The sequence below is a fragment of the Klebsiella sp. GG_Kp175 genome, assembly GCF_040062325.1.
In the GTDB taxonomy this organism is placed as follows: domain Bacteria; phylum Pseudomonadota; class Gammaproteobacteria; order Enterobacterales; family Enterobacteriaceae; genus Klebsiella; species Klebsiella quasipneumoniae.
The window spans coordinates 1-113,261 of the sequence record NZ_JBEAFX010000008.1 but is presented as its reverse complement, the minus strand read 5'-3'; the positions used below and the strand labels follow the sequence as shown (position 1 = coordinate 113,261).

109 protein-coding genes, 1 rRNA gene, 1 pseudogene and 1 other annotated feature (1 of these 112 running past the window's edge) are annotated in these 113,261 nt (G+C 57.7%); of the genes and pseudogenes, 45 read left to right on the top strand and 66 right to left on the bottom strand.

Translation table 11 applies throughout. The features are described from left to right. The 7 genes from eefB to ABLU73_RS14420 form a co-directional block, all read left to right on the top strand. On the top strand, window positions 1-163 hold the 3' end of the coding sequence (eefB, locus tag ABLU73_RS14450; protein ID WP_348850248.1) for a multidrug efflux RND transporter permease subunit EefB. The gene continues 2,945 nt to the left of window position 1, outside the view; the window shows 163 of its 3,108 coding nt (coding positions 2,946-3,108); the start codon falls outside the window, past its left edge; its stop codon occupies window positions 161-163. A 3-nt stretch (window positions 164-166) separates the two neighbouring features. Next, a complete protein-coding gene (eefC, locus tag ABLU73_RS14445; protein ID WP_004205125.1) occupies window positions 167-1,531 on the top strand; it encodes a multidrug efflux RND transporter outer membrane subunit EefC in 1,365 nt (454 codons plus the stop codon). A 45-nt stretch (window positions 1,532-1,576) separates the two neighbouring features. Beyond that, window positions 1,577-2,740, top strand: coding sequence for a multidrug effflux MFS transporter (locus ABLU73_RS14440; RefSeq protein WP_017900179.1), 1,164 nt, complete (start codon window positions 1,577-1,579; stop codon window positions 2,738-2,740). A 162-nt stretch (window positions 2,741-2,902) separates the two neighbouring features. Next, on the top strand, window positions 2,903-3,805 hold the full coding sequence (gene murQ / locus ABLU73_RS14435; protein ID WP_348850247.1) for an N-acetylmuramic acid 6-phosphate etherase: 903 nt from the start codon (window positions 2,903-2,905) through the stop codon (window positions 3,803-3,805). 24 nt (window positions 3,806-3,829) lie between these two features. Next, window positions 3,830-5,260, top strand: coding sequence for a PTS N-acetylmuramic acid transporter subunit IIBC (gene murP, locus ABLU73_RS14430; RefSeq protein ID WP_049003859.1), 1,431 nt, complete (start codon window positions 3,830-3,832; stop codon window positions 5,258-5,260). Between the two features lie 151 nt (window positions 5,261-5,411). Then, window positions 5,412-6,314, top strand: a complete 903-nt coding sequence (locus ABLU73_RS14425) for a DMT family transporter (protein ID WP_004205129.1) — start codon at window positions 5,412-5,414, stop codon at window positions 6,312-6,314. A 106-nt stretch (window positions 6,315-6,420) separates the two neighbouring features. Continuing rightward, window positions 6,421-6,711: a YicS family protein gene (locus tag ABLU73_RS14420; protein ID WP_002923120.1), complete on the top strand. Its 291-nt coding sequence runs from the start codon at window positions 6,421-6,423 to the stop codon at window positions 6,709-6,711. 3 nt (window positions 6,712-6,714) lie between these two features. Here ABLU73_RS14420 and ABLU73_RS14415 read toward each other — a convergent pair whose 3' ends face one another. Genes ABLU73_RS14415 through galB form a run of 4 tightly spaced genes read right to left on the bottom strand, consistent with a single transcriptional unit; the run spans window position 6,715 to window position 10,121 of the window. Continuing rightward, the gene (locus ABLU73_RS14415; RefSeq protein ID WP_023319368.1) at window positions 6,715-7,581 is read right to left on the bottom strand and encodes an NAD(P)-dependent oxidoreductase; all 867 of its coding nucleotides are present in this window, start codon (window positions 7,579-7,581) and stop codon (window positions 6,715-6,717) included. A gap of 2 nt (window positions 7,582-7,583) precedes the next feature. Then, the gene (locus ABLU73_RS14410) at window positions 7,584-8,669 is read right to left on the bottom strand and encodes a 4-oxalomesaconate tautomerase (protein WP_004205131.1); all 1,086 of its coding nucleotides are present in this window, start codon (window positions 8,667-8,669) and stop codon (window positions 7,584-7,586) included. Between the two features lies 1 nt (window position 8,670). Beyond that, a complete protein-coding gene (locus ABLU73_RS14405) occupies window positions 8,671-9,384 on the bottom strand; it encodes a 4-carboxy-4-hydroxy-2-oxoadipate aldolase/oxaloacetate decarboxylase (protein ID WP_017900182.1) in 714 nt (237 codons plus the stop codon). Beyond that, window positions 9,381-10,121 carry a 4-oxalmesaconate hydratase gene (gene galB, locus ABLU73_RS14400; protein ID WP_004205133.1) on the bottom strand — a complete coding sequence of 247 codons (741 nt, stop codon included), beginning with the start codon at window positions 10,119-10,121 and terminating at the stop codon, window positions 9,381-9,383. The genes ABLU73_RS14405 and galB overlap by 4 nt, the downstream gene beginning before the upstream one ends. Window positions 10,122-10,248: 127 nt before the next feature. Here galB and ABLU73_RS14395 point away from each other — a divergent pair, with 127 nt between their 5' ends. After that, window positions 10,249-11,475, top strand: coding sequence for a LysR family transcriptional regulator (locus ABLU73_RS14395; protein ID WP_017900183.1), 1,227 nt, complete (start codon window positions 10,249-10,251; stop codon window positions 11,473-11,475). Here the strand turns inward: ABLU73_RS14395 and ABLU73_RS14390 are convergent. The 4 genes from ABLU73_RS14390 to ABLU73_RS14375 all read right to left on the bottom strand — a co-directional run bounded on the left by ABLU73_RS14390 (window position 11,472) and on the right by ABLU73_RS14375 (window position 15,574). Further along, window positions 11,472-12,734, bottom strand: a complete 1,263-nt coding sequence (locus ABLU73_RS14390) for a gallate dioxygenase (RefSeq protein WP_004205139.1) — start codon at window positions 12,732-12,734, stop codon at window positions 11,472-11,474. The genes ABLU73_RS14395 and ABLU73_RS14390 overlap by 4 nt on opposite strands. A 13-nt stretch (window positions 12,735-12,747) precedes the next feature. Further along, a complete protein-coding gene (locus ABLU73_RS14385; RefSeq protein WP_348850246.1) occupies window positions 12,748-14,118 on the bottom strand; it encodes an aromatic acid/H+ symport family MFS transporter in 1,371 nt (456 codons plus the stop codon). 213 nt (window positions 14,119-14,331) lie between these two features. Continuing rightward, window positions 14,332-15,273: a LacI family DNA-binding transcriptional regulator gene (locus ABLU73_RS14380; protein WP_004205142.1), complete on the bottom strand. Its 942-nt coding sequence runs from the start codon at window positions 15,271-15,273 to the stop codon at window positions 14,332-14,334. Next, a complete protein-coding gene (locus tag ABLU73_RS14375; protein WP_264923684.1) occupies window positions 15,257-15,574 on the bottom strand; it encodes a hypothetical protein in 318 nt (105 codons plus the stop codon). The genes ABLU73_RS14380 and ABLU73_RS14375 overlap by 17 nt, the downstream gene beginning before the upstream one ends. Between ABLU73_RS14375 and ABLU73_RS14370 the strand changes: the two genes are divergently transcribed. From ABLU73_RS14370 to ABLU73_RS14355, 4 genes are all read left to right on the top strand, one after another. Beyond that, on the top strand, window positions 15,567-15,881 hold the full coding sequence (locus ABLU73_RS14370; RefSeq protein ID WP_023291423.1) for a PTS sugar transporter subunit IIB: 315 nt from the start codon (window positions 15,567-15,569) through the stop codon (window positions 15,879-15,881). The genes ABLU73_RS14375 and ABLU73_RS14370 overlap by 8 nt on opposite strands. An 11-nt stretch (window positions 15,882-15,892) precedes the next feature. After that, window positions 15,893-17,215 (top strand): PTS sugar transporter subunit IIC, encoded by a 1,323-nt coding sequence (locus ABLU73_RS14365; protein ID WP_004205144.1) that lies wholly within the window; start codon window positions 15,893-15,895, stop codon window positions 17,213-17,215. Window positions 17,216-17,313: 98 nt separating this feature from the next. Further along, the gene (locus tag ABLU73_RS14360) at window positions 17,314-17,616 is read left to right on the top strand and encodes a PTS lactose/cellobiose transporter subunit IIA (protein WP_004205145.1); all 303 of its coding nucleotides are present in this window, start codon (window positions 17,314-17,316) and stop codon (window positions 17,614-17,616) included. Between the two features lie 143 nt (window positions 17,617-17,759). Beyond that, entirely contained in the window at window positions 17,760-19,139 is a 1,380-nt protein-coding gene (locus ABLU73_RS14355; RefSeq protein ID WP_080882063.1) for a carbohydrate porin, read from the top strand. A gap of 150 nt (window positions 19,140-19,289) precedes the next feature. Here ABLU73_RS14355 and phnV read toward each other — a convergent pair whose 3' ends face one another. The 5 genes from phnV to phnR all read right to left on the bottom strand — a co-directional run bounded on the left by phnV (window position 19,290) and on the right by phnR (window position 23,979). After that, window positions 19,290-20,087: a 2-aminoethylphosphonate ABC transport system, membrane component PhnV gene (gene phnV / locus ABLU73_RS14350; RefSeq protein WP_017900800.1), complete on the bottom strand. Its 798-nt coding sequence runs from the start codon at window positions 20,085-20,087 to the stop codon at window positions 19,290-19,292. A 2-nt stretch (window positions 20,088-20,089) separates the two neighbouring features. Then, entirely contained in the window at window positions 20,090-20,950 is an 861-nt protein-coding gene (gene phnU / locus ABLU73_RS14345; protein WP_004202231.1) for a 2-aminoethylphosphonate ABC transporter permease subunit, read from the bottom strand. Further along, complete coding sequence (gene phnT, locus ABLU73_RS14340) at window positions 20,950-22,062, bottom strand: 2-aminoethylphosphonate ABC transport system ATP-binding subunit PhnT (RefSeq protein ID WP_069602842.1); 1,113 nt, start codon at window positions 22,060-22,062, stop codon at window positions 20,950-20,952. The genes phnU and phnT overlap by 1 nt, the downstream gene beginning before the upstream one ends. 5 nt (window positions 22,063-22,067) lie before the next feature. Then, window positions 22,068-23,081: a 2-aminoethylphosphonate ABC transporter substrate-binding protein gene (phnS, locus tag ABLU73_RS14335; protein WP_023319377.1), complete on the bottom strand. Its 1,014-nt coding sequence runs from the start codon at window positions 23,079-23,081 to the stop codon at window positions 22,068-22,070. A gap of 178 nt (window positions 23,082-23,259) precedes the next feature. Then, complete coding sequence (gene phnR, locus ABLU73_RS14330; RefSeq protein ID WP_109882514.1) at window positions 23,260-23,979, bottom strand: phosphonate utilization transcriptional regulator PhnR; 720 nt, start codon at window positions 23,977-23,979, stop codon at window positions 23,260-23,262. Between the two features lie 141 nt (window positions 23,980-24,120). On the opposite strand from phnR, the gene phnW reads away from it, so the two are divergent. Both phnW and phnX read left to right on the top strand, forming a co-directional pair. Continuing rightward, window positions 24,121-25,224: a 2-aminoethylphosphonate--pyruvate transaminase gene (gene phnW, locus ABLU73_RS14325; protein ID WP_004202236.1), complete on the top strand. Its 1,104-nt coding sequence runs from the start codon at window positions 24,121-24,123 to the stop codon at window positions 25,222-25,224. Window positions 25,225-25,233: 9 nt separating this feature from the next. Beyond that, the gene (gene phnX, locus ABLU73_RS14320) at window positions 25,234-26,043 is read left to right on the top strand and encodes a phosphonoacetaldehyde hydrolase (protein ID WP_043522841.1); all 810 of its coding nucleotides are present in this window, start codon (window positions 25,234-25,236) and stop codon (window positions 26,041-26,043) included. Here phnX and nepI read toward each other — a convergent pair. Beyond that, entirely contained in the window at window positions 26,040-27,233 is a 1,194-nt protein-coding gene (gene nepI / locus ABLU73_RS14315; protein WP_043522844.1) for a purine ribonucleoside efflux pump NepI, read from the bottom strand. The two genes, phnX and nepI, sit on opposite strands and share 4 nt — an antisense overlap. Before the next feature lie 211 nt (window positions 27,234-27,444). On the opposite strand from nepI, the pseudogene ABLU73_RS14310 reads away from it, so the two are divergent. Next, a pseudogene (locus ABLU73_RS14310) lies at window positions 27,445-27,804 on the top strand (type II toxin-antitoxin system RelE/ParE family toxin). Beyond that, the gene (locus ABLU73_RS14305; RefSeq protein ID WP_004173862.1) at window positions 27,788-28,111 is read left to right on the top strand and encodes a DNA-binding transcriptional regulator; all 324 of its coding nucleotides are present in this window, start codon (window positions 27,788-27,790) and stop codon (window positions 28,109-28,111) included. Before ABLU73_RS14310 ends, ABLU73_RS14305 begins: the two are co-directional and overlap by 17 nt. Before the next feature lie 128 nt (window positions 28,112-28,239). Here ABLU73_RS14305 and ABLU73_RS14300 read toward each other — a convergent pair whose 3' ends face one another. From ABLU73_RS14300 to ivbL, 8 genes are all read right to left on the bottom strand, one after another. Continuing rightward, complete coding sequence (locus ABLU73_RS14300; RefSeq protein ID WP_004181583.1) at window positions 28,240-28,692, bottom strand: DUF1198 domain-containing protein; 453 nt, start codon at window positions 28,690-28,692, stop codon at window positions 28,240-28,242. Window positions 28,693-28,828: 136 nt separating this feature from the next. Continuing rightward, window positions 28,829-30,220, bottom strand: coding sequence for a hexose-6-phosphate:phosphate antiporter (gene uhpT, locus ABLU73_RS14295; RefSeq protein WP_004202242.1), 1,392 nt, complete (start codon window positions 30,218-30,220; stop codon window positions 28,829-28,831). A gap of 145 nt (window positions 30,221-30,365) precedes the next feature. Further along, a complete protein-coding gene (locus ABLU73_RS14290) occupies window positions 30,366-31,694 on the bottom strand; it encodes an MFS transporter (protein WP_017899678.1) in 1,329 nt (442 codons plus the stop codon). A gap of 11 nt (window positions 31,695-31,705) precedes the next feature. Continuing rightward, on the bottom strand, window positions 31,706-33,187 hold the full coding sequence (gene uhpB, locus ABLU73_RS14285; RefSeq protein WP_264924741.1) for a signal transduction histidine-protein kinase/phosphatase UhpB: 1,482 nt from the start codon (window positions 33,185-33,187) through the stop codon (window positions 31,706-31,708). Window positions 33,188-33,204: 17 nt separating this feature from the next. Then, entirely contained in the window at window positions 33,205-33,798 is a 594-nt protein-coding gene (uhpA, locus tag ABLU73_RS14280) for a transcriptional regulator UhpA (RefSeq protein ID WP_032456764.1), read from the bottom strand. 121 nt (window positions 33,799-33,919) lie between these two features. Continuing rightward, a complete protein-coding gene (ilvN, locus tag ABLU73_RS14275; RefSeq protein ID WP_002923283.1) occupies window positions 33,920-34,207 on the bottom strand; it encodes an acetolactate synthase small subunit in 288 nt (95 codons plus the stop codon). Between the two features lie 3 nt (window positions 34,208-34,210). Beyond that, a complete protein-coding gene (gene ilvB / locus ABLU73_RS14270; protein WP_017899674.1) occupies window positions 34,211-35,899 on the bottom strand; it encodes an acetolactate synthase large subunit in 1,689 nt (562 codons plus the stop codon). Window positions 35,900-36,003: 104 nt separating this feature from the next. Further along, window positions 36,004-36,099, bottom strand: coding sequence for an ilvB operon leader peptide IvbL (gene ivbL, locus ABLU73_RS14265; RefSeq protein ID WP_002923286.1), 96 nt, complete (start codon window positions 36,097-36,099; stop codon window positions 36,004-36,006). A gap of 12 nt (window positions 36,100-36,111) precedes the next feature. On the opposite strand from ivbL, the gene ABLU73_RS14260 reads away from it, so the two are divergent. From ABLU73_RS14260 to emrD, 5 genes are all read left to right on the top strand, one after another. Beyond that, window positions 36,112-36,279: a hypothetical protein gene (locus ABLU73_RS14260; protein WP_072096580.1), complete on the top strand. Its 168-nt coding sequence runs from the start codon at window positions 36,112-36,114 to the stop codon at window positions 36,277-36,279. 450 nt (window positions 36,280-36,729) lie between these two features. Further along, entirely contained in the window at window positions 36,730-36,849 is a 120-nt protein-coding gene (gene tisB / locus ABLU73_RS14255) for a type I toxin-antitoxin system toxin TisB (RefSeq protein WP_004145059.1), read from the top strand. A gap of 90 nt (window positions 36,850-36,939) precedes the next feature. Next, a complete protein-coding gene (locus ABLU73_RS14250; protein WP_004202251.1) occupies window positions 36,940-37,386 on the top strand; it encodes a GNAT family N-acetyltransferase in 447 nt (148 codons plus the stop codon). A gap of 67 nt (window positions 37,387-37,453) precedes the next feature. Beyond that, window positions 37,454-38,287 carry a DMT family transporter gene (locus ABLU73_RS14245; RefSeq protein ID WP_004202252.1) on the top strand — a complete coding sequence of 278 codons (834 nt, stop codon included), beginning with the start codon at window positions 37,454-37,456 and terminating at the stop codon, window positions 38,285-38,287. Window positions 38,288-38,462: 175 nt separating this feature from the next. Next, complete coding sequence (gene emrD, locus ABLU73_RS14240; RefSeq protein ID WP_004202254.1) at window positions 38,463-39,647, top strand: multidrug efflux MFS transporter EmrD; 1,185 nt, start codon at window positions 38,463-38,465, stop codon at window positions 39,645-39,647. A gap of 70 nt (window positions 39,648-39,717) precedes the next feature. Here emrD and dsdC read toward each other — a convergent pair whose 3' ends face one another. Then, window positions 39,718-40,641, bottom strand: a complete 924-nt coding sequence (gene dsdC / locus ABLU73_RS14235; protein ID WP_264924738.1) for a DNA-binding transcriptional regulator DsdC — start codon at window positions 40,639-40,641, stop codon at window positions 39,718-39,720. Window positions 40,642-40,867: 226 nt separating this feature from the next. On the opposite strand from dsdC, the gene dsdX reads away from it, so the two are divergent. Together dsdX and dsdA are read left to right on the top strand one after the other, a co-directional pair. Further along, complete coding sequence (dsdX, locus tag ABLU73_RS14230; RefSeq protein ID WP_264924737.1) at window positions 40,868-42,205, top strand: D-serine transporter DsdX; 1,338 nt, start codon at window positions 40,868-40,870, stop codon at window positions 42,203-42,205. Window positions 42,206-42,222: 17 nt separating this feature from the next. Continuing rightward, entirely contained in the window at window positions 42,223-43,551 is a 1,329-nt protein-coding gene (gene dsdA / locus ABLU73_RS14225; RefSeq protein ID WP_264924740.1) for a D-serine ammonia-lyase, read from the top strand. Window positions 43,552-43,554: 3 nt separating this feature from the next. On the opposite strand, the gene ABLU73_RS14220 is transcribed toward dsdA, so the two are convergent. The 5 genes from ABLU73_RS14220 to ABLU73_RS14200 all read right to left on the bottom strand — a co-directional run bounded on the left by ABLU73_RS14220 (window position 43,555) and on the right by ABLU73_RS14200 (window position 47,793). Next, window positions 43,555-43,977 carry a regulator gene (locus ABLU73_RS14220; RefSeq protein ID WP_094309715.1) on the bottom strand — a complete coding sequence of 141 codons (423 nt, stop codon included), beginning with the start codon at window positions 43,975-43,977 and terminating at the stop codon, window positions 43,555-43,557. 74 nt (window positions 43,978-44,051) lie between these two features. Beyond that, entirely contained in the window at window positions 44,052-44,414 is a 363-nt protein-coding gene (locus ABLU73_RS14215; RefSeq protein ID WP_053809841.1) for a DUF202 domain-containing protein, read from the bottom strand. After that, window positions 44,404-44,751 carry a DUF202 domain-containing protein gene (locus ABLU73_RS14210; RefSeq protein WP_004202264.1) on the bottom strand — a complete coding sequence of 116 codons (348 nt, stop codon included), beginning with the start codon at window positions 44,749-44,751 and terminating at the stop codon, window positions 44,404-44,406. The genes ABLU73_RS14215 and ABLU73_RS14210 overlap by 11 nt, the downstream gene beginning before the upstream one ends. 100 nt (window positions 44,752-44,851) lie before the next feature. After that, window positions 44,852-46,174 (bottom strand): 6-phospho-alpha-glucosidase, encoded by a 1,323-nt coding sequence (locus tag ABLU73_RS14205; RefSeq protein ID WP_017899668.1) that lies wholly within the window; start codon window positions 46,172-46,174, stop codon window positions 44,852-44,854. Next, on the bottom strand, window positions 46,171-47,793 hold the full coding sequence (locus tag ABLU73_RS14200; protein ID WP_049116811.1) for an alpha-glucoside-specific PTS transporter subunit IIBC: 1,623 nt from the start codon (window positions 47,791-47,793) through the stop codon (window positions 46,171-46,173). The genes ABLU73_RS14205 and ABLU73_RS14200 overlap by 4 nt, the downstream gene beginning before the upstream one ends. Before the next feature lie 298 nt (window positions 47,794-48,091). Between ABLU73_RS14200 and ABLU73_RS14195 the strand changes: the two genes are divergently transcribed. Beyond that, a complete protein-coding gene (locus tag ABLU73_RS14195) occupies window positions 48,092-48,838 on the top strand; it encodes a GntR family transcriptional regulator (protein WP_004202269.1) in 747 nt (248 codons plus the stop codon). Here ABLU73_RS14195 and ABLU73_RS14190 read toward each other — a convergent pair. The 3 genes from ABLU73_RS14190 to ibpA form a co-directional block, all read right to left on the bottom strand. After that, window positions 48,806-50,467 carry a putative transporter gene (locus ABLU73_RS14190; protein ID WP_004202271.1) on the bottom strand — a complete coding sequence of 554 codons (1,662 nt, stop codon included), beginning with the start codon at window positions 50,465-50,467 and terminating at the stop codon, window positions 48,806-48,808. The genes ABLU73_RS14195 and ABLU73_RS14190 overlap by 33 nt on opposite strands. A 145-nt stretch (window positions 50,468-50,612) precedes the next feature. Continuing rightward, complete coding sequence (gene ibpB / locus ABLU73_RS14185) at window positions 50,613-51,041, bottom strand: small heat shock chaperone IbpB (protein WP_004145074.1); 429 nt, start codon at window positions 51,039-51,041, stop codon at window positions 50,613-50,615. Window positions 51,042-51,157: 116 nt separating this feature from the next. Next, entirely contained in the window at window positions 51,158-51,571 is a 414-nt protein-coding gene (ibpA, locus tag ABLU73_RS14180; protein ID WP_004151523.1) for a small heat shock chaperone IbpA, read from the bottom strand. After that, window positions 51,565-51,640 (bottom strand) — a sequence feature (ROSE (Repression Of Heat Shock gene Expression) occurs in the 5'-region of heat shock genes and acts as an RNA thermometer to modulate expression.). It overlaps the preceding gene by 7 nt. Before the next feature lie 244 nt (window positions 51,641-51,884). Between ibpA and ABLU73_RS14175 the strand changes: the two genes are divergently transcribed. Further along, window positions 51,885-52,217, top strand: a complete 333-nt coding sequence (locus tag ABLU73_RS14175; protein WP_004202272.1) for a YceK/YidQ family lipoprotein — start codon at window positions 51,885-51,887, stop codon at window positions 52,215-52,217. A gap of 1 nt (window position 52,218) precedes the next feature. On the opposite strand, the gene ABLU73_RS14170 is transcribed toward ABLU73_RS14175, so the two are convergent. The 8 genes from ABLU73_RS14170 to dnaA form a co-directional block, all read right to left on the bottom strand. Next, entirely contained in the window at window positions 52,219-53,445 is a 1,227-nt protein-coding gene (locus ABLU73_RS14170) for a DUF3748 domain-containing protein (RefSeq protein WP_264924736.1), read from the bottom strand. Between the two features lie 77 nt (window positions 53,446-53,522). Further along, the gene (locus tag ABLU73_RS14165; protein ID WP_224052249.1) at window positions 53,523-54,638 is read right to left on the bottom strand and encodes a BamA/TamA family outer membrane protein; all 1,116 of its coding nucleotides are present in this window, start codon (window positions 54,636-54,638) and stop codon (window positions 53,523-53,525) included. 20 nt (window positions 54,639-54,658) lie between these two features. After that, window positions 54,659-55,741, bottom strand: coding sequence for a hypothetical protein (locus ABLU73_RS14160; RefSeq protein ID WP_264924735.1), 1,083 nt, complete (start codon window positions 55,739-55,741; stop codon window positions 54,659-54,661). A 150-nt stretch (window positions 55,742-55,891) separates the two neighbouring features. Further along, window positions 55,892-56,704 carry a sugar-phosphatase gene (yidA, locus tag ABLU73_RS14155; protein ID WP_004202280.1) on the bottom strand — a complete coding sequence of 271 codons (813 nt, stop codon included), beginning with the start codon at window positions 56,702-56,704 and terminating at the stop codon, window positions 55,892-55,894. 200 nt (window positions 56,705-56,904) lie between these two features. Continuing rightward, the gene (gyrB, locus tag ABLU73_RS14150) at window positions 56,905-59,319 is read right to left on the bottom strand and encodes a DNA topoisomerase (ATP-hydrolyzing) subunit B (RefSeq protein WP_060656538.1); all 2,415 of its coding nucleotides are present in this window, start codon (window positions 59,317-59,319) and stop codon (window positions 56,905-56,907) included. 28 nt (window positions 59,320-59,347) lie between these two features. Next, window positions 59,348-60,421: a DNA replication/repair protein RecF gene (gene recF, locus ABLU73_RS14145; RefSeq protein WP_004202283.1), complete on the bottom strand. Its 1,074-nt coding sequence runs from the start codon at window positions 60,419-60,421 to the stop codon at window positions 59,348-59,350. A 148-nt stretch (window positions 60,422-60,569) separates the two neighbouring features. Beyond that, window positions 60,570-61,670: a DNA polymerase III subunit beta gene (gene dnaN, locus ABLU73_RS14140; protein ID WP_004145090.1), complete on the bottom strand. Its 1,101-nt coding sequence runs from the start codon at window positions 61,668-61,670 to the stop codon at window positions 60,570-60,572. Between the two features lie 4 nt (window positions 61,671-61,674). After that, window positions 61,675-63,078, bottom strand: a complete 1,404-nt coding sequence (dnaA, locus tag ABLU73_RS14135) for a chromosomal replication initiator protein DnaA (RefSeq protein WP_017899658.1) — start codon at window positions 63,076-63,078, stop codon at window positions 61,675-61,677. 621 nt (window positions 63,079-63,699) lie between these two features. Between dnaA and rpmH the strand changes: the two genes are divergently transcribed. The 10 genes from rpmH to ABLU73_RS14085 all read left to right on the top strand — a co-directional run bounded on the left by rpmH (window position 63,700) and on the right by ABLU73_RS14085 (window position 71,811). Continuing rightward, window positions 63,700-63,840 carry a 50S ribosomal protein L34 gene (gene rpmH, locus ABLU73_RS14130; RefSeq protein ID WP_000831330.1) on the top strand — a complete coding sequence of 47 codons (141 nt, stop codon included), beginning with the start codon at window positions 63,700-63,702 and terminating at the stop codon, window positions 63,838-63,840. A gap of 15 nt (window positions 63,841-63,855) precedes the next feature. Further along, entirely contained in the window at window positions 63,856-64,215 is a 360-nt protein-coding gene (gene rnpA / locus ABLU73_RS14125) for a ribonuclease P protein component (protein ID WP_004151535.1), read from the top strand. Then, window positions 64,179-64,436, top strand: a complete 258-nt coding sequence (gene yidD, locus ABLU73_RS14120; protein ID WP_004151536.1) for a membrane protein insertion efficiency factor YidD — start codon at window positions 64,179-64,181, stop codon at window positions 64,434-64,436. The genes rnpA and yidD overlap by 37 nt, the downstream gene beginning before the upstream one ends. Before the next feature lie 2 nt (window positions 64,437-64,438). Then, on the top strand, window positions 64,439-66,085 hold the full coding sequence (yidC, locus tag ABLU73_RS14115; protein ID WP_017899657.1) for a membrane protein insertase YidC: 1,647 nt from the start codon (window positions 64,439-64,441) through the stop codon (window positions 66,083-66,085). A 122-nt stretch (window positions 66,086-66,207) separates the two neighbouring features. Continuing rightward, entirely contained in the window at window positions 66,208-67,572 is a 1,365-nt protein-coding gene (gene mnmE, locus ABLU73_RS14110) for a tRNA uridine-5-carboxymethylaminomethyl(34) synthesis GTPase MnmE (RefSeq protein ID WP_004202288.1), read from the top strand. A 118-nt stretch (window positions 67,573-67,690) separates the two neighbouring features. Further along, window positions 67,691-68,110 carry a GNAT family N-acetyltransferase gene (locus ABLU73_RS14105; RefSeq protein ID WP_064794348.1) on the top strand — a complete coding sequence of 140 codons (420 nt, stop codon included), beginning with the start codon at window positions 67,691-67,693 and terminating at the stop codon, window positions 68,108-68,110. A gap of 99 nt (window positions 68,111-68,209) precedes the next feature. Further along, the gene (locus tag ABLU73_RS14100) at window positions 68,210-69,394 is read left to right on the top strand and encodes an MFS transporter (protein WP_264924734.1); all 1,185 of its coding nucleotides are present in this window, start codon (window positions 68,210-68,212) and stop codon (window positions 69,392-69,394) included. Beyond that, window positions 69,363-70,322 carry an HTH-type transcriptional regulator YidZ gene (yidZ, locus tag ABLU73_RS14095; RefSeq protein ID WP_004202291.1) on the top strand — a complete coding sequence of 320 codons (960 nt, stop codon included), beginning with the start codon at window positions 69,363-69,365 and terminating at the stop codon, window positions 70,320-70,322. The genes ABLU73_RS14100 and yidZ overlap by 32 nt, the downstream gene beginning before the upstream one ends. A 310-nt stretch (window positions 70,323-70,632) precedes the next feature. Next, complete coding sequence (locus tag ABLU73_RS14090; RefSeq protein ID WP_162574806.1) at window positions 70,633-71,208, top strand: phosphopantetheinyl transferase; 576 nt, start codon at window positions 70,633-70,635, stop codon at window positions 71,206-71,208. 36 nt (window positions 71,209-71,244) lie between these two features. Then, a complete protein-coding gene (locus tag ABLU73_RS14085) occupies window positions 71,245-71,811 on the top strand; it encodes an NADPH-dependent FMN reductase (RefSeq protein WP_080841302.1) in 567 nt (188 codons plus the stop codon). 45 nt (window positions 71,812-71,856) lie between these two features. On the opposite strand, the gene ABLU73_RS14080 is transcribed toward ABLU73_RS14085, so the two are convergent. Beyond that, window positions 71,857-73,194: an NCS2 family permease gene (locus ABLU73_RS14080; RefSeq protein ID WP_004202294.1), complete on the bottom strand. Its 1,338-nt coding sequence runs from the start codon at window positions 73,192-73,194 to the stop codon at window positions 71,857-71,859. A gap of 169 nt (window positions 73,195-73,363) precedes the next feature. On the opposite strand from ABLU73_RS14080, the gene yieH reads away from it, so the two are divergent. Continuing rightward, window positions 73,364-74,029, top strand: a complete 666-nt coding sequence (gene yieH / locus ABLU73_RS14075) for a 6-phosphogluconate phosphatase (RefSeq protein WP_004202295.1) — start codon at window positions 73,364-73,366, stop codon at window positions 74,027-74,029. A gap of 174 nt (window positions 74,030-74,203) precedes the next feature. Here yieH and ABLU73_RS14070 read toward each other — a convergent pair whose 3' ends face one another. The 22 genes from ABLU73_RS14070 to asnC all read right to left on the bottom strand — a co-directional run bounded on the left by ABLU73_RS14070 (window position 74,204) and on the right by asnC (window position 98,054). Continuing rightward, window positions 74,204-75,370 carry an alpha/beta hydrolase-fold protein gene (locus ABLU73_RS14070; protein ID WP_049116822.1) on the bottom strand — a complete coding sequence of 389 codons (1,167 nt, stop codon included), beginning with the start codon at window positions 75,368-75,370 and terminating at the stop codon, window positions 74,204-74,206. Between the two features lie 38 nt (window positions 75,371-75,408). Continuing rightward, entirely contained in the window at window positions 75,409-77,040 is a 1,632-nt protein-coding gene (locus ABLU73_RS14065) for a carbohydrate porin (protein ID WP_109938678.1), read from the bottom strand. Window positions 77,041-77,513: 473 nt separating this feature from the next. Further along, window positions 77,514-78,239 (bottom strand): phosphate signaling complex protein PhoU, encoded by a 726-nt coding sequence (phoU, locus tag ABLU73_RS14060; protein WP_004107251.1) that lies wholly within the window; start codon window positions 78,237-78,239, stop codon window positions 77,514-77,516. A 50-nt stretch (window positions 78,240-78,289) separates the two neighbouring features. Then, window positions 78,290-79,063 carry a phosphate ABC transporter ATP-binding protein PstB gene (gene pstB, locus ABLU73_RS14055; RefSeq protein ID WP_004145006.1) on the bottom strand — a complete coding sequence of 258 codons (774 nt, stop codon included), beginning with the start codon at window positions 79,061-79,063 and terminating at the stop codon, window positions 78,290-78,292. Window positions 79,064-79,110: 47 nt separating this feature from the next. Then, entirely contained in the window at window positions 79,111-80,001 is an 891-nt protein-coding gene (gene pstA, locus ABLU73_RS14050) for a phosphate ABC transporter permease PstA (RefSeq protein WP_004202301.1), read from the bottom strand. After that, entirely contained in the window at window positions 80,001-80,960 is a 960-nt protein-coding gene (gene pstC, locus ABLU73_RS14045; protein ID WP_004202302.1) for a phosphate ABC transporter permease PstC, read from the bottom strand. The genes pstA and pstC overlap by 1 nt, the downstream gene beginning before the upstream one ends. 128 nt (window positions 80,961-81,088) lie before the next feature. Beyond that, window positions 81,089-82,129, bottom strand: a complete 1,041-nt coding sequence (gene pstS / locus ABLU73_RS14040; RefSeq protein ID WP_004150308.1) for a phosphate ABC transporter substrate-binding protein PstS — start codon at window positions 82,127-82,129, stop codon at window positions 81,089-81,091. A gap of 339 nt (window positions 82,130-82,468) precedes the next feature. Next, window positions 82,469-84,298, bottom strand: a complete 1,830-nt coding sequence (gene glmS, locus ABLU73_RS14035; RefSeq protein WP_004202303.1) for a glutamine--fructose-6-phosphate transaminase (isomerizing) — start codon at window positions 84,296-84,298, stop codon at window positions 82,469-82,471. Window positions 84,299-84,484: 186 nt separating this feature from the next. Further along, complete coding sequence (gene glmU, locus ABLU73_RS14030; protein WP_017899654.1) at window positions 84,485-85,855, bottom strand: bifunctional UDP-N-acetylglucosamine diphosphorylase/glucosamine-1-phosphate N-acetyltransferase GlmU; 1,371 nt, start codon at window positions 85,853-85,855, stop codon at window positions 84,485-84,487. Between the two features lie 695 nt (window positions 85,856-86,550). After that, a complete protein-coding gene (locus ABLU73_RS14025) occupies window positions 86,551-86,970 on the bottom strand; it encodes a F0F1 ATP synthase subunit epsilon (RefSeq protein ID WP_001251971.1) in 420 nt (139 codons plus the stop codon). 20 nt (window positions 86,971-86,990) lie between these two features. Further along, window positions 86,991-88,373, bottom strand: a complete 1,383-nt coding sequence (gene atpD, locus ABLU73_RS14020; RefSeq protein WP_004144997.1) for a F0F1 ATP synthase subunit beta — start codon at window positions 88,371-88,373, stop codon at window positions 86,991-86,993. 26 nt (window positions 88,374-88,399) lie between these two features. Next, a complete protein-coding gene (gene atpG / locus ABLU73_RS14015; protein ID WP_004144996.1) occupies window positions 88,400-89,263 on the bottom strand; it encodes a F0F1 ATP synthase subunit gamma in 864 nt (287 codons plus the stop codon). 50 nt (window positions 89,264-89,313) lie between these two features. Then, window positions 89,314-90,855, bottom strand: a complete 1,542-nt coding sequence (gene atpA, locus ABLU73_RS14010) for a F0F1 ATP synthase subunit alpha (RefSeq protein WP_004144995.1) — start codon at window positions 90,853-90,855, stop codon at window positions 89,314-89,316. A gap of 12 nt (window positions 90,856-90,867) precedes the next feature. Beyond that, window positions 90,868-91,401 carry a F0F1 ATP synthase subunit delta gene (gene atpH, locus ABLU73_RS14005; RefSeq protein ID WP_004202307.1) on the bottom strand — a complete coding sequence of 178 codons (534 nt, stop codon included), beginning with the start codon at window positions 91,399-91,401 and terminating at the stop codon, window positions 90,868-90,870. 14 nt (window positions 91,402-91,415) lie between these two features. Then, a complete protein-coding gene (atpF, locus tag ABLU73_RS14000) occupies window positions 91,416-91,886 on the bottom strand; it encodes a F0F1 ATP synthase subunit B (protein ID WP_004107293.1) in 471 nt (156 codons plus the stop codon). A 50-nt stretch (window positions 91,887-91,936) separates the two neighbouring features. Further along, window positions 91,937-92,176: a F0F1 ATP synthase subunit C gene (gene atpE, locus ABLU73_RS13995; protein WP_000429386.1), complete on the bottom strand. Its 240-nt coding sequence runs from the start codon at window positions 92,174-92,176 to the stop codon at window positions 91,937-91,939. 48 nt (window positions 92,177-92,224) lie between these two features. Beyond that, a complete protein-coding gene (gene atpB / locus ABLU73_RS13990) occupies window positions 92,225-93,040 on the bottom strand; it encodes a F0F1 ATP synthase subunit A (RefSeq protein WP_004202309.1) in 816 nt (271 codons plus the stop codon). Between the two features lie 8 nt (window positions 93,041-93,048). Next, window positions 93,049-93,429 carry a F0F1 ATP synthase subunit I gene (gene atpI, locus ABLU73_RS13985; protein WP_004202310.1) on the bottom strand — a complete coding sequence of 127 codons (381 nt, stop codon included), beginning with the start codon at window positions 93,427-93,429 and terminating at the stop codon, window positions 93,049-93,051. Between the two features lie 616 nt (window positions 93,430-94,045). Then, window positions 94,046-94,669 carry a 16S rRNA (guanine(527)-N(7))-methyltransferase RsmG gene (gene rsmG, locus ABLU73_RS13980; protein WP_043522899.1) on the bottom strand — a complete coding sequence of 208 codons (624 nt, stop codon included), beginning with the start codon at window positions 94,667-94,669 and terminating at the stop codon, window positions 94,046-94,048. Window positions 94,670-94,784: 115 nt separating this feature from the next. Further along, window positions 94,785-96,674: a tRNA uridine-5-carboxymethylaminomethyl(34) synthesis enzyme MnmG gene (mnmG, locus tag ABLU73_RS13975; protein WP_264924733.1), complete on the bottom strand. Its 1,890-nt coding sequence runs from the start codon at window positions 96,672-96,674 to the stop codon at window positions 94,785-94,787. 381 nt (window positions 96,675-97,055) lie between these two features. Further along, on the bottom strand, window positions 97,056-97,496 hold the full coding sequence (gene mioC, locus ABLU73_RS13970) for an FMN-binding protein MioC (RefSeq protein ID WP_017899651.1): 441 nt from the start codon (window positions 97,494-97,496) through the stop codon (window positions 97,056-97,058). A gap of 99 nt (window positions 97,497-97,595) precedes the next feature. Next, on the bottom strand, window positions 97,596-98,054 hold the full coding sequence (gene asnC / locus ABLU73_RS13965; RefSeq protein ID WP_002882510.1) for a transcriptional regulator AsnC: 459 nt from the start codon (window positions 98,052-98,054) through the stop codon (window positions 97,596-97,598). 151 nt (window positions 98,055-98,205) lie between these two features. On the opposite strand from asnC, the gene asnA reads away from it, so the two are divergent. Further along, window positions 98,206-99,198 (top strand): aspartate--ammonia ligase, encoded by a 993-nt coding sequence (gene asnA, locus ABLU73_RS13960; RefSeq protein ID WP_048326140.1) that lies wholly within the window; start codon window positions 98,206-98,208, stop codon window positions 99,196-99,198. Between the two features lie 3 nt (window positions 99,199-99,201). Here asnA and viaA read toward each other — a convergent pair whose 3' ends face one another. Together viaA and ravA are read right to left on the bottom strand one after the other, a co-directional pair. Further along, on the bottom strand, window positions 99,202-100,650 hold the full coding sequence (gene viaA / locus ABLU73_RS13955) for an ATPase RavA stimulator ViaA (protein WP_135716144.1): 1,449 nt from the start codon (window positions 100,648-100,650) through the stop codon (window positions 99,202-99,204). Next, window positions 100,647-102,146: an ATPase RavA gene (gene ravA, locus ABLU73_RS13950; protein WP_004202318.1), complete on the bottom strand. Its 1,500-nt coding sequence runs from the start codon at window positions 102,144-102,146 to the stop codon at window positions 100,647-100,649. The genes viaA and ravA overlap by 4 nt, the downstream gene beginning before the upstream one ends. A 217-nt stretch (window positions 102,147-102,363) precedes the next feature. Here ravA and kup point away from each other — a divergent pair, with 217 nt between their 5' ends. From kup to rbsR, 7 genes are all read left to right on the top strand, one after another. After that, window positions 102,364-104,232, top strand: coding sequence for a low affinity potassium transporter Kup (gene kup, locus ABLU73_RS13945; RefSeq protein WP_004202319.1), 1,869 nt, complete (start codon window positions 102,364-102,366; stop codon window positions 104,230-104,232). Window positions 104,233-104,417: 185 nt separating this feature from the next. Next, window positions 104,418-104,837: a D-ribose pyranase gene (gene rbsD / locus ABLU73_RS13940; RefSeq protein WP_004202320.1), complete on the top strand. Its 420-nt coding sequence runs from the start codon at window positions 104,418-104,420 to the stop codon at window positions 104,835-104,837. 10 nt (window positions 104,838-104,847) lie between these two features. Beyond that, window positions 104,848-106,353 (top strand): ribose ABC transporter ATP-binding protein RbsA, encoded by a 1,506-nt coding sequence (gene rbsA, locus ABLU73_RS13935; protein ID WP_004202321.1) that lies wholly within the window; start codon window positions 104,848-104,850, stop codon window positions 106,351-106,353. Between the two features lie 5 nt (window positions 106,354-106,358). Further along, the gene (gene rbsC, locus ABLU73_RS13930; RefSeq protein ID WP_004202322.1) at window positions 106,359-107,324 is read left to right on the top strand and encodes a ribose ABC transporter permease; all 966 of its coding nucleotides are present in this window, start codon (window positions 106,359-106,361) and stop codon (window positions 107,322-107,324) included. A 27-nt stretch (window positions 107,325-107,351) separates the two neighbouring features. Continuing rightward, a complete protein-coding gene (gene rbsB, locus ABLU73_RS13925; RefSeq protein ID WP_004202323.1) occupies window positions 107,352-108,242 on the top strand; it encodes a ribose ABC transporter substrate-binding protein RbsB in 891 nt (296 codons plus the stop codon). A 102-nt stretch (window positions 108,243-108,344) separates the two neighbouring features. Further along, on the top strand, window positions 108,345-109,274 hold the full coding sequence (rbsK, locus tag ABLU73_RS13920; RefSeq protein ID WP_004202324.1) for a ribokinase: 930 nt from the start codon (window positions 108,345-108,347) through the stop codon (window positions 109,272-109,274). Between the two features lie 3 nt (window positions 109,275-109,277). After that, window positions 109,278-110,270, top strand: coding sequence for a ribose operon transcriptional repressor RbsR (gene rbsR / locus ABLU73_RS13915; protein WP_004202326.1), 993 nt, complete (start codon window positions 109,278-109,280; stop codon window positions 110,268-110,270). Here rbsR and mdtD read toward each other — a convergent pair. Beyond that, entirely contained in the window at window positions 110,267-111,664 is a 1,398-nt protein-coding gene (gene mdtD / locus ABLU73_RS13910; RefSeq protein WP_065878514.1) for a multidrug transporter subunit MdtD, read from the bottom strand. The genes rbsR and mdtD overlap by 4 nt on opposite strands. Window positions 111,665-111,676: 12 nt before the next feature. Next, window positions 111,677-112,378, bottom strand: a complete 702-nt coding sequence (locus tag ABLU73_RS13905) for a FadR/GntR family transcriptional regulator (RefSeq protein WP_004202329.1) — start codon at window positions 112,376-112,378, stop codon at window positions 111,677-111,679. 478 nt (window positions 112,379-112,856) lie between these two features. On the opposite strand from ABLU73_RS13905, the gene ABLU73_RS13900 reads away from it, so the two are divergent. Then, window positions 112,857-113,261, top strand: a 16S ribosomal RNA gene (locus ABLU73_RS13900); the annotation flags it as partial.

Below are 113,261 nucleotides of genomic sequence, written 5' to 3'. Positions count from 1 at the left end.
GCTGGCCGTCGCCACTGGCGCCGGGGCCAACAGCCGCGTGGCGATCGGCACCGGCATCATCGGCGGCACCCTGACGGCCACCCTGCTGGCGGTGTTCTTTGTGCCGCTGTTCTTCGTGCTGGTGAAACGCTTCTTCACTCGCCAACGTCCTTCTCAGGAGTAAAGTATGTTTCGTTTGAGTTTTATGTTTATCGCGCTCCTGACCGCGGGCTGCGTCTCGCTTGACCCGCATTATGATCGCCCGGCCGCGCCGGTGCCGGCCACCCTGCCCGGGGCGCACGGCGAATCGACGGCGGTGGTCGGCGACTGGCAGAAAGTGGTCAATGACGCGCGGCTGAAAAAAGTGGTCAGTATCGCGCTGAACAGCAACCGCGATGTGCAAAAGGCGCTGGCCGATATCGAGGCCGCGCGCGCCCAGTACGGCGAGACGCGGGCGTCGCTGTTTCCCACTGTCGATGCCGAGCTGAGCCATACCCGCAGCAAAACGGTGGCCAGCGGCCTGAGCTCAACTTCGCAGGCCGACGGCGCGGTCTCCAGCTTCGAGCTGGATCTGTTTGGCAAGAACCAGAGCCTGTCGCGCGCGGCGCGCGAAACCTGGCTTGCCAGCGAATTCACCGCGCAGAATACCCGACTGACGATGATTGCCGATTTGACCACCGCCTGGGTGACGCTGGCGACGGATAACAGCAATCTGGCGCTGGCGCAGCAGACCATGGACAGCGCAGCAAACTCGCGCAACATCGTCGCCCGCCAGATGGCGGTGGGCACCGCCTCCGCCGGCGATTTAAGCTCGGCGGAAAGCGTCTATCAGCAGGCGCGCGCCAGCGTCGCCAGCTACCGCACGCTGGTGGCGCAGGATAAAAACGCCATTAACCTGCTGGCGGGGGAAACCGTGCCGGAGAGCCTGCTGCCCGGCACCCTCGAAAGTCTGGGGGATAACAGCATCGCCCTGGTGCCGGCGGGGGTGTCGTCGTCGGTGCTGCTGCGCCGGCCGGATATACAGGAAGCGGAGCACAACCTGAAGAGCGCCAATGCCGATATCGGCGCGGCGCGGGCGAATTTCTTCCCGTCGATTTCCCTGACCGCCAGCGCCGGGGTCGGCAGCGACTCGCTGTCGTCACTGTTCAGCCACGGGATGCAGGTGTGGTCGTTCGCCCCCTCCATCAGCCTGCCGCTGTTCACCGGCGGCAGCAACCTGGCGCAGTTGCGCTATGCGGAAGCGGAGAAAAAGGGGCTGATCGCCACCTACGAGAAATCGATTCAGAGCGCCTTTAAGGACGTTGCCGATGCGCTGGCCCGCCGGGAAACGCTGAGCGAAGAGCTCGATGCCCAGCGGCAGTACGTCGCCGCCGAGCAGACCTCGCTGGATATCGCCATGAAGAGCTATCAGGCCGGGGTCGGCGATTATCTGTCGGTGCTTACGGCCCAGCGCACGCTGTGGTCGGCGAAGACGACGCTGCTGTCCCTGCAGCAGACCGACCTCAATAACCGGATCACCCTCTGGCAGTCGCTGGGCGGCGGCGCCAGTTAATTTCACCCGCCGGGCGGCCGCGCCCGGCTTCTGTAAGGAATCGTTATGCCACGTGTTTCCCTCTCCTGGGCGCTGATCCTCGGCCTGCTGTCGGGCATCGGCCCGCTGTGCACGGATTTTTATCTGCCGGCGCTGCCGGAGATAACTCAGCAACTGCAGGCCACCAGCACCCAGACCCAGCTGTCGCTGACCGCCGCGCTGATTGGCCTCGGCCTGGGTCAGCTGTTTTTCGGCCCGCTGAGCGACCGCATTGGCCGCCTGAAACCCCTGGCGCTGTCCCTGCTGCTGTTTATCTTCTCTTCGGCGATGTGCGCCCTGACAAGGGATATCAACATGCTGATTGTCTGGCGTTTTTTACAGGGCTTCGCCGGCGCCGGCGGTTCGGTGCTGTCGCGCTCCATCGCCCGCGATAAATACCAGGGCACCCTGCTGACCCAGTTTTTCGCCCTGCTGATGACGGTGAACGGCATTGCGCCGGTTCTGTCACCGGTGCTGGGCGGCTACGTGATCACCGCCTTCGACTGGCGAATTCTCTTCTGGACGATGGCCGCCATTGGCGGCGCGCTGCTGGTGATGAGCCTGACTATCCTGCGGGAAACGCGCCCGGCCGCGGCAACCAATGCGACCCGCCAGCGGCCCGGCCAGCCGGTGCTGAAGAATCGTCGTTTTCTACGCTTCTGCCTGATTCAGGCCTTTATGATGGCCGGACTGTTCTCCTACATCGGCTCCTCTTCCTTCGTGATGCAGAGCGAATACGGCATGAGCGCCATGCAGTTCAGCCTGCTGTTCGGTCTGAACGGTATCGGGCTGATTATCGCGGCGATGATCTTTTCCCGTCTGGCGCGCCGCTTCAGCGCCGAAAGCCTGCTGCGCGGCGGCCTGACGCTGGCGGTGAGCTGCGCGGCGATCATGCTGCTGTTTGCCTGGCTGCAGCTGCCGGTGCTGGCGCTGGTCGGCCTGTTCTTTACCGTGTCGCTGATGAGCGGCATCAGCACCGTCGCCGGCGCGGAGGCGATGAGCGCCGTTGACGCCGCCCAGTCCGGGACCGCGTCCGCGCTGATGGGCACCCTGATGTTTGTCTTCGGCGGCATCGCCGCGCCGCTGGCGGGCCTCGGTGGCGAAACGATGCTGAAAATGAGCCTCGCGATGGCGATCTGCTACCTGCTGGCGCTGCTAATGGGCCTCAGCCAGCCGCGCAGCGCGCGCTAAACGCCAGGTGCGGTAATAAAATATTCCATCTTTATTACCGCACCATTTCCCGCCATCTCTACCATTCTCGTATTATTCTCCGCGTACTAATCGTGATACTCTTCACATGCAAGGAATAAATAATTCCTTATACTGCGCACGACTGAGAATAACGAGGTTTCTATGAGTATCGACCTGAGCAAACTGCTGACCGAGCGACGCAACGCCAACAGCGCCAACATTGACACCCTTTCCACCCTTGAGATGCTGACGGTGATAAACCAGGAAGACCAGCAGGTGGCCCAGGCGATTACGCCCTATCTGCCGCAGATTGCCGAGGTGGTGGATAAGGTCGCGACGGCGCTGCAGGCCGGTGGCCGCTTGATTTATATCGGCGCGGGCACCTCAGGGCGTCTGGGGATCCTCGATGCCAGCGAATGCCCACCGACCTTCGGCACCCGCCCGGAGCAGGTGGTGGGGATCATCGCCGGCGGACATAAAGCGATTCTCAGCGCCGTGGAAAACGTGGAAGACAACAAAGCGCAGGGGGCGATGGATCTGCAGAACCTGAACTTCAGCCACCGCGATGTGCTGGTGGGGCTGGCGGCCAGCGGACGCACGCCGTACGTCATTGGCGCCATGGAGTATGCCCATCGCCAGAATGCCTTTGTCGCCATCGTCAGCTGTAACCCGCATGGCGAAATGGCCCAGCTGGCGGACGTCGCCATCACCCCGGTCGTCGGCCCGGAGGTGGTGACCGGCTCGACCCGCCTGAAAGCCGGCACCGCGCAGAAGCTGGTGCTGAACATGATCTCCACCGGGGCGATGATCCGCATCGGCAAGGTCTACAGCAACCTGATGGTCGACGTCGAAGCGACAAACGCCAAGCTGATTGAGCGCCAGGTTTCCATCGTGATGGAGGCGACCGACTGCGATCGCCCCGCCGCCCAGAAGGCGCTGGAGGCCTGCGGCCGCCACTGTAAAACCGCGATCGTGATGGTGCTGGCGGGCTTAAGCGCCGAAGAGGCGCAGTCGCTGCTGGCAAAAAACAACGGCTATATCCGCAAGGCGCTCAGCAACACCTGAGCGCCGACAGACAGGTAACGGGCAATGGCAAAAATAACGAAAGAGATGATAGCGCGGATCCTCGCCCACGTGGGCGGCGCCGCAAACGTCGCGCAGGCGGGCAACTGCATGACGCGCCTGCGCTTGACCCTGCGCGATGAAGGGCTGGCCGACACCACCGCCATCCGCCAGATTGACGGCGTGATGGGGGTGATCGTCAGCGACGAGCAGTTCCAGGTAGTGCTCGGCCCCGGCAAAGCGCAAACCGCCGCCGAGATGATGAACGGCCTGCTGGAGGAGGCCCCCGCCGCGCCGTCGCTGGCCGATGTCGCGGCGGAGAGAAAACAGGCGCTGAAGGGCAAGCAGACCAGCGCGGTGCAGAAGTTTCTCGCCAAATTCGCCACCATCTTTACGCCGCTAATCCCCGGCTTTATCGCCGTCGGGCTGCTGCTGGGCTTCGCCACCCTGGCGGAACAGGTTTTCGTGCTGGAGAACGCCCATCCGAACGCCAGCCTGGTGGCGCTGATTGGCTATATGAAGGTCTTCAGCAAAGGGATGTTCACCTTCCTGAGCATCCTGATTGGCTATAACGCTCAGAAGGCGTTCGGCGGCTCCGGGGTAAACGGCGCGATTATCGCCTCGCTGTTCGTGCTGGGCTACAACCCGGAGGCGACCAGCGGCGTCTACGCCGGGATCTCCACCTTCTTCGGCCACAGCATCGATCCGCGCGGCAATATCATCGGCGTACTGATCGCCGCCATCCTTGGCGCGTGGGTTGAACGCCAGGTGCGGCGGGTAATGCCGGCCAACCTCGATATGATCCTCACCTCGGCGGTGACGCTGCTGATCATGGGCGCGGTGACCTTTACGGTGATCATGCCGATTGGCGGCTGGTTGTTTACCGGCATGTCGTGGTTGTTCCTGCATCTTAATGGCAATCCGTTTGGCTCGGCGGTGCTGGCCGGTCTGTTCCTGCTGGCGGTGATGTTCGGCGTCCATCAGGGGTTTGTCCCGGTCTATTTTGCGCTGGTGGATGCCCAGGGCTTTAACTCGCTGTTCCCGATCCTGGCGATGGCCGGGGCCGGGCAGGTGGGGGCGGCGCTGGCGCTGTTCTGGCGGGCGAAGCGCGATTCGCTGCTGCGAACCCAGATTAAGGGGGCGATTATTCCGGGCTTCCTCGGGATTGGCGAGCCGCTGATCTACGGCGTCACCTTGCCGCGGATGAAGCCGTTTGTTACCGCCTGCCTCGGCGGCGCCTGCGGCGGCTTCTTCGTCGGGCTGATCGCCTGGCTGGGGCTGCCGGTCGGCCTGAACACCGTGTTCGGTCCGTCCGGGCTGGTGGCGCTGCCGCTGATGACCTCCGGCAGCGGGATTTACGCCGGGATGGCGGTTTACGCCGGCGGACTGGCGGTCTCCTACCTGTGCGGCTTTGTGCTCACCTGGCTGTTCGGCAGTAAAAATGTCGATTTAAGCTAGAACGCGATTGTCGGGTCATGCCCGGCGGCGACTTCGCCTTCCCGGGCCTGCAAAATCGTTCTGCCGCCGCGGCCAACTACCATTTCCTGCCCCGCCGCCGGGGCGGGCGCATGCTATGATTCCCCTTTGTCACATTTCACCAGAGGAAAAGATGGGCTCCAGCAAAAAAGGGATGCTGAACGTACTGATTGCCGCCGTGCTGTGGGGCAGTTCCGGGGTATGCGCGCAGTTTATTATGCAGGAAAGCCAGATGTCGTCGCCGTTTCTGACCATGACGCGTCTGCTGTTCGCCGGGCTGATCCTGCTGATGCTCGGCTTTGTTCACGGCGACCGCATTTTCCGCGTGCTGCAAAACCGCCGCGACGCCGTCAGCCTGCTGTTTTTCTCGCTGTTTGGCGCGTTAACCGTGCAATTCACCTTTTTGATGACCATTGAAAAATCGAATGCCGCCACGGCCACGGTGCTGCAGTTCCTGTCCCCGACGATCATCGTCGCCTGGTTCGCCCTCGCCCGCAAAGCGCGCCCCACTCCGTTGGTGCTGGGGGCTATCTGCACCTCGCTGGCGGGCACCTTTCTGCTGGTAACCCACGGCAACCCGACGACGCTGTCGATTTCGCCGGCGGCGCTGTTCTGGGGGATCGCCTCGGCGTTTGCCGCCGCGTTTTATACCACCTATCCCTCGACGCTAATTGCCCGCTACGGGACGCTACCGATCGTCGGCTGGAGTATGTTGTTCGGCGGTGCGATGCTGCTGCCGTTTTACGGCGGCCAGGGCACCGATTTTGTGGTGAACGGCAGCCTGCTGTTAGCTTTTTTCTACCTGGTGGTGATCGGTACTTCGCTGACATTCAGCCTTTATCTTAACGGCGCGCAGAAGATTGGCGGCGCCAAAGCCGGGATCCTCAGCTGCGCCGAACCGCTGAGCAGCGCCCTGCTGTCGCTCCTGCTGCTGGGGATCACCTTCACGCTGCCGGACTGGCTGGGCACTCTGCTGATCCTGGCGTCGGTGGTGCTGATCGCTATCGACTCGCGGCGGCGGGTGAGAGCCGCCTGAGGCGATGATAACAAACGCCTTTTCAATAAGTTAAATTAACCGCTATTTGCGTGTTTTCCCACCTGCGCATATAGTTGACGGAAGCGATTACGGAAGGAGAAGCCTGATGAAAGCATGTTGGATGGTATGCCTGGTCACCGCCCTGAGCGCCACGTCGGCGTGGGCCGAATCACCGCTGCAAAGCCTGCAGTTCGAGCAGCAAAAGCAGCAAGTGCTCAAAGCGGTGAAGGAAAAATGCGCGCCAGCAAGCCACCTCAGCGACAACGATTTTGCCAATAAAGTGCTGGCGACCGACGGCAACAAGAACGCGGTCCGCGAAGCGACGCTGGCGAAAGAGCGCAATAACCAAAAAAGCTACCAGGCCGCAATCGACAAAATCGTCTGTCCGGCCAAATAGCGGTTATTTCAGCCTGGCGACCAGCGTTTTCCAGTCAAACGGCGTCAGCTGCCTGTAGCTCAGGCTACGGGCGGCCATCTGCTCCGGAAGCTGGCGCTGGCTTTTCGCGATCGCCTCGCTCATTATCCCGGCGCTCCCCACATCACGCAGGGTTTTTACCACCTCTTCCATCTCTTCGCTGCGCCGAACGCCATGTTCCGCCACCCGGCTGATCAGATAGTCGGGAAACGCGCCTGTCCAGCCCAGAGACGGGAAACTATGATGCAAGGAGCTAAGCACCTCCTCCTCGACGCCATATTCACGGGCCGCGAACAGGCATTCTGTGGTGAGCGCTTCAAGACCTTTGATCATCACGCTACGGCACATTTTTATCGCCGACACCTGGCCCACCGTACTGGCGCCATAGCGGGCATTCAGCCCCAGCCCCTGCAGACGCGGCGCGATCGCCTCCGCCTGCGGCCCGCCGATCAATAACGGTGTCTGCAATCGGGCCGGCGGCACCGGCGCCATCACCGCGACATCAATGTAGGCGCCGGGCAGAAAATGTTCAGCTGCCTGCCGTTTCGTTTCCGGCGCCACGGAGTTGAGATCGAGGAAATATTGCCCCGGCTGCAGCAGCGCGGCGGCCTGCTGCGCGACCTTTAGCGCCTCACCGGCGGTCACAGTAGAAAAAATCAGCGCGGCGCTCTCCAGCGCCTGCGCCAGCGAACTCCCCGCCTGAACGCGCGAATCACCGGCTTTCCTGACCATTGCCTCTCGCTCCGGGCCATTGAGCTTGCAATCCCATATGGTCACCGCATGCTCACGGGCCAGATCTGCCGCCAGAATGCCACCCGCCTCGCCAAAACCAATAAACGCGATTGTCGTCATCATTACTCCTCACGCGGCCAGACGCGGGCCGGAATAAAAACTTCGCCAGCAAACAGCAGTCGCGCCGTGCGTAACAGGCCGCAGCCTGTCAGGGCGCCGTCTGCGTCAAGCTGAAGCGTCACGCTAAATTCGCCTGTCGGATGCTCAACGCTGAGCAGCGGCGTAGCGCCTGGCGCGACCTGCGCCATGCCCTGCGCGACGGATCCAGGAAGCAGACAGGCGCTGGCCACGCTCACCGCGCCAAATACGCCGATCGACGCGTGGCAGCGGTGCGGGATAAAGGTGCGGCTGCTGATAGCGCCGCCGTGTCGCGGCTCGGCGATCAGGGTCATCTTGGGCACCGTGCGCTGGCTGACGTCGCCAAGCTGCATCAGCGGCCCGGCCTGCAGGCGAATCGACTCCAGGCGACGTTTAAGCGCGTCGTCATTATCCAGCTGTTCGCGCGTCTCATAGCCGGTGCAACCGAGGTCGCACGCGCGCAGCAGGATCACCGGCATTCCGTTATCGATGCAGGTCACCTCGACGCCGTCAAAACGGTCACGGACCCGGCCGGTCGGCAGCAGTGCCCCGCAGCTGGAGCCTGCCACATCAAGAAAATGGAGCAGGATCGGGCTGGCGCTGCCCGGCACGCCATCGATACGACTCTCGCCGACGTAGTCGACCCCGTCGGCATCGCAGGGGATCTCTGCCACCGCCAGTTGCCCCGTGTTCTCCATATAAATACGCACCCGAGTGAGCGGCGCATCGTGGCGAATCAGCCCACGCTCGATGGCGAAAGGGCCAACGGCGGCAAGAATATTGCCGCAGTTTTGGCCGTAGTCCACAGAGGCCCCCGTCACGTTCACCTGGGCAAACAGATAGTCCACATCGGCGTCAGGCCGTGCGGAGCGGCGGATAATCGCCACTTTACTGGTCAGCGGATCGGCGCCGCCGATCCCGTCAATTTGCCGGGGATCAGGCGAGCCCATCACCGCCAGCAGCACCGCATCACGTTGCACCGGATCGGCAGGCAGATCGTCAGCCAGAAAACAGGCCGCCTTCGAGGTGCCGCCGCGCATCCATAGACAGGGAATTCCGCGTTGCGCCATCTTACTCCTCCACCTCATCTGCGCTGTCGTAATACCGCAGCCCCTTTTCCGCCAGACGCTGGCGCATCGCGTAAATATCCAGCCCCAGCTCGCCATGGCGCATCCGCTCACGCTTCGCAAGCTCATTGCTCATGCGTGCTTCCGCTTTATCGAGCACATCACGCACCTGGGCGTGAGGCAGCACCACGACGCCATCGTCGTCGGCCACCACGACATCGCCCGGCTGCACAAGCTGGCCTGCGCAAATCACCGGGACGTTAACCGAGCCGAGGCTCTCTTTCACCGTTCCCTGGGCATAAACCTGACGGGACCAGACAGCGAATCCCATCTCCCGCAACGTTTGCGAATCGCGAATGCCGATATCGCCCACCAGACCGACCACACCGCGCGATTGGAGAGACGTCGCCAGCAGATCGCCGAAGAAGCCATCGCCGCACGGCGACGTCGGGGCCACCACCAGAATATCGCCGGCGCGGCACTGCTCGACCGCGACATGAAACATCCAGTTGTCGCCTGGCGTCACCAGTACCGTGACCGCGTTGCCCGCCCGGCTGACGCCCTGCTGAATCGGACGGATTGCCGGCCCCATCAGCCCCTGGCGTGCCCAGGCTTCATGGAGCGTCGCTACCCCGGCCGCCTCACAGCGGCGCAAAACCGCCTCGTCATGGCGCGGCAGATGGCGGATCACAAGGCCTTTTTTATTTAACAGCTTCATGCCAGGTTCTCCGTTACGCGGGGGAAGATGCTCTGGAAGGCTTCACCGTGAACGATATCACGCGCGGCCGTGATGCCGATGTTGCGTTTGGCCTGCACTCCGCGCTGCAGCGCCACGCGGGTGTAGTACTCCCACAAATGCTCCTGGCCCTGCATACACTGAATGGCCTGATACTTTTTCTCCCAGACAGTGGTGATGTCCAGCAGCACATCAGGCTTCCAGTTGCACTGCTCCGGCTGGTGCGGTTCGAAACAGTAAACCGGGGGAGCAGCGACAATTTTCTCGCCGGGGCGATAGCCTTCTGCCTGAGCGATAATCCGAGCCTCCTGAGCCAGGTGGGAGGCCAGCGGGTGATCGTAGTTATAGGGATCCTGCAGCGAGTGCGTCAGAACAAAGTGGGGCTGGATACGGCGATACACATCCGCCAGACGAAACAGCGTCTCTTTATCGGCGCGCAACGGATAGTCGCCGATATCAAAGAATTCGACGCTGGCGCCCAGGATCTCGGCGGCGGCCTGCGCCTCTTCGCGACGGACTTGCTTCACCGCCTCCTCGGTCATGTTGCCTTTACGCCACAGTTTGGCGGACTCGCCGCGCTCGCCAAAGGACAAACAGACCACATGGACCTGATAGCCCTGCAGGGCATGCAGGGCTATCGCACCGCCCGCGCGCCAGACGAAATCGGCCGAGTGGGCGCTGACGACAAGGGCACTTTTTTCGCTAACCGGATGAGACATGATGGCTTCCTCTGTTGTTTTTTTCAGCTTGTCATGTCCCGCCGTTGGAAGGTAATTCGTTAACTTGCGAAGGCTATGATTTTTATTTATGTTGTCGACTCACTCACTATTTCAGGCCTGACGAATAATGCTGAAGAGAAAGCACGATAAAATCATAAATATCATGCAGCTGCGCTTTTTTTGTCAGGTCGCGCTGCGCGGAAGCGTCTCGCGTGCTGCCGATGACTTATTCCGCACGCAGTCAGCGATAACCCGGGCTATCCGCGACCTTGAAGCCGCGTTGAACGTCACGCTGTTCGAACGCCATTACAGCGGCATGGTGCCCACCGAGTATGGCAAGTGCATCCTGCCGCGCGCCCGGCGGGCGATTGACGACCTGCAGGCCATCCCGGCGCTGTTGCAGAAGCACCATACCCGCACCAGCGGCCCGCTGGCGGACGCCGGTTGGCTGTTCAATACCCGCCGGTTAGCCATTTTTATTCAGCTCTATCACGTCAACCATACCCAAACCGTCGCGCAACAGTTGGGGATCACCCAGCCGGCGGTCAGCGCCGCGCTGAAGGTCCTGGAGAAAGGGGCGGATTCGGCGCTGTTTCGCCGAACGCCAGAAGGGGTGCGTCCCACGCCTGCCGCTGAACTGCTCTATCCCCCGGTGAGCAGAGCGCTCAACGAGCTGGAAAACATCTGGAGCGATCTCGCCGCCCGTCGCGGGGTGCTGGAGGGCACCGTGCGCATTGGCGCCCTGCCGCTGAGTCGCACCCGGCTACTGCCCTCCGCCATTGCCGCCTTTCTGGCCCAGCACCCGGGTATTACCCTCATGACCAATGAAAGCCCGTATGAGTCGCTGGTCGCCGATATGCGCGCAGGTAATATCGATTTTATTATCGGCGCCCTGCGTCAGGATGAAGATCTCCCGGACCTCTGTAGCGAGGCGTTATTCGAAGAGGATATGCTGATTTTACTGCGTAATAACCACCCGCTGCTGCGCCATCCGGATCCGCGCAGCCAGCTGGCGACAGCGCAATGGGTGCTGCCGCGCGCCAACGCGCCGGCGCGCCATTTGCTGGATAAGGCGTTTGTCACCCTGGGGCTGCCGCTGCCCCAGCCGACGGTGGAGACCGGGGATGCGGCGATGGTGCGAGGATTGCTGCAGGACTCCGACATGCTGGCGGCGGTTTCCGCCAGCCAGATGCGTTTTGAAACTGACAATGGGTTGCTCAGCGTGTTGCCGGTCCCCCTGCCCGATACCACCCGGCGTATCGGGCTGACGTTTCGCGCCGGCAGCCTACCCTCCCCGGCGACGCAGGCGCTGTTGCGTTTTATTTATCAGCAGGTTCAGGACGGGACTGTTTAACGTTTACCCGCCACCGAATAGGTTACCTGTTGGTTGCGCGTTTGCTGAAACGCCTCCAGCGTCTGCCCGCGCATCGCGGCGTAAATATGCAGGTTGGATACGCCGACCACCGCGCCCATTTTCTCCAGCAGGAAGAAACTGGCGCCATACTGAATCAATCCCCGCCAGTCGCGTGCGTTGAGCAACTGCTGTTCCTCCTCACTCAGTCCGGCTTCGGCATAAAGCGACTGAGGCGACTGCAGAAAACGTTCGCGCCAGGCAGGCTCAATCAGCCGATGCAGGAAACGGTTAAGCCGCAAGCCATTCAGGCTGCGCTCGTGGGTAAAAGGATAGGTTCCCGGCAGTTTCTCCACCCCGGCCAGCTGCTGCGCCATATGCTGGCGATGGCGCGTCAGGGTATCGACGGGGGGCAGGCGCGCATTGTTCTCAAGGATCAGCGTAGCGATACCGGTCATCGACGGCAGGTAATAGTCGCGCCAGGTTTCGGTGACATTGGCTGATAGCGCGCCGCGCATCACCAGCCACATGATCACCTCAGACCCTTCCATTCCCCCCAGCTCGGCATATTCGCCAAGGGTCATTTCGGTAAGCTTTTCCGGGTCATTAACCAGCATGTCAACAAACTGGGCATCCCAGTCGGGATTATTAAATCCGCAGCGCTCGCCATGAACCTGATGCGAGAGCCCGCCGGTCGCGACAATCGCCACATTGATATCTTCCGGGAAGCTTTCAATTGCCCGGCGCAGCGCCTGGCCGAGTCGGTAACAACGGCGCGCGCTCGGTACCGGAAATTGCAGCACGCCGATCTGTAACGGGATTACCGCCGTCGGCCACCCCTGCGCTTCATCCCAGGGCAACAGCGCCGAAAGCGGCGAGAAAAGGCCGTGGTCGAGCTTTTTATCCATAAAGAACGACATATCAAACTCATCGGCCATCAGGCTGGCGCCAATGTGCCTTGAGAGCGCCGCATTGCCCTGGACCGGCGGCAGACAGCGTGGTCCGCCGCCTTCATCGGCAACGTCATATTGACTATCGATTCCCAGCGTAAATGTCGAATAGTGATCGAAGAAAAAGGCGGTCACATGGTCATTAAAGATGTACACCAGCGCATCCGGTTTTTTCTCCTCCAGCCAGCGCTGCAGCGGTTCGAAGCTCTGGAAGATCGGCGACCATGCCGGGTCCTGCTGTTTATGATGATCGACCGCGAAGCCGATAGTCGGGGTATGAGAGACGGCGATACCGCCGAGAATGTTAGCCATCAGATAACTCCACTTATCGGTGTTCCAGGGGGGATGACAAAGCGTCCAGTTCTGCCTCTGTGAGTCGAGGCTTAGCGTGATTCATACGGTGCAACAAAATACAGGTCCCCGCCAGGCAGGCCGGCAGCGCAAGCACCAAAAAGATCGACGAGTGTCCCGGCACGGCCAGCATCAGCATCCCGCCCAGCGTGGAGCTGAGAATAGCCCCGGTACGGCCGATACCATGCATCCAGCTGACGCCGGTAGCACGGATCTCGGTTTGATAATAGGCTGGCGAATAGGCCTGCAGACCGTTCTGCGCGCCGTTAATGCACATCCCGCTGATAAAAATCAGCACCGACAGCGCCGCCGATCCGAAATCCATCAACCCCTGGGACAACAGGCACAGGCAGCCAAGGAAATAGGTTGCCGCAATCACCGCTTTCGCCGAAGCACGATCCATCAGCATACCGACAAGGATCCCGCCCAGCGGGCCGCCGAGCTGGAACAAGCCGGTCATCATCGCCGCCTGCTGCAGCGACAGCCCGCCGGAGCGGAGAATGGTTGGCAGCCAGCCGTTCAGCAGATATATCACGAACAGCCCCATAAAATAGGTCAGCCACAGCGCTATCGTGCCGCGGGCATAGCCATGCCGAAACAGCTGCGCCACTTTACTGCTCCGCGTGATGGGCGGCGCATTCAGCTGGAAGACGGTGTCAGCCGTAAACTGGCCTCCAAGCCGGTTAAGCGCCCTGGCGATCTGCTCGCCCGGTAGTCGGCGCGCCACCATGCTCATCGCCGACTCCGGCAACATCACGATCATAAAGGGAAGCACCACGAGCGGCAGCACGCCGCCAAAAATCAGCGCCGAGTGCCAGCTGTAATGCGATAACAACCCGGCAGCGATAAAGCCGCCGAGGCCGGAACCCACGTTGAATCCGCTGTACATCAGGGTGATCATCACCCCTTTACGCCGCTCCGGCATATATTCCGCCACCAGCGTGACGCAATTGGGCATCACGGCGCCAAGTCCGAGGCCGGTGAGAAAGCGCAGCAGCGCCAGCTGCGACGGGCTTTGCGCCACGGCGCCGGCCAGGCTGAACAGCGCAAACAGCGCCACCGACCAGAGTAAAATGCGTTTTCGGCCGTAGCGGTCAGAAAGCGGGCCCGCCACCAGCGCGCCAATGGCGACGCCGAACATAGCCGCCCCAAGAATCGGCCCCATTTTAGCCCGGCTGATGCCCCAGTCCTCGATGAGCGCCGGGGCGACAAAGCCCATCACCGCAGCGTCATACCCATCCAGCATAATGATGATGAAACAGAGCAGCAGCACGTTCCATTGAAAGCGCGAGACCGGGCGGGCATCTATCCACGCTTTCACATCGACAACGTTCATGTGATTCATAGGGTGACTTCCTCAAGCAGGCGGTACGAATGTTCTGGTTAGTGTTTTTTTTGAGTGGAACTTTCGTACTCAACTTAAGGCAGGTCACGCAGGCTGTCCGGTTCGAAAACCCGGCGACAGATATGAGTTTTATTTATAATGTGAGGGATACGACAAAAAACAGCCAATAAAAAACCCGCAGCCAACGGCGGCGGGTCAGGGCAAGAGCGACGATCAGTGCTTTGGAATAATTAAATCGCCGCGCAGCGGGCTGCCGCCCGGGTTGTCCGTTTTCTCGGTCAGCCAGTTGACGATCCGCGACGCCATCGCGTCCATGGAATATTCAATCGCCGGGATAGTCGGGATTCCGGGCAGCTGTAACGATCCGGCGAGGCTAAACACCATCACATTTTGCGGAACGGCGCGGTTAAACGCCTGCAGCTGCGGCACCACGCGCTGCGCCTGCAGCTCATCGCTCACCAGCAGCGCGTTAAAGTTCAGCGTCGTGGCGTTATTGACCAGCTCCTGCACCGCCACCGACGGCGAGGTGTTATCCAGAAACACCAGATTGCGATTAAACGGCAAAAAGTTTTTTTCCAGCGCGTGCTTGTAGCCCAGCAGCACCTGATCGGCAAAGCCGCTGCTCTGCGGATGGATCAGCGCAATCTGCCTTCTGCCCTGGCTTATCAGATAGTGGCAGGCGGTTTCGGCGGCGAAGGCGTGATCGAACTGAATGCTGTTTTCGCCCTCGCTGTCGAGGCAGTCCACCAACACCACGTCCGGGCGGTTAATATTCAGAGGAAAACGCGCGCCGATGATCAGCACGTTATCGCACAGCCCGCAGGTTAACTCCTCCAGCGAGTTCATCACGCCGCTGCTGGTGTTGGCGAAGCGCAGCAGCAGGTGCTTCTGGTGCTGGCTGAGCTGTTTTTCCAGGGCGTAGAGATAGCTGGTGGTTTGATTGATATTGTCCTGGGCGCAGATGACGCCGATGCAGCCGGTGGACTGGCTAAGCAACGACTGGGCTATCATGTTTGGCCGGTAATTGAGCGCTTCCGCCGCCTGCAGCACCGCCTGACGACTGGCTTCCTTCACGCCACGTGAGCCGCTCAACACTCGCGACACCGTGGCTTTAGAAACCCCGGCAAGTCGTGAAACATCATTGATTGTCGACATCATTTTCCCCTGCGCGGGCGCCACGTCCCGCCAAAATCCTGTAAACCTGAATCGCTTCAATTATGACCAGCGCAGTATATCCATTTCGCCATTTGTTTGGAAACCGATTTTCCATTTCAGCGCAAAACATCGCCAAATCGACAGAATAATGTGAGCCAAATCCAATAAATCCGCCCCATAAGCAGGAGATCTTGACCACTATCACAGTTCTGTTTTTTATAAATGGAAACCGGTTTCCGTCTGATATCAAATCATCCACGCAATAACTTTTTACATTTTGAGGATGGTCGTCGATGTACAAGATTATGCTGTGCTGCTCTGCCGGAATGTCCACCAGTCTGCTGGTCAGAAAGATGGTGGAGGCGGCGAATGAACGTGATCTGCCGGTGCAGATTGACGCCTATGGCGTTTCCGAATTTGACATCCAGTTTCCGCAGTATCAGGTGGTGTTGCTAGGCCCCCAGGTGAAATACATGTTGAAAACCCTGTCTGACAAAGCGGCTTCCCTGAACATTCCCGTTCAGCCCATCGATACGATGGACTACGGTATGCAGCGGGGAGACAACGTCCTGAATTATGCTCTGTCGCTGATCCCAGCGGCGCACTGAGAGGTGTTGAAATGAGTTCTCTGTATCAGTCCATGATTGCCGTGATCGAGCAATCTATTACTCCGCTGGCAGGACGCCTTGGGCAGCAGAAATATGTTATCGCTATCCGCGATGGCTTCACTGCCGCATTGCCGTTTATGATCATCGGCTCTTTCATGCTGGTATTTATCTTTCCGCCGTTTTCACCCGAGACCACCAACGGCTTTGCCCGCGGCTGGCTCGATTTCTCCCAGCACTACCGCGAACAGCTGATGCTGCCGTTTAACCTCAGCATGGGCGTAATGACCTTCTTTATCTCGGTCGGCATTGGCGCCAGCCTCGGTCGTCAGTTTCAGCTGGATCCGGTGATGTCCGGTCTGCTGGCGTTTATGGCCTTCCTGCTGGTCGCCGCGCCCTATGCCGATGGAAAAATTTCCACTCAGTATCTGTCCGGACAGGGCATTTTTACCGCCCTCATCACCGCCATCTACTCCACCCGCGTCTACGCGTGGCTGAAGCAAAACAACATCACCATTCGACTGCCGAAAGAGGTACCGACCGGCGTCGCTCGTTCGTTTGAAATCCTTATCCCGGTGCTGGTGGTGATTGGTACTTTGCATCCGCTGAACCTGTTTATCGAAGCGCAGACCGGGATGATCCTGCCGCAGGCGATCATGCATCTGCTGGAGCCGCTGGTTTCCGCATCCGACTCGCTGCCGGCGATTTTGCTCTCCGTCCTGATGTGCCAGATTTTCTGGTTCGCTGGGATCCACGGCTCGCTGATTGTCACCGGTATTATGAACCCGTTCTGGATGGCTAACCTCTCGGCAAACCAGGCGGCGCTGGCGGCCGGCACGGTGTTACCGCACGTCTATCTGCAGGGCTTCTGGGATCACTATCTGCTGATTGGCGGCGTCGGTTCAACCCTACCGCTGGCCTTCCTGCTGCTGCGTAGTCGGGCCACGCATCTGCGCACCATCGGCAAGATGGGCATCGTGCCGAGCTTCTTTAATATCAACGAGCCGATCCTGTTCGGGGCGCCGATCATCATGAACCCGATGATGTTTATCCCCTTCGTCTGCGTACCGATGGTCAACGCGGTGCTGGCTTACGGCGCGACGCGTCTTGGCTGGCTGAGCCAGGTGGTGTCCCTCACTCCGTGGACCACGCCGGCACCGATTGGCGCCTCGTGGGCGGCCAACTGGACGCTGAGCCCGGTAGTGATGTGCCTTATCTGCATGGTGATGTCGGCGGTCATTTACCTGCCGTTCCTGCGCGCCTATGAACGTTCCTTAATGAAAACCGAAGTTGAGAAAACCAAAAATAGCGTTCCGGTGGCAGAAACCGTTAGCTAATTCCTCTCCGCCCCGGAGAGATAATATGATGGCAGCGTAATAATGCAGAAAAAGGACTTTCACTGCATTATTAAATAATAAAGACCTCAGGAATACACATGATTGAATTAGAAGATGCGGTAATGGAAATTATCGTTAATGCGGGACAGTCACGCTCATTATGTTTTGAAGCGCTACATGCGGCCCGAACCGGAAATATCGACGAAGCGCGTTTACTGTTAAATGAAGCCGACGGTTACGCCCGTCGGGCGCATCAGATGCAGACCCAGCTCATCGAGCAGGATGCCGGTGAAGCACGTCAGCCTATGACGCTGATTATGGTACATGCCCAGGATCATCTGATGAATTCGCTGCTGGCCCGCGAGTTCTCAGAAGAATTAATCCATCTGTACCAGCGTTAATTAATATGGAATAACGCCTGCGAGAATATTATTCTCCGGCGTCGCTGTACCCTAAAAACAAATCAGCTTATTTTGGCTATATATTTTAGCCAGAATGGGATGGTTATTATCTGAAATATATTAATTATTAAAGCGAGATAACCATGAATACTGTGAAAAAACTGCCTTTAGCCATGGCGGTTGTCGCCGCGCTGTGCCCAATTTCCGTAATGGCGCAAGAATTTACTCAGGAACAGATCGACGCCATCGTCGCCAAAGCCGTTGATAAAGCGCTGGCCGAACGCCAGGCGAAAATCGACGCCGCGGCCGACAAAAAGGTCGACGTGATCACCAACCCGCAGACCACCGCCGCCTCGCCGGATATGGCCATTCCGTTCGGCCTCAAGTTCAGCGGCTACGCCCGCTATGGCGCCCACTTCCAGACCGGCGACCAGAAATATGTCGGCGTCGACGGCTCCTATAACGGCGCCTCGGCGATCGGCCGCCTGGGCAACGAAAGCAACGGCGGCGAATTCCAGATCAGCAAGGCCTTCAAAAGCGCGCAGGGGGCTATCTGGGATCTTAACGTGATGTTCGACCACTGGAGCGACGAGGTTAACCTGAAGAAGGCCTACGTCGGCGTCACCAACGTCCTCGACTCCAACCCCAACGCCTATCTCTGGGCCGGCCGCGACTTCCACCAGCGTCCGCAACAGGGGATCAACGACTACTTCTGGATGAACCACGACGGCCAGGGCGCCGGGGTGAAGAACTTTGATATCGGCGGCGTGCAGTTCGACGTGGCGGCGGTGTCGCAGGTGAAATCCTGTAGCCCGGAAGTGATGGCCGACGAGACCAACCCGTCGCGCATCACCTGTACCGGCAGCTCCGACACCGGCGACAACGGCCACTACGCGCTGACCACCAAAACCCACAACATCAAGGCCGGGCCGATCGACGTCGAGGTGTACGCCAACTACGGCTTTGACTCAAAGGCGGTGGACAGCGACGCGCGCCTCGAAGCCTGGCAGGGCGGCCTGGTGCTGAGCCACACCAACGACAGCGGGGTGAACAAGGTGATCCTGCGCTACTCCGACAACTCGGATAACAGCGTCTACAACAAAACCGACGACCTGACCACGGTCTACGCCAGCTTCGAGGGCAGCCATAAGTTCACCCAGCAGGCGCAGGTGGAATATCTGCTGGCCTTCCACGACTACGACAACGGCAGGGACAACACCGACAACCGCAAGAACTACGGCGCCATCGTGCGGCCGATGTATTTCTGGAACGACGTGCACTCCACCTGGCTGGAAGCGGGCTACCAGCGCGTGGACTACGACCAGGGCGGGGATAACCACGGCTGGAAGCTGACGCTGTCGCAGAACATCGCCATCGGCATGGGGCCGGAGTTCCGTCCGATGCTGCGCTTCTACGTGACCGGCGGCCAGGTGGACAATGAGCATACCGCGAAGGTGAACGGCACCCAGGACCAGCAGCTGGATTCGCTGAACGTCGGCGGGATGTTTGAGGCGTGGTTCTGATGCGATAGCGTTGCCGAAGGAGCGTTCCCGGCTGGCGCTACGCTTAGCCGGGCTACGACTGAGGAGGCCTGCGGGATTCCACCCCCAGGCCCGCGCAAGCGCAGCGCCGCCGGGCGGTCAGCCCCGTGCCCTGGTGGCGTCATCAATTCTTTATCTCTGGCTTAATCGACGGGCGATGCGCTCCAGCTTCATCATCAACAGCAGCGTGACGCCCACCAGCACGATGGTCAGCGCCGAGCCATCGGCGATATTACCGCGATCGGTCAGGCTGAAAATGGTCACCGGCAGCGTCGTCCAGCCCGGCGGATAGATCATCACCGTCGCCCCCAACTCCCCCATCGACAGCGATAAACTCAGCGCCAGCGCCGAGATCATCCATGGCGTCATCAGCGGCAGCGTCACATGGCGCAGGCGGTACCACGGTGAAGCGCCCAGGCTGGAGGCGACGTTTTCAATATCAGCGGAAATCCGCGCCAGGCCGGTCGTGACGTTGCTGAAGGTAAAGGCCGAGATCAGCACGAAATGCGCCGCCAGGACGATAAAGAAGGTGCCGTTCATCTGCAGCGGCCCCTGGCTGAAGGCCACCAGAATGCCCAGTCCCACTGAAACCGAGGGGATGGCGCTGGGCAGATAAAACATCAGCCCAAGATATTTCTGCAGCTTCGCGCCAGTCTGGCGCAGCGCCAGCGCCGCCCACATCCCGCACAGCAGCGCCAGCAGGCTGGCGCAGAAGCCCACCACCAGGCTGGAAAACAGCGAATCCCACGCCGCCCCGCGAAACGCGTTAACAAAGTGGGCAAAGGTAAAGCCGGTGGGCAGCAGGCCGTTCCATTGTTTACTCAGGCTGGAGAGTAAAATCACCGCCAGCGGCAGCAGGAAAACGCCGGCAAAAAGCGTCACCGCCAGCGCGCCCGCCGCCGCGCGGCCTTTACGCGACCAAATCAACATCGTTAACTCCTTACGCCAGTGCGCACCGCCGCCAGCCGATAGAGCATAAACAGCCCCAGCGACAGCAAAATATTGATCAGCGCAATCATGCAGGCCACGCTGTAATCCGACTCCAGAATCGCCTTGCTGTAGACCATCATCGGCAGGGTATTGACCCCTTTGGCGCCAATAAACAGCACGATACCGAACTCGTTAGTGGTCAATAACAGGCACAGGCTGCCCCCCGCCATCAGCGCCGGCAGCGCCGCCGGGAAGATAACCTGGGTAATCACCCGTAACGGATGAGCGCCGAGAATACTCGCCGCTTCCAGCTGGCTCTTATCTATCTGCCGCAGTCCCGCCATCAGCGGGCGCATCACCAGCGGCGTAAACACGGTAATCTCCGCCAGAATCACGCCGTTAATCGAATAGAGGAAGTCTACCGGCGGCAGTTCAAAAGCAAACAGCGCCATCAGGGTGCCGTTGAGCAGCCCCGCCGAGCCGTAAATAAAGGTGAACGCGAGAGTGATAAGAAAGGTCGGCAGCGCAATAAAAGTATCAATGACCCGGCCCACCAGTTGGCTGCCGGGGAACGGAATAAACACCAGAATCAGCGCCAGGACGCTGCCGAGCACCAGGCAGCCAAGGGTGGCGAACACCGCAATCTGTAAGGTATTGAGCAGCGCGCCAATAAAGCGCTTAGAGTCGATCACCTGCCAGAAGGTCTCGAGGCTCAGGTTGCCGCTGGCGTCGCGTAACGCCTGTTCGGCGATCAGCAGCAGCGGATAGAAAAACAGCGTCGCCAGCACCAGCAGCGGCAACGCCAGCCACAGGTAAGGGCGCAGGTTTCGCGCCGGACGCGCAAGCGTGAGGGTTTGCGCCATCATTGCACCTCGATCAGAACCGCATCGCCAGGTTCGAAGTAGAGCGCCAGCTTGTCCCCCGCGCGCGGCAGTGGGTTGACCTGAGTCATGACGATCCGCACCGCTTCGCCCGCGACGTCGCACAGCAGATGCGTCAGATCGCCCTGCCAGTGCACCGACGTCAGGGTGGCGTTGAGGCGATTACTGGTTGCCGATCGCGGCGCCAGGCTCATGTGCTGCGGGCGAATGCATAACAGCTTATTGTTGCCATGCAGGCCGCCCCGGCTGAAGGCGTTAATCAGGCCGCCGCCGCAGCTTACGCTAACCAGCCCCGGCTCGGGGCTGTCTTTCAGCGCCGTCGCCTGCAGGATATTGGCGCGGCCGAGGAATTCGGCGCTAAAGCGGTTCGGCGGATAGTGGTACAACTCGTGCGTTTCACCGTGGGCGATCAGCGACCCGTCTTTCATAATGCCGATTTTGTCCGCCAGGGTCAGCGCTTCGGTCTGATCGTGGGTAACGTAGAGGATGGTCAGCTCCGGCAGTTCGCGGTGCAGACGGGCAATCTCTTCCACCATGTTATGGCGAATTTGCGCGTCCAGCGCCGACAGTGGTTCATCAAGCAGTAACACCCGAGGACGCACGGCAATCGCGCGGGCTATCGCCACGCGCTGCTGCTGGCCGCCGGAAAGCTGATGCGGATAGCGGGTGGCGTAGTCCGCCATACCAACAATGTTTAAGGCTTCAGTCACCCGCCCGGCGATAAGCCCCCTGGGCTGCTTTTGCGCCCGCAGGCCGAAGGCGACGTTGTCTTCCACCTTCATATGGGGAAACAGCGCGTAGTTCTGCACCACCATCGCCAGCCCGCGCTGGTAAGGCGGTAGGTGGGTGACGTCCGTGTCACCGATCAGGATCCGCCCGCCAGCCGGTTGCACAAAACCGGCAATCGCCCGCAGCACGGTGGTTTTCCCGGAACCGGAAGGGCCAATCAGCGCCAGCACTTCACCGGGCTCAATGGTCAATGACAGCGGTTTTAAGACCACGTTGCCGTGGTAGGAAACGCGCAGCGAGTCCAGGGTGATCCCGGAGGTCCCCGCCAGCGACGGGGAAGAGATGACGGTCGTTTTCATTAACATCAGGCTTATTCGCTATCGGTCACTTTATGCCAGCGGGCGATATCCGCCGAGAGAGAAACCGCGACGTCGTCCCAGTTGGGTTCCCAGCGCTTCACCCCGTCGAGTGCCGCCTGCGCTGCCTTAAAGTTAGCGTCATCCGGCGCCACGTCGCTGCGCACCGGTAAGCCCCAGGAGCGCGCGCTGACGCTGGATTGCGCCGGTTTATCCAGCAGGAAATTAATCAGCTTCTTGCCGTTTTCGCTGTTCGGTCCGTTCTGCACCAGCCCGATGGTGTAGGGCAGCGCCAGCGCGCTGCGCTCGCCTTTGTCGTCCGCCGGCCAGAAGATTTTGACGTTCGGATTACGCGCCATCTGCGACAGGTTCATCTGCAGATCGCCGTTGGCGACGTACAGCTCGCCTTTGTTGACCAGCGCCGTCAGCTTGCCGGTGGAGGCCGATGGGCCGACGTTATTGGCCTGCAGCTTGCCCAGATACTCGAAGCCGGCATCTTTGCCGCCAAGGCTGTGGAAGGCCTGCAGCATCACCGCGGTGCCGTCCCCCGCCTGGCCCGGCGTGGAGTACTGCAGCTTATTCTTAAAGCGGCTATCCAGCAGATCCTGCCAGCTGGCCGGCGCGGTTTTCAGCAACTGGCCGTTATAGATGAAGGTCAGATAGTTGTTCACCAGCGGCGAATAGCGGTCATTGGCGCCGGGGATCTGCGCGCTGCCCTGTGGGGTAAAGGTGGCCAGCAGCTGCTCTTTCGCGGCGCGCTGGATAAACGGCGGCACCGTGACCAGTACATCGGCCTGCGGATTGGTGCGCTCCTTCGCCAGACGCTCGACGATCGCGCCAGAGCCGCCTTCCACATACTGCACTTTGATGCCCGTCGCTTTGGTGAAGGCGTCAAACTGGCTCTGATACCAGCTGTTATCGCCGTCATGCAGGCCGTCGGCGGAGTAAACCGTGACGACGCCGTCCGCCCAAACCGGGGAGCTGGTCAGCGCGAACAGGGACAGCAGAGCAAGTCGGGAGAGTTTCATCGTGTTAACCTCATCGCAGTTAGTTGTTCTGGTGTAGACCAGATTTGCGTTCACGCTACCGAGGGTTTATGACAAAACGATGAAAGAAGTGTGTCGAAAGAGTTAAAGCGAAGGGGATACGTCGCCCCCGGTTAACGCTGACGCCACCGGGGATACGGGAAGGGTTAATACAATAAAATCAATGGGTATCGACTTCGATCCGCAGGCTGTCATGCCGCCAGTATTCGATATCGTAATCAAGAATACGCCCGTGCTGATCGTAATTCAGCCTGCGCAGCAGCAGCGCCGGGCGCCCCTCCATCACCCCCAACGCCTCTGCGGCCTGCGGCGGCATGGAGGTGGGATAAAACGACAGATGCATACTGGTATAGATCAGGCCGTAGTGACTCTGATAAATCTCGGTCAGACTGCCATTGAGATCGTGGCGCAGCAGCTCCGGCACCCGGGCCGGCAGGCAGTGGTTTTCGCAATAGCACACCGGACGCCCGTCGGCATAGCGCAGGCGGGTCAGCAGGTAGACCTGATCGAAGGGCTGCAGCGCCAGCGGCGCCATCACATCCAGCGGCACGGCGGTTAAGCGGCCATCAAGCAGCACCGTTTTCGGCTCACGTCCCTGTTCGAGACACAGCTTGTGGAAGTTGGTGTTCTGCGTCGGATCCAGCCACAGACGCTCCGGCGTCACAAACCAGCCGCGGCGGTCGGCGCGGTAGATCACGCCGCTGGCCTCCAGCTGCGCCAGGCTCTCGCGCACGGTGATACGGGTCGTGTTGAACAGCGCGCACAGCTCGCGCTCGGAAGGCAATTTATCGCCGCTTTTGAGGGCGCCGTTTTGAATACGCGCCTGCAGCTGCGCCTTAATCATCAGGTATTGCGGCATCTCGCCAGAGGGTGATTTCATGTTTACTCGCTGCCACGTTTGGTGCGCTCATTATACATAGCCAGATGAATTTTTTGTTGCAGCGCCACATTTCCTTTGACCCTGCCCCGGCTTTGTCTCCATGATAAACACCAATCTGGTATAGACCAAATGGTGAGACAAATGACTTCACGGAACTACCTGCTGCTGACTCCCGGCCCGCTAACCACCTCCCGCACGGTGAAAGAGGCGATGTTGTTCGATAGCTGCACCTGGGATGATGATTACAATCTTGGCGTGGTACAGACCATTCGCCAGCAGCTGGTGCAGCTGGCCACCCCGGCCGACGGTTATACGGCGGTGCTGCTGCAGGGCAGCGGCAGCTACGCGGTCGAAGCGGTGCTCGGCAGCGTCATCGGCGAACAGGGCAAAGTGCTGATCGTCAGCAATGGCGCCTATGGCGCGCGTATGATTGAGATGGCGCAGCTGATGGGCATCGCCTTTCATCCTTACGATTGCGGCGAAGTCGCCCGTCCGGACGCGGCGGCGATCGCGCGTATCCTGCAGGATGACCCGATGATCACCCATATCGCGATGGTGCATAGCGAAACCACCACCGGCATGCTCAACCCGATCGAAGAGGTAGCCGCGCTGGCGAAGGAGTATGGCAAACGCTATATCGTCGATGCGATGAGCAGCTTCGGCGGCATTCCGCTGGATATCGCCGCGCTGAATATTGACTATCTGATAAGCTCCGCCAACAAATGCATTCAGGGCGTGCCGGGCTTCGCTTTCGTCATCGCCCGCGAATCGGAGCTGGCCACCTGCAAAGGCCGCTCGCGCTCGCTGTCGCTGGATCTTTACGCCCAGTGGCGCTGTATGGAGGATAACCACGGCAAGTGGCGCTTCACCTCACCGACCCATACCGTGCTGGCCTTCGCTCAGGCGCTGAAAGAACTGGCCCAGGAGGGCGGCGTCAGCGCCCGCCATCAGCGCTACAGCCACAATCAGCGCCGACTGGTCGCCGGAATGCGCGCGCTCGGCTTCCGGACGCTGCTTGATGACAGCCTGCACTCGCCGATCATTACCGCCTTTTATTCACCGGACGCGCCGCAGTATCGCTTTCACACCTTCTACCAGAAGCTGAAAGATCAGGGCTTCGTTATCTATCCGGGCAAAGTGTCGCAAAGCGATTGCTTCCGCATCGGCAACATCGGCGAAGTCTACGACGCCGACATCACCGCCCTGCTGGCGGCCATCGACAACGCCATGTACTGGAAACAATAAGGAACCGCCATGAACCGTATCACCGCACTCATCCTCGACTGGGCCGGCACCACCGTGGACTTCGGCTCCTTCGCGCCGACGCAAATTTTCGTCGAGGCCTTCCGCCAGGCCTTCGATATTGAGCTCTCCCTTGAAGAGGCCCGCGTGCCGATGGGGCTTGGCAAATGGCAGCACATTGAGGCGCTGGGCAAACTGCCGTCGGTCGATAGCCGCTGGCAGGCGAAATTTGGTCGGCCAATGACGGCTGCTGATATTGATGCGATCTACGCCGCGTTTATGCCGCTGCAAATCGCTAAGGTTGTCGATTTTTCCGCTCCGATCGCCGGCGTGGTCGACACCCTCGCCGCGCTGCGCGCCGACGGACTGAAGATCGGCTCCTGCTCGGGCTATCCGCGTCCGGTGATGGAAAAGCTGGTTCCAGCCGCCGCCGCCCAGGGCTATGCCCCGGACCACTGGGTCGCCACCGATGACCTTGCCGCCGGCGGGCGTCCCGGGCCGTGGATGGCGCTGCAGAACGTAATTGCCCTTGGCATAGACGATGTGGCCCACTGCGTGAAGGTCGATGACGCCGCACCGGGCATCAGCGAAGGGTTACATGCCGGGATGTGGAGCGTCGGCCTGGCGGTGTCCGGTAACGAATTCGGCGCTACCTGGGAGGCGTACCAGACGATGTCGAAAGAGGAAATCGCCACCCGTCGCGAGCGGGCGGCAGGCAAGCTGTATGCCGCCGGGGCGCATTATGTGGTTGATACCCTGGCGGACCTGCCGGAAGTGATTGCCGACATCAACGCCCGGCTGGCAAAAGGCGAACGGCCTTAAGCGGGTGAATTCACCTTCACTTTGGCCGCCACCAACAGGCCGGTAAACAGCATTAATACCCCTGACAACACCAGCGGCGACAGCAGCCCGAAGTGGTCAAGCGCAATGCCGCCGACCGCGGCGCCGCAGGTGTTGGCCAGCTGGATCACCGCCACCTGAATCGACCCGGCTTTTTCCGCCTGATCGGAGAGTGAACGGGTGATCCACGTTGACCACCCCACCGGGATCAAGGCGAACGCGAAGCCCCAGATAATTGCCACCGTCGAGGCGACGATTTTGCTTTCTCCCCACAGCACCAGCGCCGCCGCGCAGGCGGTCAACACCAGCGGCGCAATCGCCAGCGCCGCTTTCACCGAGCGTTTGAGCAGCACCGAGGAGAGCGACGTGCCGATGAAGCTGGCGATACCAAAGCTCAGCAGCACCAGCGTCAGGCCATCGACATCAAAGCCGGCGAGGGTCATGTAGACCGGGCGAATATAGGTAAAAAAGGCGAACTGTCCGGCAAAGGCCATGAAAATGGCGCACATGCCGGCCATCACCCCCGGCCGCTTCAGCAGGCCAAACATATTTTGCTGCTGAGCCGCCGATTCACCAGGCAGCGACGGCAGCGCTTTCAGCACCCAGAGCGTACACAGTACACCCATCACCGCCGCGCCGTTAAACACGTTGCGCCAGCCGATAAGCCCGCCAAGGAAACTGCCCAACGGGGCGGCGATCACCAGCGCGATGGATACCGCGCCGAAGATAATCGACAACGCTTTCGGCACCACGCGCATCGGCACCAGCCGCATGGTCAGCGAGGCTGACATCGCCCAGAAACCGCCGAGCGCCAGCCCCAGACAGGCGCGTCCCAGCAGCAGCAGGGTGAAGCTATCGGCAAAGGACACCAACAGGCAGGAAAGGGTCAGCAGCAGCGAAAAGAGGATCACCACGTAGCGGCGATCGGTTTTGCCAATGACGGAAGTGATAAACAGGCTGGAAAACATCGCGACGAATGCCGTCGTCGTCACCGACTGCCCGGCCATCCCTTCGGAGATACCTAAATCCAGCGCCATCGGCGTCAGCAGACTGACCGGTAGAAATTCGACGGTAATCAGGCAGGCGACGCAGAAAGCAACCGCGAAGACCGCCGACCAGTTTGGTCGCGCGAGTTCGCGTGCATGGGGTTTGGCTTCATTTGAATAACTCATGAGTGACCTGCGAAGAAAGTGGCGGAAAGCTGCGCAGTGTAACATTTTGTTTGTGACGCATTTAACGTTTTCGCAACTATTCTCGCTTTTCATAAGAGGATGCGTAGCTGCTCGCATGTTTAAAAAAACGATGCTTGCTATCGCTTTAACAAATCTCAGGAGAATTTAATATAGCACTATGTGCTATACTTTTAACGACAGGATGCCAGCAATGCGTATCTTCAAAACCAAATGGTTCGCCAGCGAGGCTAGCTCTCATGGCATTTCCGACGACGAGCTCTATCAGGCAATTCAATCTGTGCTTCAGGGCAAGGTGGTTGATTTAGGAGGAGGGGTTTATAAAAAGCGACTCAACAAGAATCGCGATCGCGCAATCATCCTTACCAAAAGCGCAGGGTATTGGTTTTATACCTTTCTATATGCCAAACAGGATATGGCCAATATCAACCATCGCGAGTTAATGGGTTTTCGTGAGTTAGCAAAACACTATGCCAATCTCTCTTAAGAGAAAACGACGGTCTTAGTTAAAAGTAAAGAACTGGTGGAGATTTGCGATGACAGCAAAAAATAAATACAAAAGCCCGGCTTTCGAAGCGATCCATAGCGCTGCGTCGGGGCTATTCAGCGTTGGCGCAATCCCACAGGAAACAATGCGCCATTTTGATGAATCATGTCTCGGTAGCGTAGCCGCACTTCAACCCATTGAAATTAAAGCGCTACGTGAACAACTCAATGTTAGCCAACCCGTGTTCGCTCGTTATCTGAATACCAGCGTGTCTACCGTGCAAAAATGGGAGACTGGCGCTAAGCGACCAAGCGGAATGTCATTAAAATTGCTTAGCGTCGTACAAAAACACGGCCTGAAAATCCTACTGTAGTTATCCTGCCGGATGGCGCTTACGCTTATCCGGCCTACAAGTGACGAGTGCGGAAACCGTAGGCCGGATAAGGCGCAGCCGCCATCCGGCACAAAAAGCGATGAACCCCAGGCCGAATAACTATGAGATCAGTGCAGCCAGTGCACGCCGTCTTCCGGGAGAAACAGGTCGTTATAGCGCTGCTGAAGGTTATGCAAATCGCTCATATCCGGATCCAGCTCGCGCAGAAACCCTTGCGCCAGGCGGATCTGCGCCTCGGTGATCGGCGCCGCTAAACGCGCTTTTTGCATCAGGCGATACCAGTAATGCAGGTTTTTTTCGCTAGCGTCGACAATTGCAACCTGCCAGATCAGCAGCACCTGGGCGGCGTTCTGCAGATGCGCTTCATTCGGCCGTTCAAGGTAACGCAAATACTCATTGCCGGCGGTTTTACCAAGCTGATCGATCATCGATTCCAGCGGGACGGGCGTGATGCCCAGGCGTTCGCTCAGGCGGCGGATCGCGCGGCGTGAATCAGAGGTAAGCACCCGAAATCCCACAACAAATACCACTACCAGGGTGGCCAGTCCTATCCAGATCATGCATCCTCTCATCCAATCGCAGCCTGACTATCATAATGGGAATTTGCCTGCTGTCGACTGTCGGACCTGGCATATTACGCAAGAAATAAAAAAGCCCGGCGCAATGGCCGGGCAAGGTTACCAAATACCTGGTGAATCAGGCAGTCTGCAAAATACGGTTCTTTTTCTCGCGGCGAATTTTACGCTCTTCGAAGATAGCCACGATGGCCATCAGGCAGATACAGCCGATGGCGGCGGCGTCCAGCGCCGCAAAGGTGCCGGCCCAGCCGGTGAGGCCAAAGACCGGGGTGCCGTCCGCGATCATCCCGAGGCCCAGCTTGGCGAAGCTATCGCCGATCAGATAGGCGAAAGTGCCCTTGATCCCATCGGCGGCGCCGATCGCTTTTTTCGGTACGAAGCCAACGGCGGCAACGCCAATCAGCAGCTGCGGGCCAAACACCAGGAAGCCCAGCGCAAACAGCGAAGCCAGATAGACGTACTGATTGCTGGCATGTTGATAAACGCCGAGAGTGGCGATAATCAGCGCCAGCGCGATGCAGGCCACCAGCGCGCGGCGGCCGTTGGCCAGGTCCGACAGCCAGCCCCACAGCAGCGTGCCAACCAGGGCGCCGACCTCAAACAGGGTAAAGCCCTGAATCGCCACCTCTTTCGACAGTTTCAGCTCCTGGAAGGCATACACGGTGGACCATTGATCGATACCGATACGCACCACGTAGAGGAAGATGTTGGAGAAGCACAGCAGCCAGATCACTTTGTTTTTCAGCACGTATTCAACAAAGATCTGCCACTTGGTCATCGCGTTTTCTTCGGTCTCTTTATCCTCTTCGCTGATCGCTTCGCCAAACAGCTCCTCCGCCGTGCCGAGGCCGTAGGATTCCGGCGAGTCGCTACCGTAGCGCAGGCCAATAAAGCCGACGATCAGCGCAATAATCGACGGGAAGATAAACATGCCGATCACGTGGCCGTCGAACAGATAGTTGGCGCCAAACAGCGCCACGCCCGCCGCGCCGGCGCCGCCAAGGTTGTGAGAGATATTCCAGAAGCCGAGGAAGGTGCCGCGTTTGCGTCGTGGCGTCCATTTGGTGATGGTGGAATAGCTGCACGAGCCGCCGGTGCTCTGGAAGAAGCCGCTTAGCGCATAGAAGGCGATCATCAGGAACAGGCTGGTGGAACCCGCACCCATACTGGCGCTAAAGCCCAGCATGCAGATGGCGGAGAGGATCAGCATAAACGGCAGGAACTGCTTGGTGTTTTTGCCATCGGCATAGTAGGAAACCAGGGTTTTCCCTACGCCGTAGGTAATGGAGAAGCCCAGGCCAATCATCCCCAGCTGGGTCATGCTCAACCCGTAGGTGGAGATCATGTCGTTCTGCGCAATATTAAAGTTCTTGCGGATCAGGTACATGGTCAGGTAGCCAATGAAGACCACCAGATAGGACTGCATGAAAGGTTTGAACCACATTTTGCGCCGCACGTCGAGCGGCAGATCCAGGGTCGGCTTACGAACCTGATTCAGAAAGGCCAGCATGGGTATCTCCTGAGCTGATTTTTTATGCCTGCGTCATAGCCAGGCATTGTAAAAATCAGCGCGCCGTCTGGCCTGAGACGGCGTCCAGGTGAAACCGGGAAAATTTCTTAGTTTTGCCCCATTCGCGGCGAAAGAGTGAGATGCATCACGCTTCACTGGCGGCGCGCGGCGCCTGCGCGTTTAAGAACGGCAGCAGCAGCAGCGCGGAAATGCCGGCGGCAATCGCGATCGCCACGAAGAATCCGGTCCAGTGCCAGATATCCATTACCTGCGCCAGCGGCCAGCCGGAAAGCGACGCGCCAAGATATGCGAACAGGCCGACAAACCCGGTAGCCGCCCCGGCGGCCTCTTTATGCGAACACTCCGCCGCCGCCATGCCGATCAGCATCTGCGGGCCGAAGACAAAGAAACCGGTGGTGAAGAAGCAGGCCGCCTGCATCACGTAGCTGGCGAACGGCATCAGCCACAGGCCGCCAACCGACAGCAAAATGCCGGCGGCGAAGATCAGATTCATCGGTCCGCGATTGCCGTTAAACAGCTTATCCGAGCCCCACCCCGCCACCAGCGCGCCGATAAATCCGCCCAGCTCGAACATGGTCACCGCCGAGTTAGCGGTCACCAGATCGACGCCAAGCGTCTCCGACATATACAGATTGCCCCAGTCGTTAATCGCCGCCCGCACCACGTACACCAGCACATAGCACAGCGACAGCAGCCAGATATAGGGGTTTGCCAGCACGTATCGGGTGAGGATCTCTTTGCGCGTCAGCCCGGCGCCCTCCTGCTGCTGGGCAATCTCCAGCGCATCGTGACGCCAGTCGCCCACGGCGGGTAGCCCCACCGCCTGCGGACGATCGCGCAGCCGCCAGCACAGATATAATCCGGCGAGGATCGCCAGGCCGCCGGCGATGGTCATCCCCGCGCGCCAGCCGTAATGTAGCGCCGCCGCTCCCACCACCATCGGGATCAGCGCGCCGCCCACGTTATGCGCCGTATTCCACAGCGCCCACCAGCCGCCGCGTTCGGTGCGTGAATACCAGGCCGTCAGCAGCCGGGCGCAGACCGGCGAGCCCCACCCCTGAAAGAAGGCGTTCAGTGCCCACAGCAGGGCGAAGGCCCACAGTGAGGAAGAAAAACCGAACAGAATATTCACCACCCCGGTGGCGATAAGCCCCAACCCCATAAAATAGCGGGCATCGGAGCGGTCGCTGACGATACCGGAGAAAAATTTCGACAGTCCGTAGGTGATGTAAAACAGCGTGGCCAGCAGACCGATATCGCTGCGGGTCAGCACGTTGCTGGCGAGAATGTCAGGCACCGCGGCGTTAAAGCTTTTGCGGGTGAAATAGAACAGCGCGTAGCCCAGCCAGATGGTCAACAGGATATGGCGGCGCCAGTAGCGATAACGCGCATCAAGCTCGCGTTTATCGCTAATCGGCGCAGCGTCAGGCGGGGCTTTTAAAAAGGCGAACATCAGCGATCCTCTCAGGCGTAACGCAGCGGTAGATTGACGCACACCCGGGTACCGTGGGTGCAGGAGATCGTCAGCGTGCCCCCCAGGGCGGTCACGCGCTCGCGCATGCCGGTCAGACCGAATCCCTGCGCGCTGGAGCCCGGCGGCAGGCCGCAGCCGTCATCCTCCAGCACCAGCATCAGTCGCTCCTCCTGCTGCCAGCCCTGCAGGGTCACGGCGCTGGCGCTGGCGTGCTTGACGATATTGTTCAGTCCCTCCTGGCAGACGCGGAACAGGGTCACGCGCTGGTTTTCGCTCAGTCCCGCCTCGTTAATCCGCCAGTCGAGATGGCTGACAATGCCGCGGTCCTCCAGCTCCATCTCGCGCATCAGAGAATGTACCGCCTGCTCCAGCGGCAGGTCGTCAAGCTGGCGCGGACGCAGGCGGCCCAGCAGGCGACGCACCGAGTCGTAAACCCCCAGCGAGAGGTGTTCAATCAGCTGGCCGCTCTGGCGAACGCTGGCGTTGTCCGGCGCCAGCCGCTGGACGATCCCCGCCTGGGTGCGTATTGCGGTGATGGTCTGGCCGATATCATCATGGAGCTCGCGCGCGACGTCGCGGCGCACGCTCTCTTCGGTCTCCAGCAGGCGATCCGCCAGACGACGATTACGCGCCAGCTCGTTCTGTAGCGACTGGTTAAGCTCGCGCAATCGCTGGATCCCCGCCCCCAGCAGCAGTCCGGTGAGGCTCTGCGCCAGCAGCGAAAGCAGGAGATCGACGGGGTGATCGTGCCAGGTCTGGCTGGCAATCAGGGCGATAGCGTTCATCAATGTGGCGATCAGCGCGCCCTGCCAGCCGTAGTGCCAGGCGAGGGCGATAATCGGCAGCGCAAGGCAAAACGGGGTAAAGCGGGAGAGCTCAGCGGGCAGCCCAAGCTGCAGCCACAGGCTAATGGTGAATAACAACAGATACCAGATCAGATGCCGCCCGCGCCAGTTTACCGGCTGCGCCACCAGCGACGGCCCCAGGGGCCGCCAGACGGTGCTGGTGAGGTAGTGCCAGAACACCAGACAGGTCGGCGCCAGAGTCAGGCCGCCGGTGAGCGTCAACAGCAGGGCGTTAAGACCCTCCTCCCCCTCCGCCAGCCAGGGCAGCGATTGCAGCAGCGCGGCGGCCATTAACGCCCCGCCCTGACGCAGAAGCGTCAGCCAGTCGCGCTGCTGGCGATATCGCGAGATCAGCGCCACCGGCAGGAGGGTCAGCAGGCTTCCGGTCATCAATATTATCGGGTGCGCCAGCGCCACTTCCTGCGCCAGCCAGAAGATCAGCAGCCACTCGGTTCCCAGCAGCACCGGCCAGTAGCCGCGCGGGCACTGCAGCATCAGCCCCAAACGCAGGCCGAAGGGGAACAGCAGCACCGCCAGATCGGCGCGCTCCACCAGATGCAGGCTGATGCTCCACAGACAAAACCAGGCGGCGGCGAAGATAAAGGCGCAGCCGATCACCGACAGCAGGCGCGGGAGTATGGTCTTCATTGCCAGCTGTCAAACATACGGCGCGCCAGCTCGACGTCATTGTTGACGCCCAGCTTTTCCAGCAGGTTAGCGCGGTGAACGTGGACGGTTTTCGGCGACAGTCCGAGCTCAGCGGCGATCTCTTTCACCGCCATGCCCTCCGCCAGCTTTTCCGCCACCTGACGTTCGCGTTTGGTGAGCGGATCCTGGCGCCCGGCGGCCAGCTTCATGGCGATATCCGGTGTGAGATAGCAGCCGCCCGCCGCCACCGTGCGCACCGCGGCGATAAGTTCGTCCGGGCTGCAGCGTTTCGACAGAAAGCCCCGCGCGCCGGCGTTAAGCGCCTGCTCGACCAGCGCCGGGCTGTCGTGCACCGACAGCATGATGGTCGCCATCCCCTTCGGCAGCTGGCTGAGCAGCGCCAGCCCGGAAATATCCGGCATTGAGATATCGCAGATACAGACCTGAACGCCGCGCCCCGGCAACCCCGCCAGCGCCTCGCGGCCGCTGCCAAATTCGGCGACAACCTGAAAATCAGTTTCCAGCCCCAGCAGCTGAGCAAAGCCGGAGCGGACAATCAAATGATCGTCAATAAGGGCGATGGTGGTCATGATAGGGTCCTGGTGCCTGAGGCGACAAAGCGCTGTGTCCGTAGGCCGGATAAGCGCAGCGCCATCCGGCAAAGGCGCTTACCTTAACCATAAGCACCTTACCGTTCAAGCCTTGCGCGATTTACTCGAAGAACACCGCAATTTTGTTAAACATGGTGGGATCGGACTGGTTACGCGCCACTTTGGTGACATCTTCCAGCTTTTCAATCTGGCTAATCATCTGCCCGAGACGCTGATCGTCGTTCACCAGCAGCCAGATGCGGCTGTGTTCGCTGCCCTGAATCGGTAGACAAAGAATCCCTTCGACGTTAAAAGCGCGGCGGGCAAAAAGCCCGCAGACGTGGGTCATGACGCCGGGGTGGTTGCGGACGGTGAGTTCCAGAATGACGTTATCACATTGTTTTTGCATGGCTTATTCCCCCACCATTTCAGTATTGGCCGCACCCGGCGGTACCATCGGATACACTTTCTGCTGCGCGTCGATGCGCACGTGGATCAGCGCCGGTCCCGGACGAGCGATGATCGCCTGCAGCGCCGCCTGCGGATCGGCTTCGTTATTTAAATCACAGGTTTGCAGGCCAAAACCGGCGGCAATCTGCATAAAGTTAATCATCCCCGGATAAGTGGCGGCAAAAACGCCCTGCTGATAAAACAGGCTCTGCTGCTGATGCACCAGCCCCAGCGCTTCGTTGTTCAGCAGAATAATTTTTACATCCAGCTGATTTTCAGCGGCGGTAGCCATCTCCTGAATATTCATCATCAGGCTGCCGTCGCCGGAGAAGCAGATAACCTTGCGCTGCGGATTCGCCAGCGCCGCGCCGATCGCCGCCGGCAGGCCGAAGCCCATGGTGCCGAGGCCGCCGGAGGTCAGCCACTGGCGCGGACGGTTGAGCGGGTAGGCCTGCGCCGTCCACATCTGGTGCTGGCCAACGTCGGTAGTGATGATCGCTTCATCATCCACGCAGGCGGCCACGGCGTTAATCAGGCCGTAATGGGAGAGCGGGTCGCTTTCCTGCGGGATGGCGCAAGGGAATTCGCGCTGCAAGTCGGCCACCAGCTGGCGCCATTCCTCGCGCGGCTGCGCCTCAATCTGCGGGTTCAGCTGGGCTAAGACTTCCGCCACATCGCCCTGAATCGCCACGTGCGGTTGCTTGATTTTGCCCAGCTCGGCGCGGTCGATATCGACGTGGATAATCTTCGCGTTCGGGCAGAACTGCTCGGTCTTGCCAATCGCCCGGTCATCAAAACGCGCGCCTAAAACAATCAGTAAATCCGCTTCCTGCAGAATGAAGTTGGTGCTGCGCGCGCCGTGCATCCCCAGCATCCCCAGCGACAGCGGGTGCGCCTTCGGCAGCATGCCCAGCGCCATCAGGGTCATGGTGGTCGGCAGATTGGCTTTTTCCGCCAGCTCACGGATCTCCTGCGGCGCGTTAATCACCCCGCCGCCCAGATAGAGCACCGGACGCTTCGCCGCATTGATCATCGCCGCCGCTTCGCGCACGCTTTCGGGGGCGAATGCCGGCGGAGCGGCGCGCTCGCCCGGTTCCGGCAACGTTTCCAGCTCAATGGTCGCCGACTGTACGTCCTTAGGAATGTCTATCCACACCGGCCCGGGACGCCCGGACTGAGCAATACGGAAGGCGTCGCTGATCACCTGCGGCAGCTCAGCGATGTCGCGCACCAGATAGTTATGTTTGGTGATGGGGATAGAGATGCCGTAGGTGTCCACTTCCTGGAAGGCGTCGGTGCCAATCATCGATGCCGGCACCTGGCCGGTGATGCAGACCAATGGAATCGAATCCAGGCGGGCATCGGCGATCGCCGTCACCAGGTTCGTCGCCCCCGGGCCGCTGCAGGCCATACAGACCGCTGGTTTGCCTTCGGTACGCGCCATCCCCTGGGCGATAAAGCCCGCGCCCTGCTCGTGGCGCGCCAGGATGTGGCGGATCTGCGTGCTCTGGCTTAAGGCATCGTAAATAGGCAGGATGGAGCCGCCCGGAATGCCGCTAACCATAGTGATACCCTGGCGTTCCAGTAAATGAACAACCAGCTGCGCGCCGGTAAAGCGCATTGTGTTTGATGTGGTGCCCGAACTTGCCATGCTCCAGTCCTTTTCTTCTGGGCCGACTTTACCGGGGGGCTCGCCAACAAAAAACCCCGCTCGGTTTGCGCCGGCGGGGTTTGGAATTCGTGTTGTTCCGGACCCTACGGCGCATTGCCGACGACGACCACCACAGACACGACGACCACCGCGGCTGGCGCGGTTTTTAGTAGGGTCGAAGCGATCAGGGTTGCGTTCATTAGGGACCTGTTGTGTCGAAAAATAAGCTGAATTTATACAAACACAGGTTTTACGTTTTCACAATGGATTTATTTTCATCCACGAAAATTTGCGCGAAAGATCACAGTTCGGCGCAAAAGGGCAGAAAACAAAAAACCCCGCCGGAGCGAGGTTTTTATCAGTATGGTTACAGGTGGTAGCCGCAAGCACACTGTATTACGTCAACGCCAAAAGTATACGCGATCGCTGCAGTTCGCGCAATTTAAGGTCGCTTTTTCTCTGTCATAGAGTATGGGCGAGAGCGGCGGATTTGTCCAAAAAATACTGTTCATCCATACAGTATTTATCTATACTGGGTGTGTTCATGGTGTGCCATTCGGGGGCCGCAAGTTTGACCGGCGCAACGAAGTCCTGGCTGAAACGGGTGGTGCCGTCAGTGCCTTAACCCCGAGAGAGCACACTGTGTTACGTCAACAACGTGCAGTCACTGGTCCGCGCGGCAACGCGTGGTTCAGCGCTGCGCACCCCTGTCGTTGCTGGCGGCGGGCCGGGAAGCCGTCCACGGAAGGAGCAACCATTGGCCAGGGCGACGCCGCCGGCGACAGGCAGGGATAAGCTGGCAACAGGCAGCGGAAAGGTACGTCAGCTTATTGTGCTCCTTAACCACAGGAGACGCGCGTATGGGCGGAATGGATATTATTATTTTAATCCTGAAACTCATGGTTGCTGTGTTGCAACTACTTGATGCAGTCCTGAAACAGTTCCGCTGATTCAGGTTCAAGTCGCACCTGAGGGGGGCGGGAAACCGCCCCCCTGCAGGCGCCCGCCGGGCGTCCCGGGATGACTTGATGGAGGAAGCTATGCCACCCCTGTTAATTGCCGCCACGACGCCGGATGCCCCGGGGTTCGCGGCGCTGCGCACCGAAAGCCTTGAACAGCATTTCAATATGCTGCGCCGCCTGGCGGAAAACTGGCAGAGCGGCAAAAACCGCTTTACCGCGCCGGGCGAAACGCTGCTGGGTGCCTTTGTGAACCACCAGCTGGTTGGGGTATGCGGCATCAATAGCGATCCCTTCAGCCCGCAGCCGCGGGCCGGGCGTATTCGCCATCTCTACATCAGCGAGCGCTACCGCCGCCGGGGGATCGGCCAGCAGTTGCTGGTCTCGGTTATCACCCACTCCAGCGCCTGGTTTGATTTTCTCAACACCCACGCCCCGGCGCAGGCCTGGCCCTTTTATGAAAGGCTTGGCTTTCGCCCGGTGTACGATGAACCGCGGGTGACGCATCGCCTGTTTTGTTCGCTGTAGCCCCCGCTGGCTGGCAGCGCGGGCGCGTGTTACAGTCCGGTGACCTTCACTGTTGAACCTGTCTGCGATGACCATCACCGTATTCTGCATTTTGCTGTTCGCCGCCCTGCTGCACGCCAGCTGGAACGCTATTGTCAAAGCCAGCGGCGATAAAATGTACGCGGCGATCGGCGTCAGCGGCTCGGCCGCGCTGATCGCGCTGGTGATGCTGCCCTTTTCCCCGCAGCCAACGCTTGCCAGCGCCCCCTATCTGCTGGCGTCGTGCGCGTTACAGGTGGTGTATACGGTGCTGGTGGCGAAGACCTATCAGGTGTCGGATATGAGCCAGACCTATCCGCTGATGCGGGGAACTGCCCCATTGCTGGTGGCGGCGATAAGCGTGCTGTTTCTCGGCGATCGTTTGTCGCCGCTGGCCTGGCTGGGCATCGGCGTCATCTGCCTGGCTATTCTGGCGATGGCCTTTAACGGCCGCGCCAGCTCGCGCAAAGGCATCGTGCTGGCGCTGATCAACGCCTGCTTCATCGCCGGCTATACGCTGGTGGACGGCACCGGCGTCCGGCTGGCGGGCTCGGCGCTGGGCTATACCCTGTGGACCTTTTTTATGAACGGCTTCTGCCTGCTAAGCTGGGCAATGATGACCCGCCGCGCTGAAGCCAGCCGCTATCTGCGCCTGCACTGGCGAAAAGGTATCCTCGGCGGTATCGGCACCATGGGCTCCTACGGCCTGGCGCTGTGGGCGATGACCCAGGCGCCGCTGGCGGTGGTCGCCGCGCTGCGTGAAACCTCCATTTTGTTCGGCGCGCTGATCGCTTTTATCGTCCTGAAAGAGCAACTGATGCCGCTGCGCATCTTCGCCGCCTGCGGGATTGCCGCCGGGGCGATCCTCCTGCGCCTTGCGTAGCCTGCAATGGCAACATTAGTTGCCGTTCCTGTTTACATAATCTGCCTGGAATCCCCTCAACAATCGGCACTTTGCAGTTGTTCTGTCATTTTTATATGGTAGATTCCTCCATCGATTACGGGATGTGCCAGTCACATATTCTTCATTTCTCTTTACTCACAAAGTATTCATCGACATGAAACGGCATAAAAACTTCAATTTGTTGTTGATGCTGGTACTGCTGGTGGCCGTTGGCCAGATGGCGCAGACCATATATATTCCGGCCATCGCCGACATGGCGGTCGCGCTGAACGTTCGCGAAGGGGCGGTTCAAAGCGTGATGGCGGCCTACCTGCTGACCTACGGTATTTCACAGCTGTTTTACGGCCCGCTCTCCGACCGCATCGGTCGCCGCCCGGTGATCCTCGTCGGGATGTCGATTTTTATGCTGGCGACGCTGGTCGCCATGACCACCCATAGCCTGCCGGTGCTGATCGCCGCCAGCGCCATGCAAGGGATGGGCACCGGCGTCGGCGGCGTGATGGCGCGCACCCTGCCCCGCGATCTGTACGAAGGCGCCCAGCTGCGTCATGCCAATAGTCTGTTAAATATGGGTATTCTGGTCAGCCCGCTGATTGCCCCGTTGCTCGGCGGCATCCTCGACACCCTGTGGAGCTGGCGCGCCTGTTACGCTTTCCTGCTGGTTCTGTGCGCCGGGGTGACCTTCAGCATGGCGAAATGGATGCCGGAAACGCGCCCGGAGGGCGCGCCGCGCACCAAACTTCTGGCCAGCTACAAAACGCTGTTCGGCACTGGCGCGTTTAACTGCTATCTGCTGATGCTGATCGGCGGCCTGGCGGGGATTGCGGTATTCGAAGCCTGTTCCGGCGTACTGATGGGCGCGGTGCTCGGCCTGAGCAGCATGGCGGTGAGTATTCTGTTTATTCTGCCGATCCCGGCGGCCTTCTTCGGCGCCTGGTTTGCCGGCCGCCCCAACAAGCGTTTCCCGACCCTGATGTGGCAATCGGTTATCTGCTGCCTGCTGGCGGGTCTGATGATGTGGATCCCGGGGCTGCTGGGCGTCATGACCGTCTGGACCCTGCTGGTGCCGGCGGCGCTGTTCTTCTTCGGCGCCGGCATGCTGTTCCCGCTGGCCACCAGCGGCGCGATGGAGCCATTCCCGTTCCTCGCCGGTACCGCCGGGGCGCTGGTTGGCGGCTTGCAGAATATCGGCTCCGGCGTACTGGCCTGGCTGTCGGCGATGATGCCGCAAAACGGTCAGGGCAGCCTCGGTCTGCTGATGATGCTGATGGGTCTGTTGATTCTGCTGTGCTGGCTGCCGCTGGCCTCGCGCTTTACCCACCATCAGCAGCCGGTCTAAGCACCGCTTGGCGCTCCCCGGATAGCGGCTGACGCCTTATCCGGGCTACCTCCCGGTGGCTGCTTTTGTCTTATGTCAGGCTATGCAGCCACTCGATAAAGGCGTCGATTTTCGGCCACTGGCGACCCGGCAGGGTGGTTACATAGTAGTGCTGGTGGCATTTCAGCGTCATATCGCCAAACGGGGCGATCAACTCCCCACTCTCCAGCCGCTTCTGCACCAGCCGCTTACGCCCCATCGCCACCCCGACATGATTCATCGCCGCAATCGTCGCTAAATCGGAACGATCGAAGCCAATCCCCGACGATGGCGGCAGTTCCACCGCAAACTGCTGCGCCCAGCTATACCACTCGTCGGTGCCGGAATCGTTGCTCCATGCCTGGCGGTCGTGGAGCAACGTACAGTGGCGCAGATTGCCCGGATTCGACATTAACTGCCGCTGTTGCGCGTAATTTGGCGTACATACCGGCACGATCGCCTCATCCATCAGAAAATGGTGGCTCAGCTGCGACGACGGCGCATCATCAAAATAGATCGCCAGATCGATGCCCGTCCGCTGCAGGTTAACGTTCTCGTTGCCGGTCAGCACGGTGAGGGAGATGGCCGGGTAACGGCGGGTAAAGTCACCCAAGGCCGGCACCAGCCAGCACTGGGCGATAGAGGGCCGCGAGTAGACCGTCAGACTGCCGGAGAGCTCCTGGTTTTTGATGTCGAGGATCTCCTGATTGAGGCCATCCAGCGACGACTTCAGCGCCCAGTAGACCCGCTTACCTTCACGCGTCAGCTCAACTTTGCGATGCGAGCGGACAAAGAGCAGGATCCCCAGCTCCGCTTCAAGCTGATTAATCCGGTGGCTGACGGCGCCAGGCGTGAGCGCCAGCTCGTCGGCGGCCAGGGCAAACGACTCGTGCCGCGCCGCCACTTCAAAGGTCGACAGCCTGGAGAGCTGCCAGCCGTTCAGCAACCGGGTACCTAAGGTTTTTAGCACATCCATCACGCGTTCCTGGCAAATACAGTGGTTGTTGATGATAAAAAAATCACGGCGATTTTGCCGCTAAAGGGTGAATTAATTTGACCCATAGCATATTTAATGGTCCGTTTTTGAACTAAATCACCCATTTGATTCAATTCTCCTCACCTTAAAGCCCATTTATATCGTTTGTCAGCCCATGACGATTCTCGCTTCAATAAGGCCAGATTATTCACAGGCGAGGTGGAATATGGGTTCGCAAGTCTGGGTTGTGAGCACGCTGCTGATCAGCATCGTGTTAATCGTCTTAACGATCGTCAAACTGAAGTTTCATCCTTTTCTGGCGCTGCTGCTGGCGAGCTTTTTCGTCGGCGCGATGATGGGAATGGGCCCGCTGGAGATGGTCAACGCCATCGAGAGCGGGATCGGCGGCACGCTGGGCTTCCTGGCGGCGGTGATTGGTCTCGGCACCATTCTCGGCAAGATGATGGAGGTCTCCGGCGCGGCGGAGCGCATCGGCCTGGCGCTGCAGCGCTGCCGCTGGCTGTCGGCGGACGTGATTATGGTGCTGGTCGGCCTGATCTGCGGCATCACGCTGTTTGTCGAAGTCGGCGTGGTCCTGCTGATCCCCCTGGCCTTCTCCATCGCCAAAAAAACCCATACCTCGCTGCTGAAGCTAGCTATTCCGCTGTGTACCGCGCTGATGGCGGTGCACTGCGTGGTCCCCCCGCATCCGGCGGCCCTGTTTGTCGCTAACAAACTGGGCGCCGATATCGGCACAGTGATTGTTTATGGCCTGCTGGTCGGTCTGATCGCCTCGCTGGTTGGCGGTCCGCTGTTTCTCAGAGCGTTAGGCAACCGCCTGCCGTACAAACCGGTTCCGGCCGAATTTGCCAACCTTGAGGTCCGCGAGGCGTCGACGCTGCCGTCGCTCGGCGCCACGCTGTTTACCGTACTGCTGCCGATTGGCCTGATGCTGGTGAAAACCGTCGCCGAACTGAACATGGCGAAAGGCGGCAAGCTGTATACGGTGCTGGAATTTATCGGCAACCCGATCACCGCGATGTTTATCGCCGTCTTTGTCGCCTATTACATGCTCGGCATTCGTCGGCAGATGGGGATGGGCATCCTGCTGACCCATACGGAAAACGGCTTTGGGTCTATCGCCAACATCCTGCTGATTATCGGCGCAGGCGGCGCATTCAACGCGATTTTAAAATCCAGCGGCCTGGCCGATAGCCTGGCGGTGATCCTGTCGAACCTCGATATGCACCCGATTTTGCTGGCCTGGCTGGTGGCGCTTATCCTGCACGCCGCCGTTGGCTCCGCCACCGTGGCGATGATGGGCGCTACCGCCATCGTTGCCCCGATGCTGCCGCTTTATCCCGGCGTCAGCCCGGAGATCATCGCCATTGCCATCGGTTCCGGCGCCATTGGCTGCACGATCGTCACCGACTCCCTGTTCTGGCTGGTAAAACAGTACTGCGGCGCCAGCCTCAGTGAAACGTTCAAGTACTACACGACGGCGACTTTTATCGCGTCGCTACTTGCACTGGCCGCCACCTTCCTGCTTTCTTTCATTATCTGAGCGCAAAGAGACGTATGATGAAACACGCTGACCTGACCACCTTAACCGCGACCTTCCCGCTTGTGCAGGATCTGATCGCCCTGAAAGAAACCACCTGGTTTAACCCCGCCACCACCACCCTGGCGAAGGGATTGCCTTACGTCGGCCTGACCGCCGACGACGTGCAGGACGCCCATGCCCGCCTGCAGCGCTTCGCGCCCTATCTGGCGGAAGCCTTCCCGGAAACAGCCGCCAGCGGCGGGATTATCGAATCGGAAGTGGTCGCCATTCCAGCAATGAAGCACCGCCTTGAGCAAAAATTCGGCCAGCCGATTGGCGGCGAACTGCTGCTGAAAAAAGACAGCCATCTGCCGATCTCCGGCTCGATCAAAGCGCGCGGCGGCATTTATGAAGTGCTGACCCATGCGGAAAAGCTGGCATTGGAAGCCGGACTGCTGACTACCGCAGACGATTATCGCAAATTGCTGACGCCGGAGTTTAAACAGTTCTTCAGCCAGTACAGCATCGCCGTCGGCTCCACCGGCAACCTCGGGATGTCGATCGGCATCATGAGCGCCCGCATCGGCTTTAAGGTTACCGTGCATATGTCCGCAGACGCCCGGGCGTGGAAAAAGGCCAAACTGCGCAGCCACGGCGTGACGGTGGTGGAGTATGAAGAGGACTACGGCGTGGCGGTCGAACAGGGGCGCAAGGCGGCGGAATCCGACCCAAACTGCTTTTTCATCGACGATGAAAATTCGCGCACGCTGTTCCTCGGCTATGCCGTGGCCGGCGAGCGCCTGAAGGCGCAGTTCGCCAAAGCCGGACGGGTGGTCGATACCGACCATCCGCTGTTCGTCTACCTGCCGTGCGGCGTCGGCGGCGGCCCTGGCGGCGTGGCGTTTGGCCTCAAGCTGGCCTTTGGCGACCACGTTCACTGCCTGTTCGCCGAACCGACCCACTCCCCCTGCATGCTGCTCGGCGTCTATACCGGGCTTCATGACCAGATAGCGGTGCAGGATTTAGGCATTGATAATCTGACCGCCGCCGACGGTCTGGCGGTCGGCCGGGCGTCCGGCTTCGTTGGCCGGGCAATGGAGCGCCTGCTCGACGGGTTCTATACCCTTGATGACCAGACGATGTATGACATGCTGGGCTGGCTGGCGACAGCGGAAAATATCCGCCTTGAACCCTCCGCGCTGGCCGGAATGGCCGGGCCGCAGCGCGTCTGTGCCAGCAAAGCGTACCATCAGCTGCAGGGGCTGAGTGAGCAACAGCTGCAGCAGGCGACCCACCTGGTGTGGGCCACCGGCGGCGGAATGGTGCCGGAAGAGGAGATGGCGCAGTATCTGGCGAAGGGGCGCTAATCTTCAGCGCAGCAGCGGCATCAACGCCTCTGGCGGCCGCTGCTGTCGGCGCAGGTCCCGCATCACCCGCATATAGGGCCCGCTGAGATCGTAAAACTGCCGGTAACCCGCGCACAGCGGGTCTTCCTGTTCGCCGCAGCGGCACAGGCGTAGCCACGGACAGCCGTAGCAGGCGCTGTTGGCCGCCAGCGCCCCCGCCTGCGTTATCAACTCGCCGCACCAGGCGCTCAGCGTCTCGCTAAACAGCAAAATATTGATACGGCCAATATCTTCCCGCACCCAGCGGTGAAAGACTGCGCAGAGAAACTCACCCCAAAGCGCGGCGTCGCCGGCCGCCAGCTGCGGAATAAAATGGATAGCCGTGAGTCCCTGTTGACGCAGCTGCGCATAGAACGCCTGCGGTTGATGGCAATGATGCGCCTCCACAACGACAGCCTGAAAGGGAGTGTCATGGTGCTGGCCGGGGGCATGAGTAAGAGGCAAATTCGCCGGACATCCTGTCATGACATATCCCTAATGAATAAAACGATCTGTTGAAGGTGAGTAACAGCAAACAGGAATGCCAGAGAAAGTACTGCGAGTGCGATCAAAAATTTGTCACGAACCGCCCGCGGCTGTAAAAAATCGCTATCGTCGACGTCCATCAGATGACGACGGCGGGTATAGCCCCAGAGTATCACCGCCACTATCGTCAGCACGCCGATCGACAGCCAGAAAGGCAGTCCGGCGCGGTGCCAGCTGTGCTTAATCGCCAGCGCCATCAGCGCGCCATAGCCCAACAGGGTGCGAAACCAGGCCAGCGAGGTACGCTCTGGCTGTAGCCCCGGGTCGCTTTCCCGCCGCGCCCGGCGTTTATCCGCCATACAGCACCAGCAGCATCACCGCGACCACCACCGCCAGCAGCAGGATGCTAATCACCAGCAGCGTCCGGGTATAGGGGAGATCCTGCTTCAGGCGCATCGCCTTCTCGTTATTCAGCCAGCGCAGATAGCCATAGATGGCCATGCCGCCGGCAAACAGGCACAGCAGCAGGGCGAGAATTTCACGGATCAGCGGCGTGGCAAAGTCTGGCGCCAGCTGGTCAAGACCGACGCCAGCGGCGAGAAAACCGAGCGCCGTGCGGATCCATGCCAGAAAGGTACGTTCGTTAGCCAGCGAAAAGCGGTAATCCGGCGCTTCGCCGAGGCGGGAGATTTTCATGACGGTTCCTTGTTCATCGCGCAGCAGGCTTCAGCATAGCGTAAATCAGGAACCGGGGAGAAGAACCGGCGCCCCGCAGGGCGCCGGTCAACGGCGGGGATTAATGCAGCTCCGGCCAGTAATCTTTGTTGGCGGCAATCAGGTCGTCGAGGATCGCTTTTGCCACCGAGGCACTCGGCACGGTTTTCGACAGGGTAATCGCCTGCCACAGCTTGTGGTAAGAGCGCTGTTCCCAGGCATCGACCACCAGTTTTTCCACCGCCACCTGCTGGCTCATCATCCCTTTCTGGAAGTGCGGGATGTCGCCGACCGTCAGCGGCTCCGGCCCGTTGTGACCCACCAGGCAAGGAATTTCCACCATCGCGTCAGCGTCAAAGTTATGGATCGCGCCGTTGTTCGGCACAATCAGCAGCATCCTTTCCTGGGTGTTAAAGGCGATGGCCGTCGCCAGATCGACGATATACGACGCGTGCTCGTCAATTTCCAAATCGCCAGCGGAGGATTTCCCGGCGGCAATAATCGCCCGGCAGGCGCTGAAGACGTTTTTCTCGCGATGATCCATCACCTCATTGGCGCGGGTGCGTTCCGGGTTGGAGTGGGCCACCACGTAGTCCGGGAACAGGTAATATTTCAGATAGGTATTCGGCATGGTCTGCGGATCCAGCGCCTGCACATCTTTCGCTTTGGCAAAAGTGTCGTTCCAGCTGGCCTCGGTGTGCGGGTCGTTAGAAGGCGGCACATAGCCGTATTTCGCCACATATTCGCGCAGTTTTGGCATCAAATCGTTGCCGTCGAGATCCTCAATCGAAGTCCACCAGCCGAAGTGGTTAAGGCCGTAGTAGCGCACGCGCATCTGTTTACGGTCTTTGAGGCCAACAATCTGCGCCATCCGCCCTTCGATACCGATTGGCATATCGCAGATGTTGAGGATTTTGGCGTTTGGCCGCAGACGGCGGGTGGCTTCCGCCACAATCGCCGCCGGGTTGGAGTAGTTGAGCATCCAGGCGTTCGGCGAATATTTTTCCATATAATCCACCAGCTCCAGCACGCCGCCGATAGAGCGCATACCGTAGGCGATCCCGCCCGGTCCGCAGGTCTCCTGGCCCAGCACGCCGTGGCGCAGCGGGATTTTCTCATCCTGTTCACGCATCGGATATTTCCCGACGCGGATATGCGCCATGACGAAATCAACATCGGTAAACGCCGCCTGCGGATCGGTGGTATAGCTGAATTCAATCTCCGGCGCCTGCTCTTTGAGGATCACTTTGCACGCCTCGGCGATGGTCTCCTGGCGCGCGCCGTCGTTGTCATAAAATTTCAGCGACCGCAGCGGAAAACGATCCTGGTTTGCCAGCAGCATCAGGACAATGCCCGGAGTGAAGGTGCTGCCGCCGCCTGCGATAACAACTGAGAATTTTTTCATGATACTGCCTCCGTCATAGTGGTATGTTCGGTCGAAAGAGAATCTTTCATCAGGTTTTCCAGCTGGTCGCGCACCTGGGGAACGTGCAGGCCGACGATGACCTGAATCCCGTTGCCGCGGCGAACTACCCCGTGGGCGCCCAGCGCTTTAAAGACGTCGTCACTTTGCGTTTTCGCCATATCGACCAGCGCGATGCGCAGTCGGGTGGCGCAGTTATTGATACTTTCAATGTTGCGTGCGCCGCCGAGGGCCTGCAGGAAGCCAGCGGCCTGACCCAGCCGGGTCTCTGGCGCGGCGGCGGCCGTGGTTTTACCTCGTGCCGCCTGGTAATCGGCCTTGCTGTAGAGCTTGATTTCACTCTCTTCCCGGCCCGGCGTCTTCAGGTTCAGACGCAGGATCAGGGTGCGGAAGACCACGAAGTAGAGGGCGGTGAAACAGAGACCAATACCTATCTGAATGAACATCATCGAGGCGTGGTGATGAAACATTGGGATCCAGTTTTGCGGCAAGAACTGGTCGAGCAGGCCGCCGCCGAAATTGCCCACCACCCCGCAGATGTACATTACCGTCGCCATGGACGCCGCCAGCACCGCGTGGACGGCGAACAGCAGCGGCGAGATGAACAGGAAGGTGAACTCCAGCGGCTCGGTGATCCCGACCAGCATCGCGGTCAACGTGGCGGGGATCAGCAGGCCGGCAACCTTGACGCGATTTTCCGGCGCGGCGGTGAAGTAGAGCGCCAGCGCAATGCCCACCGAACCAAACACTTTCGAGTTACCGTGCAGGGCAAAGCCGCCCTCCGGGAACAGCGTCTTCAGCGGTTCCGTACTCTGACTGAACGCCTGCAGATGCTCTGCCCAGTAGACCTGTAGTCCCCCCTCCACCACCGCCGGGCCAAAGATGAACGGGCCATAGACGAAGTGGTGCAGGCCGGTGGGGATCAGAATGCGCTCAAGGAAGATGTAAACCCACACCCCAAGCGCGCCGGCAGAGCGCAGGAAGGCCTGTAGCGATTCAATACCCAGCTGGACTTTTGGCCAGCCGAGCAGCGTCAGCCAGGCGCAGGGGATCATCGCGAGGAAGGCGACAATGACCACAAACGATGAGCCCTGGAAGATGCCGAGGAACACCGGCAGGGGTTTATCGAAATAGCGATTATGCAGGGCCGTCACCAGGCCGGAGATGACGATCGCCCCGATAATGCTGGTGTCGAGGGTTTTAATCCCGGCAATCATCGTCAGGCCGCTGCCGGCCGTGGGTTCAACGGAAAAGTCGACGCCGAAGAAGTGGCCCCAGGTCATCCCCATGGCATTGATAAAGTAGTTCCAGGTGAGAAAGCTCACCAGTACCGCCAGACAGGCCCGGCCCTGGGCCTGCTTCGCCAGGCCAATCGGCAGGCCGACGGCGAAAATCAGCGGCATATTACGAAAGACGGTCCAGCCGCCCTCTTCGATGATGTGAACGATCTGTGCAAACAGGCTGTCGGGTGCGGTCAGCGCTTCGCCGACGAACATCGGGTTGCGCAACATAATGGCGATACCGACCACGATCCCGGCGAAAGGAAACAATAAAACCGGGGTAAACATGGCGCCGCCAAAGCGTTGTATTTGACTGAGCATTGGGAAATCCTCATATAACAACTCGTAGGGTGAATGGCCTTCTTTTTCTTGGTTACCGGCCTCACTCGAGAATAGGAATTTGCCCGTCCGACAACATGCCGCGCCGTTGCGATTCGTGATCGCTTTCATGGTTTTAATTTGGCCAAAGTTGTCTACTTCGCTAACAAAAGTTAGACATCGATAAGCTAAAGGATGTAATCGATCTAATGAATGGATAATAACTATCTGTCTTAAAACCTATTTTTTGCTAAAAGGTGAAGAAAATAACCTCGCCCTTTCCTGTACAAGAGGACTACTGGTGATCTACAAATCCATTGCTGACCGCCTGCGGCTACGGCTGAATTCTGCCGACTTCGCCATCGGCAGCCCGCTGCCGGGAGAGAAAAAACTGGCCGAGGAGTTCGGGGTGGCGCGCATGACCATCCGCAAAGCCATCGACCTGCTGGTGGACTGGGGGCTGGTGGTCCGTCGTCACGGCTCGGGGACCTACGTGGCGCGCAAAGACGTCCATCATGAAACCAGCAATCTCACCGGCCTGGCGGAAGTGCTGCGCAAACAGGGTAAAGAGGTGGTGAGCCAGGTGCTGGCCTTCGAAGTGATGCCTGCCCCGCCGGCCATCGCCAGCCTGCTGCGGATTAAAATTGATGAACGGATCTACTTCTCACGGCGGGTGCGCTTCGTCGACGGCAAGCCGCTGATGCTGGAGGATAGCTATATGCCGGTGAAGCTGTTCCGCAACCTGTCGCTGAGTCATCTGGAAGGGTCGAAATTTGATTATATTGAGAAGGAGTGCGGGATCATCATCAGCGGGAACTATGAAACGCTGACGCCGGTGCTGGCGGACAAGCAGCTGGCGCGCTCAATGAACGTCCCGGAGCAGACGCCGCTGCTGCGTATTACCTCCCTTTCCTACAGCGACAGCGGCGAGTTTCTTAACTATTCGGTCATGTTCCGCAACGCCAGCGAGTATCAGGTGGACTACCATCTGCGCCGCGTCCAGACGCACAGCCCGCTAGCTCAGCCCCCAGAACAGCACGGCGAGTAGCTGCGGGGTGATAATCCGCAGAAACATCACCAGCGGATAGACGGTAGCGTAAGAGAGCGCCGCCGCGCCGCTGGTGGCGTGCAGATTGTTGGCGAAGGCCAGCGCCGGCGGGTCGGTCATCGAGCCGGCCAGCATGCCGCACAGCGTCAGATAGTTCATGTTCGCCAGCATGCGCGCGAGAATGCCTACCGTCAGCAGCGGGATGGCGGTGATGAAAATGCCGTAAGCGATCCAGCTCAGGCCATCGCCCTGGGTCAGGGTCGCCACAAAGTCGCCCCCCGATTTTAGCCCGACCACCGCCAGAAACAGCACGATCCCCAGCTCGCGCAGCGCCAGGTTGGCGCTCGGCGGCATAAACCAGTACAGCTTGCCGATGCTACCGATACGCCCGAGGATCAGCGCCATAATCAGCGGCCCCCCGGCTAGCCCCAGCTTCAGGGCGGCGGGGAAGCCGGGAATAAACAACGGGATAGAACCCAGCAGTACCCCGAGGCCGATGCCGATAAATACCGGCAGCATCTGAACCTGCTGCAGCTTCTGCTGGGCGTTACCCAGCTCGGCGGCCACGGCGTCAATCGCCTCCGGACGGCCGACCAGGTTGAGGATATCGCCAAACTGCAGGCTGGCGCTGCTGCTGGCCACCAGTTCGACGCCTGCGCGATTAAGCCGGGAGATCACCACGTCATAGCGCTGTTTGACGTGCAGATCGCGTATTTTCTTCCCCAGCACTTTCTCGTTAGTCACCACCACCCGCTCCACCTTCAGGTCGGTGCCGCGCGTTGACAGCGAGGTGGCCACCTCCTGGCCGATCACCAGTTGCGCATTGTGCAGATCCTCCGGCCGCCCCACCAGGTGCAGCAGATCGCCGGCCTGGATAAGGGTTCCCGGCGCAGGCACCATCAGCAGCTCACCGCGCTTCAGCCGCGAACAGACGATATTGTCGCTGTTGAGCATCGGCACATCCTGAATAGCCATCTGGTGGAGGTTGGGGTTCTCCACCCGCACGTTGATGGTGTGCAAATGGGCATGGCCGTTGCCGCTGCTCTCCTCAAACTGCTGGGCCTCTTTCTCGACATTGATGCGAAAGAACAGGCGTACCAGCCACATGGTCAGCAGAATGCCGCAGATGCCGAACGGATACGCCATCGCGTAGCTCATCCCCATCTGATCGACCACCTCGAACGGCACCCCGAGATCGCGCAGGATTTGCTGCCCGGCCCCCAGCGCCGGCGTGTTGGTCACCGCGCCGGAGAAGATGCCAAGCACCACCGGGAGAGGAATATTGAACAGCTTATGCAGCACCGCGGTGACCAGGCCGCCGAGAATCACGATCAGGATAGCGAACAGATTGAGCCGCAGGCCTGAGACCCGCAGCGAGGCGAAAAAGCCCGGTCCCACCTGGATACCGATGGTGTAGACAAACAGGATCAAGCCGAATTCCTGAATAAAATGCAGCATCGGGCTGCTGAGGGCGACGCCCGCCTGATCGACAAAGTGACCGACGATAATGCCGCCAAATAACACGCCGCCAATACCAAAGCCAACGCCGCGGATTTTGACATTGCCGATCCACAACCCAACCACCGCCACCAGCGCCAGTACGCTGACCGTCAATGCTATCTCACTCATGGTACCGTCCCTGTGAATAACATTATTATTAACAGGGATTATGACCGCGGCCAGGCGGGTTGTATGCTGCCTGGCGCACAATACCAGCAAACAGACAGGCACAAAAAAGCCCCGAAAATCGGGGCTTTATAAGTTTTTCGCTTAATTAACTATTTAACGCCGGTCGTTCGCTGATGGCGATACGCTGCGGGGCGATCTGCTCAGGCTCATTGCGGGTCAGATCGATATGCAGCAGACCGTTGGTGAAGGTCGCGCCAGAGACCTCCATGTTGTCAGCGAGGGTGAAGCTCAGGCTGAAGGCCTGGCTCACCAGCCCCTGGTGTAGCCAGGTGGTCTCTTTTTCCGGCTGCTGCGGTGTGCCTTTTACCACCAGGCGGGTGCCTTCCAGTTGAATATCCAGATCTTCCTGACGGAAACCGGCCAGCGCAAGGGTGATGCGGTAGTGGTTATCGTCGCTTTTTTCGATGTTATAGGGCGGGAAGCTCTGGCTTTCACCGGCGGTTTGCAGGGCGCTGGCCAGTTTGTCAAAACCGATCCATTGACGCAGCAGGGGGGATAAATCGTAGTTACGCATACTGTTTTCTCCTTCTAAGAAGCGAGTGAATGTCTGCGAATTGCGTGAATTCGCATCTGCTCCCTGACGGCGAGCAGGTTGTTACATCAGGCCGCCTTGCGGCCTGAGAGAGACAATTAGTTGATTTCGATACGGCGCGGCTTGTTCGCTTCCGGGATCACCCGTTCCAGATCGATATACAGCAGACCGTTTACCAGGTTGGCGCCGCGGACATGAATGTTTTCCGCTAGCTGGAATTTGCGCTCGAAGTTGCGCTCGGCGATCCCCTGATACAGGTAGGTCCGCTCTTTCTGCTCGGCAGCGTGGGCGCCTTTGACGATCAGCAGATTGTCCTGGGCGGTGATCTCCAGTTCGCTTTCAGCAAAGCCGGCCACCGCGATGGCGATGCGATAGTGGTTTTCGTCTACCAGCTCGACGTTATACGGAGGGTAGCCGCCATTGCTCTGGCTTTGATTGTTTTCCAGCAGGTTAAACAGGCGGTCGAAACCAATGGCTGAACGATAAAGCGGGGAGAGATCGAAGTTACGCATAATAAATAGCTCCTGAAAATCAGCGAGAATCAAATGACCTTCCATCGTGGACAGGCCGCGGTAATCCGGAATACCCCTCAGGCGTATTCTCAGCGGGTTACACCTATAAAATGGGTTTCTCCCCGTCCTTTTCAAGGGATTCGGGGCGTTTTTTTTTGCAGTTTGCCGATGATTGCTTAGACTGGGGGGAGGAGCACAAAAAGCAAAGTGCGATGCCCGCCACAGTGCGGCGCAATAACGCTATGCATTCACGGGATGGCCCGATATAACCCAACAAGGTTATCTCAACGCCCGAAACGACGATGGAAGAACAATGAAAAGCAGACGACTGTTAAAGCTGGTCCTGTTCAGCGGGATAATAAGCCTGAGCGGTTGCTCCAGCGTAATGTCACATACCGGTGGCAAAGAGGGAACCTATCCGGGCACGCGATCCAGTGCGCAAACGCTGGGGGACAGCAATACCAACTGGGGTGTGAAATCGCTGGTGGCGCTGGACATGCCGTTCACCGCCGTCATGGATACCCTGCTGCTGCCGTGGGATATGTTCCGCACCGACAGCTCAATCAAATCTCGGGTCGAAAAGAGCGAGAAGGCCACGCTGGCGACCAACTCGGTGATCCCGCCAGCGCCGATGCCTGCCCAGTAAGTTATCGCCCGGTCTGCGTAACCCACAGCTGACGATAACCGTCCACCTCCTCCATCCAGGCAATCTGTTTACCGTCTGGCGAAAAGACGATCGCGTCCGCCGAGGGCGCATGAGCATGCGCCTCGGTTAAAAAGGTGATATCGCCTGTGCCGGCATGACAGCAGGCAATCCGCCCCTCCAGTACAAAGCCCAGCCACTCTCCCGACGGATGCCAGTTAAACGCCGACTGGATACCCGACGCGTGATGCGTCAACTGCCGCGGCTCGCCCCCCCGCGGGGAAATAAGCCATAGCTGCACTACGCCGGCGTCGTCGCGCATCAGAAAGGCTATCGCCGTCGCCTGCGGATTGGCGCGCACCCAGTGGCGCGGAACGTTCACCAGCCCCGGGTAGCGGCGATGGTGGGTGAAGGTCAAACGACGCTGACTGATGCCCGCTGGCGGCGCCGGCATCGTGCTTGCGGTGCCCGCCAGCGGCGCCCCGCCGGGCTGCTTCCAGCCGGCTTCATCCTGCGGCAGCTCGACAATAAACAGCTCCGGGACTTTGTCGCCGTTTTCCGCCAGCGTATCGCCAATAAACGCCAGCGCATGGTTCCCGACCCAGCCCTCTTCATAGGCGCGATTAATCTCATCGCTGCCCGGCGCGGGAGTCGGCGTCGTGCGGCTCACCAGCACGCACCAGTGGCTGCCGCCGTATTCGCGCGGATGGTGGCCCGGCGGCGTCACGGGTCCATACGGCGCCGCCACGCCGACGTTACGCAGATCCAACGCCGGGTCGCGCTCATGCAGCACATGATCGTTGTAGGTAAAACTGACCAGTCGGCCGTTGGGGCTATAGACATGGACGTGGCTGCCGCCGCGCAGCGCCCCGGGGGTGTAAGGGGCGGTAATGTCCATGGCGTCCAGATTCTCGACGGTATCCTGAAAAGCCACCACCCCGCGACGGTGATGAAAATCATACTGCCACTGTGCATCCGGCCGCTCGGGGCCGTGAATAAACACATAGCGATCCTGGGTTGGATGCACGGTCACCACGCCGACGTGCGCGCCTTGCGTGGCACGATAAATGGTCTCCACCGCGCCGCTGTTTACGTTCACTCGCTCTATGGTCTCGCCGGTGAACGACGCGCCGGACGGGCGGACGTCGTACACCAGCCACTGGCTGTCGGGGGTCCAGGTGCGGGTGTTGGTGAGCTGGTGGTTGCGAGGAGCAAAGGTAACTTGTTTCATGGTGTGCTGACCGGGCCGATATGAGAGTAGCCTTAGCATACCGCAATCCGCACCGGGTTGAATGCCCGGCGACGAGCTTAAAACGCTTCGCCGACCTGGAAGTAAAAGCCGCTGCTGCCTTTGCCGATACCGTAGTCGAGGCGAACGTTAACGCGAGGTTTGAATTCAAAGCGGTAGCCAACGCCCGCCGAAGGTAGCCAGCGGCCATTATTCAGCGACGACAGTGAAGGCCCCATGGTTCCTGCCCCGGCCCAGGCGACAATCCCGTGCCGCCAGGTGAGTTGCCGGCGATATTCCAGCTGACCGCTGACGACGTTTTTATCCCGGTAGCGCCCCTGGTAGTAGCCGCGCATCCGTTCATCGCTGCCCAGCAGCGGCATCATGCTCCACGGTACCTCGCCCTGGGTGAAGGCGCCATCGGCCTCCCAGGCGAGGACGCTTTTCTCGCTGAGGGCATGATAATGGCTGTAGTGCAGCTGAAATTCTTCAAAGCGGGTATCGCTGCCTAAGCCGGGCGCATAGTGGGTGTAACGAAAGTTGGCATACTGACCCCGGCGCGGATTGGGGACGAAGTCGCGATCGTCCCAGTTGAGCGCGACGCTGGCACCCGAGCTGAATACCGACGGTCCCTGCGGGGTATTTTCAATTTTCGGCAGATCGTTATGGTCCATCTTATCGGCATTCTGCGCCGCCAGCGACCATCCAGCGCCGAGATAAACATTGTCGATAAGCTGTCGGTAGACCGTCGGGCGCAGGGTCAGCACCTGGGCGGTATATTTCTCTTTTTCGTTGTCTTTATCGCCGGCATGAAAGCCTTGTCCCCAGAAGTACGTCGGGGTGTTGGCCATTGAACCATCAACAAAAATTCGCCATCGGTCGTGGTCAAAAAAAGCGTAGTTTTTCACGCTAAGGCCAAAGGCGCCGGTGGAGCTGGCGTAGCCGCTGAGCGTCAGCGTGGAATTCTGGCTGGTGGTATCCTGCGGATCGGGACGGTAGAGACCGACGACGGCAGTGCCGATGCCCAGCCCCAGCTCCGGCGTATAAAACGGACCGGGCATCATGCCCCAGTCAATGCCTTTGCTGGCGTCGAACTTATCGCTGGCGCCGAGATGCTGCAGCCAGCCGTCGATTTGCTCGCGGCTGGTGACCTTGGCCTGGACCGGCGCGCATAGCGCGCATGTCAGAAGCAACAGAACAGGGTTAAGCGGTCGGCTCAAAAGCGATACTCACCGGAGATAAAGAAGCTGTTACGTTCGGCAAAACCAAACTCCGTGGTGATGTTAAAATTCTGCGTCAGCTCATACTGTGCGCCCACCAGCACGTTCCACGGCGACTGCAGATGCTGCTTCACATCGAAGCGACCGTTATTGTCCTGGTTGGCCAGGTTGACCATATTCTGCAGCAGCGGCGACGGCATCGAGAGATCGTTAAGGCTGCCCTTAAACTCCTGCTGCACGTCCTGATACATGCTGCCGACCCACAGGTTCAGCTTACCGGCGGGGAGATGTAGCGCATCGACCGAAGGCGTAATGAAACGATAGCCTACGCGCGGCGAAAAGGTAAACGCATCAATGCTGCCGTCGAGGATATCAAAGCGGGTCTGGGTGTAGTTAGCGTCCAGCACCGTAAACCAGTTGCCGACGCCGCCCACCAGCGTGGAGCCCATCCCATAGGTGGTACCTTTAAAATCGAGGCGAAAGTCGAGGTCCTGCATCCCGGGTATGGGCACCACTTTGCCGTTCGGTCCCTTCAGGCCGACGGCAATCTGCGAAATGGAGTGCCCCTCGGTGTGTCCGACGAGACCATAAACATTCATAAACGGCAGCAGCCAGGCATCCAGCTTGAGCGTCTCGGTTTTGCTGCTTTCCCGCGTATGACCGACGCCAATCTGGAAGGCGTTGTCCAGCGAGACCGGCCCCTTAGCGAAAATGTTCTTCACGGCGTGTTTGCAAACAGGATCCTTACCGCAATCGATATTGCGGCCGTCCAGCGACAGGCCGGTGAAGCTAATGCTGTCGACATTAATATTCTGCCGCATATCCATATAATTAATGCTGACGCCAAACGGCAGCGGCAGGACGTAGCCACGTTTTCTGGCCTCGTCGCCTAGAAATGGCAATATCGGCGCCGATTCCGCTGTCTCAGCCTCGGTGTCGGCCGGCGCCGGCAGATCCGCAGGCTCGACGCCGTGATAGGCGTACGCCGGCTCAAGCGGCGTCGTTGGTTCCGCGGCCGCGCAAATCTGAACAGAGGCGAATGGCAGCGTAACCAACATCAAATAATGACGTTTATTCATGAAAAATATGATGTTAGTTCTGAATTGCAAAAAAAGAGGGCGGGTAGCTTATAGAATCCCCTGTGCGGAGTAAGGGATTTAAATGCGGATTAACATCTGTTCATGAAAAAAGAGAAGACAGGCCCGAAGAACGCCGGGCCTGAAGGAAGCTTACGCTAAAACGTATTTTTCAATAGCGAAGGCGACGCCATCATCGAGGTTCGATTTGGTAATGAAGTTCGCCGCCTCTTTGACCGCCGGAATGGCGTTATCCATCGCCACGCCGACGCCGGCGAATTCTATCATCGCGATATCATTTTCCTGATCGCCAATCGCCATAATCTCTTCCGGTTTGATACCCAGCGCATCGGCCAGCGACTTCACGCCGGTGCCTTTATTGACGCGTTTATCCAGTATTTCGAGGAAGTAAGGCGCGCTTTTCAGCACGGTGTACTTCTCTTTCACTTCCGCCGGGATACGGGCGATGGCCTGGTCGAGGATCGCCGGCTCATCGATCATCATGACTTTCAGCAGCTGGATCTCAGGGTCCATCTTTTCCGCTTCGCAGAACACCAGCGGGATGGTCGCCACATAGGATTCATGCACGGTGTAGTAGCTGATATCGCGGTTTGCGGTATACAGCGTATTGCGATCAAGCGCGTGGAAGTGGGAGCCGACCTCGCGGGAAAGCTGTTCGAGGAAGCGATAGTCGTCATAGCTCAACGCGGTTTGCGCCACGGTGCTGCCGTCCCCGGCTTTTTGCACCAGCGCGCCATTGTAGGTAATGCAGTAATCACCCGGCTGCTCCATATGCAGCTCTTTCAGATAGCTGTGAACGCCGGCGTAAGGGCGGCCGGTGGTCAGCACCACGTTGACGCCGCGCTCACGCGCCGCGGCAATGGCGGCTTTCACCGCAGGAGAGATGGTATGGTCTGGCAGCAGCAGAGTGCCGTCCATATCGATTGCAATCAGTTTAATAGCCATAGGATCCCCGGGTAAGATGAGTCTTCCCTCATGCTAACGCGATTCCGCTCAAAAAACAGTAAAAGTGTCGGCCAGAAAGGGGGATGGAACCGCAGCAGAGGATTCCCCTTTTACTGGCAAAAAAAAGCCCGGTCGCGCCATGCGACCGGGCTCAGACATTCCGTTACCCCGGGCAAACTCGCTCCGGGGGAACACACGGCTTAGATATCGATATTCGCCGCTTTCAGGGCGTTTTCTTCGATAAAGGCGCGACGTGGTTCAACCGCATCACCCATCAGGGTGGTGAACAGCTGATCGGCAGCAATGGCATCCTTGACGGTGACGCGCAGCATGCGGCGACTGTCCGGATCCATGGTGGTCTCCCACAGCTGATCCGGGTTCATCTCGCCCAGACCTTTATAGCGCTGGATGGAAAGACCGCGACGGGACTCTTTCACCAGCCAGTCCAGGGCCTGCTCGAAGCTGGCCACCGGCTGACGACGTTCGCCGCGCTCGATGTAAGCATCTTCTTCCATCAGGCCGCGCAGTTTCTCGCCCAGGGTACAGATACGGCGATATTCCGGCCCCATAATGAACTCATTATCCAGCGGATAGTCGGTGTCCACGCCGTGGGTACGAACGCGAATAACTGGTTCAAAATGCTGCAGCTCTTTGTTCTCGTGGAGATCAAATTTCCACTGGCTGCCGTGCTGCTCTTTCTCATTCAGCTCGGATACCAGCGTGTTCACCCAGCGGGTCACCTTCTGTTCGTCAGCCAGATCGGTCTCGGTCAGGGTCGGCTGATAGATAAGCTCTTTCAGCAGCGCTTTCGGGAAGCGGCGCTCCATGCGGCCAATCATTTTCTGGGTGGCGTTAAACTCGGCAACCAGTTTTTCCAGCGGTTCGCCCGCCAGCGCCGGCGCATTGGCGTTAGTATGCAGGGTCGCACCGTCAAGAGCGATAGCGATCTGATACTGATCCATCGCTTCGTCGTCTTTAATGTACTGTTCCTGTTTGCCTTTCTTCACTTTGTACAGCGGCGGCTGGGCAATATAGACGTGGCCGCGCTCGACGATCTCCGGCATCTGACGATAGAAGAAGGTCAACAGCAGGGTACGAATGTGCGAGCCGTCGACGTCCGCATCGGTCATGATGATGATGCTGTGATAGCGCAGTTTGTCCGGGTTGTACTCATCGCGGCCGATGCCGCAGCCAAGGGCGGTGATCAGCGTGGCCACTTCCTGGGAAGAGAGCATTTTATCGAAGCGGGCTTTCTCAACGTTGAGGATTTTACCCTTCAGCGGCAGGATCGCCTGATTCTTGCGGTTACGCCCCTGCTTCGCAGAGCCGCCCGCGGAGTCCCCTTCCACGAGGTACAGTTCGGAGAGCGCCGGGTCGCGTTCCTGGCAGTCCGCCAGTTTGCCCGGCAGGCCAGCCAGATCCAGCGCGCCTTTACGGCGGGTCATCTCACGGGCACGACGCGCGGCTTCGCGCGCGCGCGCGGCGTCAATAATTTTGCCGACCACGATTTTCGCATCGGACGGGTTTTCCAGCAGGTATTCGCTCAGCAGTTCGTTCATCTGCTGCTCAACCGCCGATTTCACCTCGGAGGAGACCAGCTTGTCTTTGGTCTGTGAGGAGAATTTCGGATCCGGCACTTTCACCGATACCACGGCAATCAGGCCTTCACGGGCGTCGTCGCCGGTGGCGCTGACTTTCGCTTTTTTACTGTAGCCCTCTTTGTCCATGTAGGCGTTGAGGGTACGGGTCATCGCCGCACGGAAGCCGGCAAGGTGAGTACCACCGTCACGCTGCGGAATGTTATTGGTAAAGCAGTAAATGTTTTCCTGGAAGCCATCGTTCCACTGCAGGGCCACTTCCACACCGATACCGTCTTTTTCCGTAGAAAAATAGAAGATATTCGGATGGATCGGCGTTTTGTTCTTATTGAGATACTCAACGAACGCCTTGATGCCGCCTTCGTAGTGGAAATGATCTTCTTTGCCGTCGCGCTTATCGCGCAGGCGGATAGAGACCCCGGAGTTCAGGAACGACAGCTCGCGCAGGCGTTTCGCCAGGATATCGTATTCAAACTCGGTGACGTTGGTGAAGGTTTCCAGGCTTGGCCAGAAACGCACCATGGTGCCGGTTTTGTCGGTTTCGCCAGTCACGGCCAGCGGCGCCTGCGGCACACCGTGTTCGTACATCTGCTTGTGAACTTTGTTATCGCGCTGGATAACCAGCTCCAGCTTCTGCGATAGGGCGTTTACCACCGAGACGCCTACGCCGTGCAGACCGCCGGAGACTTTATAGGAGTTATCATCGAATTTACCGCCAGCGTGCAGGACGGTCATGATAACTTCCGCTGCGGAGACGCCCTCTTCCGGGTGAATGCCGGTCGGGATGCCGCGGCCGTCATCCTGGACGGAGACGGAGTTATCGCTGTGGATGGTCACCACGATATCTTTGCAGTAACCCGCGAGCGCTTCGTCGATAGCGTTATCCACAACCTCGAATACCATGTGGTGCAGACCGGTGCCGTCATCCGTGTCGCCGATATACATACCCGGGCGCTTACGCACCGCATCCAGCCCTTTCAGGACTTTGATACTGGAGGAGTCATAAGAATTCGACATCAACGTTTCTCGCTCATTTAATCTTGGGTTAATCCGTTATTTTACCTTTTTCCACGCGGAACATCTTCGAATTTTTGTCCGACATGTCCATAACGTGCTCAGCGCTGATCGCGCTGACGAAAACCTGCGACTGCGTCGCTTTCAGGCGACTGGATAACAGACCGCGGCGGGCATCATCGAGTTCCGAGGCAAAATCATCTATCAGGTACAGGCAGCGCCGCCCGCTGACGCGGGTGAGGAACTCGCCCTGCGCCAGACGCAGGGCGCACATCAGCAGCTTAAGCTGCCCGCGCGACAAGGTATCTTCCACCGGCGCCCCGTCGGCACGAATACGGAAATCCGCTTTATGCGGGCCGTGGGCGGTATAGGTTAACATTCTGTCGCGCTCGAAATTCCGCTCCAGCACTTCAGCGTAGTCGGTCTCTTTTTCCCAGCCGCGCTGGAAGGAGAAAGAGAGCGAGAATTCCGGTAAAAATTGCTGACAGGTATCCGCCATGTCTTCGACGATAGCGGCGCTGTATTCGGCACGCCAGCGGCTGATCTGCTCCGCCAGCGGGATTAATTCCAGATCCCATGGCCGCAGCTGGGCATAGCGGCTGACCTGACGCAGCGCGGCGTTGCGCTGCTTGACCAGGCGCTTCAGGTTGCTCCAGGCGGTGAAGAATCCGGCTTCGTTATGAAAGCATCCCCAGTCAAGGAATGCTCTTCTGTATTTGGGGCCGCCGTTGAGTAAAGTAAACCCCTCCGGCGTAATCAGCTGCATCGGCATCAGGTGCGCCAGCTCCGCCACTTTGTGGCCGTCGGTGCCGTCGATACGCACCTTGCTGTCGCCCTGTTTGTCTTTGGTCAGGCCGATGGCGGTTTCCCGCTCTTCGCCCTGTAAACGCCCGTGCAGAACAAACGCATCCTGCTCGTGGCGGATCACCCGGCCAATTTGCAAACTACGAAACGCCCGGCCATGACCGAGCGTATAGATAGCTTCCAGCACGCTGGTTTTGCCGCTGCCGTTGGCGCCAACCAGGAAGTTAAAGCCGGGAGATAAAGCGAGATCCGCATGTTCAATATTGCGGAAGTCTTTGATCAGGAGTCGGGATAGCGACATATCAGCTCGTCATCATTCAAGGGGCGTGGGTGTCGCAGCCAGTTCGTCTACCGCCAGCGCGCAGAAAGCGGAGCGTACACGAAGTACGTGAGCATTTCGAGCACTGCCGGAAGGCGAAATGGCAAGTAAACCAGCCCCTTTGCAGATTCTACAATCGCATTGGCATGACAACGTAGGCGGCGGATTGCGAAGCCGCATCCTCAATCTGCACGCTCGACACCGAATCCGTCAGCAGAATCCGTACATTCTCGCACTTCAGCGCGTTCAGCACATCCAGCACGTAGCTAACGTTGAAGCCAATCTCCATCTCCGTTCCGGCGTAGGTCACGTCCAGAATCTCTTCCGCTTCTTCCTGCTCCGGGTTATTGGCGGTGATTTTCAGCTGATTTTCGCTCACGTACAGCCGCACGCCGCGGAATTTCTCATTGGAGAGAATCGCCGCGCGGGCAAAAGCCTGCTTCAGAATATCGCAGCCCGCTTCGAGGTGTTTATCCGGATTTTTCGGCAATACGCGGCGATAATCCGGGAAACGGCCATCAACCAGCTTCGAAGTGAAGATAAAATCGCCGACGTGGGCGCGGATGTTATTGCTGCCAATCTGCACGCGCAGCGGCGTATCACCGCCGTCGAGCATCCGCATCAGCTCAATCACCCCTTTACGCGGCACGATCACCGAATGGTTCGGCAGCGACGCTTCCAGCGGCATCGAACAGACCGCCAGACGGTGGCCGTCGGTAGCAACGGTGCGCAGTTCGCTGCCTTCGGTTTCGAACAGCATACCGTTTAAGTAGTAACGAACATCCTGGTGCGCCATCGAGAACTGGGTCGCTTCGATCAGACGCTTCATGGTCGCCTGCGGCAGGGTAAATTCCACCTCGCTCTGCCAGTCGTCAAGATTCGGGAAATCGGCAGCGGGCAGGGTCGACAGCGAGAAGCGGCTGCGGCCGGAACGCACCAGCATGCGATCGCCTTCCAGCTGCACCGCGATCTCCGCGCCTTCCGGCAGGCCGCGGCAGATATCAAAGAATTTACGCGCCGGAACGGTGGTGGCGCCCGCTTCGTGCGGCTGAACCAGCGCCACGCGCGCCACCATCTCCATTTCAAGATCGGTACCGGTCAGCGACAGCGCGCCGTCCGCGACCTGAAGCAGCAGGTTACCGAGAATGGGCAGCGTCGGACGACCACCTAACGGACCGCTCACCTGTTGCAGCGGTTTTAATAAATGTTCACGTTCTACGGTAAATTTCATAGCGTCACGAGGATAATGTTCTGATTAAATTGGAAAAATCTTCTTTAATGTCGTGGCTTTCTTCACGCAGCTGCTCAATCTTGCGGCAGGCGTGCAGCACGGTGGTATGGTCGCGGCCGCCAAACGCATCGCCGATTTCCGGCAGGCTGTGGTTGGTCAGCTCTTTGGCCAGCGCCATCGCCATCTGACGAGGACGCGCCACCGAACGGGAGCGGCGTTTGGACAGCAGATCCGCTACCTTAATCTTGTAGTACTCCGCCACCGTCTTTTGAATATTGTCGATGGTGACCAGTTTTTCCTGCAGCGCCAGCAAATCGCGCAGCGCTTCGCGCACGAAATCGATGGTGATCGCCCGGCCGGTGAAGTTGGCGTTGGCGATAACGCGGTTCAGCGCCCCCTCCAGCTCACGCACGTTTGAGCGCAGACGCTTGGCAATAAAGAACGCTACTTCACCCGGCAGGCGGATGTCGTTCTCATCGGCTTTTTTCATCAGGATCGCGACGCGGGTTTCCAGCTCCGGCGGCTCGATCGCCACCGTCAGCCCCCAGCCGAAGCGGGATTTCAGACGATCTTCAACGCCGTTGATCTCTTTGGGATAACGATCCGAGGTCAAAATGATCTGCTGATTACCTTCCAGCAGGGCATTGAAGGTATGGAAAAACTCTTCCTGGGATCGCTCTTTATTGGCGAAGAACTGAATGTCATCGATCAGCAGGGCGTCAACGGATCGGTAGTAGCGCTTAAACTCTTCGATGGCGTTGTTCTGCAGCGCTTTAACCATGTCCTGAACGAAACGCTCCGAGTGCATATAGACCACTTTGGCGTTCGGTTTACGCGCCACGATACCGTTCCCCACCGCGTGCAGCAGGTGGGTTTTGCCCAGACCCGTCCCGCCATAAAGGAACAGGGGGTTGTAGGCGCCGCCCGGGTTATCCGCCACCTGACGCGCCGCCGCGCGGGCCAGCTGGTTAGATTTACCTTCGACGAAGTTATCAAACGTGTGTTTCACGTTAACGTTAGAACGGTAGGTCGGCTCCGCTGGCGCCGGGACATTATCCCAGCCAGGGCGCACGATCGTCGGCGCCACGCGCGCGGTCTGCACCTGCGCCGCCGGGATAGTCGCTGCGGCCGGGCTTACCGCCCCTTTCTGCAGCGAGCTGGCGGGCTTAGCGCCCACCTCAAAACGCAGCTGCGGGGCGTCCGCACCGCAAAAATCATTGAGTAGTCCATTGATATTATTGAGGTATTTGTCCCTTACCCAGTCGAGCACAAAACGGTTTGGCGCATACAGTGCCAGCGTGTTATCGCTCAGTTCCGCCTGCAATGGGCGGATCCACATGCTGAATTCTGTGGCTGGTAACTCATCCTGCAATCGGGCAAGACACTGCTGCCAAAGCGAAAGTGACACGGCGGACTCCACTCGAACATAAAATCGATATCAAAGAAAAACTGAAACAATCGTGATTGTTGGCACACGTCGACAAGACCCTGCATTAGCCGAAAAGCCCCTGCACAAAAGGGGTGACGTGCGAACCGCTATCTGCGGTTATTTCCCGCTGCGGATCCGGGGATCGCGATCGGGACCGGGGATCATAGCCTAAACTGAGAAAGAGATCTTGTGTTTCTCAACAGATTCTTCCCGATTTATCCACAGGAAGGATCGAAACCGGGTAAGTGTAATCGATCCTGGAAGGAGTGAAGCACGATTTCCGCCGCATATTGGAAAAATTAATGAGCTATGCCGCTTTTGGGCGCAAACGATCTAACAAAGATCCTTCAGGATCCTTGCGCTTTACTGGCCAGGCCGTATAATCCCCCACCCGGCGCGTAATGCCCGTTTTCGTCACACGTCTCAGCTTATTTTTTGTGCGACGAGGTGCGAGAAATAAGGAAAGAGAATTGACTCCGGAGTGTACAATTATTACAATCCGGCCTCTTTAATCACCCACGCTGAGGCGTAAGTCGTTCGAAGTTCGTTCGGGTCTACGCAAAAGTCAGTGAATTTATTCAAGTTTAGGTAGAAATCGCCATGAAACGCACTTTTCAACCGTCTGTACTGAAGCGCAACCGTTCTCACGGCTTCCGTGCTCGTATGGCTACTAAAAATGGTCGTCAGGTTCTGGCACGTCGTCGTGCTAAAGGCCGCGCTCGTCTGACCGTTTCCAAGTAATAAAGCTAACCCTGCGTGGTTAAGCTCGCATTTCCCAGGGAGTTACGCTTGTTAACTCCCAGTCATTTCACTTTCGTCTTCCAGCAGCCACAACGGGCTGGCACGCCGCAAATCACCATCCTCGGCCGCCTGAATTCGCTGGGGCATCCCCGCATCGGTCTCACCGTCGCCAAGAAAAACGTGAAACGCGCACATGAACGCAATCGGATTAAACGTCTGACGCGTGAAAGTTTTCGTTTGCGTCAACATGAACTCCCACCTATGGATTTCGTGGTGGTGGCGAAAAGAGGGGTTGCCGACCTCGATAACCGTGCTCTCTCGGAAGCGTTGGAAAAATTATGGCGCCGCCATTGTCGCCTGGCTCGCGGGTCCTGATCGGCCTGATTCGAGTTTATCAGCGCCTGATTAGTCCGCTACTCGGGCCGCATTGTCGTTTCACCCCAACCTGTTCTCAATACGGAATTGAGGCCTTACGCAGGTTTGGAGTGATAAAAGGCAGTTGGTTGACAATGAAACGCGTATTAAAATGCCACCCTTTACACCCTGGTGGTGACGATCCCGTCCCGCCTGGACCATTTGATACCAGAGAACACTAACGATGGATTCGCAACGCAATCTTCTTATCATCGCTTTGTTGTTCGTGTCTTTCATGATCTGGCAAGCCTGGGAGCAGGACAAAAATCCGCAACCCCAGCAGCAGACCACGCAGACTACGACCACAGCAGCGGGTAGCGCCGCCGACCAGGGCGTACCGGCCAGTGGCCAGGGGAAACTGATTACGGTTAAAACCGACGTGCTTGAGCTGACTATCAACACCAACGGTGGCGATATTGAGCAGGCGCTGCTTCTGGCGTATCCAAAAACGCTGAAATCGACCGAACCGTTCCAGTTACTGGAAACCACCCCGCAGTTTGTCTACCAGGCGCAGAGCGGCTTAACCGGCCGTGACGGTCCGGATAATCCGGCAAACGGCCCGCGTCCGCTGTACAGCGTCGATAAAGAGGCGTTTGTGCTGGCCGATGGCCAGGATGAGCTCGTCATCCCGCTGACCTACACCGACAAAGCCGGCAACGTCTTCACCAAAACCTTCACCCTGAAACGCGGTGGCTATGCGGTGAACGTCGGTTATAGCGTGCAGAATGCCAGCGAGAAACCGCTGGAAGTCTCGACCTTCGGTCAGCTGAAGCAGACCGCTGCGCTGCCGTCCAGTCGCGATACGCAGACCGGCGGCCTGTCCACGATGCATACTTTCCGTGGCGCAGCGTTCTCCACCGCGGATTCGAAATACGAAAAATACAAATTCGATACCATTCTGGATAACGAAAACCTGAACGTCAGCACCAAAAACGGTTGGGTTGCCATGCTGCAGCAGTACTTCACCACCGCGTGGGTGCCGCAGAATAACGGGACGAATAACTTCTATACCGCCAACCTCGGCAACGGCATTGTTGCTATCGGCTATAAATCCCAGCCGGTACTGGTACAGCCTGGCCAAACCGACAAACTGCAGAGCACGCTGTGGGTCGGCCCGGCGATTCAGGACAAAATGGCTGCCGTCGCGCCGCACCTGGATCTGACCGTCGACTACGGCTGGCTGTGGTTCATCTCCCAACCGCTGTTCAAGCTGCTGAAGTTCATCCACAGCTTCCTCGGCAACTGGGGCTTCTCGATCATCGTCATCACCTTTATCGTTCGTGGCATCATGTACCCGCTGACCAAAGCGCAGTACACCTCCATGGCGAAGATGCGTATGCTGCAGCCGAAGATTCAGGCCATGCGCGAGCGTCTGGGCGACGATAAACAACGTCAAAGCCAGGAGATGATGGCGCTGTATAAAGCGGAGAAAGTGAACCCGCTGGGCGGCTGCTTCCCGCTGATTATTCAGATGCCGATCTTCCTTGCGCTGTACTACATGCTGAGCGCCTCGGTTGAACTGCGTCATGCGCCGTTTATCCTGTGGATCCACGACCTGTCTGCTCAGGACCCGTACTACATCCTGCCGATCATCATGGGCGCGACGATGTTCTTCATCCAGAAGATGTCGCCGACCACCGTGACTGACCCGATGCAGCAGAAGATCATGACCTTTATGCCGGTCATCTTCACGGTGTTCTTCCTGTGGTTCCCGTCTGGCCTGGTGGTGTACTACATCGTCAGCAACCTGGTGACCATTATTCAGCAGCAGCTGATTTACCGTGGTCTGGAGAAGCGTGGCCTGCATAGCCGCGAGAAGAAGAAATCCTGATACTCTTCATTCTTCAAGGCAACGCATCTGCGACTTGAATGATTTAGAGTAGTTACGGTAACGTTAATGCCAGAGAAGGCGGTCAATGGACCGCCTTTTTTACATCTACATAGAGAGTCACCATGAGCCATAACGACACTATCGTCGCCCAGGCAACCCCACCGGGACGCGGGGGTGTGGGCATCCTGCGCATCTCCGGCCTCAAAGCGCGCGACGTCGCGCAGGCGGTACTCGGCAAGCTGCCGAAACCGCGCTATGCCGACTACCTGCCGTTCAACGACGTTGACGGTACGCCGCTGGATCAGGGGATTGCGCTGTGGTTCCCCGGGCCGAACTCCTTTACCGGGGAAGATGTGCTTGAGCTGCAGGGCCACGGCGGCCCGGTCATTCTCGACCTGCTGCTTAAACGTATTCTGACCCTGCCGGGCCTGCGCATCGCCAGGCCGGGCGAATTCTCTGAGCGCGCGTTCCTTAACGACAAGCTCGACCTGGCGCAGGCAGAGGCCATCGCCGACCTTATCGACGCCAGCTCAGAACAGGCGGCGCGCTCGGCGCTGAACTCACTGCAGGGGGCCTTCTCCGCGCGGGTTAACCACCTTGTGGAAGCGCTCACTCACCTGCGCATCTACGTGGAAGCGGCGATTGATTTCCCGGATGAAGAAATTGATTTCCTCTCCGACGGCAAAATTGAAGCCCAGCTGAACGAGGTGATGGCCGACCTTGACGCCGTCCGCGCCGAAGCCCGTCAGGGCAGTCTGCTGCGCGAAGGGATGAAGGTGGTGATCGCCGGGCGGCCAAATGCCGGTAAATCGAGCCTGCTGAACGCCCTGGCGGGCCGCGAAGCAGCGATCGTCACCGACATCGCCGGCACCACCCGCGACGTGCTGCGCGAGCATATCCATATCGACGGCATGCCGCTGCATATCATTGATACCGCAGGCCTGCGCGACGCCAATGACGAAGTGGAACGTATCGGCATCGAGCGCGCCTGGCAGGAGATTGCCCAGGCCGATCGGGTGCTGTTTATGGTCGATGGCACCACCACCAGCGCCGTTGATCCGGCGGAGATCTGGCCAGATTTTATCGAGCGCCTGCCCGCTAAACTGCCGATTACCGTGGTGCGTAATAAAGCCGATGTCACCGGCGAAGCGCTGGGTATCAGCGAAGTAAATGGCCACTCACTGATCCGCCTGTCGGCACGCACTGGCGAAGGCGTCGAGGTGCTGCGTAACCACCTCAAGCAGAGCATGGGCTTCGATACCAATATGGAAGGCGGCTTCCTCGCCCGCCGTCGCCATCTGCAGGCGCTGGAAGAGGCGGCGGACCATCTGCAGCAGGGCAAAGCCCAGCTGCTGGGAGCCTGGGCCGGCGAGCTGCTGGCGGAAGAGCTGCGTCTCGCGCAGCAGGCGCTGAGCGAGATCACCGGGGAGTTCACCTCCGATGACCTGCTGGGCCGCATCTTCTCCAGCTTCTGTATCGGCAAATAACGTTTAGTCCGTAAATGTTCACTCACCCGCATTAACGCCGCGTTAATGCGGGTTTTTTCTTGCCCTTTGCGGCGCAACGTTCTCTACTTTTATCTCCCCTTAACCACGAGACTAAAGCATGACCGTTGAATATACCGTGATCGAGAAGGTGCCCTCCGCCGAAGCGTTTTGCCACCTGCGAGAGGTAGCGGGTATGTCGCCGCGCCCCCTGGAAGGCGCCAGAGCCGGGCTGCCGCGCAGCTGTTATGGCGTACATATCCTCTGGCAGGAGACGCCGATCGCCATGGGCCGCATCGTTGGCGACGGCGCGATTAATTTTGACATTGTCGACGTCGCCGTCGATCCAGCTCACCAGGGAAAGGGCCTTGGCCGGCTGGTGATGGAGAAGCTGGTCGCCTGGCTGGACGCTAACGCCTTTGACGGCGCCTACGTTACGCTGGTAGCAGATGTTCCGGAGCTGTACGCGAAGTTTGGCTTCGAAAGCGTTCGGCCGGAAAGCGAAGGGATGGCCCGCGTCTGGCGACGCCGGGACCGCTAGCTCGCGTTTCCTGCCAGGAAAATAGCGTTGTCCAAATGGCAACTCGTCTTGCGGGGCGTTCCTCACTATGCTGAACGCCATTCACTTCGCGAGGATCTCATGACACGCTTTCTTCTCTGCAGCTTTGCCCTGGTTCTGCTCTATCCCTCCGGCATCGATATGTATCTCGTCGGCCTGCCGCGTATAGCGCAGGATCTGGGAGCCAGCGAGGCGCAATTACATATCGCCTTCTCGGTCTATCTGGCCGGAATGGCCTCGGCGATGCTGTTTGCTGGCCGTATCGCCGACCGCTCGGGGCGTAAACCTGTCGCCATGGTGGGGGCGGCGATCTTTGTTATCGCCTCCCTGCTCTGCGCGCAGGCGCACACCAGCAGCCACTTCCTTACCGGACGCTTTATCCAGGGGATCGGCGCCGGCTGCTGCTACGTGGTGGCTTTCGCTATTCTGCGCGATACGCTGGACGACCGTCGGCGGGCTAAAGTGCTGTCGTTGCTCAACGGCATTACCTGCATCATCCCCGTGCTGGCGCCGGTGCTCGGCCACCTGATCATGCTGAAATACCCGTGGCAGAGTCTGTTCTACACCATGATCGGCATGGGGGTAACGGTGGGTTTACTGGCGGTATTTATCCTGCGCGAGACGCGTCCGACGGCGCCTGCGCAGATGGCTATGCCGCAGCATGGCGCGGGCGAATCGCTGTTGAACCGCTTTTTCCTTAGCCGCATTCTCATCACCACCCTCAGCGTAACGGCGATCCTCACCTACGTGAACGTCTCGCCGGTACTGATGATGGAGGAGATGGGGTTCGATCGCGGTACCTATTCCATGACGATGGCGCTGATGGCGATGGTCAGCATGGCGGTCTCCTTCTCGACGCCGTTCGCCCTGTCGCTGTTTAAACCGCGCACCCTGATGGTAACCTCGCAGCTGCTGTTCCTGGCGGCAGGCGTGGCGCTGAGCCTCGCCACCCGCCAGGCCGTCACCCTGGTCGGGCTGGGCATGATATGCGCCGGCTTCTCCGTCGGCTTCGGCGTCGCGATGAGTCAGGCCCTGGGGCCATTCACGCTGCGCGCCGGTGTCGCCAGCTCGGTCCTCGGTATCGCGCAGGTGTGCGGTTCGTCGCTGTGGATTTGGCTCGCCGCTATCATCGGACTCAGCGCAATGAATATGCTGATCGGGATACTCATTGCCTGTAGCATAGTGAGTCTTGTTCTGCTACTGGTCGCCACCCCGCCGCGGGTTGCGCAACACGATGAAGAAGCCGCTTTCGAGTCTCGACCTTAATTTACTGCTCTGCCTGCAGCTCCTGACCCAGGAGCTCAGCGTCACCCGTACGGCGAAGCGGATGAACGTTTCGCCCTCGGCGGTGAGCAAGTCGCTGGCCAAGCTGCGCGCCTGGTTTGACGATCCGCTGTTTGTCAAAACGCCGCTGGGCCTGGCGCCTACGCCGCTGGTCAGCAGCATGGAGCAGGATCTGGCGGACTGGATGCAGATGGGCAACCAGATCCTCGATAAACCGCACCACACCATGCCGAGCGGCCTCAAGTTCGAGCTGGCGGCGGAAACGCCGTTGCTGATGATCCTGTTTAACACCCTCTCCCAGCGCATCTATCAGCGCTATCCGCAGGCATTGATTCGTTTGCGCAACTGGGACTACGACTCCCTGGACGCCATCATTCGCGGCGAGGTGGATATCGGCTTCTGCGGACGCGAAAGCCATCCTCAGTCGCGGGAGCTGCTGAGCCTGCTGCCGTGGTATATCGATTTTGATGTGCTGTTCACCGACCTGCCGCAGGTCTGGCTGCGCGCCGATCATCCGGCGCTCAGGGAGGAGTGGGATCTGGCGGCATTCTTACGCTATCCGCATATCACCATCTGCTGGGAACAACGTGATACCTGGGCGCTGGACGACGTGCTGCAGGAGCTGGGGCATAAGCGTAATGTGGCGCTGACCGTGCCGGGGTTTGAGCAATCCCTCTTTATGGCCGCCCAGCCGCAGCACACCATGCTGGCCACCGCGCCGCGCTACTGCCAGCACTATAATCAGCAGCACCAGCTACCGCTGGTTTCCCGGCCGCTGCCGCTGGAGCCGCAGCATCTGGAAAAGCTTCGCGTCCCCTTCACCTTGCTATGGCATAAACGCAACAGCTACAACCCGAAGCTTGTCTGGCTTAGGGATACGCTGAAAGCGCTCTATTCCGGTACGCTGTAAGCTTTGTTTCGTGTCCATAGAACCTGATTTGCGCAAGAATTTGTAAAATTCAACCAAATTCCCTTTTCAAGGGGGGATTTCGGCATTAAAACCTGTTAATACCAGGCGATAATAGCGCCCGCCGTTTTTATTCAGACCATTACTCACGGAGCGACGTATGGCAACGCATTTTGCACGAGGGATACTCAGTACCGGGGAGCCGCTATCGACACGTTTGTCAGCGGCCTGTCATCAATCCGCACGTCGGCTCCCTGAATACCGGCAAGCCCGCTTTCGCGCTTCGCGGTCGCTGCTCGCCGAACTGCTGTTTATGCTTTACGGCATCAGCGAGCTGCCTGAAATCGTTAACGAAGCCAATGGCAGACCGGTTTTTAGCGATCGTCACCTTCCCCGCTTCTCTATCTCTTATACTGGCAATATCGTTGGCGTGGCGCTGACCACCGAGGGGGATTGTGGCCTCGACATGGAGCTGCAGCGCACCGTTCGCAGCCACGACGCCGACCGGCAAAATTTCAGTAACAATGAGAATCTGTGGATTAACATTCAGCATGACCCGGACGAAGCGCGCAGCCAGCTGGTGGCGCTGCGCCGTAGCGTGCTGAAGCTGACCGGTGAAACATCAACGCAGCTGCAGCTGCTGCCTGGCTCCGGCCGCCTGCGTACCGCCGGCAGCCTGCCGATTGAAGCCGTCTGTGACGCCGAATCGCTGCTGGTGTGGTCGATTGCCGCTACCCCGAATATCGGCCCGCTGAAGGTCTGGGAGTATGACGCTAAGGGTGGCGACTGGCACAGCCTGGCGGACGCTCAGCGGCGCGCACGCGAACCGTCAGCCCGCCTGATGCGCTTTACCAGCCTGCCCACGGAAAAAACCTTATCCCTCAATTGACCGGTTTTGCCGGCATCATGATCCAAAGGAGCAATCATGTCAGATACCTTGAAAGTGGTTACGTTACTCGGCAGCCTGCGTAAAGGGTCGTTTAACGGAATGGTCGCGCGTACCCTGCCCGGCATCGCGCCGGCGGGCATGGACATCTCCGCACTGCCGTCGATCGGCGATATTCCGCTGTACGATGCTGATATTCAGGAGGAAGAGGGATTCCCGCAGAGCGTGCAGGAGATTGCGCAACAGATCCGCGAGGCGGATGGCGTGGTGATTGTCACCCCCGAGTATAACTATTCCGTGCCTGGCGGCCTGAAAAACGCCATCGACTGGCTTTCACGCCTGCCAGAGCAGCCGCTGTCCGGCAAGCCGGTGCTGATTCAAACCAGCTCAATGGGCGCCATCGGCGGCGCGCGCTGCCAGTATCATCTGCGGCAGATTCTGGTGTTCCTCGATGCGATGGTAATGAATAAACCGGAATTTATGGGCGGCGTGATCCAGAACAAAGTGGATCCGCAGTCAGGTGAAGTGGTCGATCAGAGCACCCTCGACCATCTGCGCGGCCAGCTGACCGCCTTTGGCGATTATATTAAGCGGGTAAAAGCATAAAAAAAGCCCGGCAGCGATGCCGGGCTTTTTCATCATGCGTGCGGATTAATGTGCATCAATAAAGACAATCTTCAGCACGAACAGCAGCGAGACGATAATTACGCAAGGGCTGAGGTCGCGCAGACGGCCGGTGCCGATCTTCATCACGCAGTAGGAGATAAAGCCCAGGGCGATACCTTCAGTGATCGAGAAGCTAAACGGCATCATCACCGCGGTGATAAACGCCGGTACCGCTTCCGTCAGGTCATCCCACTTCACGCGCGCCAGGCTGGAGGTCATCAGCACGCCGACGTAAATCAGCGCGCCGGCGGCCGCATAGGCCGGAACCATCCCCGCCAGCGGAGAGAGGAAGATAACCAGCAGGAACAGGATACCGACGACAACGGCGGTCAGGCCGGTGCGCCCGCCTACGGAAACGCCGGAGGAGGATTCGATATACGCTGTTACCGATGAGGTGCCGATGAAGGAACCTGCCACCGACGAGACGCTATCGACAAACAGCGCCTGCTTCATGCGCGGGAATTTACCGTTGGCGTCCGCCAGACCCGCTTTATCCGTCACGCCGATCAGCGTCCCGGAGGAGTCAAACAGGTTGACCAGCATAAAGGAGAAGATTACCCCGGCCAGGCCCAGATTCAGGGAGCCCGCCAGATCGACATGACCGATCACCGAAGTCACGCTCGGCGGCGCTGAGACGATACCGGTGTAGTGCACATCCCCCAGCATCCAGCCCAGCAGGGTGGTCACCACGATAGAGACCAGTACCGCGGCGTGAATGTTGCGCGACGCCAGAATCGCGATGATAAAGAAGCCCAGCACGCCCAGCAGCACGCTGTGGGAAGTCAGATGACCAATGCTGACCAGCGTTTCCGGGTTAGCGACGATAACCCCGGCGTTCTTCAGGCCCATCATACCGATAAACAGGCCGATCCCGCTGGTGATGCCCACGCGCAGGCTCAGCGGAATATTGGCGATCATCCAGTAGCGTACGCGGAAGATCGTCAGCAGCAGCAGGCCGACGGCGCCCCAGAAAATCGCGCCCATGCCGACCTGCCATGGCAGGCCCATCGCCTGCACCACCACAAAGGCGAAAAAGGCGTTCAGGCCCATCGCCGGCGCCAGAGCAACCGGCAGGTTCGCGAACAGCCCCATCATGATACTGCCGAAAGCGGCAATCAGACAGGTGGTCACAAACACGGCGCTGGTATCCATGCCCGCTACGCCAAGAATTTGTGGGTTAACAAAAACGATATACACCATCGTCAGGAACGTGGTGAAACCGGCGATGGCTTCCGTGCGCACCGTGGTGCCGTGCTCGCGCAGTTTAAATACGCGCTCCAGCAGACCCTGGCCAGAAGACTGGCTGGTTTGTTGTTGACTCATTATCGGTTTCCGAACGTAAGGAGGGAAAATTCGACGCTATCCTATACCAAATTACAGCGCCAGGCGCGGTTGTATGGTAATTTTTTTCATTTATTTTGCTTATACGGCAACGATTGCGTCGCGGCATTGAACATGACGAAAACGTTAAACTTGTTAATATGGAATGGCTATGACTCAACCAGAAGCAGTATTTTTTGACTGTGACGGCACGCTGGTCGACAGCGAGGTAATTTGCTCCCGCGCCTACGTGCACATGTTCCAGGAATTTGGCATTACGCTGGAGCTGGCAGAGATTTTTAAGCGCTTCAAAGGCGTAAAGCTGTACGAAATAATCGACACCATCAACGCCGAGCATGGCGTTAACCTGCAAAAGGCCACCCTGGAGCCGATTTACCGTGCGGAAGTCGCCCGCCTGTTCGATAGCGAACTGGAGGTGATTGCTGGAGCCCAGGCGCTGCTGGATGCGGTAAGCGTCCCGATGTGCGTGGTCTCCAATGGCCCGGTCAGTAAGATGCAACACTCTCTCGGCCGCACCGGCCTGCTGCACCATTTCGCTGACCGGTTGTACAGCGGCTACGATATTCAGCGCTGGAAACCCGATCCGGCGCTGATGTTCCATGCCGCAAAGGCGATGAACGTTAACGTTGAGAACTGCATTCTGGTTGATGATTCCAGTGCAGGTGCACAATCGGGAATAGCCGCCGGCATGGAGGTGTTCTACTTCTGCGCCGATCCGCACAACCCGCCAATCGATCATCCCAAAGTGACAACCTTTACCGATCTGGCTGCGCTGCCGGCATTGTGGAAAGCGCGCGGTTGGGATATCACTCGCTAGCCCCCGGCGTCGCCCGGCCGGGCGACGGTTGGCAGCAAGGGTAGCCCGGTAGCGCTGTGATCTCGCCCAGAACAGGATGGCTGGCGACCGGCTTAACTCATTATCTTCGGACACAAGCACTTTCATCTTGTCTTTCTTCACTCGCGGAAAACGGGGGCTAAACGCCCCCTCCGGCTATTTAAACAGTTTTTGCACAAACTCCGCGTAGGCAGGGCGCCAGACGTCCATTTCATGGTTCAGGCCGGGATAGGCGTGATAGTCAAAGTTGATCTTCTGTTTTTCCAGCTCGCTTTTCAGACCCGCGATGTCTTTGCCGGTCACGGAATCTTTTTCCCCGACGACCACGGTAAAGTTACGCAGCTGTTTATTGATGGCCTCAGGATGTTTCAGCTGTGCTTCCACACCAGCATTCGGCACCGTGGTGGTTGTGACGCCGCTAAACGTGGCGAGCCAGCCAAAGCTCTCCAGATGATTCATTCCGGAGACCAGCGCCTGATAGCCGCCCTGCGACAGCCCGGCGAGCGCCCGGCCATCCGCGTCTTTACGCACATTAAAACGCGCATCAATCAGCGGAATGATATCGTTCATCAGCTCGTTATCAGCCGCTTTCGCATTTAGCGGATAGAAGGTTTTGCGTCGCTCCTGCGGCGGGAAGTTTTCCGCGATGGCTTCCGGGATATCGGTTTCGGTATCCGGGACCACCACCAGCATTGGCTTGATCTTGCCCTCCGCCAGCAGGTTATCCATGATTTGCGGGATCCGCCCCTGATCGATGGCCGACAGGCCGCTGTCGCCAAAGCCATGATAGAAATAGAGCACCGGCAGCGGATCGCCGGTTCCGCTATAACCCGGCGGCGTCCAGACATAGAGACGACGTTCAGCGTTCAGCGCCTTTGAGTGATAGGTAAGGGTGCGCAGATCGCCGTGCGCGACCGCCCGATCGTCAAGAATACTGCCCGGCACCAGAATCAAACTGGTGTTCACCTGGCGCTGCGGCTTCTGATAGCGGCCGCCGGTATCTACCGAGCGGAAGCCATCCACATCGAAATAGTATTCATAGAGATTGGGCTTCATCGGCTCGCTTTTCCATGTCCAGACTCCGTCCGCTGCCTTGGTCATGTCGTGCGAGACAAAAGAGTCCGGCGTGGCGCCGGTGACTACCGAAACCCGCCGGGCATCAGGGGCAAACAGGCGGTAAGTGATACTTTTATCCGCGTTAACTTGGGTTATAAAGTGGCTCACCGGCAGGGAGGGGTCCGGCACCGCGGGCAACGGTGCAGCCTGAATGGTGAACGCCGCGCCCGCCAGCGCCAGGGCGAAATAAATTGCATGTCGTTTCATCGTTATTCCTCTTATGTTGTGTCCGTTCTGTTATCGTCTCACCACCAGATTTCCGCCTGCGCCCCTACGGCAAATTGATCGTTTTTACCGTCTTCAAAAATGCTGGTGGTGTTATTCGCGGCCTTATCCAGGTCGATATCCTTCGCTTTAATATAGGTGGCATAGAAGCGAATTTCCGGGCGCGAGGTCAGCATACTGGTATTAACTTTGAAGGTATGGAACAGCGTGGTCTTATAGCCGGACTCGTTATATTTTTTGCCGGTAACATCTTTGTTTTGCTGCTTGAAGTACCCCAGTTCGACGCCGGTCTGGTTATATTTATTCCAGATATAAGCCGGTCGCAGGACCGTACGGATGGATTCAAAATCGGAGTGGGCCCCGGTCTCGTAGCTGTAAACGTCGTTACCAAAAGAGTAAACGATGGCATTCGCCATAATAATGTCATCACGTAAATAGGTTTCCCCTTGCGAGGTTAAGCGCACGGCGGTGCCATTGGTATGGTCGCCATAATAGCGGCCGTTAAAGGTGGTATAGGGGCTGGATCCGGCATAGCGCGAGAAGCTGCTGGCAATGGAGTTATTCGCCAGTAAGAAAGAGAATTCGTTAAAGCCGCCGTTAGCAAATTTTTGCGTTAACGAGGTGCCGGCCATCCAGGTATCTTTCCATGGATAATAGCCTTCATTGCCCTCTTTATATTTCTCAGAAGAACTTTGGTTGGCAGCGATATAGCGTCCGCTGACCATCAGGCTGGCTTTATCCCACAGCGGGATCTCTTTGTAACGGATATCAAGGGTATTGGTGTTTATTTGCTGCTTATTGCTCAAGGAACGATCGTAGTCATCAACATCTTCCCGCACCAGCGCGATATCGAATTTCCCGACGCCAACCTGCCAGTTTTCCAGCCCCACGCCAGCCGCCGCATCGGTTCTCTGCGTTTTCCAGTCCAGCATCTGGATCTCGATTTTTGGCGCACCGTGTTTGCCGACCCAGAAATCGGCCTCCGGGGCAAACGGCAGGAATCCTTTGGTGTTAACGTACATATCCGAGAATTGGATGTAGTTTTCGCCGCCGGCATTGTCGCCAAACCAGCCAGTGGAATACTGCTGGCCAACGTTCCCGTCGAGCATCACGATGGCGTCGACGCGTTTATCGCCTTCCTGAAACACCCGCTGCTTCAGCTGCAGATCGAACCAGCCGGAATATTCATTGCCCAGACGGCCAAGCGAGCCGATGGCCCACGATTTTGGCGAGCCATGCGAGGCGGTTCCCCAGCCCGAGCGGAAGTAGCCGTTATAGCTAAAGCCAATTTCATCTTTGACGAACCTGCTAAAATCTTTCAGCGTCATCGCGCTGTAGGCTGGTGCACTGTCTGTAGCAGGTTGTTGATTTTTGACCAGTACCGCATCCGGTTTCACCGCTGCTTTCGGTCCGGCTGCCGCCGCGACGTTGCGCTTCTGGCTCTCTGCAGGCGGAGACCATGAGGCCCAAATCTGGTCTCTTTTTCTCTCCTGGTCTTGATATTTTTTGAGCTCTTTTTGCGTATCGCTGAGCGCTTTTTCCAGCAACTCAAGCCGTTGCTCTACCGTCAGCTGGCTCGCGATCAGGGAGGTTGAATAACAAAGCGGCGCCAGCAAGGCTATCGCCGAAGCGATCCTGGTTTTTCTCATCATAATATTCCCTTATATAAGTATTGGCATTAATAAAAACGACAGCGACAAGCATCGCGCGGGTTCAAATAGCTTTATCCATACCGCTTAAGGGCGCGGGGACTGTTATTTTTGCGCCTGGAAAAAAGCAAAAAAACCCGAAGAAGACGATCTGCCTTAACAGATAATCCTCTTCAGGTTTTGCCCGCGCATCGCGGTAGCAACCCTTATTAAGTCATTCTTCGCACGCATAAAAAAACCTGATATCGCCGCCGTGGTGGCAATATCAGGTTTTGCCTGCTGTCGCAGTAACAATCCGTTTAAAACATTCTGAGCTTGCGCGCTCAGTCAGTGGATGCTGATTGTTACGCGATAAAATGAAGAACTCAAACGGGCAGCCTGTTAATTGTGACGATAATCTCAGCAATATCGCTGCCGGTGGAGGAGTCATATCTAATTCTGATAAATCCATTCATCAGAATTAGACAAAATGATTATTACTCTTTCGGATCTTTACCAGCGAGCAATTTATCCAGTTCATCGCCGCCCACATGACGGAAATCCTGGCCTTTGACGAAGTAGAAAATATATTCGCAGATATTCTGGCAGCGGTCGCCGATACGCTCGATGGAGCGCGCGCAGAACAGCGCCGTCAGGACGCTGGGGATAGTGCGCGAGTCTTCCATCATGTAGGTCATCAGCTGACGTACGATACCTTCATACTCCTGGTCGACTTTCTTGTCTTCGCGATAGATACGTACCGCCTCGTCGAGATCCATACGCGCGAAGGCATCCAGCACGTCATGCAGCATCTGCACCGTATGGCGGCCCAGCGATTCAAGGCTCACCAGCAGCGGCTGATGCTGCTGGGAAAACTTCTCCAGCGCGGTACGGCAGATTTTATCCGCCACATCGCCAATGCGTTCCAGCTCAGCGATAGTCTTGATGATCGCCATCACCAGGCGCAGGTCGCTGGCGGTCGGCTGGCGCTTGGCGATGATGCGCACGCAGGCTTCATCGATCGCCACTTCCATCATGTTGACCTGTTTGTCGCCGTCAATCACGCGTTTCGCCAGTTCGCTGTCCTGGTTATGCATTGCGGTGATCGCATCAGAAAGCTGTTGCTCCACCAGCCCCCCCATGGTCATCACCTGGGTGCGGATATACTCCAGTTCAGCGTTGAACTGGCCGGAAATATGTTTGTTAAGATTTAGGTTGTCCATGGTGTCTCCTGATTGCCCAACTGGTGAGAGCCTGAAAGCACAAGGGCAAATCAACCGTAGCGGCCAGTAATATAATCTTCAGTTTGTTTCTTCGCGGGCTTGGTGAACAGATCATCCGTATTGCTGAACTCAATCAGCTCGCCAAGATACATAAATGCCGTATGGTCGGAGCAACGCGCAGCCTGCTGCATGTTGTGAGTCACGATAACGACGGTGTAGTCCTGTTTCAGCTCGGTGATCAGTTCTTCGATACGCCCGGTGGAGATCGGGTCCAGCGCGGAGCACGGCTCATCAAGCAGCAGCACTTCCGGGCGGATCGCGATACCGCGGGCAATACACAGACGCTGCTGCTGACCACCGGAGAGAGAATACCCGCTCTGGTGCAGTTTATCTTTGGTTTCGTTCCATAATGCGGCTTTGGTCAGCGCCCACTGCACGCGCTCGTCCATATCGGCACGGGACAGTTTTTCAAACAGGCGCACCCCGAAAGCGATGTTGTCGTAAATGGACATCGGGAACGGCGTTGGCTTCTGGAACACCATGCCAACCTTAGCGCGCAGCAGGGCGATATCCTGGGTGTTAGTCAGAATATTGTCGCCATCCAGTAGGATCTCACCTTCCGCACGCTGCTCCGGATACAGTTCAAACATTTTGTTGAACGTGCGCAGCAGGGTGGATTTACCACAGCCTGACGGACCGATAAACGCCGTTACCTGGTTTTTGGTGATATCCAGGTTGATGTTCTTCAGGGCATGGAATTTGCCGTAGTAGAAGTTCAGGTTACGAACTGAAATCTTACCCGGAGCTGTATTCACCATACTCATCTCAATCTCTTCCTCATTCAGCGCAGCCGTGGCTGCGCCGCAAAAAATTAACCGTGTTTCTTCTTGGCGAAGATAACGCGCGCCAGGATGTTCAGCAGCAAGACGCACAGGGTGATAATCAATACCCCGGCCCATGCCAGTTGCTGCCACTCCGCAAACGGACTCATGGCAAATTTGAAAATGGTCACCGGCAGGTTGGCAATCGGCTGCATCATGTCGGTGCTCCAGAACTGGTTAGACAACGCGGTGAACAGCAAGGGCGCCGTTTCCCCAGCGATACGGGCGATAGCCAGCAGGATCCCGGTCATAATCCCTGAGACGGAGGCTTTCAGGGTGATCGCCGAGATCATCTTCCACTTCGGCGTCCCCAGCGCATAGGCCGCTTCACGCAGGCTATCCGGCACCAGTTTCAGCATGTTTTCGGTGGTACGAATAACGATAGGCACCTGCAGCAGCGCCAGGGCGATAACGCCCGCCCAGCCCGAGAAGTGCTGCATCTGCGCCACCACGATGGTGTAGACGAACAGGCCGACCACGATAGACGGTGCGGAAAGCAGAATATCGTTGATAAAGCGGATAATTTCAGCCAGCACCGACTTGCGGCCATACTCCGCCAAATAAATTCCGGCGAGGATACCCAGCGGCGTACCAAAGACGGTTGCCCACAGGATCAGCAGGCCGCTGCCGGCGAGGGCGTTGGCCAGACCACCGCCCGCGGTATTCGGCGGCGGCGTCATTTCGGTAAACAGCGCCAGACTCATGCCGTCGAAGCCGCGGGTTATGGTCGCCATCAGGATCCAGATAAGCCAGAACAAACCAAACGCCATGGTGGCCATCGACAGCGCCAGAGCGATACGGTTCTTCATGCGGCGTTTGGCCTGCATCTTGCGGCGGGACTCCGCCAGCTCGGCGGTGCTTTGCATTTCAATGGTCGCCATTAGCGTGCCCCCTCATTCTTCGCGAGGCGCATAATCATAAACTTCGACGCCGCCAGAACGATAAAGGTGATAACGAACAGGATCAGGCCCAGCTCCATTAGCGCCGCCACGTGCAGGCCGGTTTCCGCTTCGGCAAATTCGTTGGCCAGCGCGGAAGTAATGCTGTTCCCCGGCATATACAGCGATATGCTGTCGAGCTGGTAGGTGTTGCCGATGATAAAGGTGACCGCCATGGTTTCACCCAGCGCGCGGCCCAGACCGAGCATCACGCCGCCGATCACCCCGTTTTTGGTGAACGGTAAAACGATGCGCCAGATCACTTCCCAGGTGGTGCAGCCGATGCCATAGGCCGACTCTTTCATCATCACCGGCGTCTGTTCGAAAACATCGCGCATGACCGCGGCGATATAAGGGATGATCATGATGGCCAGAATGACGCCAGCGGCGAGAATGCCAATCCCAAACGCCGGGCCGGCAAACAGCGCGCCGACGAACGGGATGGTCGACAGGACGTTCCCCACCGGCTCCTGGAAGTAAGTCGCAAACAGCGGGGCGAAAATAAACAGGCCCCACATGCCGTACACGATACTCGGGATTGCCGCCAGCAGCTCAATCGCAATGCCCAGCGGGCGCTTGAGCCAGGCGGGGGACAGTTCAGTCAGAAACAGCGCGATGCCGAAGCTCACCGGGACGGCGATCAGCAGCGCGATAAAGGAGGTCACCAGAGTTCCGTAGATCGGCACCAGCGCGCCGAAGATTTCGTTGGGCGCATCCCACTCTTTGGTCCACAAAAAGGCAAAGCCAAACTTTTGAATGCTCGGCCAGGAAGAGATGATCAGGGAAACAATGATGCCGCCCAGCATCAATAGCACAATCAGCGCAGCCAGTTTTACCAGCGCACTGAAAATTATGTCACCCTTTTTCCCCGGAGGGGTAAATGCAGGCTTGGTTGCAGCCATAGATTACTCTTTACGTATTAAAACTTGTTCGAATAAATGCCCGGTGGCGTTGGCTCCCGGGCCTACAGTCTGAACCGTAGGGCGGGCAGCGCCTGAACGCCCCCGCCATCTTCGTCAAAAATCTACTGTTAGTACAGCGCTTTACCGCTGCTGTCTTTGACGTTGGTTTTCCATGCCGCACGAACCTGCTCTACCACGCTTTCCGGCAGCGTCGCGTAATCCAGCGCATTGGCTTCTTTCCCGCCGTTTTTATACGCCCAGTCAAAAAACTTCAGCACTTCTGCGGTCTGCTCAGGCTTGTTCGTCGCCTTATGCACCAGGATGAAGGTGGTTGAGGTGATCGGCCATGCGTTTTCACCTTTCTGGTTAGTCAGGTCCTGAGCGAAAGACTTGCTCCAGTCAACGCCTTTTGCGGCGTTAGCGAAGTTGTCTTCAGTCGGGCTAACCGGCTTGCCGTCGGCAGAGACCAGTTTGGTGTACGCCAGGTTGTTTTGCTTGGCGTAAGCGTATTCGACGTAACCAATCGAGCCCGGCAGACGCTGAACAAAAGCGGCGATACCGTCGTTGCCTTTACCGCCCAGACCGGTTGGCCAGTTAACGGTAGAGCCTGCGCCGATTTTCGATTTCCACTCTTCATTCACTTTGGACAGGTAGCTGGTGAAGACGAAGGAGGTACCGGAACCATCGGCGCGGCGAACCACGGCGATATTCTGCGACGGCAGCTTCAGACCCGGGTTGAGCTTAGCGATCGCTTCGTCATCCCATTTTTTAATTTTACCCAGGTAGATATCGCCGAGGGTTTTGCCATCCAGCACCAGCTCGCCGGATTTCACGCCAGGCAGGTTAACCGCCAGCACCACGCCGCCAATCACGGTCGGGAACTGGAACAGGCCTTCCTGGGTCAATTTGTCATCAGCCAGCGGAGCATCAGAAGCACCGAAATCCACGGTGTTGGCAATAATCTGTTTAACGCCACCAGAGGAACCAATACCCTGGTAGTTCACTTTATTGCCAGTTTCTTTCTGATAGGTGTCAGCCCATTTGGCATACACCGGCGCAGGAAAAGTTGCACCTGCGCCAGTCAGGCTTGCTGCTGCGAAAGCAGAGAAAGCGCTCATCGATAAGGTCGCGGCGACAACTGTTGCGACGGTGGTACGCATAACGTTCATAATGTCTCCTGCTGGGATTCGTAAATCATTGTTTCGAGGCTATGGTGAGCAAAATAGGTCAAAGAGGTGACAGTAAAATGTACGAATTATGACAGTTTTATGACACACCAGGAGGGGGGATTTTACGTCAAATAATACGCTTATAACTCAAATGGTTATCTACTAGCATGACCACACAATGACAGAATAATTTTCTTTTTATGACAGCGAAATCGCAGAGCAAAACGATCGTTTGTCATCTATCGCCTGCCCAGATATTGCGCACAAGATCGGCGAAAAACAGCAGGTAAAAATAAAAAAGGGCCGCCGCCGGCAGCCCTTTGCAAAAGAGATAATACGTTACTCAACCGTGACCGATTTCGCCAGGTTACGCGGCTGATCAACGTCAGTGCCTTTGATCAGCGCAACGTGATAAGCCAGCAGCTGCAGCGGTACGGTGTAGAAGATAGGCGCGATGCTCTCTTCGACATGCGGCATCTCAATGATGTGCATGTTGTCGCTGCCGTTGAAGCCGGCGTCACCGTCGGCGAAAACGTACAGCTCACCGCCGCGGGCGCGAACCTCCTCGATGTTGGATTTCAGTTTTTCCAGCAGCTCATTGTTCGGCGCCACTACGATCACCGGCATTTCCGCATCAATCAGCGCCAGCGGGCCGTGCTTAAGCTCGCCTGCCGCGTAGGCTTCCGCGTGAATATAGGAGATCTCTTTCAGCTTCAGCGCCCCTTCCATAGCGATCGGGTACTGATCGCCGCGGCCAAGGAACAGCGCATGATGCTTATCAGAGAAACGCTCTGCCAGCTGCTCAATACGCTTGTCCTGGGAGAGCATCTGCTCGATACGGTTCGGCAGCGCCTGCAGGCCGTGGACGATATCATGCTCAATGGACGCATCCTGGCCTTTCAATCGCGCCAGTTTCGCCACCAGCATCAGCAGCACCGTCAGCTGAGTGGTAAAGGCCTTGGTCGAGGCCACGCCAATTTCCGTTCCGGCTTTGGTCATCAGCGCCAGATCGGATTCACGCACCAGCGACGAGCCCGGCACGTTGCAGATGGCCAGCGAGCCGAGATAGCCCAGCTCTTTCGACAAACGCAGCGCCGCCAGGGTATCGGCGGTTTCACCAGACTGGGAAAGGGTGATCATCAGGCTGTTACGACGCACCGCAGACTTCCGATAGCGGAATTCGGAGGCGATTTCCACATCGCACGGCACGCCGGCTAACGCCTCGAACCAGTAGCGGGAAACCATCCCGGAGTTATAGGAGGTCCCGCAGGCAACAATCTGAATATGTTCAACCTGAGCCAGCATTTCATTGGCGTTCGGCCCCAGCTCGCTGAGATCGATTTCGCCGTGGCTGATACGCCCGGTCAGGGTGTTCTTAATCGCATTTGGCTGTTCGAAAATCTCTTTCTGCATATAGTGGCGATAGATACCTTTATCGCCGGCGTCATACTGCAGATTGGATTCGATCTCCTGACGCTTCACTTGCGCAGCGGATTTATCGAAAATCACTACCGAGCGACGAGTCACTTCCGCAATGTCGCCTTCTTCAAGGAAGATGAAGCGGCGGGTAACCGGCAGCAGCGCCAGCTGGTCGGAGGCGATAAAGTTTTCCCCCATGCCCAGACCGATAACCAGCGGGCTACCGGAGCGGGCCGCCAGCAGGGTACCCGGGTCGCGGGTATCCATGATCACGGTGCCGTAGGCGCCGCGCAGCTGCGGGATGGCGCGCAGCACGGCTTCACGCAAGGTTCCACCTTGTTCCAGCTCCCAGTGCACCAGATGGGCGATAACTTCGGTATCGGTCTCAGTGACGAAGACATAGCCGCGAGACTGCAGCAATGCGCGCAGCGGCTCGTGGTTTTCGATGATCCCGTTATGGACCACCACAATGTGTTCAGAAACATGCGGATGCGCATTGCTCTCAGACGGTTCGCCGTGCGTCGCCCAGCGAGTATGGGCGATCCCGGTACCACCGTGTAACGGTTGCTCTTCGACCGCCTGAGCCAGCATCTGTACCTTACCCAGGCGACGCACGCGGGTCATATGACCTTCGCTGTCGACTACCGCCAGACCGGCAGAGTCATAGCCACGGTATTCCAGACGACGTAAACCTTCGAGAAGGATTTCAGCAATATCACGCTGCGCGACTGCGCCAACAATTCCACACATAGTTAAATTTCCTGATAATGGCGATATGCCATGCGTTGTCGCTGACCTGTATTTGCCCGTTTTCCGGGCGCCCCGAGCCTTGTAGAGAGTGGGGTTATTGTTATGGTACTGCCTGCGGACGGGGATCTATGTTGACCCTCTCATCCTGGTTCGCCTGGCGTTGTACACCCCCGGCGACAATTCTGTTCATTTTTTCTTCACCGGACGCTGCCAGCCCTGCTTATGGACCTGCGGCACGCGGCTCAACACCAGTTCGTTATCGGCGATATTGCGTGTGACGGTGGTGCCGGCGGCGATAGTGACGCCGTTGCCTACCGTAACCGGGGCCACCAGCTGGGTATCCGAGCCGACAAAGACATCGTCGCCAATAATCGTTTTGTGTTTGTTCGCGCCATCGTAGTTGCAGGTGATGGTGCCCGCGCCGATATTGACGTTATCACCGATCTCCGCATCGCCCAGATAGGTCAGATGACCCGCCTTGGAGCCTTTGCCGAGACGCGCCTTTTTCATTTCCACGAAGTTGCCAACGTGGGCGCCTTCCAGCAGTTCGGCGCCCGGGCGCAGACGGGCAAATGGACCGATGGTGCAGGCCGCCTGCAGCTGGGCATCTTCCACCACGCTGTAGGGGCTGATTTCACAATCATCGCCGATAATGCTGTTTTTAATCACGCAGCCGGCGCCGATTTTCACTCGATCGCCCAGCACGATGCGGCCTTCCAGAATAACGTTAGTATCGATCTCCACATCGCGCCCGTGCTGCAGCGTACCGCGCAGATCGAAACGCGCCGGATCGCGCAACATCACTCCCGCCAGCAGCAGCTTTTCCGCTTGCTCAGCCTGGTAGACGCGCTCCAGGCGCGCAAGCTGCAGGCGGTTGTTGACGCCTTCGACTTCGCTCAGGCGCTGGGGATGCACGGCAACGATCTCGCGACCTTCCTGATGCGCCATGGCGATGATATCGGTGATGTAGTATTCGCCCTGGGCGTTGTTATTGGTGAGATTCGCCAGCCAGCGCTTGAGGTCCGCTCCGCCGGCGATCAGGATCCCAGTGTTAATTTCCTGAATCTGGCGCTGCGCCTCGCTGGCATCTTTGTGCTCAACGATGCCCGTCACCTGGCCATTTTCACGGGTAATGCGGCCGTAGCCGGTTGGATCATCCAGCTTCACGGTCAGCAGACCAATCCCGCCCTGCGGCTTCGCGGCGCGCAGGCGCTGTAGCGTCTCGACGGAGATCAGCGGCACATCGCCGTAGAGCATCAGGATGTCTTCATCATCATTGAAGAACGGCGCCGCCTGCTGCATGGCGTGCCCGGTTCCAAGCTGCTCGGCCTGCAGCACCCAGTTCAGGTTGTCTTCATGCAGCGTCTGACGCAGCAGATCGCCACCGTGGCCATACACCAGGTGTACCGCACATGCGCCTAAATCGTTAGCGGCATCAATGACATGCTGCACCATTGGCTTCCCGGCCAGGGTATGCAGCACCTTAGGAAGATCGGAATACATGCGGGTCCCTTTGCCTGCGGCAAGGATAACCACGCTCATCGCACTATTTGACATACTCATCCTGACGGTAGTTAGAACGAAAAGTAAAAGCCTTTCACGTTGAAATTTCTACATATTTTTCATCATAAAACGAGACGTGGAGAAAACGTCCAGGCTCACTGCTATACACCATTTTATGACGCTATTTTTAACCACTGCAAATCAGTTTAACGCTGAAAAAGGAGGGCGGGGAGGATAATCATTGACTATCTCACTGCTTTTGCTGTTTTTTCGCCACCTGAATAAAGCCGCTGCGGAAAGCGATTTTCAGTACCCACAGCGGGAAGAACCAGGATAATCGTCGCCAGTCGCTGGCGGGGGAGGGCGGCAAAGTGATTGATGTAGCGATAAAAAACGAAAGGCCACCGTCAGGTGACCTTCTTTGCCCGGTTTCACATCGCCAGTGTTGTCGTTTTGATGGGCGATACGTCGTGTCAGCGGGGGGGATAGCGCGGAGCTTAGAAGCTCAGGACGCTAAATTTAGCGATGATTTTATGGAACAGTTTCATGATGATTTCCTGACGCAGGTGCAGTTTGATAACGCTATTTTATGTGATATGCATCACATAAAATAGAGTCTACGCTTCATCATTTAACTAATCAATAACAATTAAGGGTGAATTCTGTTTTCACTTCATCCGCTCGTCAGCAGCTGGGCATAAAAAAAGCCAGCCTGGAAACCAGACTGGCTTTTTACGTTCAAGCCGGTGTTACATCGCTTTTTTGGTCAACTCGATAACGCGCAGTTTAGCGATCGCTTTGGCCAGTTCCGCAGACGCCTGAGCGTAATCCACATCGCCGTGAGAGCTCTTAATGTGCTCTTCCGCTTTGCGTTTCGCTTCCAGCGCTCGCGCTTCGTCGAGGTCCTGACCACGAATTGCGGTATCCGCCAGGACGGTCACGCTGCCAGGCTGCACTTCAAGAATGCCGCCGGACAGATAGATAAACTCTTCATGACCGTGCTGTTTAACGATGCGAATCATACCAGGCTTAATGGCGGTGAGCAGCGGTGCGTGTCCCGGGTAAATACCCAGTTCACCTTCGCTACCCGTTACCTGGATTTTTTCGACCAGACCAGAGAACATTTGTTGCTCTGCGCTGACGACGTCCAGGTGGTAAGTCATTGCCATATCACCCTCCGATTAAGGCGTTAAAGTTTTTTGGCTTTTTCCACGGCTTCGTCGATGGAACCGACCATGTAGAACGCCTGCTCTGGCAGGTGATCGTATTCGCCTTCCATGATGCCTTTAAAGCCACGGATGGTGTCTTTCAGCGCCACGTATTTGCCCGGAGAACCGGTAAAGACTTCAGCCACGAAGAACGGCTGGGACAGGAAGCGCTGGATCTTACGTGCGCGAGCTACCACCAGTTTGTCTTCTTCAGACAGTTCGTCCATACCGAGGATGGCGATGATGTCTTTCAGTTCCTGATAACGCTGCAGGATGGACTGCACGCCACGCGCGGTGTCGTAGTGTTCCTGACCAACAACCAGCGGATCCAGCTGACGGCTGGTGGAGTCCAGCGGGTCAACAGCCGGGTAGATACCCAGGGAAGCGATCTGACGGCTCAGTACTACGGTTGCATCTAAGTGAGCAAAGGTAGTGGCTGGGGATGGGTCAGTTAAGTCATCCGCCGGTACGTATACAGCCTGTACGGAGGTGATAGAACCGGTTTTGGTGGAGGTGATACGTTCCTGCAGAACGCCCATCTCTTCCGCCAGCGTCGGCTGATAACCTACCGCTGAAGGCATACGACCCAGCAGTGCGGATACTTCCGTACCGGCCAGGGTGTAACGATAGATGTTATCGACGAACAGCAGTACGTCACGACCTTCGTCACGGAATTTCTCAGCCATGGTCAGGCCGGTCAGCGCAACGCGCAGACGGTTTCCCGGCGGCTCGTTCATCTGGCCGTACACCAGGGATACTTTATCGATAACGTTGGAGTCGGTCATTTCGTGGTAGAAGTCGTTACCCTCACGAGTACGCTCACCTACGCCCGCAAACACGGAGTAACCGGAGTGCTCGATCGCGATGTTACGGATCAGCTCCATCATGTTTACGGTTTTACCGACACCCGCACCACCGAACAGACCGACTTTACCGCCCTTCGCGAACGGACACATCAGGTCGATAACTTTGATGCCGGTTTCCAGCAGTTCCTGAGAGCTGGACAGCTCTTCATAGGACGGTGCTGCGCGGTGGATAGCCCAACGCTCTTCTTCGCCGATGTCGCCTTTCATGTCGACCGGTTGACCCAGTACGTTCATGATACGACCTAGCGTAGCTTTACCAACCGGGACTTCGATCGGGTGCTCGAGGTCTTTTACATCCAGACCGCGGCGCAGACCATCGGAAGAACCCATGGCGATGGTACGCACGATACCGCCGCCCAGCTGCTGCTGAACTTCCAGCACCAGAACTTCATTACCATTCTGTACCTCAAGGGCTTCGTACACGCGTGGTACGGCATCCTGAGGGAACTCGACGTCGACCACGGCGCCGATTACCTGGACAATCTTTCCAGTAGCCATCTTAAATCCTCTACGAAATAACCTGGTTAAACCGCGGCGGCCCCCGAGACGATCTCGGTGAGTTCCTGAGTAATGCTGGCCTGACGAGCTTTGTTGTATACCAACTGCAGCTCTTTAATCAGGCTGCCGCCATTATCGGTCGCGGCTTTCATCGCCACCATACGGGCGGCCTGCTCGCTGGCCAGGTTTTCAACCACGCCCTGATAAACCTGAGACTCGACGTAGCGGCGCAGGAGGGTATCCAGCAGCGCTTTCGGATCGGGCTCATACAGGTAATCCCAGGATTTACGTTTCAGATCAGCGTCTTCTGATGCCGGTAACGGCAGCAGCTGAGTGATCGTCGGAACCTGAGACATGGTGTTAATAAATTTGTTGCTGACAACGTACAGCTTGTCCAGACGGCCTTCATCATAGGCCTGCAACATCACTTTTACCGGGCCGATCAGTTCGGACAGGGATGGGTTATCCCCCATACCGGTCACCTGTGCAACAACGTTGCCGCCAACGGAGTTAAAGAAAGAGACGCCCTTAGAGCCGATCATTGCGAGGTCGCACTGAACGCCTTTATCGGACCATGCTTTCATTTCCGCCAGCAGTTTCTTGAACAGGTTAATGTTCAAGCCGCCGCACAAACCACGGTCGGTCGACACCACCAGGTAGCCCACGCGCTTAACGTCGCGTTCTTCCAGGTAAGGGTGCTTATATTCCAGATTACCGTTCGCAAGGTGACCAATCACTTTGCGCATAGTATCTGCGTAAGGACGGCTGGCCGCCATGCGCTCCTGCGATTTACGCATTTTGGAAGCGGCGACCATCTCCATCGCTTTAGTGATCTTTTGCGTGTTCTGGACGCTTGCGATCTTACTACGTATCTCTTTTGCGCCGGCCATGAGCTTCTCCTCAATGCCTTGCGGCCTGCCCTAAGACAGACCGCCAGACGTTACCAGGACTGGGTTGCTTTGAAGGAATCGAGGATGCCTTTCAGCTTGCCTTCGATTTCGTCGTTATAGCCACCGGACTGGTTAATCTCTTGCATCAGCGGAGCGTGATCACGGTCGACGTAAGCCAGCAGTGCGGCTTCGAAGCTACCGATTTTCGCCAGTTCTACATCAGCCAGATAACCACGTTCTGCTGCGAACAGAACCAGAGACTGCTGCGCGACGGACATCGGCGCATACTGTTTCTGTTTCAGCAGTTCGGTCACTTTCTGACCGTGGTCCAGCTGTTTGCGGGTTGCATCGTCGAGGTCGGATGCAAACTGGGAGAACGCCGCCAGTTCACGATACTGCGCCAGCGCGGTACGGATACCACCGGACAGTTTCTTCATGATCTTGGTCTGCGCTGCACCACCCACACGGGATACCGAGATACCCGGGTTAACCGCAGGACGAATACCGGCGTTGAACAGGTTGGTTTCCAGGAAGATCTGACCATCGGTAATGGAGATTACGTTGGTCGGAACGAACGCGGAAACGTCACCCGCCTGGGTTTCGATAATCGGCAGCGCGGTCAGAGAACCGGTTTTCCCTTTCACTTCACCTTTGGTGAAGGCTTCAACGTATTCGGCGTTAACACGCGCAGCACGCTCCAGCAGACGAGAGTGGAGGTAGAATACGTCGCCCGGGAACGCTTCACGTCCTGGCGGACGACGGAGCAGCAGGGAGATCTGACGATAAGCAACAGCCTGTTTAGACAGGTCATCGTAAACGATCAGCGCATCTTCACCGCGGTCGCGGAAGTATTCGCCCATTGCGCAACCGGCGTATGGCGCCAGGTATTGCAGTGCAGCAGATTCGGATGCAGTCGCTACCACCACGATGGTGTTAGCCAGCGCGCCGTGCTCTTCCAGTTTACGCACCACGTTAGAGATGGTGGACGCTTTCTGGCCGATAGCAACATAGACGCACTTGATGCCGGAATCACGCTGGTTGATGATGGCATCGATAGCCAGCGCAGTTTTACCGGTCTGACGGTCGCCGATGATCAGTTCACGCTGACCACGACCGATTGGGATCATGGCGTCAACGGATTTATAACCGGTCTGTACCGGCTGATCGACGGACTGACGTTCGATTACGCCCGGCGCGATCGCTTCAACGGCGGAGAAACCGTCGTTTTCCAGCGGACCTTTGCCATCAATTGGCGCGCCCAGGGTGTTAACCACGCGGCCCAGCAGGCCACGACCAACCGGAACTTCCAGGATACGGCCAGTACATTTCACCTTCATGCCTTCGGCGAGGTCAGCGTACGGACCCATAACCACCGCACCGACGGAGTCGCGCTCCAGGTTCAGTGCGATAGCGTAACGGTTACCCGGCAGGGAGATCATCTCACCCTGCATACATTCGGCAAGGCCGTGGATGCGGATAACACCGTCACTTACAGAAACAATAGTACCTTCGTTATGAGCTTCGCTCACAACATTGAACTGAGCAATGCGCTGCTTGATCAGTTCGCTGATTTCGGTGGAATTCAGTTGCATGCTCCAGTCCCCTTAAGACTGCAAGACGTCTGCAAGGCGATCAAGACGGCCGCGTACGCTGCCATCAATGACCATATCACCCGCACGGATGATAATACCTGCCATAACAGACTTATCGATTTTGCAATTCAGCTTAACTTTGCGTGACAGACGTTTTTCCATCGCGCTGACGATCCTGGCAAGCTGTTCATCACTCAGTTGGTTGGCAGATATGACTTCTACCTCTGCGATGGCCTCACTGGCCGCGCGCAGGTGAATGAATTGCTCAAGAACGTCCGGGAGCACCTTCAGACGATTATTTTCCGCCATAACCTTAATCAGGTTCTGGCCGTTTTCGTCAAGTTGCTCGCCGCAGATAGCGATAAACGCTTCTGAGAGCGTTTCCGGCGCCAAAGCACCGGAGAGAAGCTCTGCCATTTGATCGTTTTTGGTCACTTCGGCGGCAAACGCCAGCATATCCTGCCAGCGTTCAACACTGTTGTGTTCGACGGCAAAGTCAAAAGCTGCTTTGGCGTAGGGGCGAGCTACCGTTACAAATTCAGACATCAGCCCCTCCCTCCTTACAGTTCAGCGACAAGTTTATCCACGATGTCGCTGTTAGCAGCTTCATCCACGGAACGTTCGATGATCTTCTCGGCGCCAGCAACAGCCAGGATAGCGACCTGCTTACGCAGCTCCTCGCGTGCACGTTTACGCTCAGCATCAATTTCAGCCTGCGCTTGTGCAACGATTTTGGTGCGTTCCTGTTCTGCTTCAGCTTTAGCTTCGTCCAGAATCTGAGAGCGGCGCTTGTTCGCCTGCTCAATGATTACCTGGGCTTCCGCTTTCGCTTTTTTCAGCTGGTCGGTCGCGTTGGCCTGTGCAAGGTCCAAATCTTTCTTAGCGCGTTCTGCAGAAGCTAAACCGTCAGAAATCTCTTTCTGGCGTTTTTCGATGGCAGCCATTAAAGGCGGCCATACGTACTTCATGCAGAACCATACGAAGATAACAAACGCGATGGCCTGGCCGAGGATTGTTGCGTTCATGTTCACAGCACAATACCTCTTTAATTAACTCTGTGGCTTAGGTTTCTAACAACTTACTACGCGACGGCGAACATCACGTACAGACCCAGACCTACAGCGATCATCGGGATAGCATCCACCAGACCCATAACGATAAAGAACTGAGTACGCAGCAGAGGGATCAGATCCGGCTGACGCGCTGCGCCTTCCAGGAATTTACCTCCGAGGATGCCGATACCGATCGCAGCACCGATTGCCGCCAGACCCATCATCACAGCGGCAGCCATGTACAGCAGATCCATATTCAGGTTTTCCATGACAGTCTCCAGTTTGTTTCAGTTAAAACGTAGTAGTGTTGGTAAAAATCAATGCTCTTCAGACGCCATCGACAGATAGACAATCGTCAGAACCATGAAGATGAAGGCTTGCAGCGTAATAATCAGGATGTGGAAAATGGCCCAAGGCACATTCAGAACCCACTGTGACCACCACGGCAACAGACCAGCAATCAGAATGAAAATCAGCTCACCGGCATACATGTTGCCGAACAGTCGCAGACCGAGAGAGACCGGTTTGGACAGCAGGCTTACCCCTTCAAGGATTAAGTTGACAGGAATGAACGCCCAGTGATTGAACGGCTGCATGGTCAGTTCTTTAACGAACCCACCCACGCCTTTCATTTTGATGCTGTAGAAAAGAATCAGGATGAACACGCCAAGCGCCATCGACAGGGTGATGTTCACGTCAGCAGACGGAACCACGCGCAGTGCAGGCAGGCCGAAAATGTGTTCGCCGATATAAGGAAGCAGGTCGATTGGCAGCAGGTCCATCAGGTTCATCAGGAAGACCCAGACGAACACGGTCAGCGCCAGCGGCGCGATAACCTTGCTCTTGCCATGGTACATGTCTTTGACGCTACCATGGACGAAGCCGATGATCATTTCGATGAAGGTCTGGAATTTCCCTGGTACGCCGCTGGTCGCTTTCTTAGCAACGCTACGGAACATGGCCAGGAACAGCAGACCGAGAACCACCGAGAAGAACATGGAGTCAATGTTGAGCGTCCAGAAGGTGGCCGGGGGGTTGTGCGGATCCACCAGCGAGAAAGTACGCAGGTCAATCTGAAGGTTGTTCAGATGGTGACCTATGTATTCCTGCGGCGTCATATTTTCTGAAGCCATGATGCCTTTTACCCTTTGTTGTTGATTACAGCTGGCGCCAGAACTTGTACCACCAGCACCAAAACCCACGTCACGATCAGTGGCAAAAATACCACTTTTAAAACGGCCAGCGCCACCGCCAGGAGGGCGAAGGTCAGCAACACCTTAAAGGCTTCACCGAAGGCGAAGGTCCAGGCCACACGGCCTTTTGCTGGTGTATGCGCCTGATGACGCCAGGCAAAAATCATAAACATCAGATTTGGCAAAACCACTGCCAAACCGCCGCATACCGCGGAAATGCCCCAGAAGGGGTCTTTGAGGCTGAACAGCAGTCCACTTGCCATTACTGCCAGTAACTGAATAAACAGAAGCTTGCGAGCAACGTTTCGACTCAAGAGCGACACTGACATCACGTTTTTACTCCTGCTCCCTTTGAGGTATGTCGCGTGTCGTATAAAACGTCCTTTAAGACGAAGAGTCAAGCATCAAAAAGCGGACAAATTATACGGTGACGCCCCGTGATTTCAAACAATAAGTAGCAAAATAGTGAATAAATGTTTAATTATTTTCCAACGGACAACTTTCCGCGCATTTCAGCGTTCTGTGAGCGGTCATACAAAACTGCAAATAACGTGGAAACACGGCAATTAAAGCGTGCATTAGATCACATAATAAACATTTCAAGCGCCCTTTAATGAATCAAGGACATAAAACACTATTTTTCATGCTTTTGATATTCAAGATAAAAAGTGAGGACATTATCTAAAACAACCCCACATACAATAAAAACCTTTTATTGACATTTATAATAAAAATTTAACATCGCTATGCTGTTTATCGTTGTCGATTTTTAGCACCCTGATATTTTCAAAGTTGACTATTTTGTCAGTGAATCAGTTACGCTAAGTTAACCGCAAGAAAAACCATAGTAAAAACATGGTTAAATGCAGCCCGATAAGAACGGGAGGTGTCCTTTATTTTTGTAACATTCACGGGCCACATTTTTTCCACATTTTTTGATAAAAATTAACTCGATTTTGGCGTAATCACCACCAGGTGCCGCTCCCCTTCCAGCTGAGGAACATGTAGCTCAATGACCTCGGATATGGCATACCCTTCCGGCAGGTTTTCCATTTCATCTTTTTGCGCTAACCCTTTGAGCGCATAGAAGTGACCGTTCGCGGCCGGCAAATGATGGCACCAGCTCACCATATCATTAAGCGATGCGAAGGCGCGGCTTATCACGCCATCAAACGGCGGCTCAGCCGGGAAAGCTTCCACGCGGCTCTGCACCGGGGTAACGTTATCCAGCTTCAGCTCATGCTGCACCTGACGCAGGAAGCGCACGCGTTTGCCAAGGCTGTCCAGCAGGGTGAAATGCGACTCCGGGCGCACGATAGCCAACGGGATCCCAGGCAGCCCCGGTCCCGTACCGACATCGATAAAGCGCGAGCCCTGCAGATAAGGCGCGACGACGATGCTGTCCAGGATATGACGCACCAGCATCTCATTTGGATCGCGAACGGAGGTCAGGTTATAGGCTTTGTTCCACTTATCGAGCAGCCCGACGTAAGCCACCAGCTGATTTTTCTGGTGATCGGTGAGCAAAATACCCGCTTCATCCAGCAGACGAGAAAGTTTGTTGAGCACGGTAAGTACCTTCAAAAAATAATGAGCCCGGAGGCGCTAACGCTTACCGGGCCAGGAATGATAAAGGCGAACGCTGATTATGCAACTGGGAAATCAGCGCGGCAGGCTGCCGCAATCAGGCGCTGCGACGCAGCATCCCCTGCTTTTTCAACCAAACCAGCAAAATAGAGATCGCCGCCGGGGTGATCCCGGAAATACGTGACGCCTGCCCTATCGACGACGGTTTATGGTCGTTTAGTTTAGCGATCACTTCATTAGACAGTCCGGTGACCTGACGGTAGTCGAGTGTCGCCGGTAACAAGGTATTCTCGTTGCGCTGCTGTTTCTCGATCTCATCCTGCTGGCGCGCGATATAGCCTTCATACTTCACCTGGATCTCAACCTGCTCAGCCGCCTGCCGATCTTCCAGCCCCGGCGCGAACGGCGAGAGCTGAACCAGCTGCTCGTAGGTCATTTCCGGACGACGCAGCAGATCTTCACCGCTGGCTTCGCGCGACAGCGGCGCGGTCAGGTGAGCGTTCACTTCGTTAGCGCTCTCAGCCTGAGGGTTCACCCAGGTCGATTTCAGGCGCTGGCGTTCACGCTCAATGCTTTCCAGCTTCTCGTTGTAACGCGCCCAGCGTTCATCATCCACCAGACCCAGCTCACGCCCCTGCTCAGTCAGACGCAGGTCGGCGTTGTCTTCGCGCAGCATCAGACGATATTCTGCACGAGAGGTAAACATGCGGTACGGTTCTTTGGTACCCAGAGTACACAGGTCATCCACCAGCACGCCGAGGTAGGCCTGATCGCGACGCGGTGCCCAGCCCTCTTTTTCCGCCGAGAAACGAGCAGCGTTAAGACCGGCCAGCAGACCCTGAGCCGCAGCTTCTTCATAACCGGTGGTGCCGTTGACCTGACCGGCGAAGAACAGACCCTGAATGAATTTGCTCTCGAGCGTCGGCTTCAGATCGCGCGGGTCGAAGAAATCGTACTCAATAGCGTAGCCAGGACGGACGATCCGCGCATTCTCCATCCCCTGCATTGAGCGGACGATTTGCATTTGCACATCGAACGGCAGGCTGGTGGAGATGCCGTTCGGATAAATTTCGTTTGAGGTCAGGCCTTCCGGTTCGAGGAAGATCTGATGTTGGTTGCGATCGGCAAAGCGCATGACTTTGTCTTCGATCGACGGGCAGTAGCGTGGACCGATCCCTTCGATCACCCCGGCGTACATGGGGCTGCGATCGAGGTTATTGCGGATCACGTCATGGGTTTTCTCGTTAGTGTGGGTGATATAGCACGGCACCTGGCGCGGATGCTGATCGGCAGATCCCATAAACGAGAAGACCGGCATTGGGTTATCGCCATGCTGTTGCGCCAGCACGCTGAAATCGATGGTGCGCGCGTCAATGCGCGGCGGGGTCCCGGTTTTCAGCCGGCTTACGCGCAGCGGCAGTTCACGCAGGCGACGAGACAGCGGGATCGACGGCGGGTCGCCGGCGCGTCCGCCGCTGTAGTTATCCAGACCAATATGGATTTTGCCGTCAAGGAAGGTCCCGACGGTCAGTACCACCGCTTTAGCACGGAATTTGAGGCCCATCTGGGTAACCGCGCCTACGACACGATCGTTTTCGACAATCAGATCTTCCACTGCCTGCTGGAAGATCATCAGGTTCGGCTGGTTCTCCAGCGCAGTGCGTACCGCCTGACGGTACAGTACGCGGTCAGCCTGGGCGCGAGTGGCGCGCACCGCGGGGCCTTTGCTGGCGTTTAGTATCCTAAACTGAATGCCTGCCTGATCGATCGCTTTGGCCATCAGACCGCCGAGCGCGTCCACTTCTTTTACCAGGTGTCCTTTCCCAATGCCGCCAATCGCCGGGTTGCAGCTCATCTGCCCCAGCGTGTCGATATTGTGTGTCAAAAGCAGGGTCTGTTGACCCATACGCGCTGCGGCCATTGCGGCCTCAGTGCCTGCGTGACCCCCGCCAATGATAATGACGTCAAAAGGATCCTGATAAAACATGGTGGTCTGCCTCGCATAACGCGGTTTGAAAATGGATTGAAGCCCGGGCCGTGGATTCTACTCGGCTTTGGTCTTTTGAGAAAGACTCCGGGATCCTGAGTATTAAAAAGAAGATCTTTATATAGAGATCTGTTCTATTGTGATCTCTTATTAGGATCGACTCTCTTTGTGGATAAGTCGGATCCACGAAGTAAGATCAAAAGCTTAAGAAGGATCACTATCTGTGAATGATCGGTGATCCTGGTCCGTATAAGCTGGGATCAGAATGAAGGGTTATGCACAGCTCAAAAACCACACTCCGGTTATTCTTTGGATAACTACCGGTTGATCCAAGCTTTTAAGCATGGTTATCCACAGAAGAACGGACGATCTTTACAATTCTCAGAGCAAATTTTTCCAGGATCCCAGCCAGATTTCCGCCGGATCCTCCGGAATTTCATGTTCCAGCACGTTGATCTTCAGGGTCTCGCCGATCTGTTTTGCCCCGCAGGCCTTCAGCGCCGCTTCTAATTTATCGATCGCGCCGCAAAAAGTGTCGTATTCACGGCTGCCGATCCCGATGGCGCCAAAGCGCACGGCGGAAAGATCGGCCTGCTGCGCCAGCAGTGCGTCATAGAAGGGAACCAGGTTGTCGGGAATGTCGCCGGCGCCATGGGTGGAAGAGATAACTAACCAGATCCCTTGCGCCTGCAGATCGTCCACCAGCGGGCCGTGCTGGATTTCAGTGCTGTAGCCTGCTTCTTCCAGCTTTTCTGCCAGATGCTCCGCTACGTATTCCGCACTGCCCAGGGTGCTGCCGCTGATAAGTGTAATGTCTGCCATAGATCGCCGATCGCCCGCTCAACTGTTCAGAGTGGCGTATTGTACGCTGTGAGCGAGCTGGGATCTACCTGTGGAAAAATGTGGGATTAAAAAAAACGATCAGGGCTTAATGGTGCGCATGATCGGGTTCTGCAGCACGATCAGGGTTTCAGTGGACTGAATTTCATCAATTGTTTGGATCTTGTTGATAAGTACCTGCTGCAGGGCATCGATGGATTTACACATCACCTTAATAAAGATGCTGTAGTGGCCGGTGGTGTAGTAAGCCTCGGTCACCTCCTCCAGGCTTTCCAGGCGGGCGAGGGCGGAGGGATAGTCTTTGGCGCTCTTGAGAATAATGCCGATGAAGCAGCCGACGTCATAGCCCAGCTGTTTGGGGCTGACGTCAATGCGCGCGCCAGTAATGATGCCCGCCTGTTTCATCTTTTCGACGCGCACATGAATAGTACCCGGGCTGACGCTGAATTGTTTGGCCAGTTCGGCATAGGCGGTACGGGCGTTGGCCATGAGCGCATCGAGAATGCCGCGGTCCAGATTGTCGATCTGATAATTTTCCATATCTTTTTCTTATGAAGTTTGACGGTTCTTACTATTTTAGCTCTATATTTTGTTGAATTAAAAGTTGATGAGCCTTTTTATTGATTGATTATTGTATTGGCGGCCTGTTTTGTTGCTTAATCAATGGCAACAGGACGCAGGAGTCATAAAAATGAAAACCGCTTATATCGCAAAACAACGCCAGATCAGTTTCGTTAAATCCCATTTTTCCCGTCAGCTGGAAGAGAAGCTTGGCCTGATTGAAGTCCAGGCGCCAATCTTAAGCCGCGTGGGCGATGGGACGCAGGATAACTTGTCCGGCTGCGAGAAAGCGGTTCAGGTGAAAGTGAAAACACTGCCCGACGCCCAGTTCGAAGTGGTTCATTCGCTGGCGAAATGGAAGCGTCAAACCCTGGGACAACACGACTTCAGCGCGGGCGAAGGGCTGTACACGCACATGAAGGCCCTTCGCCCCGATGAAGACCGTCTTACGCCGATCCACTCCGTCTATGTCGACCAGTGGGACTGGGAGCGGGTGATGGGGGATGAAGAGCGCCACGTCGGCACGCTGAAGGCGACCGTCGAAGCGATCTACGCCGGGATCAAAGCCACCGAGCTGGCGGTCAGCCAGGAATTTGGCCTGACGCCGTTCCTGCCGGAACAGATCCACTTTGTTCACAGCCAGGCGCTGCTGAGTCGCTATCCGGATCTTGATGCCAAAGGCCGCGAGCGAGCGATTGCCAAAGAGCTGGGCGCCGTCTTCTTAATCGGCATCGGCGGCAAACTCTCTGATGGCAAGCGCCATGATGTACGTGCCCCGGATTATGATGACTGGAGCACTGAGGTTTCTGAAGGCTTTGCCGGACTGAACGGCGATATCCTGGTATGGAACCCGGTGCTGGAAGATGCGTTCGAGATCTCATCAATGGGGATCCGCGTTGATGCCGCGGCGCTAAAACGCCAGCTGGCGCTGACTGGCGACGAAGATCGCCTGCAACTGGAGTGGCACCAGGCGCTGCTGCGCGGCGAGATGCCGCAGACTATCGGCGGCGGCATTGGCCAGTCTCGCCTGACGATGCTGCTGCTGCAGCTCGACCATATCGGCCAGGTGCAGTGCGGCGTATGGCCGGCACAGGTTCGCGAAAGCGTTTCCGCGCTGCTGTAACGATTAGCGCCGCCAGCGTCGCAGCAGGCGGCTACGCAACCCGGTATCAAAGCGCCAGATATGATCGAAGATGCGCATGATGCCGGGTTTGCCGTGTACCGACATCGCCACCGCGTGAAAACGGTGCTGATGCTTTCGCTGTAGCTCCCCCACCTGCGCAATCACCTCATCCGGCAACCGCTGGGCAATAAAGTCTGAGATCACCACGGCATCCGCATCCACCCACTGCGGGTTTTGCAGACGTTCAATAATGGCGCGAAAACAGCTGGCCAGATCGGTGCCGCCGCGAAAGCGCTGGCTCAGAAAGCGGATCGCCTGCTCCAGGCCGCCCTCGCAGGTCAGTTCGTAGTGCACCACTTCGCTGGAGAACAGCATAATAAAGCAGCGGCGGTTATCCGCCAGCGCGACGCGCATCAGGGCCAGACAAAAGGCTTTGGCGCACTGCTCGTTAAAACCGCCCATCGATCCTGACGTATCGACGCAGACAATAAAGGGCCCGCGAGGCTGTTCATCAAAATCCTGCCGCGTCACCGGGCGTTCGGTGATTTTTTCGCGCCAGGCGTCTCCGTGCAGCCGGTAAGTCAGGAGCTGTTTCTCCACCAGCTTGCGATAAAATTCAAACTCCAGCTCCGTGATGCCGAGCGTCGCCAGCTCCGGCGGCAGCAGGCGCAGAATGTCATCGCTCTGCTGGAGGCCGTCGACCTGTTCCGGCACCGTCGCTGGCTCGCGCACCAGACTACGGAAGGTCTCCATCGGCGCGTCTTTCTTCGGCACGGATTTCGCTTCCCGTGAACGCCCCAGCTGTTCCGCCAGCTGCAGCAGCTCCGGCTGCTGGTTAAGAAAATCGCCATAGCGCACGATCAGCTGATAGTCGCCACGTTTCAGTTCGCCGGCACTCATATCCCACAGACGCCCGGCGGCAGTGTCATTTTCCGCCAGTACCGGATCGAGCTGACCGCTGAGCGTCATTCGTTCCTGGACCTCACTGAGTAACTGATCGCGTTCTTCATCCAGCAACTGCTGGTTAAGGCTGGTGGCTTGCACCACCAGGCTCAGGCGCCAGCGCTGTAAAAACAGCGTATGCAGCGCCGGGGTAAAGGTAGCATTGTCGTCCACCAGCTTCTGCGCCTGGGCGGCAAAAGGGGACTGGAGCTGGTGCAGCTTGCCGAGGATCTGCGGTAGCTGGACGATAAACTGTGAGGTAGAGAGCAGTTGAGCCTGCTGATAGGTTTGTACTTCGGCGTCCAGATCCGCCGGGATGTTAACCTCTTTTAAGCGGGCGCGAACGGCTTCCCGCCAGCGCGGAATATCCGCCGCGATGATGTTTTTCAGGCGGGGAAATTTCTCAAAGAAAACCGCCAGCTGCGGAGAGGCCAGCAGCGCCAGCAGCATCTCCTCGATCATTCCCTCTTCGCTGACTGCCAGCATGACATTCAGCATATCCAGCGTCATGGCTGCTTCGCCTGTTTAATCTGCGCGCCGACGTCCTGCAGGCTGGCTTCGATTCTTCCCAGCCACTCGACCGGGATAAACAGGCACTTCTGCTGCTCGCTGAAGCGGTTATGTTGCTGGTGCCACTCATCGTCCAGCGCCTCCAGCTGCTGGCGAATTTCCGCCGGCATGTTCTCCTGCGACGCGCTGCCGGGCAGCGCGAGGCGTGAGCCCTGCAGGCTGACGTCGCGAACGACCAGATGCTGGCTGGTGTCGACATCCATATTGAGCAGTTGGGCAAAGCCGATCCCGTTGAGCTTGCCGCGGATCTCGCCGCCTTTTTCCAGCCAGCTGGCTAACGCCTCGCGCTCAAAAGTAATGTGGATCACTTCCATATCGTGAAGTTTGAGCGGCTGCTGCAGCAGCAGGGTCAGGGTGGATCCCTGGATCTCCGCCGGCAGCTCATAGTGCGGCTTGCGGCTAAACATGCCGCCAAGGCGGGTGACCTTTAGCGCCGTTTTGTCACTTTGCTGCTGTTGGATTTGAATGCGTCGCTGCACAATCGCCCCGAGCCGCGTCAGCATTGCCTGCTGCTGCCAGGCGTGGCAGGTCATCAGCGTTTCCAGCTGCTGCGACATCAGGTGCATGCTCTCGACGTTGTGCCACAGACAATCTTTCAGCAGGATAAGATCTATCGGCGCGATGCTGTCGCGGCCGCTGAAGAAGGCGCTGGCCTGCAGCAGGCGAATGGCCTTTTTCCAGCGGCGATCTGAAACGTACGGCGCGTTTGGCAGGGCATCCAGCTGCTGGCGCAGCTGGAATATCAGCTCAAACACCGCGTCCGGTAGTTTGATATTGCCGATCTGCTGCTGCCATTGCGTAAACTCCTCGTCGCTTACCTGCAGCGCGCTGGGCACCGGATTGCTGTTTTCATCCTGCTGGCTGACCAGCATCGAACGGAAATTTCCTTTATCCTGCACTTTATCAAGCCACAGACGGATCAGCATTCGGTCATACAGCGCTTCCAGGCTGCTGTCGGCTTCGGGGAGTTCGTTCGAGGCGGCCACCAGCAGGCGCATTGGGATTTTCTCTTCGTGAGCGCCATTGCGGAAGTGACGTTCGTTAATCGCCGTCAGCAGGGTGTTGAGGATAGCCGGACCCGCTTTCCATATTTCATCGAGGAACACGATTTCTGCTTCCGGCAGGTAGCCGGCGGTTAAACGCTCGTAGCGCCCTTCATCTTTCAGCGCCTGAATGGACAGTGGGCCAAAAACCTCTTCCGGGGTGGAAAAGCGGGTCATCAGGTATTCAAAAGCGCGCGCCTGCTGGAAGGCGAACTTGAGGCGGCGGGCAATCAGGCTTTTGGCGATCCCCGGCGGACCGAGCAAAAATACGCTCTCGCCGCTGAGTGCCGCCAGCAGGCACAGGCGTATCGCGTGGCTGCGTTCAAAGAGTCCTTTTTCGAGTGCCGCGCTGAGTCGGGAAATTCTTTCAGCCAGTAAATGTGTTTGAGCCATAATTGAGTTGCGTGCTTTGTCATGTATCGTTATTGGGACGAGTATAGATGTTAGAGCAGGGGCGGTAATAGCCTGAAGAATCGATTTATTTTTTTTGAGCCAGGTTAATATGGTGTCTGTTAGGGGTACGATTTCACAAATAATCGTGCATACTGTGCGCTTTTTGTGGGCCAAGGGACTAGGCACACATTTGTTTTATAAACGAAAAGACTAGTCTATGAGCACTGATAATAAACAATCGTTGCCGGCGTTAACGCTGGCGGCCATCGGCGTGGTGTACGGTGATATCGGTACCAGTCCACTGTATACCCTGCGTGAATGCCTGTCAGGTCAGTTTGGCTTTGGCGTTGAGCGCGATGCCGTTTTTGGCTTTTTGTCGCTGATTTTCTGGCTGTTAATCTTTACCGTATCGATTAAATACATCACCTTCGTGATGCGGGCGGATAACGCCGGGGAAGGCGGGATCTTAACGCTGATGTCACTGGCCGGACGCAATACCTCGGCGCGGATGACCTCTGTGCTGGTGATCCTCGGCCTGATCGGCGGCAGTTTCTTCTATGGCGAAGTGGTGATAACCCCGGCGATTTCGGTCATGTCGGCGATAGAGGGGTTAGAAATTATCGCCCCGCAGCTCGATAGCTGGATTGTGCCGATCTCCATTATCGTGCTTACCCTGCTGTTTATGATCCAGAAGCACGGGACCGGGATGGTCGGCAAGCTGTTTGCGCCGATTATGCTGATCTGGTTCCTGTTGCTGGCGGTGCTTGGCGCGCGAAGCATTTACGCTAACCCGGAAGTTCTGCAGGCGCTGAACCCCTACTGGGCGGTGCACTTCTTCCTGCAGTACAAGACCGTTTCCTTTATTGCGCTTGGCGCGGTGGTGCTGTCGATTACCGGGGTGGAAGCGCTGTACGCCGATATGGGGCACTTCGGCAAACTGCCGATCCGCGTCGCCTGGTTCTCCGTCGTACTGCCTTCGCTGGTGCTGAACTATTTTGGCCAGGGGGCATTGCTGCTTAAGCATCCGGAAGCGATTAAAAACCCGTTCTTCCTGCTGGCGCCGGAGTGGGCGCTGATCCCGATGCTGATTATCGCCACGCTGGCGACGGTTATCGCCTCGCAGGCGGTGATCTCCGGGGTCTTCTCCTTAACCCGTCAGGCGGTGCGTCTGGGCTATCTGTCGCCGATGCGCATCATCCACACCTCGGAAATGGAGTCCGGGCAGATCTATATCCCGTTTATTAACTGGCTGCTGTATGTCTCGGTAGTGATCGTCATCGTCAGCTTCGAGCACTCCTCTAACCTGGCGGCGGCGTACGGTATCGCGGTAACGGGCACCATGGTGCTGACCTCCATCCTTTCGGCAACGGTGGCGCGCAAAAACTGGCACTGGAATAAGCTGTTCGTTGGGCTGATGCTGGTGGCCTTCCTGTGCATTGATGTTCCGCTGTTCTCGGCGAACCTCGATAAGATTGTCTCCGGCGGCTGGCTGCCGTTATCCCTGGGTCTGGTGATGTTTACGGTGATGACCACCTGGAAGAGCGAGCGCTTCCGCCTGCTGCGTCGGATGCACGAGCACGGCAACTCGCTGGAAGCGATGATCTCTTCACTGGAGAAATCGCCGCCGGTACGCGTCCCGGGTACCGCGGTGTATATGTCCCGCGCCCTGAACGTGATCCCGTTTGCCCTGCTGCATAACCTGAAGCACAACAAGGTGCTGCATGAGCGAGTGATCCTCCTGACCCTGCGCACCGAGGACGCGCCTTACGTGCATAACGTTCGCCGGGTGCAGATTGAGCAGCTGTCGCCCTCGTTCTGGCGGGTGGTGGCCAGCTACGGCTGGCGGGAAACGCCAAATGTCGAAGAGGTGTTCCATCGCTGTGGCCTGGAAGGACTCAGCTGCCGGATGATGGAGACCTCGTTCTTTATGTCCCATGAGTCGTTGATTATCGGCAAACGGCCGTGGTATCTGCGTCTGCGCGGCAAGCTTTATCTGCTGTTGCAGCGTAACGCCCTGCGCGCGCCGGATCAGTTTGAAATCCCGCCAAACCGGGTTATCGAGCTCGGTACTCAGGTCGAAATCTGATGTCAAAAAAGCCCTTCCGTTGCGAAGGGCTTTTTGTTTCTCACTCCGTTTGTCATGTCCTGTCGCTGTCTCGCGAAACGTTTCGATGGCGATCACATTTCTCTCTTCTGGTGATGGTTTTCTGCTCACACATTGATAATAATTATTGTAGCGAAACGTTTCGCTAGTGGAGCAAAAGAGAAAAAATGAAAAAAGGCACCGTACTTAACGCTGATATTTCCGCGGTCATCTCCCGCCTGGGTCACACCGATACGCTGGTGGTCTGCGATGCCGGATTGCCGGTTCCCCGCAGCAGCGCGCGCATCGATATGGCGTTAACCCAGGGCGTACCTTCATTTATGCAGGTTCTGGAAGTGGTGACGACGGAAATGCAGGTTGAAGCGGCTGTCATCGCGGAGGAAATTAAGACGCATAATCCACAGCTCCACGCGACGTTGCTCAACCATCTTGAGCAGCTGCAGCAGCACCAGGGAAATACCATTGAAATTCGTTACACCAGTCATGAGCAGTTCAAAAAACAAACCGCAGACAGTCAGGCGGTAATTCGCAGCGGGGAGTGTTCCCCGTTCGCGAATATCATTCTCTGTGCCGGCGTGACGTTCTGAGGTCGCCGTCATGGAAGCCTTATTGCAACTGAAAGGGATCGATAAAGCGTTCCCTGGCGTCAAGGCGCTCTCCGGCGCCTCGCTGAATGTCTATCCTGGCCGGGTGATGGCGCTGGTGGGTGAGAACGGCGCCGGTAAATCCACCATGATGAAAGTGCTGACCGGGATCTACACCCGTGACGCCGGCGCTTTATTATGGCTCGGTAAAGAGACCACCTTTAACGGCCCAAAATCTTCCCAGGAAGCCGGGATCGGCATTATCCATCAGGAACTGAACCTGATCCCGCAGTTGACGATCGCCGAGAACATCTTCCTTGGCCGCGAGTTCGTTAACCGCTTTGGCAAAATCGACTGGAAGCGGATGTATGCCGAAGCCGACAAGCTGCTGGCGAAGCTGAATCTCCGTTTTACCAGCCAGAAGCTGGTGGGCGATTTGTCGATTGGCGATCAGCAAATGGTGGAGATCGCCAAAGTGCTGAGCTTCGAGTCGAAGGTCATCATTATGGATGAACCGACCGACGCGCTGACCGATACCGAAACCGAATCGCTGTTCCGCGTGATCCGCGAACTAAAATCGCAGGGGCGCGGCATCGTCTACATCTCCCACCGCATGAAAGAGATCTTCGAGATTTGCGACGACGTGACCGTGTTCCGCGACGGGCAGTTTATCGCCGAACGCGAGGTCTCCTCGCTGGATGAAGACCGTCTGATCGAAATGATGGTTGGCCGGAAGCTGGAAGATCAGTATCCGCATCTGGCTAAGGCACCGGGCGCGGTGCGTCTGAAAGTCGATAATCTCTGCGGCCCGGGCGTGGAAAACGTGACCTTTACCCTGCGCCAGGGGGAAATCCTCGGCGTCGCCGGGCTGATGGGCGCCGGGCGGACCGAGCTGATGAAAGTGTTGTATGGCGCACTGCCGCGCAGCAGCGGCTCTGTGACGCTCGACGGTCACGAAGTGGTGACCCGTTCGCCGCAGGATGGTCTGGCGAACGGCATTGTCTATATCTCCGAAGACCGTAAGCGCGACGGCTTAGTGCTCGGGATGTCGGTAAAAGAAAATATGTCCCTGACCGCCTTGCGCTACTTTAGCCGGACGGGAGGGAGCCTCAAGCATAAAGATGAACAGCAGGCAGTCAGTGATTTCATCCGGCTGTTTAACGTGAAAACGCCGTCCATGGAGCAGGCGATCGGCCTGCTCTCCGGCGGCAACCAGCAAAAGGTCGCCATCGCCCGCGGGCTGATGACCCGGCCGAAGGTCCTGATCCTCGATGAGCCGACCCGTGGCGTCGACGTCGGGGCGAAGAAAGAGATCTACCAGCTCATCAATCAGTTCAAAGCCGATGGCCTGAGCATCATTCTGGTCTCCTCCGAGATGCCGGAAGTGTTGGGCATGAGCGATCGCATCATAGTGATGCATGAAGGGCATCTCGGCGGTGAATTCACACGCGAGCAGGCCACCCAGGAAGTATTGATGGCTGCCGCTGTGGGCAAGCTTAACCGTGTGAATCAGGAGTAAGAAAGATGACAACCCAGGCTGTTTCTGGTCGCCGTTATTTCACGAAAGCGTGGCTGATGGAGCAAAAATCGCTGATTGCCCTGCTGGTGCTGATCGCGGTGGTATCGACCATGAGCCCCAACTTTTTTACCGTCAATAACCTGTTCAATATTCTGCAGCAGACCTCCGTTAACGCCATTATGGCGGTAGGGATGACGTTGGTCATACTGACCTCGGGGATCGACCTGTCCGTCGGTTCCCTGCTGGCGCTCACCGGCGCGGTGGCGGCGTCGATCGTTGGCATTGAGGTGAATGCGCTGGTGGCGGTCGCTGCTGCCCTCGCATTAGGTGCGGCGATCGGCGCAGTCACCGGGGTGATTGTGGCGAAAGGCCGCGTGCAGGCTTTCATCGCCACCCTGGTGATGATGCTGCTGCTGCGCGGCGTGACCATGGTGTACACCAACGGCAGCCCGATCAATACCGGCTTTAGCGATAATGCCGATCTGTTCGGCTGGTTTGGTATCGGGCGTCCGCTGGGGATCCCGACGCCGGTATGGATCATGGCGATTGTCTTCCTGGCGGCCTGGTACATGCTGCACCATACTCGCCTGGGCCGTTATATCTATGCCCTTGGCGGTAATGAGGCAGCGACGCGTCTGTCCGGGATTAGCGTCAATAAAGTCAAAATTATCGTTTACGCGTTGTGCGGGATGCTGGCGTCGCTGGCCGGGATTATCGAAGTGGCGCGCCTCTCCTCCGCACAGCCAACGGCCGGGACAGGCTATGAGCTGGACGCCATTGCGGCAGTCGTGCTCGGCGGCACCAGCCTGGCGGGCGGCAAAGGACGCATTGTCGGCACGCTGATTGGCGCGCTGATCCTTGGCTTCCTGAATAATGGTTTGAACCTTTTAGGCGTTTCTTCCTATTACCAGATGATCGTTAAAGCGGTGGTGATTTTGCTGGCGGTACTGGTAGATAACAAAAAGCAGTAACTGAGAACTCTACAGGACATCTTAACTATGAATATGAAAAAACTGGCGACCCTGGTCTCTGCTGTTGCGCTAAGTGCGACCGTTAGCGCGAACGCGATGGCCAAAGACACCATCGCTCTGGTTATCTCTACTCTCAACAACCCGTTCTTCGTGTCTCTGAAAGACGGCGCGCAAAAAGAAGCTGACAAACTGGGCTACAACCTGGTGGTGCTCGATTCCCAGAACAACCCGGCGAAAGAGCTGGCTAACGTTCAGGATTTAACGGTACGCGGCGCGAAGCTGTTGCTGATCAACCCCACCGACTCTGATGCCGTCGGCAATGCTGTGAAGATGGCGAACCAGGCAAAAATCCCGGTCATCACCCTTGACCGTCAGGCGACAAAAGGCGATGTCGTGAGCCACATCGCCTCTGACAACGTGCAGGGCGGAAAAATGGCGGGCGATTACATCGCGAAAAAGCTGGGTGAAAGTGCGAAAGTTATTGAGCTGCAGGGCATTGCCGGGACTTCCGCGGCGCGCGAGCGTGGCGAAGGCTTCAAACAGGCTGTGGCGGCGCACAAGTTCAATGTTCTGGCCAGCCAGCCGGCCGATTTCGACCGTACCAAAGGGCTGAACGTGATGCAGAACCTGCTGACCGCCCATCCTGACGTCCAGGCGGTGTTCGCGCAGAATGATGAAATGGCGCTCGGCGCCCTGCGCGCGCTGCAGACCGCAGGCAAGTCCGATGTGATGGTGGTTGGATTTGACGGCACTCCGGATGGCGAAAAAGCAGTAAACAGTGGCAAACTGGCGGCGACCGTCGCACAGTTGCCGGAGCAGATCGGCGCGAAAGGCGTTGAGACTGCTGACAAGGTACTGAAGGGCGAAAAAGTGGAGGCTAACTACCCGGTTGAGCTGAAGCTGGTCGTTAAGCAGTAATATGCGATTCGGACTGGCAACGGTCCGAGGGACAATATAAAAAAGAAAAGCAGGGCATGCGCCACCGGATCCCGGTGGCGCGCTTTCCCGGGAACAGAAACGATGAAAACTGCAGGCAAACTTGTCGTCCTTGGCAGCATCAATGCCGATCACATTCTCAACCTTGACGCTTTCCCGACACCGGGTGAAACCGTCACCGGCAACCACTACCAGCTGGCGTTCGGGGGGAAAGGGGCCAACCAGGCGGTGGCCGCCGGGCGCAGCGGGGCGGATATCGCGTTTATCGCCTGCACCGGCGATGACGACATCGGTGAACGCATCCGCCGCCAGCTGGCAAGCGATAAAATCGATGTGGCGCCTGTGCGCGCGGTCGCCGGGGAAGCAACCGGCGTGGCGTTAATCTTCGTTAACGCCGAAGGTGAGAATGTCATCGGTATTCATGCCGGCGCCAATGCGGCATTATCCGTCGCTCAGGTAGAGGCGGAAAAAGCGCGGATCGCCAGCGCGCAGGCGTTGTTGATGCAGCTCGAGTCACCGCTGGAGAGCGTGCTGGCGGCGGCGAAAATCGCCCATCACCATCAGACCACCGTGGTGCTTAATCCCGCGCCAGCGCGTGAACTGTCCGATGAACTGCTGGCGCTGGTGGATATCATTACCCCCAACGAAACCGAAGCGGAAAAGCTGACGGGTATTCGCGTTGAGAGTGACGAGGATGCGGCAAAAGCCGCCGACGTGCTGCATGCCAAAGGCATTGGTACCGTGATGATCACCCTCGGCAGCCGCGGCGTCTGGCTCAGTGCCGAAGGCGAAAGCCGCCGGATCCCAGGGTTTCGTGTGCAGGCTATTGATACTATCGCCGCTGGCGACACCTTCAACGGCGCGCTGGTAACCGCGCTGCTGGAAGGAACCGATCTGCCGGAGGCGATCCGCTTTGCGCATGCCGCGGCGGCGATTGCCGTGACCCGCAAAGGCGCGCAGCCTTCCGTGCCGTGGCGCACAGAGATCGATGAATTTTTAGCGCAACAGGGGTAATGCTTGGCTACGATGAAAGATGTGGCCCGCGTCGCGGGCGTTTCCACATCGACGGTGTCACACGTCATCAATAAGGACCGCTTTGTCAGCGAGGCGATCACCGCCAAAGTCGACGCCGCGATCAAAAGCCTTAACTACGCCCCCTCTGCGCTGGCGCGTAGCCTCAAGCTTAATCAAACCCGCACCATCGGCATGCTGATCACCGCCAGTACCAATCCGTTTTATTCGGAGCTGGTGCGGGGCGTGGAGCGCAGCTGCTTTGAGCGGGGTTATAGTCTCGTACTCTGTAATACGGAAGGTGATGAGCAGCGAATGAATCGTAATCTGGAGACGTTAATGCAAAAACGCGTCGATGGATTACTGCTGCTGTGCACTGAGACCCACCAACCCTCTCCGGAAATTATGCAGCGCTATCCGTCGGTTCCGACGGTCATGATGGACTGGGCGCCGTTTGATGGCGATAGCGATCTGATTCAGGATAACTCGCTGCTCGGTGGTGATATGGCGACCCAGTACCTGATCGATCAAGGGTATTCACACATCGCCTGCATTGCCGGCCCGCTGGATAAAACCCCGGCGCGTCTGCGCCTTGAAGGTTACCATGCCGCGATGGCGCGCTGCGGTCTGCCCGTAGCCGAGGGATACGTGGTGACCAGCGATTTTGAGTTTGGCGGCGGGTTTAGCGCGATGCAGCGGCTGCTGGCGTTGCCGCAGCGGCCGCAGGCGGTGTTTGTCGGTAACGATGCCATGGCGGTTGGCGCTTATCAGGCGTTATACCAGGCCGGGCTGCAGATCCCGCAGGATATGGCGCTGGTGGGTTACGATGATATTGAACTGGCTCGCTATATGACGCCGCCGTTGACCACCATTCATCAACCGAAAGATGAGCTGGGGGAACTGGCCATCGACGTGCTGATCCATCGCATGGCCGACCCGCAGCAAAAACAGCAGCGCGTACAGTTAACCCCGGAGCTGGTGGTCCGCGGTTCCGCTTAGCGTTTGTGCCGCTCGCTAATCAGGTTGCGGCCATCCTTCGCTCTTAACAGCATAAACATCAGCGCCGACACGATGGTTATCACGCCCATGGTAATAAAGGTGTAGTGAAACTGCTCTACGGTGCTGGCGCTGTCAAAACCTTCATAGAAGCGCAGCACCGCAGCGCTGATGGCCACCCCGAGACTGATGGAAAGCTGCTGGGTGACGGCCAGCAGGCTGTTGCCGCTGCTGGCATTGTCATCCGTCAGATCGGCCAGGGTAATGGTATTCATGGCGGTAAACTGCGTGGACATCGCCATCCCCAGCACGAACAGCGGCAGAAGAAGCATCCACAGCGGCATTTCTGGCGACTGCAGCGAGAACTGGGCAATCATAAGGCCAATAAACACGGTGATCCCCACCAGGGTCTTACGATAGCCAAACCAGCGCAGCACCTGGGTAACGGTAGATTTCGCAATAATCGAGCCGATAGCGGTGGGGGCGATCATACAGCCGGCGATAATGGCCGGATAGCCGAAGCCAACCTGTAGCATGAGCGGCATCAGAAACGGCACGCAACCGGTACCCAACCGCGTGGCAAGGTTGCCGGCAATGCCAACCGAGAACGTATGGGTCTTAAATAAAGAGAGCGAGATAAGCGGCGCAGGATGGCGGCGCGCGTGACGGACATAGGCCAGGAGCAATATCAGACTGACGGCGATCACCGCCAGCGCCAGCCATGTCGCCACAATTTTTTCGCCAAACAGTTCAATACCGCTGGAAAATAACACCAGGCTTAAGCCAAATAACAGAAAACCGGTTATATCGAAGCGTCGGCGCGGCGTTGTGAAATTTGGCATGTATTTACGGGCGTACAGAATGCCGATCACGCCGATGGGTATGTTTATCAGGAAAATCCAATGCCAGCTGGCCCAGGTAACAAATACCCCGCCGAGCACCGGACCCAGAATCGGTCCCACCAGTCCTGGCATGGTGACAAAGTTCAGAACCGGCAGCAGTTCGCTGCGCGGATAGGCGCGCAGGAGGGCCAGCCTCGCCACCGGCATCATCATCGCCCCACCGATCCCCTGAATGACGCGAAAAATGACCAGTTCCGTTAATGAACTGGAGAGCGCGCAGGCGAGGGAGCCGAGAGTAAACAGGCTAACGGCGATGATAAAGACCCGACGCGTGCCGAAGCGATCGGCCAGCCAGCCGCTGACCGGGATCAGCATCGCCACCGTAAGCGTATAGCTGATGATGGCCGACTGCATTGCTAACGGGGAACGATTCAGGCTGTGGGCGATAGCCGGGAGGGCAGTGTTAAGAATGGTGGCATCCAGCGCCTGCATAAAGAAGGCCATCGCCGCAATCCACGGCAGGCCGGCCATGCTGCGCCCTTTTTTTCCGTTCATGCCAAATCCTTGTTATTGATTTACGTGGTGTGGGGCGTTTAGCAGCGCCTGGCAGGCAAGTAAGGCACCCGGCGCATCACTGTTGAGAATGGCATCGACAATCGCCTGGTGGAGATCGAGCTTCACCACTTCATTTTGCGTAATTGATGTGAAGTAAGTGTGGTAGACCGAATGAAATAAAGAAGCGAATGAGCTGAGGAAAGGATTACCGCTCATTTCATAGATATGTTCATGCCAGGCCATATCGACTGCAATCCAGCGATCGCGCTGAAAATGGCGTTTCAGGGCAATCATCTCTTCCATTAGGGTATTGAGCTGCGCTTTCTGCTCTGCGGTGCCGTGGGCGGCGGCGAGAAAACAGGCCTGTGGCTCCAGGCTGCTGCGCATGACGAGAAAGTGGCTCACCACCTCTTCGAAGTTATCTTCTGTTAGCCACCAGGAGAGGAGCTCTTTATCAAGGAAGTTCCAGCTGCTGCGCGGCATGACCCGGGTGCCAATGCGAGGGCGGGGCAGCAGCATGCCTTTTGCAGTGAGTGTCTTCACCGCTTCGCGGACGGCGGTACGACTCACGCCGAACTGCTCCCCTAACTCCATTTCGCCGGGAAGAATGCTTTCCGGCTGATATTCGCCAGTCAGTATTTTTTGGGCGAGCTTCTCGGCCAGTACCCAGGAGATGTTCTTTTGTGCCGCCAGTTGCTGTGCGCTTAAAGACATAAATGCCGTTCCTTTCTTTTCTCTACTCTAACAGTATGCCACCAGGCGCCCCGTTTCGTTGGTTAAAACAGCAAAACGGCGGTTTTTTGCGACATTCCTCGCCGCGTTGTTGAAAAAAGAGACGGTTGAAAAGTTTTTTTGCATTTCCCCTTGTCACCTCGGAATTACTCCCTATAATGCGCCTCCACTGACACGGAACAACGGCAAGCAAGCCGCCGGGTCAGCGAGGTTCCGGTGAGAACCTCGCAGAGAAAAGCAAAAATAAATGCTTGACTCTGCAGCGGGAAAGCGTAATATGCACACCCCGCGCCGCAGCGAAAAAACGAAGCGGCACTGCTCTTTAACAATTTATCAGACAATCTGTGTGGGCACTCAAAGTGACATGGATTCTTAACGTCCTCGGACGAAAAATGAATACCAAGTCTCAAGAGTGAACACGTAATTCATTACGAAGTTTAATTCTTTGAGCATCAAACTTAAATTGAAGAGTTTGATCATGGCTCAGATTGAACGCTGGCGGCAGGCCTAACACATGCAAGTCGAGCGGTAGCACAGAGAGCTTGCTCTCGGGTGACGAGCGGCGGACGGGTGAGTAATGTCTGGGAAACTGCCTGATGGAGGGGGATAACTACTGGAAACGGTAGCTAATACCGCATAACGTCGCAAGACCAAAGTGGGGGACCTTCGGGCCTCATGCCATCAGATGTGCCCAGATGGGATTAGCTAGTAGGTGGGGTAATGGCTCACCTAGGCGACGATCCCTAGCTGGTCTGAGAGGATGACCAGCCACACTGGAACTGAGACACGGTCCAGACTCCTACGGGAGGCAGCAGTGGGGAATATTGCACAATGGGCGCAAGCCTGATGCAGCCATGCCGCGTGT

What these genes read in the sequence shown, in the direction of transcription:
- phnX (WP_043522841.1), top strand. Translation starts at nt 25,234, where the DNA reads ATGAACCGTATCACCGCACTCATCCTCGACTGGGCCGGCACCACCGTG.
- phnR (WP_109882514.1), bottom strand. Translation starts at nt 23,979, where the DNA reads ATGAAATCACCCTCTGGCGAGATGCCGCAATACCTGATGATTAAGGCG.
- ABLU73_RS14175 (WP_004202272.1), top strand. Translation starts at nt 51,885, where the DNA reads ATGAAAAGCAGACGACTGTTAAAGCTGGTCCTGTTCAGCGGGATAATA.
- ABLU73_RS14425 (WP_004205129.1), top strand. Translation starts at nt 5,412, where the DNA reads ATGGGCTCCAGCAAAAAAGGGATGCTGAACGTACTGATTGCCGCCGTG.
- pstS (WP_004150308.1), bottom strand. Translation starts at nt 82,129, where the DNA reads ATGAACGTTATGCGTACCACCGTCGCAACAGTTGTCGCCGCGACCTTA.
- ABLU73_RS14205 (WP_017899668.1), bottom strand. Translation starts at nt 46,174, where the DNA reads ATGAAAAAATTCTCAGTTGTTATCGCAGGCGGCGGCAGCACCTTCACT.
- rbsB (WP_004202323.1), top strand. Translation starts at nt 107,352, where the DNA reads ATGAATATGAAAAAACTGGCGACCCTGGTCTCTGCTGTTGCGCTAAGT.
- murP (WP_049003859.1), top strand. Translation starts at nt 3,830, where the DNA reads ATGGCAAAAATAACGAAAGAGATGATAGCGCGGATCCTCGCCCACGTG.
- ABLU73_RS14305 (WP_004173862.1), top strand. Translation starts at nt 27,788, where the DNA reads ATGACAGCAAAAAATAAATACAAAAGCCCGGCTTTCGAAGCGATCCAT.
- pstA (WP_004202301.1), bottom strand. Translation starts at nt 80,001, where the DNA reads ATGGCGACCATTGAAATGCAAAGCACCGCCGAGCTGGCGGAGTCCCGC.
- ABLU73_RS14160 (WP_264924735.1), bottom strand. Translation starts at nt 55,741, where the DNA reads ATGAATAAACGTCATTATTTGATGTTGGTTACGCTGCCATTCGCCTCT.
- ABLU73_RS14405 (WP_017900182.1), bottom strand. Translation starts at nt 9,384, where the DNA reads ATGAAGCTGTTAAATAAAAAAGGCCTTGTGATCCGCCATCTGCCGCGC.
- atpB (WP_004202309.1), bottom strand. Translation starts at nt 93,040, where the DNA reads ATGGCTTCAGAAAATATGACGCCGCAGGAATACATAGGTCACCATCTG.
- ABLU73_RS14290 (WP_017899678.1), bottom strand. Translation starts at nt 31,694, where the DNA reads ATGTTCGCCTTTTTAAAAGCCCCGCCTGACGCTGCGCCGATTAGCGAT.
- recF (WP_004202283.1), bottom strand. Translation starts at nt 60,421, where the DNA reads ATGTCGCTATCCCGACTCCTGATCAAAGACTTCCGCAATATTGAACAT.
- ABLU73_RS14420 (WP_002923120.1), top strand. Translation starts at nt 6,421, where the DNA reads ATGAAAGCATGTTGGATGGTATGCCTGGTCACCGCCCTGAGCGCCACG.
- uhpA (WP_032456764.1), bottom strand. Translation starts at nt 33,798, where the DNA reads ATGACCACCATCGCCCTTATTGACGATCATTTGATTGTCCGCTCCGGC.
- emrD (WP_004202254.1), top strand. Translation starts at nt 38,463, where the DNA reads ATGAAACGGCATAAAAACTTCAATTTGTTGTTGATGCTGGTACTGCTG.
- phnU (WP_004202231.1), bottom strand. Translation starts at nt 20,950, where the DNA reads ATGGCGCAAACCCTCACGCTTGCGCGTCCGGCGCGAAACCTGCGCCCT.
- ABLU73_RS14025 (WP_001251971.1), bottom strand. Translation starts at nt 86,970, where the DNA reads ATGGCAATGACTTACCACCTGGACGTCGTCAGCGCAGAGCAACAAATG.
- asnC (WP_002882510.1), bottom strand. Translation starts at nt 98,054, where the DNA reads ATGGAAAATTATCAGATCGACAATCTGGACCGCGGCATTCTCGATGCG.
- ABLU73_RS14070 (WP_049116822.1), bottom strand. Translation starts at nt 75,370, where the DNA reads ATGAAACGACATGCAATTTATTTCGCCCTGGCGCTGGCGGGCGCGGCG.
- atpH (WP_004202307.1), bottom strand. Translation starts at nt 91,401, where the DNA reads ATGTCTGAATTTGTAACGGTAGCTCGCCCCTACGCCAAAGCAGCTTTT.
- ABLU73_RS14380 (WP_004205142.1), bottom strand. Translation starts at nt 15,273, where the DNA reads ATGTCGACAATCAATGATGTTTCACGACTTGCCGGGGTTTCTAAAGCC.
- rbsD (WP_004202320.1), top strand. Translation starts at nt 104,418, where the DNA reads ATGAAAAAAGGCACCGTACTTAACGCTGATATTTCCGCGGTCATCTCC.
- uhpT (WP_004202242.1), bottom strand. Translation starts at nt 30,220, where the DNA reads ATGCTGGCCTTTCTGAATCAGGTTCGTAAGCCGACCCTGGATCTGCCG.
- ABLU73_RS14370 (WP_023291423.1), top strand. Translation starts at nt 15,567, where the DNA reads ATGTACAAGATTATGCTGTGCTGCTCTGCCGGAATGTCCACCAGTCTG.
- phnV (WP_017900800.1), bottom strand. Translation starts at nt 20,087, where the DNA reads ATGTTGATTTGGTCGCGTAAAGGCCGCGCGGCGGCGGGCGCGCTGGCG.
- pstB (WP_004145006.1), bottom strand. Translation starts at nt 79,063, where the DNA reads ATGAGTATGGTGAATACAGCTCCGGGTAAGATTTCAGTTCGTAACCTG.
- ABLU73_RS14200 (WP_049116811.1), bottom strand. Translation starts at nt 47,793, where the DNA reads ATGCTCAGTCAAATACAACGCTTTGGCGGCGCCATGTTTACCCCGGTT.
- ABLU73_RS14390 (WP_004205139.1), bottom strand. Translation starts at nt 12,734, where the DNA reads ATGGCTAACATTCTCGGCGGTATCGCCGTCTCTCATACCCCGACTATC.
- ABLU73_RS14100 (WP_264924734.1), top strand. Translation starts at nt 68,210, where the DNA reads ATGACACGCTTTCTTCTCTGCAGCTTTGCCCTGGTTCTGCTCTATCCC.
- yidC (WP_017899657.1), top strand. Translation starts at nt 64,439, where the DNA reads ATGGATTCGCAACGCAATCTTCTTATCATCGCTTTGTTGTTCGTGTCT.
- ABLU73_RS14065 (WP_109938678.1), bottom strand. Translation starts at nt 77,040, where the DNA reads ATGATGAGAAAAACCAGGATCGCTTCGGCGATAGCCTTGCTGGCGCCG.
- ravA (WP_004202318.1), bottom strand. Translation starts at nt 102,146, where the DNA reads ATGGCTCAAACACATTTACTGGCTGAAAGAATTTCCCGACTCAGCGCG.
- ABLU73_RS14410 (WP_004205131.1), bottom strand. Translation starts at nt 8,669, where the DNA reads ATGGCGCAACGCGGAATTCCCTGTCTATGGATGCGCGGCGGCACCTCG.
- ivbL (WP_002923286.1), bottom strand. Translation starts at nt 36,099, where the DNA reads ATGAACGCAACCCTGATCGCTTCGACCCTACTAAAAACCGCGCCAGCC.
- yidZ (WP_004202291.1), top strand. Translation starts at nt 69,363, where the DNA reads ATGAAGAAGCCGCTTTCGAGTCTCGACCTTAATTTACTGCTCTGCCTG.
- ABLU73_RS13905 (WP_004202329.1), bottom strand. Translation starts at nt 112,378, where the DNA reads ATGTCTTTAAGCGCACAGCAACTGGCGGCACAAAAGAACATCTCCTGG.
- ABLU73_RS14080 (WP_004202294.1), bottom strand. Translation starts at nt 73,194, where the DNA reads ATGAGTCAACAACAAACCAGCCAGTCTTCTGGCCAGGGTCTGCTGGAG.
- rpmH (WP_000831330.1), top strand. Translation starts at nt 63,700, where the DNA reads ATGAAACGCACTTTTCAACCGTCTGTACTGAAGCGCAACCGTTCTCAC.
- ABLU73_RS14360 (WP_004205145.1), top strand. Translation starts at nt 17,314, where the DNA reads ATGATTGAATTAGAAGATGCGGTAATGGAAATTATCGTTAATGCGGGA.
- yidD (WP_004151536.1), top strand. Translation starts at nt 64,179, where the DNA reads ATGGCGCCGCCATTGTCGCCTGGCTCGCGGGTCCTGATCGGCCTGATT.
- ABLU73_RS14090 (WP_162574806.1), top strand. Translation starts at nt 70,633, where the DNA reads ATGCTTTACGGCATCAGCGAGCTGCCTGAAATCGTTAACGAAGCCAAT.
- eefC (WP_004205125.1), top strand. Translation starts at nt 167, where the DNA reads ATGTTTCGTTTGAGTTTTATGTTTATCGCGCTCCTGACCGCGGGCTGC.
- atpD (WP_004144997.1), bottom strand. Translation starts at nt 88,373, where the DNA reads ATGGCTACTGGAAAGATTGTCCAGGTAATCGGCGCCGTGGTCGACGTC.
- ABLU73_RS14440 (WP_017900179.1), top strand. Translation starts at nt 1,577, where the DNA reads ATGCCACGTGTTTCCCTCTCCTGGGCGCTGATCCTCGGCCTGCTGTCG.
- ABLU73_RS14415 (WP_023319368.1), bottom strand. Translation starts at nt 7,581, where the DNA reads ATGACGACAATCGCGTTTATTGGTTTTGGCGAGGCGGGTGGCATTCTG.
- dnaN (WP_004145090.1), bottom strand. Translation starts at nt 61,670, where the DNA reads ATGAAATTTACCGTAGAACGTGAACATTTATTAAAACCGCTGCAACAG.
- ABLU73_RS14300 (WP_004181583.1), bottom strand. Translation starts at nt 28,692, where the DNA reads ATGATCTGGATAGGACTGGCCACCCTGGTAGTGGTATTTGTTGTGGGA.
- dsdX (WP_264924737.1), top strand. Translation starts at nt 40,868, where the DNA reads ATGGGTTCGCAAGTCTGGGTTGTGAGCACGCTGCTGATCAGCATCGTG.
- ABLU73_RS14085 (WP_080841302.1), top strand. Translation starts at nt 71,245, where the DNA reads ATGTCAGATACCTTGAAAGTGGTTACGTTACTCGGCAGCCTGCGTAAA.
- rbsK (WP_004202324.1), top strand. Translation starts at nt 108,345, where the DNA reads ATGAAAACTGCAGGCAAACTTGTCGTCCTTGGCAGCATCAATGCCGAT.
- ABLU73_RS14170 (WP_264924736.1), bottom strand. Translation starts at nt 53,445, where the DNA reads ATGAAACAAGTTACCTTTGCTCCTCGCAACCACCAGCTCACCAACACC.
- ABLU73_RS14210 (WP_004202264.1), bottom strand. Translation starts at nt 44,751, where the DNA reads ATGAAAATCTCCCGCCTCGGCGAAGCGCCGGATTACCGCTTTTCGCTG.
- ilvB (WP_017899674.1), bottom strand. Translation starts at nt 35,899, where the DNA reads ATGGCAAGTTCGGGCACCACATCAAACACAATGCGCTTTACCGGCGCG.
- phnW (WP_004202236.1), top strand. Translation starts at nt 24,121, where the DNA reads ATGACTTCACGGAACTACCTGCTGCTGACTCCCGGCCCGCTAACCACC.
- ibpA (WP_004151523.1), bottom strand. Translation starts at nt 51,571, where the DNA reads ATGCGTAACTTCGATCTCTCCCCGCTTTATCGTTCAGCCATTGGTTTC.
- viaA (WP_135716144.1), bottom strand. Translation starts at nt 100,650, where the DNA reads ATGACGCTGGATATGCTGAATGTCATGCTGGCAGTCAGCGAAGAGGGA.
- mioC (WP_017899651.1), bottom strand. Translation starts at nt 97,496, where the DNA reads ATGGCAGACATTACACTTATCAGCGGCAGCACCCTGGGCAGTGCGGAA.
- murQ (WP_348850247.1), top strand. Translation starts at nt 2,903, where the DNA reads ATGAGTATCGACCTGAGCAAACTGCTGACCGAGCGACGCAACGCCAAC.
- rbsA (WP_004202321.1), top strand. Translation starts at nt 104,848, where the DNA reads ATGGAAGCCTTATTGCAACTGAAAGGGATCGATAAAGCGTTCCCTGGC.
- ABLU73_RS14365 (WP_004205144.1), top strand. Translation starts at nt 15,893, where the DNA reads ATGAGTTCTCTGTATCAGTCCATGATTGCCGTGATCGAGCAATCTATT.
- mnmG (WP_264924733.1), bottom strand. Translation starts at nt 96,674, where the DNA reads ATGTTTTATCAGGATCCTTTTGACGTCATTATCATTGGCGGGGGTCAC.
- phoU (WP_004107251.1), bottom strand. Translation starts at nt 78,239, where the DNA reads ATGGACAACCTAAATCTTAACAAACATATTTCCGGCCAGTTCAACGCT.
- atpE (WP_000429386.1), bottom strand. Translation starts at nt 92,176, where the DNA reads ATGGAAAACCTGAATATGGATCTGCTGTACATGGCTGCCGCTGTGATG.
- yieH (WP_004202295.1), top strand. Translation starts at nt 73,364, where the DNA reads ATGACTCAACCAGAAGCAGTATTTTTTGACTGTGACGGCACGCTGGTC.
- yidA (WP_004202280.1), bottom strand. Translation starts at nt 56,704, where the DNA reads ATGGCTATTAAACTGATTGCAATCGATATGGACGGCACTCTGCTGCTG.
- ABLU73_RS14105 (WP_064794348.1), top strand. Translation starts at nt 67,691, where the DNA reads ATGACCGTTGAATATACCGTGATCGAGAAGGTGCCCTCCGCCGAAGCG.
- gyrB (WP_060656538.1), bottom strand. Translation starts at nt 59,319, where the DNA reads ATGTCGAATTCTTATGACTCCTCCAGTATCAAAGTCCTGAAAGGGCTG.
- atpG (WP_004144996.1), bottom strand. Translation starts at nt 89,263, where the DNA reads ATGGCCGGCGCAAAAGAGATACGTAGTAAGATCGCAAGCGTCCAGAAC.
- ABLU73_RS14385 (WP_348850246.1), bottom strand. Translation starts at nt 14,118, where the DNA reads ATGAATCACATGAACGTTGTCGATGTGAAAGCGTGGATAGATGCCCGC.
- ABLU73_RS14355 (WP_080882063.1), top strand. Translation starts at nt 17,760, where the DNA reads ATGAATACTGTGAAAAAACTGCCTTTAGCCATGGCGGTTGTCGCCGCG.
- asnA (WP_048326140.1), top strand. Translation starts at nt 98,206, where the DNA reads ATGAAAACCGCTTATATCGCAAAACAACGCCAGATCAGTTTCGTTAAA.
- phnT (WP_069602842.1), bottom strand. Translation starts at nt 22,062, where the DNA reads ATGTTAATGAAAACGACCGTCATCTCTTCCCCGTCGCTGGCGGGGACC.
- kup (WP_004202319.1), top strand. Translation starts at nt 102,364, where the DNA reads ATGAGCACTGATAATAAACAATCGTTGCCGGCGTTAACGCTGGCGGCC.
- atpA (WP_004144995.1), bottom strand. Translation starts at nt 90,855, where the DNA reads ATGCAACTGAATTCCACCGAAATCAGCGAACTGATCAAGCAGCGCATT.
- mnmE (WP_004202288.1), top strand. Translation starts at nt 66,208, where the DNA reads ATGAGCCATAACGACACTATCGTCGCCCAGGCAACCCCACCGGGACGC.
- phnS (WP_023319377.1), bottom strand. Translation starts at nt 23,081, where the DNA reads ATGAAACTCTCCCGACTTGCTCTGCTGTCCCTGTTCGCGCTGACCAGC.
- galB (WP_004205133.1), bottom strand. Translation starts at nt 10,121, where the DNA reads ATGTCTCATCCGGTTAGCGAAAAAAGTGCCCTTGTCGTCAGCGCCCAC.
- ilvN (WP_002923283.1), bottom strand. Translation starts at nt 34,207, where the DNA reads ATGCAAAAACAATGTGATAACGTCATTCTGGAACTCACCGTCCGCAAC.
- ABLU73_RS14245 (WP_004202252.1), top strand. Translation starts at nt 37,454, where the DNA reads ATGACCATCACCGTATTCTGCATTTTGCTGTTCGCCGCCCTGCTGCAC.
- ibpB (WP_004145074.1), bottom strand. Translation starts at nt 51,041, where the DNA reads ATGCGTAACTACGATTTATCCCCCCTGCTGCGTCAATGGATCGGTTTT.
- mdtD (WP_065878514.1), bottom strand. Translation starts at nt 111,664, where the DNA reads ATGAACGGAAAAAAAGGGCGCAGCATGGCCGGCCTGCCGTGGATTGCG.
- nepI (WP_043522844.1), bottom strand. Translation starts at nt 27,233, where the DNA reads ATGAGTTATTCAAATGAAGCCAAACCCCATGCACGCGAACTCGCGCGA.
- ABLU73_RS14250 (WP_004202251.1), top strand. Translation starts at nt 36,940, where the DNA reads ATGCCACCCCTGTTAATTGCCGCCACGACGCCGGATGCCCCGGGGTTC.
- glmU (WP_017899654.1), bottom strand. Translation starts at nt 85,855, where the DNA reads ATGTCAAATAGTGCGATGAGCGTGGTTATCCTTGCCGCAGGCAAAGGG.
- dsdA (WP_264924740.1), top strand. Translation starts at nt 42,223, where the DNA reads ATGAAACACGCTGACCTGACCACCTTAACCGCGACCTTCCCGCTTGTG.
- atpI (WP_004202310.1), bottom strand. Translation starts at nt 93,429, where the DNA reads ATGTCAGTGTCGCTCTTGAGTCGAAACGTTGCTCGCAAGCTTCTGTTT.
- ABLU73_RS14215 (WP_053809841.1), bottom strand. Translation starts at nt 44,414, where the DNA reads ATGGCGGATAAACGCCGGGCGCGGCGGGAAAGCGACCCGGGGCTACAG.
- ABLU73_RS14395 (WP_017900183.1), top strand. Translation starts at nt 10,249, where the DNA reads ATGCTGAAGAGAAAGCACGATAAAATCATAAATATCATGCAGCTGCGC.
- dsdC (WP_264924738.1), bottom strand. Translation starts at nt 40,641, where the DNA reads ATGGATGTGCTAAAAACCTTAGGTACCCGGTTGCTGAACGGCTGGCAG.
- ABLU73_RS14190 (WP_004202271.1), bottom strand. Translation starts at nt 50,467, where the DNA reads ATGAGTGAGATAGCATTGACGGTCAGCGTACTGGCGCTGGTGGCGGTG.
- glmS (WP_004202303.1), bottom strand. Translation starts at nt 84,298, where the DNA reads ATGTGTGGAATTGTTGGCGCAGTCGCGCAGCGTGATATTGCTGAAATC.
- pstC (WP_004202302.1), bottom strand. Translation starts at nt 80,960, where the DNA reads ATGGCTGCAACCAAGCCTGCATTTACCCCTCCGGGGAAAAAGGGTGAC.
- rbsC (WP_004202322.1), top strand. Translation starts at nt 106,359, where the DNA reads ATGACAACCCAGGCTGTTTCTGGTCGCCGTTATTTCACGAAAGCGTGG.